Below are 115343 nucleotides of genomic sequence, written 5' to 3' on the forward strand. Positions count from 1 at the left end.
AGATGATCGACACGCGCGGTGTTGAACGAGGACGAGCGCCGCTTGATTCCGTGCACGACATAGCCGAGCGACAGCAGATGATCGGCGAGGTAAGCCCCGTCCTGACCTGTCACGCCGGTGATGAGAGCGACACGTTGCGTCATGGCCGACCTTGTTCCCGCAGTTCTTGCAATGAACGGATGCACGCAGAACGCCGAGCGAAGCGCATTCGTGCGGCTCTTCTTGGCCATATCGCCCCACGCCGGTCAACCCCGGGGGGAACGGCCCAAAGCCGGCAGCCGGGGACGCCGAGACGGATTGGACCTGGAATGCAATCGTGATACTGAGCGCACAGTGCAATTGGGCCGCGTCGGCTGCTTCGCGCCCGCAGTGACTCCAAACTCGAGCCGCAATGTCCCGCGCCAGAGAAAGCACAGCGATCGACAGGGCGCCCTGCTGTTTTCTTCGATCGCGACCGCGTCCTGAATGTCGACATCGAGCATCTATTCAAGATCGGCAAGTACATCAGGATCGCGCGCCCCGTGGAGCTGTTGGGCCACGCCTCTCCGGACGGAAACGTCCTGCTTCCGGAAAATGGGTAACGAAGTGACGAAAGCGCCCAGCTTCATCCTCGCGACAGAGTTCTATCCGCCGGACCCGAGCACGACGGCGACCTATCTCGGCGCGATCGCCGATGCAATCGCTCTCGACATGCGGACAATTGTCCTCTCAGGAACACCGGGCTCGGCGACGCCGGCGGGTTCAAGAAATGATACGCCCGAGGTCATCGAGATCTCGAACTGGAAACCACCCAAGCACGCACTTGTAAGACGCCTCCTCGCGAGTTCCGCGCTTGCGATGCACCTGTTCTGGGCGGTCTACAGACGTGCTCAGCCGGGCGACGTCGTCATGTCGGTCACGAGTCCTTTCACCCTGCCCTACGCGATCGCACTTGCCGCAAGGCTGCGAGGCGCCAGAACGGCGCTCCTGATTTACGACCTCTATCCCGAAGCTCTGCTGGCCGCCGGCATGGCCCGTCAGACATCGCTCGTCACGCGCGCCTTGCGTATTGCCAATGGCTGGCTGTTCAGATCGTTGAACGCCATATTCGTCATCGGCCGCGACGTTCCCCCATTGCTGTTGCGCTATCCACGCGTGCGCGCAGAAACCATCCACTTCGTACCGAACTGGACATTGCTGCCGATCGGTTTTCGCGCCCCCGATGATGGCGGTCATTTCAGGAAGTCCTACCCGGCGCCATTCATCGTCGGCCTCTGCGGCAATCTCGGCTTCACGCATGCGCCCTGGACCGTGTTTGAAGCCGCACGGCTTCTGCGACGTGAGAAGCAGATCCACTTCGTTCTGTCCGGCTGGGGCGTCGGCTGGAACGAACTGAAAGCCCTTCAAGCCTCGGAGAATCTGGAGAATGTCACCTTGCTGGAACCGGTGCCCGAGGAACAACTTGCCGAATTTCTCGCAGCGGCAGACGCCTGGGTCATTCCCTACCGGCGCAACGTGGCCGGGGTCTCGATACCCAGCCGCCTCTACAACCTTCTCGCCGTCGGGAGGGCCGTCATCGTTGGAACGGAACCGAATTCGGAAGCCGGGCTTGCGGTGACAGAGGAAGACATTGGCTGGGTCGTCCCCCCGGAGGATCCCACCGGGCTCTCACGGGCGATCTCTGAAGCCGCGTCCGATCGCACGGCGACCCTCGAGCGAGGCCGCAAGGCAGCGATTGCCGCGCTGAAATACAGCCAGCAAGCTTCGACGCAGCGCTACCGCGACATCATGCAGCACCTGCTCGACAGCAGCGACTAGAAATTCTTGATCAGCCTGATGACCTCGTCCTGCTGCTCGCGGGTAATTTCCGCAAACATCGGCAGCGAGAGAATCTTGTTCTGGTCGTCAAACGCTCTCGGAAACTGTTCGGGCTTGTGTCCAAGTCGCGAATAGGCAGGAAGCAATGGCAGGGCTGTCGGGTAATTGATCGCCGTCTGCACCCCGTTCTCAGCCAGATAAGCCGCGAGCGCATCGCGCCTGCGGTGCTTGATCGTGTAGAGATGATAGACGTGGGTGCGGTCAGACGCGACGCGCGGCACCTCGACGCCTTCGAGTTGGTTGAGACCGGCATCATAGACCGCCGCAGCATCTTGACGCGCCTTGGTCCAGGCCTGCAAATGCTTCAGCTTGGCCGACAGGATAGCCGCCTGTATTCCGTCGAGCCGGCTGTTAATGCCCTCGATCAGGTGCTTGTGCTTCACGATGCCGCCGTGGCGGGCCAGCATGGTCATGTGCTCGGCGAGCGCAGCATCACCGGTCACGACCGCGCCGGCATCGCCGAACGCACCAAGATTCTTGCCCGGATAGAATGAATAGGTCGCGGCCGCTCCGAACGTCCCGACTGGCTGATCCTTGTACCGCGCCAGATGGGCCTGCGCGCAGTCCTCGATGACCCAGAGGCCGTGTTTGCGCGCGATGGCCATGATCGCGTCCATGTCGGCCGGCTGGCCAAAGAGGTGCACCGGGATGATGCCCACGGTGCGCGGCGTGATCGCCGCCTCGACAGCCGCGGGGTCGATGGTGAAAGTCTCGCCATCGGTGTCGCAGAACACGACCTGTGCACCTGCATGCGTGATCATCGCCGACGTCGATATCCAGGAATGCGCGGTCGTGATGACCTCGTCACCCGGTTTCACCTTCAGTGCTGCCATCGCGAGATAGAGCGCGTCGGTGCCGTTCGCACAGGACACACAGTGCCCGATGCTCGCGGCAGCCGCAAAGTCTCGCTCGAAGGCATCGACATAGGGCCCCCGGATGAAGGCGCTGTCGCGGATAACCGCAGCGATGGCGCCATCGATCTCGTCCTTGATTGATTGGTACTGAAGCCCGAGATCCGCGTAAGGTACCGGCATGGTTGCTCTTCCCTAGGTCTTGCTCTTGAGGCGCCGGGCGGGATTTCCGGCATAGCTGCCCGGCTCGGTGATGTCCTTCGTGACCACGGAGCCAGCCCCGATCACGACGTCGTCGGCGATGGATACTGGCATGATCGTGGCGTTCGAACCGATGGAAACCCGATTGCCGATCTTCGTAGAGCGCCACAATTCTCGGCGCCCGCGGGCCGGTCCACCGGTCGAAAACGTGTCGTTGATGAACATCACTCCGTGCCCGACGAAGCAATCTTCGCCGATCGATACCAACTCGCAGATAAACGCATGCGACTGCACGCGGGTCCGCGCGCCGACGACAACGCCGGCCTGAATCTCGGTGAAGGGGCCGACGAAGCAATCGTCCGCGATCTCGCAGCCGTAGAGATTGCAAGGTTCGACCATTTTGACGCGCCGGCCGAATTTGACGTCGCGTACGCCGGCTTGGTGCACTTGCGGGTCGCCGCTCACGAAACCACTCCGAGCCTGCTCCGCCGCGGCTCGAAGCGAAGCGCAACTTCCTGCCCGGTCTCGATCGACTCGTAGAGAGCGGAAATCAGCTCGAGGCTCTTGCGGCCCTGTAGGCCGTCGACCAACGCCGCGCGCTGATTCAACAGGCAGTCGACGACATGCTGATAATAGGCCTGATGGCCGAACCCGTAGACATTGGGTGGATTGACCGAAAATTTTTCGATTACGACTTGGTCGCTTGGCAGCGCGTCGACGAAATTCCAGTGTCTGATCTGATTGACCGCGAAGCCCGCGATCTCGACAGTACCCTTTTCGCCGAGGATTGACAGCGAGCCTTCGAGATCCTTTGGTCGGACCGCGGTGGTCGCTTCGATGATGCCGAGTGCGCCGTTGCGGAATTTCAGCGTCGCCACCGCGGTATCCTCGGTCTCGACCTTCACGAGCGCGGTGGTCGCCCGGGCGTGAACGCTCACCACGTCTCCGAAGAACCACTCCAACATGTCGATGTGGTGACTGGCCTGATTCGTTAACACCCCGCCGTCATAGGCCCAGGTTCCACGCCATGCATCCTGGTCGTAGTAAGCTTGGTCCCGGCACCAGCGCACGCGCACGGTACCGAGGATCAACCGCCCGAATCTGCCGGCCTCCAGCGCTTCGCGCGCCTTCACTACCGGAACGTTGAAGCGGTTCTGCTTCACCACAAAAAGCTTTACACCGGCCTCGTCACAGGCTCGAATCATGTCGTCGGCATCCTGGAGCCGAAGCGCCATCGGCTTCTCAACCACGACATGCTTGCCCGCGCGCGCGCAGGCGATGGCGTGCTCCGGGTGCATACCGCTCGGCGTCAAAACCGCGACAGCGTCCATGTCCGAGCGCGCGAGAAATTCGTGCAAATCGTCATAGGCCGGAACCGAGAACTTCGTCGCGACAGCGTCCGCACGCGCCTTGGCCTTGTCGCAGACCGCAACGAGGCGCGCGCCCTCGATTTGACCATTCCCCAACAGCTCAGAGTGACGCTTTGAGATACGTCCGCAACCGAGCAGACCAAATCTGATCATTCAGGTCATCCTCACGATCGGCACTGCCGCACGAAATATTCGTCCTGACCGCGCGCTGAAGTCAAAGCCTATATTCGAAAATTCCGTTATTAATCAAGCCAATAATGCGCTTCCTTGGCTTGTCCACCCCGTGCAAAGCGAACCTCGCCGGACCCAGAACCACCATCAACATCGGTAGGGTGCGAGGCAGAGCTGCCAAGTGCCTACCGCGCTTCGAAAACCGGAGGAGGAACTCAAGTTTGGCGACTGACTACCGATTGGCTTTGCCTCTGTGGCCACGCTGTACCTTCCATGTTACGGAGCCCGTGATGCTCCGCAGGACGCAAACCTCACCAATGAAAATCGCCGATGTTTCAGTGACGTCGCTCTCGGGCCTCCGATTCAGGCTGGCCATCCTCATAGTGTGCCACGTCCTGGCTTCCTGGGTTTCGCTGGCTTTCGTGGGTGAGTACTATCGCCGCCTGTTGCCCCTGGCCGAGAACAGCCTTCCGCACGTTCTGACTGCAGCAGCCATCGCCACTCCATTTGCGCTGCTATCTTTCGTATTCGTAAGACAGCGCTTCAGTTTCGGCTACGCACTAGGCTTCTATCTCTTCACGCTGGTCCTGGGCTATCTTTGGCTTGTCGAATTCTCGACGTTTCACTACGATCATCGCATATCGGCAATTTCGGCCTTTATTTCCGGGGCCGCGTTTCTCATTCCCGCGTTATTCCTCAACCTCCCGCCTTTTCCCTCCCGGTTGAGACTAACGAACAAACAATTCTATAAGCTCCTGTGGGGTATTCTGGGAATCTCGATCCTTGTTCTAGCAATCGGAGCAACCTTCAACAGGCAGTTCGTCAGCCCGCTCGACATCTATGAGTTTCGCGAGCAGATCGTGCTGCCCAGGCCTCTTCTCTACGCCATCGGCATCGTCTGCGGAGCCCTCCTGCCGTTTGCCTATGCCAGCTTCTGTCAGTTGAAGCGATACGGCTATGCCGCGCTCTGCCTAGTGCTCCTTGGGCTGTTTTATCCGGTCACGCTGACGAAGCTCGCACTGCTTGCGCCCGGGTGGTTGCTATTCCTCACGTTCCTGTCGATCTATTTCGAGTCTCGGATAGCGGTCATCCTCTCGCTACTGCTGCCGGTGTCGCTCGGATTGCTATTGGTGCTCGCGTATAATCTCGGTCTGCTGGGGGAGTACCCGTTCCTGGTCTATTTCGGCACGGTCAATTTTCGAATGATCGGAATGCCAGCGAGCGCGCTTGACTTCTACAATGATTTTTTCTCGACCCACCAACTGACGCTCTTTTGCCAGATCAGCCTGATCAAGCTGTTCGTATCGTGCCCATATGCTGAGCAGCTTTCCGTCTACATGCAGAACAGCTATCACCTCGGGTTTTTCAATGCGTCGCTGTTTGCGACGGAAGGGGTCGCATCAATCGGCCCCCTGTTCGCGCCAGTCACGGCCTTCATATGCGGACTCACAATCGCCTTGGCGAACCGAGCTTCCTGCGATCTCCCTGAACGCTTCGTGCTAGTGTCGGGCGGATTGCAGCTTCATATTTTCCTGAACGTGCCTTTCACTGTCGCGCTCGTGACCAATGGCGCCGCTGTCCTTTTTCTACTTTGGTACATGACACCGGGCGCCGCACTGCAATCCGCTAGGGGCGATACCCCTCCAGAGTAAGAAAGATGCAATTCTCTAGTCATTTCAAGACTTCATCAAGAACGCCATTCCTATTTGCACTTCTCCAAGTTCATACGCTCGTTTGCGGCATCTCGCTCGCTATGGTTTTGCAACTGTATGGATATCTTAAGCTTTTCACCTGGAACGCTTCGCACATTGGCGAAGCAGCGCTCCTTGCACTTCCGGTTGCCGCATTGGCGTCAATGATGGCCTTCGCAAGATTCAGTTTCGGCTATCTGCTGTCGTTTTATCTCTCCACCATGACCCTCGGCTATGTTTGCCTCATTCCTTTTTCGGATTTGCCATATGATCACACGCTCCCGGCTATTTCAGCGACAATTTCAGCCGCAGCATTTCTGGTTCCCACTCTCTTTCTCAAATGGCCGATCCGTCCGATACATACGATCTCGGTCAAAAATCTTCGTCGGCTCGTCGCGGCGATTGCAGCCGCAAGCCTCGCCATCGTCGTGATAGGCGTCTTCTTCAACTTCAAACTGGTGGGACTGGCAGACATCTACGAATTCCGCGACGAATTGAGATTCCCGCTCGCTCTCCAATATGCGATGGGAGTGGCTTTAGGAGCGTTGCTGCCATTCGCCTTTGCGTGCTGCATCGAGATGCGGGCCCGCCTCGGTGCGATGGCAATACTGCTTCTCCTCGTCGCTTTCTACCCGGTTACCCTCGCCAAGACAGCTCTGTTTGCACCGGCCTGGCTGTGCTTCCTCTGGTTCATCTCGAGCCGTCTCGAAGCAAGGGTTGCGGTCATCGTGTCGCTGCTCGGGCCGATCGCGCTGGGCATCGCTGTGGCGATATTGTCCGAGCACGGACCGGTGCCTCGGTCGCTCTACCTGAACTACTTCGGTACGATCAATTTCCGGATGGTCGCATACCCGTCGGTCGCGCTCGACGTTTACAATGATTTCTTCTCGCGGCACGAACTCACGTATTTCTGCCAGATCTCGGTGATCAAGCGCCTGGGCATTTGTCCTGACAGCGAACAACTCGCACTGATGATTGCGAAGAACTACCCGGTCGGCAATCTCAATGCATCCTTGCTTGCGACCGAAGGAATCGCCTCAGTCGGCAGCACTCTGGCGCCGGTAACCGCGCTTCTCGCCGGCCTAATCCTCTCGATCGGAAATCAGGTATCCGAGGGACTTCCACCCCGGTTCGTCATCCTGTCGAGCGGAATGGTAATGCAAACTTTCCTGAATGTGCCGCTTTCTATCATGATGGTCACGAACGGCGCCGCCATCCTGTTTCTGCTTTGGTATGTCATGCCGCGACTATCGTTCGCGGGATTGCAGAAGGGTTCGCCGCCCTTGTGAGGATTTGAGTTCGATGCGCACGCTCGTTCTGAACGCCGATTACCCTCGATTCCTGGCGTGGCTGTACGGTCGCCATTCCGGACTGGAGGCGGCTGGCTACGCCGAACAGATGGCCGCGCGAAACGCGAGCCTGTTCGGCGTCGCGGATTTCTACTCGCGCAATTTCACGGCATTGGGCCACCAGGCTGCCGACATCCACGTCAATAATCTTTGGCTGCAATCGGCCTGGGCGCGCGAGCATGGCATGACGCTCGACACCGAAGCCAGTCTTGGCGCGAGCCGAAAGCAACGGCTGCCGGGATGGCTCCAGCGCACCATCGCGCCGCTGAAACCGGCATTGCGGCCATTGGCCCGCCGGCTCGGATTGAGCCCACGCTTGAGTGAGCAGGCCGAATGCGTCCTGCTTGCCCAGGTCGAGGAATTCAAGCCGGAGCTGATCCTCAACCAGGATGTGTTCTATGTCAGCCCGGCGCTGGTGCGGCGCATGAGGAACCTTGGCGTACGCGTGGTCATCGGGCAGGTCGGCATCGAGCCGACCAAGGGCGAGGACTGGAATGCCTACGACCTGATGCTCTCGCAGCTCCCCCGCGTCGTCAGCGCGTTTCGGGCAGCCGGCGTTCGCGCCGAGGTTTGCCATCTTGCGTTCGAGCCGGCCGTCATCGATGCGCTTTCCGCGCCGCCCGTGCAAGACATCGACGTCTCGTTCGTGGGTTCGGTATCGGAAGATCACCGGGACCGGATCGCGCTTCTGGAGTTCGTCGCAGAACGCCACGACCTCAAGCTATGGGGCAACATTCCAAGCTCGCTTCCCGTGACGTCGCCGCTTCGACGTTGCTTTCAGGGCGAAGTATGGGGCTCGGAAATGTACGATGTCCTGAGGCGATCGCGGATCAGCCTGAATTCCCACATCGACATCGCCGGCGATGAAGCGGGCAACATGCGGCTGTTCGAAGCGACCGGTGTCGGCTCCTTTCTGCTGACGGATTTCAAGCGAAACCTGAACACCCTGTTCGAAGCGGATCGGGATGTCGTGGTCTGGCGGTCGCCCGAGGAATGCTCCGCGGCGATCACGCGCTATCTCGCCGACGATCACAGGCGCATGGAAATTGCCGCAAACGGGCAAAAGCAGACGCTGGCGAGGCATACATTTCGCGCGCGCGTCGAGGAGATTCTCCGCTTCATCCAAGTGACGCGCTAAAATCCGAAAAGCGGCCGTTACCCTTGACGATTTACGGGAAAATGGCCAAAGTCGGCCGCATGAACGCTAAGGCGTTGTAATATAATTGTAATTCTGGAAAACGGCAGATGGAACACGTCGAACACGTCCGATTCGGCGACCAGCTCTATGCGATCATCGTGCGTGCTTCGTTTCGCGAGGCGGGCATTCACTTCTTTTCGACGCCGGAATTGTCGCAACAGCTCGCCTTCATGAGCCATCCGGAAGGCAAGAGCATCGCACCGCATCGCCACAACAAGGTGACGCGCGAGGTGCACTATACGCAGGAAGTCCTGCTGATCCAGAAGGGAAAGCTTCAGGTCGACTTCTACACCGTGAGTGAGGGCTATCTCGAGAGCCGCGTGCTGTGCGCCGGCGACATCATTCTGCTGTGCAGCGGCGCGCATGGTTTTCATGTCCTCGAGCCAGTCGAGATGTTCGAGGTCAAGCAGGGCCCGTATTCCGGCGAGAACGATAAGACGAGGTTCGACGAGGTGGACGCGTCGCAAATCCGGATCAAGGGCCCGGGCTTGTGACCGGCTTCATCCCCGTCAATACGCCGCTGCTGGACGGCAACGAAGCCGAGTATCTGGCCGAGTGTGTCCGCACAGGCTGGATCTCCTCGGAAGGTCCGTTCATCAAGCGCTTCGAACAGGAGATGGCTCGCGTCGCAGGCCGCCGCCATGGCGTCGCCGTGACCAACGGCTCCGTCGCGCTCGACATCGCGGTCCATGCGCTCGGGCTCGAACCCGGCGACGAGGTCATCATCCCGACCTTCACGATCATCAGTTGCGCCGCCGCCGTGGTTCGTGCCGGCCTCGTTCCCGTGGGCGTCGACTGCGATCCGTCGACCTGGAACATGACCCTCGAGGGCGTGGAAGCCGCGCTCACGCCGCGCAGCCGCGCGATCATGCTGGTCCACATCTACGGCCTGCCGGTCGATCTCGATCCGATCCTGGAGCTTGCCCGCAAGCACAATCTGAAGATCGTCGAAGATGCCGCCGAGATGCATGGCCAGACCTATCGCGGTGCGCCCTGCGGCAGCTTCGGTACCGTCTCGACCTTCAGTTTCTACCCGAACAAGCACGTCACGACCGGTGAAGGCGGCATGATCCTCACCGACGACGACGCGCTGGCCGATCGCCTGCAAAGCCTGCGCAATCTATGTTTCCAGCCGCAGCAGCGCTTCATTCACGAAGAGCTCGGCTGGAACGCGCGCATGACCAATCTGCAGGCCGCGCTCGGCGTCGCGCAGATCGAGCAGCTGCCGCGCACCGTCGAACTCAAGCGCAGGTTGGGCAGGCTGTACGACGAACATCTCGACGGGACGGCAGGCATTCGCCGTCCCGTCGCGCGGACCAACTACGCCGACAACATCTACTGGGTCTACGCTGTCGTTCTCGACGACGACGTTCCGTTCGACGCCAAGGAGGCGATGCGGCGGCTGGGCGAGAAGGGCATCGGCACGCGGCCGTTCTTCTGGTGCATGCACGAGCAGCCGGTGTTGCGCCGTATGGGCTTCATGCTCGACGAGTTCCATCCCGTCGCCGAGAATATCGCTCGCCGTGGCTTCTACCTGCCCAGCGGACTGGCCCTGACCGAGGACGAGATTGCCCGGTCGGCGGCAGCGCTGAAGGAGATCCTGGCGTGACGGTGTTTGCGGACTACGCCCCCTGGTACGATCTCCTGTACGAAGACAAGGACTACGGGTCCGAAGTGGATTTCGTCGCGCAACGCCTGCGCGACCAAGGCGTGACGACCGGCAAGCTGCTGGATCTCGGATGCGGTACGGGCCTGCACGCGGTCGAGTTTGCCCGGCGTGGCTGGAGCGTCGCCGGTATCGATCTCAGCGAGGAGATGATCGCCAAGGCGAAGAGCCGCGCCGCCCAGGCCGGCTTGCCCGTGCCCTTCCGCCAGGGCGATGCCTGCGAGACCGGCCCGGAGCGCGACTTCGATGCGGTGGTGTCGCTGTTTCACGTGGCGAGCTACCAGCGCGATCCCGCAAGGCTCGAGGCGCTGTTCCGAACGGCCTACGCGGCGCTCAAGCCCGGCGGGGTCTTCCTGTTCGACTATTGGTACGGCGGTGCCGTTCTGGCGCAGGGCGTCGAGACCCGCGTCAAGGTGATCGAGCGCAAGCCGCTGCGGCTGACCCGGATCGCGCAATCGGACCACGACGAGATCAACGCCACCGTCTTCGTGAATTACACGCTGTTCTGCGAGGACACCGATCGGTCGACGATCCGGCGCGTCGACGAGACGCATCGCATGCGCTACTGGTTTCCGTTCGAAGTCGAGGCTTCGCTGAAGGCGAGCGGATTTGAGCCGGATGGCAACTACGCCTGGTTCTCCGACGCCGCGCCGAACTCGAAGACCTGGGCAGCCTATTCGATCGCCAGAAAGAGACTGTCGCCGTGAGACCGCTGCGACTGGCCGTCATGCTGGAACAAGCCCTTGAAGTCGGTGGCGGATTTCAGCAGCCGCTGAACGACGTCCTCTGGCTTCGCGACTGGGCGGCCAAATCAGGCAATGAGGTTGTCGTCTACTCGCCCTATCCGAAGACCCGGGAGATCCTGAAGGAATTCGGGATCGAGGCGCGCCTCTTGAAGTTCGGCGTCCTCGATCAGGCCTTTCTCTTCCTCAAATATTGCAAACCGTTCGACCTCCTCCAGATCGGGCTGGAGCTGAAATCTCCGTTCGAGCGTGCCCTGGTCCGTGACGGCATCGACATCGTGCACTTCACGTCGACATCGAAGCGGCATCTGCTGCTCTATCAGCTCCCCTTCATCATCACGATCTTCGACGGCTGCCATCGCGACGCGCCGGAATTTCCGGAGGTTCGCGCCTTCGGAGAATTCGAGCGACGCGAAATCCTGTTTGGTCTCGGCAGCACGAAGGCGGTGCTGGTGCTGGTCAACGCACCCGAACTGGTCGAGGACCTGTCGCGGCGCTATGCTGTCGAGAGATCCCGCATGGTCCCGATCCCGTTCTCGCCATCCGTCTACGTCACGTCATCGGGCGACGGCGCGGATGATGGCGACGACGCCGTGCTGGAGAAGTATGGGCTGGAGCGCGGCTACCTGTTCTACCCGGCCCAGTTCTGGCCGCACAAGAATCACTTCACGCTGCTGGCGGCGCTCGCCAAACTCCGCGAGCAAGGTCGCACCGAGCGGCTGGTGCTGTGCGGATCGAACCGCAGCGGCCGCCAGAAAATCGACGCAGCGATTGCCGCCTACGCGCTGGCCGGTCAGGTCTCGATCCTCGGATTTGTGGAGTCCTCGGAGCTCGCCGCACTTTATCGGGGCGCTGCCGCCCTCGTCATGCCGAGCTATTTCGGCCCGACCAACCTACCTCCGCTTGAAGCCTGGGCGGTCGGAACACCCGTCATCTATCCCGAGGCGTTCAAGGCGCAGGCGGGCGATGCCGCGATCCTGTTCGACTACGACGATCCGGAATCGCTGGCCGGCGCGATCACGAGCTTGCGGACCGATGGCACCGCGCAGCGACTACGCGAAGCCGGCAAGCGACGGCTGCAGCAACTCGCCGGCGAGACCGAACTTGGGCGGCAGGACTTCGCACGTCAGATGGACCGGCTGAAGCATCGCCTGGCGCTGATGCCACGCTGATGGTCGTCAGTGCGGAATGCTCGCGATGAGCTTGCTTCGTATGGAGGTTCTCGCCAACGGCGAGATGATCAATCCCATCCCCGTAACCCAGACACTGCATTGCAGGACCAGATCGATGAATCCGGTTCCGGGCACCACGTATCGCGCCAACATCCCCATCGCCAGTCCGGTCGCGACAACGGCCAGCATCATTCCGAACAGAAGCACGGCGTGTCGAATCGGATGCTGTAGCGTCTGCACTAGCAGGAGCGAGAACAGGACGCCGAGCTGCGCCAGGGTGTCTCCGGAGGTGAGACTGATCGCGGCTCCCAGCGGGCCAAGCGCTGGAATCAGGAACGCGGCGAGGCCGAAGAAGATCGCAATCTGGAGCGACTTGGTCCACAGCAGGAGCGTCCCCCTGTCGCTATAGCTTGCGTAGCTCATGGCGAATGTTGCCGGCGTGACGAGACATGTGCCGCCGATCAGCACGATCGCCAGCGTCGCGTCATACGGGATGGCGCCCGCGGTCCATATCTCGAAGAACTCGCGCCAGAACGACAGCAGGCCGCCCGTGATCAGGCTGACCGTGAAGGTCACGATGAACAGCCCTCTCGCATACAGGGCCCGCAGGCTGTCCCGCGCGCCCACGGCATGGTCGTGGCCGAGCTCCGCCGCGATCGGCAGCGAGAATTGGTAGCAAAGCCCGCGCAGGAAATTCGCGACGGTTCTCGTCAGAACCCATTGGGCGATCGCCGCCCGGTCGGAGACGAGGGCTCCGACCAGAAGCACCGAAAGGTACGACATCCCGACTTCGGCAAAATTCATGACGCCGAACGGAAATGCGCCGGCGAACTGAGCCTTTGTCCAGCTCCAGGAGACTCGTCGCGGCCGACCGCTGAGAAACGGAAATTGCCGTTTCAGATCGGAAAGGAGAATGAACGCCGAAACGCCGACCTGCCCTGCGACGAACACCAACGCCACGACCAGCAAGTTGCCTGTCAGGAAGACCGCGATCACCTGCGCGACTTGGCCGAGCCCCGTTCCCCACGCTTGCACGGCGACGACGCGGCCATACAGACCGCGGGCCCGGAACAGCGAACTGGCGAGGTTCACCGGCAGCGTGACGGCGAGGCCGAGCGTCACGATTGCGAAGGTCAGATCGAAGCCGGGCTCGTTGCGAAACCCGAGGACGCCGGCGGGATTCACCAGCATCAGCAGGATGCCGATGATGGCGATCAGGCCGGCGACGACACCGATGAAAAGCGAAAGCACGCCGGCGAAGTAGCGGCGCGTACGACGATCCGCGTCGTCTCGCGACTTGAACGACAGAAAGCGGTTGAGGCTCCACGCATGGAGGCCGGGATCGGCAGCCTGCAACAGACTACCGGCCGCAAAGATCGTGAGCCACGCCGAGAGCGTTTCATGCCCCAGATATTTCAGAAAGAACGGAATGAGAACGATCTGCTGCGTGAGCGCCAGCAGAACGATCATCGAGTTCGCAGACCATCCGCCGAGGATACGACGAACACGGCTTGGACCGGCTTCCGTCACGCTGCGCACGCGCCAGTGGGCTCGATCTGCTGGAAATGGCACATCTGGCCTCACTGTCCCGCTCCGAATATGCCGCTGTTCCATCGCCGGGTAAGCCTTAGTATTCCGCTCGTCCGCGCACAAGCGACGAGATGCCGGTTCCGACTTGGACGAACATTGTGGAATTGGGTAGTGACATCCGCTCCATCCGAAGCACTGAGGGCTGAACGTTGTCGAAGATCGTTGCGCGAGCGGGCCACCGGGACATTACGCCGCGCGACCGCCCTGTCCGGCTTGCGGGCTATCCATCCAGAACGGCCCCCTGCGCCGACATTCTCGACCCCATCGAAGTCGGGGCGGTCTTGTTCGAGGGCCCTGGCCGGCGAATCCTCCTTCTTTCCTTCGACCTGCTGCAGGTCGGCTCGGAGCTTCAGGATCTCATCGTCGGCAAGCTCGAAAAGCGGGGCTTCGGCCGTGACGAGATCGTCTTGCAGGCGACCCACACGCACGGCGCGCCCGCGACCGACAAGGCCTGCGCGGCGCTCGGCATTCCGGACGAGCAATATGTGGCACAGCTTGGCGGGGCCGTCGACGACCTCGTCGGAGAAGTCCAGGCGCAGGCCCCCAGAGAAGTCGTCTTCGAAATTTTCGAGGGCCAGCTTCGGCACGCGATCAACCGCCGGCGCTACTGGCCGTTTCCGACGATCGGCAGGATGCACGGCTTCAACCTGACCAGCATCGCCTTCTCGCCGAACCCGAAGGGACCGAAGAACGAACTCGCGACAGTGCTGTTCGTGCGGGACATCCTCGACAATCAGCCCATCGCAGTGCTCTGGCACTACACCTGTCATCCGACCGCCGTCATCCCGACCGATGCGATCAGCGCCGACTTTCCCGGAAAGGTTCGCGAACGGCTTCGTCAGAGGCTCGGCGCAATTCCCTGCCTGTTCCTGACCGGGTTCTGCGGCAATATCAGGCCGCACATCGTGCCGGCGCCGCGGCCCGTCCCGCTTCGCGAGCGCTTCCAGCGATTGGTGCGAATCGTGTTCTTCGGGAATCTGTTTCCTTCCTTGTCGGTCGACGACTGGCGCCGCTGGAGCGATAGCCTTGCGAGCGACGTGGATGGGATCACGCAGCGACCCGCGACAAGAAAATTCAGCCCACAGCAGTTGCGGATCGGCTCGGCCAGTGTCCCCTTGAGCGCTTTTTTCAACGGCGCGGCGCCGCCGAAGCCCCTCTGCGTGCAGGTTCTCGGCTTCGACGACGCACTCGAGATCGTCGCCATATCGGCAGAACCGTCGGTCGAATGGGAGACCGAGATCGGGGAAGCCATGCCCAAGCCAGCGGGATGCATCCGTCTTTACTCCGGATATCTGGGATCGCTGTGCGGGTATCTCCCGACGGGGACACAGGTCCCCGAAGGCGGATATGAGGTCGAGGGCTTTCAATCCCTGTTCGGATTTGCCGGCCATTTCGACGCCGGCCAGATCGGCCCAGCGATATTGTCCTGCGTGCAGCGCGCATTCGAGGCGGCCCGCAACGGCCTTCGCGGCTCCGACTGAGCGGGGGCGCCTTCAGACCGGCACGAATTCGCGCGAGGTCCCTTCGCTCTCGATCAATTCGACGACGACGAACTCCCGGGTGAGAAAGAACTGCACCGGAGCGCCGTCGAAGGCGATTGCCGGCTTCGCCGCGCCCGTCGGTGTCGCACCGCGTGCGCGGAAATAGTCCGCGGCGGCTGCCAGATTCGTCACCCGGTAGGCGACCTGATTGATCACGCCCCTGCCCGACGCCGCGATCTTTGCAACCGGAGAATTGTCCCCGAACGGCGCGATGAGTTCGAAGATCACGCCGCCCGCGTCACGCAGGAACTGTACGGAGACGCCGAGCACGGGATCGTCATAGACCCGCGTGGCCGAAACGATCGGCAGCAGCGAACAGACATTGGCGAACCCGGACGTCAGGTCCCGCACGACCAGGCCGACATGGTCGAAGGTCAGCTCGGGACGCGCGGAAGACGACATCAGTTCGGTCTTGCGATGATGCAGGCGGAAATCGTGAGCTTGTGCTTCCGCGCCTGTTCCATCGTGTGGTTGGTCATCGGGAAGAATTCCGCGCGCTCGATCTCGAAGCAGGCTGCGCGGACCGCGTCGACCGCCTCTTCCGGCGAACGCAGCAGATAGAGGTGATCCGGCGCGGGGCTGTTGATCGGAACGTTGACGAACAGCCGGCCGCTCGGCTTGAGCAGCGACCGCAGCTTGACCAGCGCCCCCTTCGGGTCCTCCAGATGCTCGAGAACCTCGGAGAAGGTCAGGCAGTCGAACTTCGCGCTATCGTCGGGCACCGCGTACAGATCCTGCAGCACCAGCTCGGGCTTCTTGACCGACATGCCCATGACCGTCAGCGCATCCCAGGTCTGCCCGATGCTCGCCTTGCTGACGTCCCAGCCCTTTACGCTGCCCGACCTCTCGTCCTTGAGAGCCTGATAGAGCAGCAATCCGTGCCCCGGGCCGATCTCGAGATAGTCGTAATTGGCAGGTGCCTGCTTCAGGAACACGTTGCGATAGAACTGATAGCAGGCCGTGTGGTTCGACCAGTAGATCTGGGTCAGCAGCAGGCCATCCATGTAGCGGCCCATATATTCGGTATCGCTATAGACGAGGCGATTGGCTTCCTCGAAGGTCTGGAGCCGGTATCGCCCGTTGCGCCGGAAGAATATCTCTTCTTCGCGGACGATCTTGCAGATGAAATCGTAGCCGTCGCAGATCTCGCCGAGGCGCGGACCTGCAATCTGGCGGATCTGGCTGGCCAACTCCTCCAGCGTCGTGAAGTCGTCTGCCGACGCACGCGAGAATCGCGTCTCGAGGTAGGCGCGATGCGCCGGCGTCCGCTCGTACTGAGTCCGCATCAGCGCCGCGAGCTGCGGAAAACGCTGTTCATCGATCTGGCTTGATGCCGTGCTCAAAGTCTGTCTCCCCTCAAAGCGCGCCGACGGCATCGCGAATGCGGATGGGCGGCTTCTTGTCCTGATAAGCGTTCACGGAGAGCTCCCAGGCAGTCTCGCCGCCGGGACGTTCGCCGGTCAATTCGAATCCGAGATTGCGGTAGTGATCCGCGACCATCATGTTCTTCTTGGTCGGGACGTAGACGCCGCGCACGAAGCCCTTGCCCAGCTCCCGCGCGCGAGCAACCAGCAAATCCAATGTCGCCTCGGGAACGCCGCGACCAAGGACGCGGCACGACATCAGCCAGGTATCGATCTCGATTGCATCGGTGCCGACATCCGCGATCACGACGCCAATCATGCCGTTGTCACCGAACGTGTCGCTGAGCCGCATCTGCATGGTGATACGGCGTGGATCGGCCTCGGCCGTCGCTACATCGACTTCCGAATAGCGCCGGGTGGTCAGGTTGAACTGGTTCGACTTCGAGATCAATTGCGCGATCCGCTTGCGTCCGATCGCATCAAACGGGTTGACCTGCAATTCCATGTCGAGCGACTGGAGATAGTCCTCCTGCCGCGCGAACGACTTCAGTTGGGCGGTGCGCCGGGCATCGGCCCGATAATATGCCGCCCGGTCACGATCCTCGGCCGTAAATCCCGTAGCCTCGAAGTAGCACGCGGACTGGAACACCGGGATCCACTCCGTCACATCCTTGGGCACTTCGGGCACCGCGACCTGAGGCAGGGCAAAGCGGACTTGGGCGCGTTCCGCGGGATTGTCGTCCAGGAAGACAAAGCTATCGAGACCAAGGCTGAGAATCTCGGACAGCGCCTGCAGATTGGCAGCCTTGTCGGTCCAGTTGATCTGGAAGACGGCGATGTCCTCCTCGACCAGCACCATCTCCGGATGCGTGCGAAATGCATCCAGAGCGACGCTCTCCTCGTTCTTGGAAGACACGCAGAGCACGATGCCGCGGTCGCGCAATTCCTTCGCCATGGCCTGGAGCGCGCAGTGGGCCTCCCCAATCGGACTGCCGGGGCCGAGCAGCAGATTCTCCTTGCCGTCGTCGCCGACGATCCCGCCCCACATGGTGTTGTCGAGGTCGAGCACGAGAACCCGGCGCGACTTGCCGAATTTCAGCGCGACCAACCTGACCAGGTGCTCCGCATAGAGCGGCGCATTCTCCGGCGCGAACGGATACTTGGCCAGTGCCCAGTGCCGCGCGGAGTGCCAATTGTCCTGGCCGGTCCTTTCGGACAGCATTGCAACGTCCAGCAAGAGATCACCGCTGGATCTCACGAACTCGGACAGTCCGGCATTCACGCGGCCGACGAGGTCGACGTGCGAGCCCGGTATCAGCCGGTCGACATGGAGCCTGACGTGCGCGGGATCCGGCGTCAAAGTCTGGAAGACCACTGGCTTCTTGAGCGACGAACCAATGCGCTCGCGGATGGCACGCAGGCGCTCGAGCGCCCGGTCCGCGATTGCCGTGGCGGCCTCGGGATTCCCGGGCGCCGGCCGCAGGCCGAAAGCATGCACGTCCATTGCGAGAACGACGATATCGGGGCCGAACGCGGCGATGCCGTCACCATCGCGCCCCAGCAAAACCTCAGGATCTTCGTATTCGGAGATCATGACATCGACACGCAGACCATGCCGGAGCCCAGTGCCGATCAACGTCTCTTTTAGGTGCCGCGCGGTCGAATTCGAGAGCAACAGAACGCGGACGGCTTGCAGGCCGCTCTGTCCCGTCGAGTCCTGAACTGCGGAGAGGCCGATTGCGAGCCGCCGCAAGCCGCCTGCATCCCATTCGTACTGCGCCAGGCGAACCAGATCGGCGACACCGCTTCCGCTGAGGTTGCGGGTTCGCTCGATGTCACCTGCCGTGGGCTGTGGCAACCACCTCATCATCGGCTTGATCACGGCAGGCTCGCTCGTACTGAGAAGAACTGGCCAACGTCACGCGGCGATCATCGAGATCAAATCGCCCACCGAGCGAATGTTCTCGATCTGCGCAGCCTCGAACTCGCGATCGAACTCTCTTTCAACCGCGGCGACAATGCGAATTGTCGCAAGGCTATCCCATCCATCCACGTCGTCAGGGGTGGACTGCGGCGAAATCTGCAAATTCGGGAGATCGAGTTCCTCCCGGAAAATTGCCTGCAATCGGCCAATGACGTCTGCCTGCTTATCCACTGATCAAGCCCTTCGAGGTCGAGAAACGCCTTCATATACTCCGATCCGCACCGCTTCAACCGGAGTTTTCTTCTTTGATTTCAACGCAATAGCATCACGCAAGAAAGCGCCTGTGCAAAGGCAAGCGGTACATGCTGATACCACGCCGGCCGAGGGAAACACCGGTCATGATCGCGTCGCGCGCCGGAATCGACCACATCCACAAGTTCGACAGGCGAAATTCGATGTACTGGTCGCGGGGATAATGGCCGCCGAGCCATGCCGCATCGAACGCGCCGTTTCGGTTGAGATAGGTGTGCGTCCCTTCCTGGCCGTCGCGGGTGCGCCAGCGATACGTGGTCGTGCCGTGAAAAACCGCTGCGAAATCCGACCTCTCGTGACGAAGGATGCTCTCGACGGCGTGCAGCGGCGTCAAGGTCGCCAGAAATCTTCCGACCCCCAGCCCGACACAGACGGCGTCGAGCTCCATCAGCCTCTGATAGGGGGATTCCGGATCCCACGGCGTTTCCGTGGTCTGGTGATCCCTGACGAGAAACTCCGCCTGCGGCCCCAACGCAATGACGGAGGACGAGTTGTGAATGCTGCGCTTGACGCCGCGATAGCGCCTGAATGTCTCGGCGATAAGGCCCGTGGACACGGGTTCCCTGTGGATTTCCAGAATCCTGCGATCGTCGACGACGAGGGGAATCGCGGACATCACCAGCGTGCCGTCAGGACCGATCAGTTCGAGCAGCAAATCGATCACCGACGACGGCTTGCCGGGAAAATTGTAGAATTCGTTCCAGGAAGACTGCACCCACACGGTGGCGCCCGCCTTGATACCCAGCCTCTCAAAGGCCGACCGCAATTCTGGAACCGAAATGGGCTCCTTGAAAAACCTCTTCTCGAGGGAGAGCCTGCGAAGCCGGACGTAAGACCGCAGGTCCTGTCGGCCCAATACGCGCCGCAGGCTGGAAATTACGAGTTGGCGAACTGAGGCTGACATCTTGAGCAGCGTAAACCCTGGTGCAGGTCGTCAGCTATCAGGCCGCCCCTGCGATGTCGACCGGATCCTTGAATTTCGGATTATTATCACAAGCGGCGGCTTCCGGGCAGATTTGCAACCGGGACCACGGCCGGTTTGATTCGCAACTGGCGTTGCTGTAGCAACGTTCGCCATCCGGCCCATAGCCTGCCGTTCGTCGAGGAAGACGATTGTGAAGACAATCAGCGTTATCACGCCCTGCTATAACGAAGAGCTGAACGTGCGGGATTGCTACGAGGCGATCCGGCAGGTCTTCGACAACGAGCTCAAGGGCTATCAGCGCGAGCACATCTTTTGTGACAACGCCTCTGACGACCGCACCGTGGAGATCCTGCGCGAGATCGCCGCGCAGGACCCCGCGGTCAAGGTCATCGTCAATGCGCGCAATTTCGGGCCGCTGCGCAATACCTACAACGGGGTCATGGCGAGCACCGGCGACGCCGTTCTCCTGTTCATGCCGGCCGACCTCCAGGACCCGCCGGACCTGCTGCCCCAATTCGTCAAGCTGTGGGAGGCCGGCAACGAGATCGTCTACGGCATCCGCGCCGTCCGGGAGGAAGGCCGTTTGATGCGTGGGCTGCGCAATGCCTACTACCGCATTCTGACCCGGTTCTCCGAACTCAAGGTGCCCCCAGGCGTCGGTGACTTCCAGCTCGTCGACCGGCGCGTCGTCGAGGCGATGCGGCACGTCCGCGACGCCTATCCGTTCATGCGCATGATGACGTTCGAGTGCGGCGGCCGCATGGTCGGCGTACCCTACACCTGGCGCGAACGAAAAAAAGGATTCTCGAAGAACCGCGCCGGTGCGTTGATCGACCAGGGCCTCAACGGACTGGTGTCCTTCACCACGGCGCCGGTGCGTTTCGGGTTGTTCGCGGGCTTTCTGATCTCGGCCGTGAGCATCACTTACGCGATCGCCAACTTCATCATCGGCCTGGTGCTTTACCAGAAGCTCGCCGAGCCGGGCATCCTCACCCTGATCGTCGCCATGTTCTTCTTTGGCGGCGTGCAGCTGTTCTTCATGGGCATGATCGGCGAATATGTGCTCGCGATCTACGGACAGGTTCGCGAGAAGCCCGTGGTGTTCGAGCGTGAGCGCGTCAATTTCGGCCCGCCGCCACCGAAGGCGTGAGACGAAGCCAAATCAGCGCCTCGCCAATGCCTGCTCGATCCGCGCGACGACCGCCGGCACGGAAAGGCCGGCGGCATCCAGGAGCGCCTCGCGCGATCCCGCGCTAGAGGTTTTGCCGCCCTGCTCGGGAATGCCGATGCCCGTGACCGGCGGCCGAGCGGCATCGCCGGCGAATGCACCCGCCACCAGGCTGAACAGACCGCCGCGCAGGATGTGCTCCTCGAGCGTCACGATGAGCGATGCGTCGCTTACCGCCTCGCGGATCACGGCCTCGTCGAGCGGCTTCAGGCAGGAGACGCTGACCACGCCGACGTCCCGGCCGCGCGCAGCCAGCGCATCGGCCGCTTCCAGCGCGCGGGAGGCGATCGGGCCGGAGGCGAGGATGACGACGTCCCGCCCTTCGCGCAGAAGCCGCGGCTTGCGCAAATCGGTCACGACGGGGCCGAGATTCGGCTCGCCCTGCCGGCTGAGCCGCAGATAGGACGGCTTGCCACTTCCTGCGATCAGGCGCGTTGCGGCGCGGACTTCCATGGGGTCGCAGGGCACGAACACTTCGATGCCCGGCAGCATCGACATGATACCGGCATCCTCCAGCGCGTGATGAGTATAGCCCTGGCTGCCATAGGCATAGCCGGCGCCCACCGCCACGACCTTGACGTCGGCACCGTGGTAGCAGACGTCGTTGCGGAGCTGCTCGAGGCAGCGCAGCGTCGGGAAATTGCCGATCGAGTAGATGAAGACGGTCTTGCCCGACAGCGCGATGCCGGCGGCCATGCCCGCCATGTTCTGCTCCGCGACGCCGACATTGATGAAGCGGTCGGGAAATTTCGCCGCAAACGGCTCCAGCACGGAATAGCCGAGATCGCCGCAGAGCAGCCAGATGTCGGGGTTTTCGCTCGCCGCCTGCGACAGGCTCTCGATGAACGTCGTCCTCATGCGCCGACCTCGGCCAGCGCCTGCGCGAGCAGCTCATCGGAAGGAGAACGATAGTGCCATTCGAGCTTGTTCTCCATGAAGCTCACGCCCTTGCCCTTCACGGTGTGCGCGATCACGACGGTCGGCCGGCCCGACGGCGCCGGCACGGCGGCCAGTACGCGCTCGAGGGCGCCAATGTCATGGCCGTCAATCTCCTCGACATGCCAGCCGAACGCCTTCCACTTCTCCGCGAACGGATCGAGGTTCAAGACCTCGGCGACCGAGCCAAAACTCTGGATCTTGTTGAAGTCGACGATGACGCAGAGATTATCGAGCTTGTGGTGGGGCGCGAACAGGATGCCTTCCCAGTTCGAGCCCTCGTCGCATTCGCCGTCGCTGAGCAGGCAGAACACGCGGCTGCCGGCGCCGGCGGAGCGCGCGGCCAGCGCCATGCCGATTGCGATCGGCAAGCCGTGGCCGAGCGAACCGGTCGAGACCTCGACGCCGGGCACGGCGTGGCTGACATGCCCGGTCAGGATCGAGCCGTCGCGGCAATAGCTGTCGAGAGCGGCGAGGGAAAAGAAGCCGCACTCGGCCAGCGTCGCATACATGATCGCCGTTGCGTGGCCCTTGCTGAGCACGAAGCGGTCACGGCTTGCGGCCTGCGGATCAGCGGGATCGAGCCGCAACACCTGCGTGTACAGCACCGCCAGAATATCGGCCATCGAGAGGCAGCCGCCGATATGCGAGGCTTTTGCGGCATGCACCATCCGCAGCGCGTGCGCGCGAATGCGCCGCGCGAACTCCTTTGGTTCAGGACGATTTACGGGAATTGTCATGCCAGTTTACCGTTTCGCGTAGTCCATCGTCCAACGACACCTCGGGCTTCCAGCCCAGTGCGAGCATGCGCGAAACGTCCGCGGCCAGGACCATAACCTGATCGGGACGGTACGCCAACTCGCCGAAGCCCAGCGCCGCGCCGGGATCTATGAGATCGCGCAGCCGCGTCACCGTCTCGCGCAGCGGCGGCGCCTCGGGGCTGCCGACGTTGAAGACGCCGCTTGCATCCGCGTGTGTGGCGGCAAGCCGGAACGCGCTCGCGGCATCGCGCGCGTGCAAGAATCCCCAGCGCTGCTCGCAGGCGGTCAGCGCCATATGCTGGCCGGAGCGCAGGTTCCGGATCATGCTGGGGATCAACCAATAGTCCGCATCCTTCGGCCCGTAGGTCGAGAAGATCCGCAGCCACGCCGACCGAAGCCCCCGCTCTTCGCAAAGGCGCATCGCCATCGATCCGGCGGCGAGCTTGGCCATGCCGTAGAGCGTCGTCGGCCGCGGAGCATCATCTTCGCGGATGGCGCGATCATAGGGGCCGTATTCGGCCTGCGATCCCGCCCCGACGAAGATTTTGGCGCCGGCCGCGGCGGCGAGTTCAACGAGCCCGACCGTATCGGCCACATTGGCCGCCTGAACAGGGCTGTTGCGGTCGCTGCCCGCAACGCCGCGCCAGGCCATGTGCACAACCGCCCCGGGCGCGAATGCTTCGAGAGGCCCGCGCAGGCCGTCCAGATGCTCCAGGGCGCCCGGAATCACCCTCAGGCGGCTCGCTGCCTCTTGAAGGCGCCAGGGAGCGCTGTCGGGGCGGAGCAGGACCGCCACCTCGTGCCCCTGCGCCAAAAGGTCCGCAACGAGATAGGAGCCCAGAAAACCGCTCGCGCCGGTCACGAAAATACGCATGGCGTTCCGGGTAAATCAGCGGCCCGGACCCGTCAACGCCCCGCTTCGGGAATCACCCGGGAATCCCCGGGGATGGAGCTGGGGACCTGGCCCTTCAGCACCATCTGAGCTTGATTATCCGGCTGATGCAGCTAAACGGGGGCCAGAATTGGCGTTCGACGACACAGGGGTAGATGCATGAGCGATTTCAGGCTGGCCATGGTTTCCGCGGGCTTCGAGCACGGCGGCAACGTCACCCATCGTCACTTCGACGGCCACCCCGACCTGCTCGTCTATCCCTTCGAATCGCAGCTCGGAAATCGCAACTTCAACGACTTCCTCGCGTCCGTCGAGCGGGTCCAGTACCGCTACCCCGAATTCCCGGAAGGGCTGTCGGCGATCGAGCTCTACGAGCAGATGATCGACGAGGAACTGAAGACGTTCCTGCGCAAGCGCAACGGCTCCAAGTTCCGCGACGCCGATTGTGTGCTGGACGAGAAGAAGCGCGTCGCCGAATTCGTCCGGCTGTGCGGCGAGGCGCCGATCCCGCGCCGCAAGGTCATCGAGGCCTTCTTCCGCTCGACCTCCGCGGCCTGGGAGAACTACTACGCCAAGCCGCGCCCCGGCATGGTGCATGTCGGCTACTCGCCCGCCATCGGCATCGACGCCGACCGCATGGTGCGCGACTTCCCGAACGTCCGCATCCTGCACATCGTGCGCAACCCGTTCTCGGCCTATCGCGACACCAAGCGCCGCCCGTTCCCGCAGCCGCTGAGCAAGTACCTGATCACCTGGAACATCTATCATTCGACGGTCGAGATGTTCGCCAAGATGTATCCCGAGAACGTGCGCATCTTCCGCTATGAGGACCTCGTCGACGACAAGCGCAAGTTCATGACCGAGGCCGCCGCCTTCATCGGCGTGCCGTTCGCCGACAGCATGCTCTATCCGAGCTGGAACGGAGTCGAGATCAAGGACTCCATCGCGCCATGGGGCACGGTGCTCAAGAGCACCAAGGACTACAACAAGGCCGTCATCGAGGAGCTCTCGGACGACGAGCGCAAGCAGATCGCGCAGGGCACGGCGGCGCTGGCCCGCCATTTCGGCTACGACCAGATCGACTATCTGGGCCCGCTCTATCGTGCTGGGTAAGATCGCGTTCTTCGAAACCGACGAGCGCCCCGACATCGCTGCCGAACGCGCGCGCATCCTGCCTGCGCTCCGGCAACGCCTGCAATCATCCAGCCGAAACGCCACGGTAACGCCGGCGCTCGGCGGCACGCTGGGCATCTGCTTCGATGCCGAGATTGCCGGCGAGAAACGGTTTCTGAAGACCCATCTTCCTGACGCAGAAGCGCGCGGCAGCCTGACGAGGGAAGCCGACATCCTCGCGCAGCTCTATGGCACGACGATCGTGCTCGACCGTTTCGAGGTCCCGCTCGCGGACGGAACGAGCCGGCTCTGCCTGCTCATGCCAGCGCTTACCCCGCTGACTTCGCCCATCAAGCCCGCAAATGCCCTCGCAATGGCGCACGAATGCAATGAGCGGCTCGGAGATTGGCGCCCGGGCGATCTGCCGACGTTCGATCGATATCTCGTCTCCGCGGCGCGCGCGCTAAAAATCCTGTCGGAGCGCGACCTGCTCGAGCAGGCAAGCGCGGCCGAACTTCGCCGGCTCATCACGCTGCTTGAGGACAGCCTTCCAAAACTCCCGCAAGCGCTCTGCCACGGTGATTTCGGACCGAAGAACATCATGCTCGAGGGCGCGGTGCCGCGCGTCATCGACTGGGAAGATGCTTTCCTCGGCATTGCCGGCTACGACTATCTCTACTGGCTGACCTTCATGGAGAACCGGCCGTTCCTGCAAACGGCGGCATTCGGGCAAACCGGCCTTTTGTCCGATATCGAGCGCGCGATCCTCGCGCTCGTCGTCCTGCTCAAATCATATTTGGCGGTCTGCTCGGGCGCATATCTGAAGCATGCGGTTTCGCCGCAGGCACGCATCGCCGAGATTCTGGAGCTGCGCTGATCACGCCGCGTGCGCGGCGCCGACGACCTGATCGAGTTGGTCGCGCGAGAATGTGCGCAGGTTCCGGCCCTCGCGCAGCGCCTTGTACCAGTCAACGGTCAGACGCAGGCCCTGCGCCAGATCCAGCCGCGGGGTCCAGCCGAGCTCGCTGCGTGCCTTGGTGCAGTCGAGCCTGAGATAGGCAGCCTCATGCGGATGCGGACCGGCATCCGCGGTCCAGCGCGCGCCCTCACCCCACATCGCGATGAGATGCTCGACCACCTTGCCGACCGACACCTCGCTGGCGGCATCAGGCCCGAAGTTCCAGCCACCGATGAAGCGTTCGTCGCCCGCCAGCCGCTCGACCAGCGTGAGATAGCCGAGCACCGGATCGAGCGCGTGCTGCCAGGGCCGCACCGAATTGGGATTGCGGATACGCAAGGCATCACCGGCGAGAAACGCCTGCATCGCGTCGGGCACGAGGCGATCGCGCGCCCAGTCGCCACCGCCGAACACGTTGCCGGCGCGCGCCGTCGCAACGCGTGCCGCGCCCTCGGCATTGAAGAAGCTGTGGCGATAGGAATGCGTCACGAGCTCGGCGCAGGCCTTGCTGTTGCTGTAGGGATCATCGCCGCCGAGACGATCCCCCTCGCGGAAGGCCGCGCCGGCTCCGTTGTTCTCATAGCACTTGTCGCTGGTGACATTCAGGATCACCCGCACCGAGCGCAGCTGCCGCGCTGCCTCCAGCACATGCACCGTGCCCATCACGTTGGTCGCAAACGTCTCGACCGGCTCTTCATAGGACGGACGCACCAGCGCCTGCGCGGCCATGTGGATGACGATATCGGGCGCAGCCTCCGCCATCGCGGCACGCAAGTCGGAGAGATCGCGGATGTCAGCAACGCGCTGCTTGATGTCGTCGGCGATCCGCGCCGTCACGAACAGCGAGGATTGATGCGTCGGCGCCAGTGCATAGCCGTAGACGTCGGCGCCGAGACGGCGCAGCAGCAGCGAGGCCCATGCGCCCTTGAAGCCGGTGTGGCCGGTCAGAAAAACCTTCTTGCCGCGCCAGAACGCCGGATCCGTCACCAGACCCTCCATTTGGCGCGATTGCCCGCCCACTCGCCTTCGAGGAAGTTGCGGTCGCGCAGCGAGTCCATCGGATGCCAGAAGCCGGGATGCACAAAGGCGCGCAGATCGTCGCCGCGGACGAGTTGCTCCATCGGCTCGCGCTCCCAGATCGTCTTGTCGCCTGCGATCAACTCTCCGACCGACGGCGACAGCAGGAAGAAACCGCCGTTGATCCAACCACCGTCGTCGTTCGGCTTCTCCTCGAAATTGACGACGCGGTCGCCCTCGATCGCGACCGCGCCGAACCGCTTCGCGGGCCGCACCACCGAGACCGTGGCCCTGCGGCCATGCGCCTTGTGGAAGGCAATCTCGGCGCCGAGATCGATGTCGGCGACGCCGTCGCCATAGGTCAGCGCGAAGAAAGGCTCGTTCGCGACATAAGGCAGCACCCGCTTCAGCCGGCCGCCGGTCTGGGTCTCCTCGCCGGTGTCGACCAGCGTGACCCGCCAGGGCTCGGCGGTTTCGCGATGCACTTCCATCCGGTTCTCGGCGAGATGGAACGTCACGTCGGACATGTGCAGGAAGTAATTCGCGAAGTACTCCTTGATCATGTAGCCCTTGTAGCCGAGGCAGATCACGAAGTCGTTGAAGCCGTAATGGCTGTAGATTTTCATGATGTGCCAGAGGATGGGCCGGCCGCCGATCTCCACCATCGGCTTCGGCCGCGTACTGGTTTCCTCGGCGATGCGGGTGCCGAGGCCTCCGGCGAGAATGACGACTTTCATGGAAACCCTGCCGAGATCCGGGAAAATACTTCCGATTGGGCACTGGTTACTGCAGGCATTTTAGGCCGTCAATTGGGGCGCGCTAGCGACCCGAAGGCAGCACCGGCTGCCCGACCGCCGATTTCCGACGCATGCACTTCCGTGGCAGTGTCGACATGTGCAGGCCAACATCGTTATGGTCCGATTCTCAAATTGCCCTGATCCAGCCATAGACCAAGTCATGCAAAAACGGCCCTATCGCGCGCTAACGCTCCTTTTTGCGACCGTCCTTGCTGGTCTGTTCCTGCTGCAATTCGGAACCTTCATCGACCGCGCGACGCCGGCGCTCATCGACGATCACGACATCCTCTATCCGCTGGGCGACAAGCCGACTGCCACCCTTCATGAGATCTGGACTGATCTGAAAAACACCGATGAATACCAGGAACTGGCGCACACCGGATCAGCGACGCGATTTCGTCCTGCCTTCTATCCCCTGAAGTCAATCCAGACCTACCTGTGGGGAAGCAACATCCGCCTGTGGTACATCGCCAATTTCCTGCTGTATCTCGGCACGACGACGCTGCTTTTTTTCCTCACCCTTCGGACTTTCGGCATCCCAAGCGCGCTCGTCTTTGCCGCCCTCTATCTAGGCCACAAGTCGTGGGCAGACATCTTTCCCCGGCTCGGCCCGGTCGAAATTGAATGCATCCTGGTCGGAACATTTCTGATCTGGATGCTATGGCGATGGATCGAAAGCGGAAAAACATCTGCCTTCTGGCTCGCGATACCCACGGCCCTGCTATTCGGAGCAATGAAGGAAGCTGATTCACCTTTGTTGATCGCGGTCGGGGGGCTGCTGCTGGTTTGTGGCTTCCTCAGCGGCACCCGGCGTATGGTTTCGGCCGGAGCCGTCCTGATCGTCACGGGCGCAATCGTATTTGCCATCATGCTGCGTATCACTGCGACAGCAAGCACCGGACTCGTGGCGCCATGGGGTCCCTGGCAGTCCTACCGGGATCATCGCAGCAGCGACGCGCTCGCCTGGCTTGCCCTTGTCCCGATCCCCGTTCTGGCGGCCGCCATGGTCGCGCGTGGCTTGGGCCGGCTCAAGACGAGCTGGGGCGAACTTGCCGCGCTCATTCTAGCAGCGCTTTCGGTCGAAATTCTCCGATTGACGCTCTACTATATCAGCTTCTCGATGACGTATGGCGGGGTGAACGACGCCATCGGCATGCGATACGGTTATCCGCTGGCCTTGATGCAAGCTATGGTCGCGGCATTCGTGTTCGGCAGGCTTGCAAAGGACGGCGATTGCTTGGTCGCACCGCTCTCACGAGCCGCCGCGATTGCCTGTTTCTTCGCAGTGCTTCTTGTCAACCACGGCCTCTTCTCACCCTACACGTTCAAGACCCGCGACTGGTGGCTTCAGTTCAACACGGACGCGGACAATGCCGTCAGCGAAGCGGCCAGATTGCTTTATGAAGCCCGCAAGGAGAACAAGAATCCAGTGCTGATCGCGACGGGGCCTGCACTGGAATGGGAGCCGAAGCTTTCTCTCATCCTCTTCTTGAAACGAAAGATGCCTGACACGGTCGTGTACTTCGACCCGAACGAGCAGTCCTCGAACGCGACATACTACGGAAAGATGTCGATCAAGCTGGGCGGGACACCGCTGCCGCCGGAAATGCGGGCATCGCTGGCCGGACGAGGCTGCATCGTCGTTCACGTCGACGAGCGCGAATCTGCAGATCCCGATTGCAAGGCGTTGAACATTACGACCATCACCGGGCGCCCTGCCCCTTAGGTACCACCGCGCGTGACGCTAAATGCTACTCGTCCCGTCTGTTTAAACTCCTTTACGCGAAGAGGCCTTGCCGCGATATCGACCGCGAAAATCAACATGATTGTCTCGCGACGAGCGGTGCGTATAGTTTCACGATGCTGCCGTCGACGGGATGGGTGAGATTATCGACAAGCGAGCGTGGGGCGAAGTCGAGCCCCAGGCCCTCCCACTCCTCCTGTTTTAGGGAGTGTCCGCCAGTCCCCAGAATCAACCACGCACGCTGAAGGCGTTCGGGGCCAACCATCTTCAAGTATTCGCCTGCAAGCCGATGCGACGACGGATAGCCGGCAAAAATCCAGGGGAAGACCGGCATGTGGCCGCCAATCGCAAAGACCGCACCCGGGACTTCGCCGCTGAGGTCGATGGCAAGGTCGCCACGGCAAAAGCCGCGGCTCGCGACGTCACTCTGCAGCGTTTGGATGAATTGTCGGGTACGCTCATCAAGCTTCAGCGTGGAGCCCGCACCGACCCCAGTTGGAAGAGTTTGCAATTTAAGGGGCGTTGCCAATCGATAAGGCGACGTCAAACCCACAGCCGTTGCGCTGTACACAAGATAGGCACCGACGAACGAAACCAGCGTCAAGCCGAACGATCGCGGAAGCACTAGCGCCGTGGCGATTACCAGCACCGTCAATGACAAGCCCGGGAAGAGCGCGACCTGAAAGCACACCCTCCCGGCGCTCCCCAAAGTTGCAGCCCAGGGAATGATTCCGATCAGAGCCAGGAGTGCAATCCATCTGAGCCTGACGTCCCGCCGACACGCAATTGAAAGCATCGCGAAACCGCCTCCGCCGAGCACGGAAAGAATATGACAGTTCGCCGGATCGACCCTCCGTAAGAGCGACAATCCGAGCAGCAGCACTACGCAGAACGCAACCAGTTCACCCCATCTTCCGATGACACTCCGCCCTGAGTGGCGGGCAAACATGCATCCCAGCAGCAATCCGCCGCTCGCCCACCATACCCATCCCTCGCGAAGGAATTCGATCTGTTGATCGCGCATCGAGAAGGGGTTCGGATGGGCTCCGCCGAAGACGACCAAATAACCATTGATCTGGCTGACTATCGTTCCGAGAGGAAGACTCGCAGCCAGCACGATGAGGAAGCCCGAGCCAAACAGGATCGTGCGACCGAGTTGCGCCATTCTGGCTCGATTGTCGGGGAGCGCGCACAGGACGCCCACGAGATAGATCGCGCCATAAGCCATGACGTTGAGAGGCCTGGTAAATAGCGCGATGGCGATCGCAAGAGCCGCTAAGAAGGCGGAGAAAGCAGGGAGCGACTGCAGGAGCACCAATCCCAAGGCCAAAATCCAGCCAGCTACCAAAACGAGCCAGTTGTAAGATGGCGTGGGAAGCCAGTAAGTGTAGTAGAAGAACGGAGCGAGCAAGGTCGTAGCAACGATCAGGATCGCATCTGGATCTCGCCAGGAAAGCTTCAATCTTATCACGACAGCGCAGCCCAATGAAACTCCCAGGCCGGAAAGGATGACAGCACCGATGCGGTTGAACGCCGACACGGATTGGCCGGCGAGCAGATACAAGGGATGAATGGCGTAGCTGAAGAGTCCCAAGACCAGGTCATATTCCGCCGGCCTCTGGGCCAGCATCAAATAGAACGCCTCGTCGGTAAAATCGAAGCCCCTGTCCATTTTCAGGATCAGGCTCGACGCCAGAACGGTTGCTGAAGCAAGCAACACGACCGCCGCAACAAGACGAGGCCGCGAAATTGACAAGGCGAGAATTCGACCAATGAGCATATGCTGTTTGAGTCCTGACGATGGACAGCCCTTGATTTCCCGGCTGGCTCGATCCTGAGCAATCAAGCCGGTCCAATTGACGATCTCGCTGGAATATGACATGGCGGCAAGATGGGATGGTTACGCTTCTTATTGGCAGCTGTCGTCGTCGCTTACCACTGCCAATTCCACCGGGTGTATCAGACGATCGGGGGCGTGGCCGCGGTAGAGGCCTTCTTTTTCGTGAGCGGCTTTTACATGGCCGCCGCCTATCCGAGATATCAGGGGCGGTTCTCGGCGCTGCTCTTTTGGTTGAGCCGATACCTGAGGCTGCTCCCGTTCTACCTGACCGTTCTTGCCCTGACTTGGCTGTTCTGGCTCAGCGGCATGGCCACGAACAAGACTGCAATCTTTGACGCGTTTGGCGCGGCCGACGCTCCCTGGCTCGCCAATATCACCTTGCTGGGCCAGGATCTGATCGCGATCAACGAGCACGCCAACCTGCTCCTTCCGGTTCGCCAATCATGGTCGATTAGCGCAGAATTGGTCTTCTACTTGCTCACCCCGCTATTTCTGAAATGCCGCAGTTGGCAGCTCATTGCCCTTGCCGCCCTGTCGTTCGCCATCAAAGCGTACTTTACGATCTCAGGGGACTGGAGGAGCGCCTATTTTCCGTTCTATTCGCAGGTCGGCTATTTTATCCTGGGGATAGTGCTGTTCAGGGTCCGCGACGGACTAACGTGGTCAAGATCATCCGCTCCTCCTCTGCTGTTGCTGACCTCCGTCTACCTCTGTGTCAGCCATTTTGCAGCCTTTGAACTCAACGGCATTCTGCCGAACCTCGGGATGATCGCGGCTATCGCCATCACCATGCCAACGGCCTTCGCGCACTCCAACCAGCCAACCTCGAATTTTCTCGGTGATATTTCGTACGGGGTTTATCTGGTGCACGTTCTGATGATCGAAGTGCTCATCTCGTTGGGATGGTTCTCCTACGACGCGGCTTCAAGGTCGGCAATCATCTGGATGTTCATCCTGGTGCTATCACTTTCAGCACTCGTCGCCGCGATTTTCGAGATCGTGGTTCAAGAGCGCATTGACCGCTGGCGCCGAAAGACGTTCTATGGCGGCGCCGCGCCTCGGGTCGAAATCAACATGCAGCAATCAACATAGCGGCGCCGCAATCGATCCGGCTGGACGACAGCCCTTTAGACATGTCTTCGGCAAGGACGGCGCTGACGCTGGGCATTGGACCGCGCGAAAATCCGTCGCGCCCCGTCGTCAGGCCAGCAGCGGATGATCGAGATGCAGACCGGCCAGGTACTGGGCCAACGTCGCAACTACGACCGTATCGTGCGGCTGCTCGGCAGGCGGCAGTGCATTAGCCCCCTCTGGATTTGGACCAGGCATCGTGTCCGGGGGAGCGAATTGGAAGGTTGCAGGGTTGGCAGAATTCGTCGCGAAAGCGAAATTGCCGGCCGCCGGAACTGCGGCCAACGGCGCCGAGGCAGGAACGCCGATCGTCCCGTCCCCGTTGAGGTTCTGATGAAGGCTGCTTTCGGCTTGCTCCAACGCCATGCTGACGCCCGAGAGCACGCCAGAGTCGTTGAGATAATTGCCCTTGATATCGGTGTGCCAGATGATGAACTGACTCGAACCAGGCGCCTTCCACGCAATGTCGAATCCGCTCGCGGTCTGTTCTGCGCCAACCGGCGTCCAAACGCCGAACTGGCCTGCCACGACCGGGGAGCCGCCGTAGGTCAACTCTGGTCCAGAACCACCGCTAACGGGGTTCATGTAGAAATTCGCATTGCTCTGGACCAGGCTCGTGTTGCCGAAGCTTTCGATGGCAGTCGCAGTAGCTGCGACGGAACCGATTGTACCGTCCCCGTTGAGATCTTGATGAAAGCTACTCTCGGCCTGCTCCAGCGTGCTACTTGTGCCTGCCACCACTCCAGTGTCGTTCTGATAGTTGCCGCTACTGTCGGTATGCCAGATGATAAACTGACTTGTGCCAGGCGCTTTCCAGGCAATCTGATATCCATTCGCGGCCTGCTCAGCGCCGATCGGCGTCCACACCCCGAACTGTCCGGCCGTCACCGGTGATCCACCGTATTTCAGTTCGGGTCCCGTCCCACCCGCAACCGGGTTCATGTAGAAGTTACTTCCGCCGTTCTCGACGAGACTGGTCGCACCGGACGTTTCAACGGTCGTGAACGGTACGCCAATCGTCCCGTCTCCGTTCAGATCCTGATGCAAGCTGATCTCTGCCTGCTCAAGCGTAGTGCTGCCGCCTGATAGGACGCCGGTGTCGGTTCGATAATTTCCGTTGGCGTCGGTATGCCAGATGATGAACTGGCTGGAGCCGGGCGCCTTCCACGCAATGTCAAATCCGCTCGCGGTTTGTTCGGCGCCCACCGGGGTCCAGACTCCGAACTCACCTGCCGTGACCAGCGATCCACCGTATTTCAAATCTACGTGCGCCTGACTACCGACCGGCGACATGTAGAAGTTGCTGCCACTCTGAAGCAGGCTCGTCGTGCCGACCGTCTCGATCGAGACGGGTGGATTGGCGAGCGCATTGCTCGAGAACGTACCGTCGGCAAACTGGATATACTCAACGTTCGTGACAGCATCGGTGCCATCGAATGAGCCGGATCGCTGATCGGCAATGGTGAAGGTTTGCGTCGCGGAATTGTACGCAACGGCGTAGTTGGCCCTGTTGCCCGAATACACCGCCGTATCGGTGCCTGCGCCCCCATCGATGGTGTCGTTGCCTCCGCCACCTGTGATCGTGTCGTTGCCTGCGCCGCCCTTCAAAACGTTGCCAATGGCGTTGCCGATGATGGTGTCGTTGCCGGCGCCACCAGTGGCGTTGTCGATGTAGGAGCGTACGTCGCCATTGTTGAGGTAGGCGTTGTAGACGTTGCCAGACGCGTAATGGCCGTTGCCGAGATTGGCCAGTTGCGCGGTGGAGAACACCGATGAAGCGCCGGGATTGAGATTGATGCTGAGGTTCGTCGTATAGTTCGACAGGTCGTATGTATCGACGCCGTTCCCGTCCCATACCGTCTCGTAGATTCGGTTGGCGGAGCCGCCGACGCCACCACCGTCCGCAAGCTGTCCGACGCCGTTGATGAACTCCTGCCCCGTCGTCTGGCTCCAGGTATAGACGGTACTACCGCTCTGCGTGTTGTAGTTCGCGCCATACAGCGTCTGGAGCGCGAGGATATCGTTGGCCATATAGGTCTCAGGATATCCGTACTGCTCGTTGGTGTAGCCGGTGAGCGGACCGCCGACATAGCTGCGATAGCTCATGACGGTGTATTCGCTATCGTCATGCGCGGTCGGCACCGCGACGTTGGCGGGCCCGCCGGTCTCCTGGCTATGCTTGAGACCCAGGGCGTGGCCGAGCTCGTGCAGCGCGGTGGTGAAGTAGTAGTTGCCGAGCTTCGCCTGCGTGTAGTCGTACTGCGTGCCAAACCAGACGTCGCCGCCAGCCGCGTAGTTGCCGGGATAGTAGGCGTAGGAGGTCGGATTGGCGGCCGGCGACTGCGCGATCATGATGTCGGCGCTGCCGTTACCGTTATAGGTGATGCTGGCGTTGGTGTAGCCTTGGATGAGCGCGATCGCGTAGTTGATCGCCGCCTGCATCTGGACCGGCGCAGCCGAAAAACCTGACGTGGTCGGTTCGCCGTCGCCGCCAGAGTAGGACCCGTAGGTGCTGGACGACGTGGGGAAACTGTAGCTGATCGTGCCGGACCATTTCGTGCCGGCAAGCAGGCCGTCGATGTCCGCGTTGTTGGTCGCACTGACCGAGACTGCTGTAGCCAATGAACTCTCCAGGACAACGCTTCGCGCGTGATTCGAGGCGCGAACGCGTAATTCAAGCTAGAGAGGTGTAGGTTTGGTTTAAGTTTGGCAGTTGTGCGCCGCTTGTCGCAGAAGAGGCAAACTCCCGTATTCATACGGCGCATCAGGAACTCGCCGGTTCCGCGCCGATCTCAATTTGCCAATCATATCAGCTAGCTACCCGACCGTCCCGTTCCTGGCGCGGAACTATTTCGTCCTTGGAATTGGCCGAGCCCTTCCCACCAACAGCCAATCGTTAACTAAAAGCCCCCCGCGCGCGTCCGACCCGGCAGCAAACGAGTTGCCTGCCGAGCGATCACGCGTGGTCCCTGCCGAAGGTCGCTCGACGCCACAATCTCGAGCGCTCCTATGGCAGAGCGCGCCGGGGAAGAATTGTCCATTCCAGACATGCTGATCTGGACTACGGGTAGAAAAGCGGTCATGCACGGCAGCGCGTGACACTGGCTTTCGCCAGCGTAAGGTTTGGGGTGCATGTCGTCAAAATTTGCCAAGGCCGAACTTTCGGCAGGTCAATCGTCTGCTAGCTCAGCATGGCTCCTGGTGTGTGTGGGCCCCTTCATCTTTCTGACTTTCCTGATCTTGCTTGCGCTTTATGGTGCGCCGGAACACGATGATTTCTGCTTTGCCTACCAGAATGTTCGCGATGGCTTCGTGCAGACCCTCCTCGCCTTCTACACGGGCCTGTCGGGGCGCATCGTCGCCCTTCTGATCATTCAGATTCCGGCTGCAATCGCGAAAGCTACCGGCAGCAGCATTTTGCCGGCATATGCTGCCACGCTCATCGCCTTCGCGATCCTGTTCGTTGCCGGATCGGCCTTCGCCATGGTTCGGATGTGGCCGAACGTCCGCGGCCTGCCGTTGCTCGTGCTGATGCTCGGGTTTCCTGCGGCAATTGCCGGGGCAACGCCAAGCGCGCATGATCTTCTCTACTGGTTGCCCGGGCTCGCCTGCTATGTGCCACCGGGACTGGTCACCATCCTGATATTGGGAGAATGCGTTTGCGCGATCGATCGCGAGCGCCAGTTTTCGATTCAAGCGACGGCATGGGCAGTCGCCGGCGGGTTCCTGGCTGCGACGTGCAACGAGTTCACCGCCGTCTGGCTCGTGGCGATCCTTGCGGCTTCGCTGCTCGCCCGCCATATCTTCGATCAGAAATTGCAGGTGGGTCATCACGTCGCGATTGGAGCGGCTGCGGCGATCGGATGGCTGTTCGTTGCTGCGGCTCCTGGCAACGGTCACCGGATGGCCGCCGTTGGCGGTAGCTGGAATGTTGTTTTTGCGATCACAGAGGGCTTTAAATTTTCTCTGACGGGCCTAAGAACCCTCTTGCTGTCTCCGTCGCTGATCGGCTGGCTCTTGGCTGTGATGGCCATTTCCGCTGCGACACCCGCGCCGGAAAAGCAGGACCCCCGTCGTGAGAAGTGGCTGGCGGCGGGAATCGCGGCGCTCGTTCTTGGCGCCTGCTATTTTGAGTATTTCCTGCACCAGCTGATCACCGGCGCGCACCTCGTCGATCGCGCGCAGAACGAAGCGTTGATATTGATCATCTTTGGCTTCACACTTTGCACTTCACTTCTCGCCAGAGTCTATCGACCGCAGCTTCGCCGAAAGCTGTCTCTCGGCGGCTCATCCATTTCGCTCGACAAACCGGTTTGGCCCCTGCTGCTGGCGGCAATCATCGCCATCTCGCTTTATTTCAGCACAACCGGCTCGCGCGTCCGCCGTGAAATGGCGACCTTCGACCTCTTCCGGCAGGAAGCCATCGCGCGCGATCGACTGCTCGCATCTCGTCCCGATCAAGTGGTCGAGGTGCCAAAGCATCGCTGGAAGCCATCAACCCTGATCGACGCAGACGTCACCGACAATATTGGCTGCGTGGCGATGTACTATCACAGCAAGGAATTGATCCCGGTCGATCCGCCGAGCGGCAGTTCGCAGTAGCTTCGGGCAAAAGCTGCGGCGGGTCTCGGCCACCCGGCGCAATGTCGCTCACAGCCCGTCCGCTTCGCCATTCTTTGGGGTCGAGCGTGGCACGAAGGGCGCGAACGAGGTGGTGCTGGCCGTGGTCGGCATCGTCAGCTTGCCGCCGCCGTCGGCAGGCGGCGCTGCCGCCGGTGCGGGCGATCCGGCGGGCGCGGTGGTGCCGTCCGGCCGTTGCAGCGCCAGCACCTCGCTGCGGTCGCCCTGCTTGAACGTCACCTCGCGCGGCTGGACCGAGGTCAGCGACCAGCCGTCAAGCGTCTCGCCTTGCCGCAGGCGGACGACCTTCTGGTCGGTGCGGTTGACGAGGATTGCGATGGCATCGCCCTCGCCCACCACGGCCCCGACCAGCATCAGCGGCGGCGGCGCTTCGACCGGTTTCGGCGGCGGCGCGTGAACTTCCTCGACCGGAGCGGCTGCGACCGCGCGCGGCGGCGGCCGCCGCGTCGCCGAAAAGATCGGGCGCTCCTGGGTCGCTGATAGCACCGACAGCGGCACCGACCACAGCGGATTGCCGCGAGGCACCGGCTTGCTGACGCCGGGCGCAGGCGTCGCAATCGGCCTCACCGCACCGACATCGATGCTTTCGGCAGCCCCGCCGGCGGCATCGTCCGACAGGATGTCGACGCGCGAGGACGTCGCCGCCCAGGTCCCGGCGATGCCGAGCACCGCGCACAACGCGGCCAGTCCTGTCGATCTGAGCCAGGCGGACATCGATATTCCCTTGCGGCTCCCCCACGCCGGCGCGGGGCAAGCGCATCAAACTAAATCCGATAGGCCTCGCCTTCAACCCGCTCCTGGCCTGCTCGAATCCCGCTTTCCATCCGGCATGCTGCAACGCACGAAAATGTTGCCCAAGGGCCACGATCACTGAAATTGCAAAGGAAACGGGCGGGAATTTCATGCAAATCAATGACCGTTCATTGCGGCTGGTTGCGACGGCATGGAATCATCGCCCCCGGGGGGCGCGGCCTTGCCGCCTGCTCTGGTTGACGACGTTGATTTTCTTTGTCGATTTGTGAAGGGCCCATGACCGGACCGATCATAGCGCGCAGAAGGATCGATGAGCGGCTGCGCGCCGTCGCCCGGCAGACCCTGGCGACCCTGCTGGCGACCACCGCGCTCGGCGTCGTCGCCGCCCACGCCGTCGACAGCACCTGGACCGGCTCCACGTCCACCGAATGGACGGACGGCACGAACTGGACCCCAACTCCCGACGTGCCCGACGGCACCGCCACTTTCACCAACACCGGTTCGGCCACGGTCGACAGCAACGGTCTCGTCAACATCGGCGCCGTCATATTCACGGCCGCTCCGAACGCGCAGACCTACACAGTCAACACCAACGATATCTTCGTGGTGAACGGCGTCGGCATCTCCAACAATTCGACCAACGTGCAGACGTTCAACGTCGGCTCGAGCATGGTGTTCCTGAACGCGAGCAGTGCGAGCGCCGGCAGCAATTTCGTGACGTACAGCGTCGGCGGCGGCGCGATGAGCTTCAACAATACCTCGACCGCGGGCACGGCCCATATCGCCAACGGCGGCGACATCGAATTCAACAACAGCAGCACCGGCGGCACCGCGGTCATCGTCAACAACGCTGTGATCAATTTCAACGACACGACCTCGGCAGGCGGCGCCAGCATCACGAACAATGCTGCCGGCTTCCTGACCTTCAACACCTCGTCCAGCGCCGGCACGGCGACGATCTCCAACAGCGGCACGCTGAACTTCTCCAACTCTGCCACCGCCGGCAGCGCCACCATCACCACCGAGAACGGCGGCACCACGAGCTTCACCGGCACGGCGAGCGGCGGCAGCGCGCGCTTCATCACCAATGCCGGCGGCACGGTCGACATTTCCGGCCTGACCAGCGGCGGCACGACTGCCGGCTCGATCGAAGGCGCCGGCAATTACGTGCTCGGCGCCAACACGCTCACCACCGGCAGCCTCAACACCTCGACCCAGGTCGACGGCGTGATCTCCGGCACCGGCGGCGGCCTGACCAAGGTCGGCACCGGCACGTTGACGCTGACCAACGTCAACACCTACACCGGCGCGACGACGATCTCGGCGGGAACGCTGGCGCTGTCGGGCTTCGGCGATATCTCGCCGTCAAGCGTCGTGACGGTGAACGGGACGTTCGACATCTCGGCAGCGACCTTGCCCTTCGTCGGCATCACGACCCTGGCCGGCAGTTCGACGGGCGTCGTGAACCTCGGCAGCAAGGGATTGTTCGTCAGCAACGCCTCGACCGAATTCGCCGGTGTTATTCAGGGCAGCGGTGGTTTCGAGGTCGGCGCAGGGACCCAGACGCTGTCTGGCGTCAACACCTACACCAACGTCACGCAGATCGATGCCGGCGCGACACTGGCCCTGAAAGGGGCCGGCTCGATTGCCAGCTCGGCCTACGTCGCCTTCTCCGGTCCGGGCGCAACGTTCGACATTTCGCAAACCACGTCAGGCGCGTCTGTTGCAGCATTGTACTCGCTTTTCGGTGAAGGCACCGTCTCCCTTGGATCGAAGACGCTCACCATCACCAACGGCAACAACTTCACCGGCGTGATCCAGGATGGCGGCATCGCCGGCGGCACCGGCGGCAATCTGGTCATTGCCACCGGCGCCACGCAGGGGCTCACCGGCACCAACACCTATACCGGCACCACGACGATTCAGGCCGGCGCCGAGCTCGACCTCATCACCAATGGCAGCATTGCCACCTCGAGCAGCCTCATCAACCACGGCGTCTTCGACATCACCGGGCTGAGCAGCGGCACCTCGATCAAGTCGCTGTCGGGCACCGATTCCACTGCACGCATCCATCTCGGCGCCAACACGCTGACGATCACCAACGCCAACGGTACCTACGCTGGAGCCATTGACGGCGCGGGCGGCGGCCTCACCCTGGCCGGCGGCACGGAAACCCTGACCGGCGCCAGCACCTACACCGGCGCGACCACCGTGAATGGCGGCAGGCTGGAGGTGAACGGCTCGATCACCAGCGCGAGCACCGTCAATGCCGGCGGCACATTCGCGGGCTCCGGCAACGTCGGCAATGTCGCGGTCACCGGCGGCACGCTCGCACCGGGCAGCACCGCGAGCCCGTTCGCACCGCTGACGATCAATGGCAGCCTCAGCTTCACCGCGGCCTCGACCTATATGGTGCAGGTCTCCTCGACCGCCGCCAGCCTCGCCAATATCACCGGCGCGGCCACACTCGGCGGCGCGACGGTGAGCGCCATCTTCGGCTCCGGCACCGTCAAGAAGCAGTACACCATCCTGACCGCGGCCGGCGGCCTCGGCGGCACCAGCTTCAATCCTGCCGTCGTCTCCAACATACCGTCGATCAACGCGACGCTGAGCTACGACACCAACAACGTCTTCCTCGATATCGGCGTCAGCTTCACGCCGACGGGCGGCGGCCTCAATGTCAACCAGCAGAACGTCGCGAACACGCTGGCCAATTTCTTCAACACGACCGGCGGCATCCCCGCGGCCTTCGCCGCCCTGACGCCGGCGGGGCTGACCACCGCGTCGGGCGAGCTCGGCACCGGCATCATCCAGTCCGCCATCAACGCCGACGGCCAGTTCCTGAACCTGATGCTCGATCCGACCGTGGTCGGCCGCTCGAGCGGCTTCACCAAGGCCGGCAGCATCGCGCAATATGCCGAGAGCGATGATGCGACCGCCTATGCGTCGATGCGCCCGGCCACCGCGCGCGAGCGCGAAGCCTATGCGATGGCGACCAAGGCGCCTTCGCTGCTGTCGCCGCAGCCGATCAATCGCTGGAGCGTCTGGGCGGCCGGTTATGGCGGCTCGGCCCAGGTCGGCGGCAATGCCCTTGTCGGCTCGCAGGACCTGACCGCGCGCGTCTGGGGCGGCGCGGCCGGCGCCGACTACCGGATTTCGCTGGACACGCTCGTCGGCTTTTCGCTCGGCGGCGGCGGGCTGAATTATTCGCTCGCCAACGCGATGGGCGCGGGCTCCGCCGACCTGTTCCAGGCCGGCGTCTACGGCCGTCATAATTTCGGCCCGGCCTATATCGCCGCTGCGCTCGCCTATGGCTGGCACGACGTCACCACCAACCGCACCGTGGCGCTCGCCGGTGCCGACCAGCTCCAGGGCCGCTTCAAGGCCGACACATTCTCCGCGCGCTTCGAGGGCGGCTATCGTTTCACCACGCCCTTGATCGGCATCACGCCTTACGCGGCCGCGCAGGTGACGAGCTTCAACCTGCCGAACTATTCCGAAGTCAGCCTCAACGGCGGCGGCCTGTTCGCGCTGAACTATGCCGCGCAGTCGCTGACCGACACCCGCTCCGAGCTCGGCCTGCGCACCGACAAATCCTACGCGATGCAGAACGGCGTGCTGACCTTGCGCGGCCGTGCCGCCTGGGCGCACGACTACAATCCGAGCCGGGCCGTCACCGCGCTGTTCCAGACCTTGCCGGGCACCAGCTTCGTCGTCAACGGCGCCAGGGTCGACGCCGATTCCGCGCTTGTCAGCGGCAGCGCAGAGATGAAATGGCTGAGCGGCTTCTCGATCGCCGGCACCTTCGACGGCGAGTTCTCCGGCAATGTCACCAGCTATGCCGGCAAGGGCGTATTCAAGTACAGCTGGTGAGGCGCCCTACTTCTCCGCCTGCCACTGGCCGGAGACGCCCAGGATGACCCTGACGCGGCCGGTGGGCGTATCGCTCAGCGTGGTGGTCTGCGGCACCTGGACGTCGAGCTGATCGACGAACAGGAACGGCATGCCGGCTTCGAGATCGTAGAGCACCTTTTGCAGCGCGGGCTGCTCCAGTTCGCAGCTGACGACGAGGCCGACGAAGCCGTCCTTGGTCTGCGCCCCCGAGACGTCGACCTGCGAGGACTGCACCGAGCCGCCCTGATTGCCGACCGCAGCCGCAACCCGCTGCAGCAGATTGGCGCCCGCCACCGTCACCGTCGGCCCTTCCAGGAACGGCGTGCCGGGATGCTCGGCCGACAGGGCCGCGGCATTCTTGGCCGCACCCTTGCGGCCGCGCAGCTGGTCGAGCAGGTCGGAGGTCTGCGCCAGGGCCTGACGATGTGCGATCACGTCGGCGATCGACAGGCCCGCCAGCAGCAACAGGCCGCCCGTCACAGCGAGGTAGAGCGTGACCGCGATCAGTGGCGAGGAGGTCAGCGTCCGCGTGACGGCGCCTCCGCTTCCGGCATTGACGCTGCTCATGGTGGGGGTCATGGCGCGTTCCTCGGCTCGACCTGCGCCTCGATGTGAAAGCGCTCGCCGGGATCGGAGGGGCTGCGTGTCGTCGGGGCATAGAAGGTCGCGCGGGTGAAGTGCTGCGACTGCTCGATCAGCGGAATCAGCGAGGGCGCATCGCGGGTGATACCGGCGATCTGGAGCTTGTTGCCGGAGAGGTGCATCTCGGTGACGTAGGTATGGTCAGGCAAAACACGGCTTAGCGATTCCAGCACGATCACGCTCGCCTGCGTGTCGTATTTGCGCCGCTCCAGGAGCGCCAGCGGCGAGCGCTCGCCGCCATCGGCACCACGGATCGCGGCGCGGCGCTGGGTGATCTGTCGATCGAGTTCGCTCTCCTGCGCGCTCAAACTGTCGGCCAGATAGCCCGCGACGACCGAGCCGAGAACAGCCGCGATCGCGGCGACGGCCAGCACCAGTTGCAGCGTCCGGCTCAACCGCACGGGATCGATCGCGCCGCGCGACTTCTGCTCGAACACCCTGATGCGCCCGCCCTCGCCCGCCTCCGTCAACACCGCGATCGCGGACGGATGAAAGCCGGACAATGCCTCGACATAGCTCGTCGCCAGCCGGCGCGGTGCGGCCGCGATCATGGTGGTGATGCTCTCCGCGCCTTGCGCAACCGGCGCGCTGCACCCGAACACGGCCTCCGCGGCGCTCCACGGCGTCAGCCGGTCGATCTGCGCCCGCACGATGCCTTCGAGGAAATCGGCCGCCCGCGCCGGCAGCTCCAGTGGACGGAACAGGAAGCGCGCCGGCCGCAGCACGATCTCGACGCGACAGCCACGGACGACCGAAGCGAGATTGGCGCCGGTGAATTTGCCGTCCTCGAACGCGATCTCCCTCGGGATGTTGTCGGGCCTTGCAGCCTCCAGCGCGAACGCGCCGGTCTCGCCCTCGACCAGCCGTACCAGGCGCGGCTGCACCATCCGCTCCAGCCCAGTGACGGCAGCGCCCGCCACCGTACCGGTCCAGGCATCGAAAATGGCGCGAAGAGTACCGAGCGAACTCATCTCACAGAGGCTTTCCGGCCGAGCCGTCGAAGGCGTTGTGCCACGACAATACACGATAGGGCTCATCGCCGCTTTCGAGAAGCAGGATGACGATCTCGGCCGAGCTCTGCCGGTGCGACGGCGCTTCGGCCGCGACGGTCACCCGGTAGGCCTTCGCGCCCTCGATCGTCGCGCTGGCGCTGCCGGCAAGCCCGACCAGCGACTGCGGGGCGACATTGGGATCGGCGCGGTTGCGCAGCAATTGTTGCAGGGTTTCCGGCGTCATGCCGGGCAGCGCCGCCACCACTTGCGGCGCGGCGTCCAGCACGTTCACGGTTCGCATGTTGCTGAACACGGTGACGAAGGGCAGCATGCGCCCGATCACGGCCGGCGGAATGCCGCGCACCAGCCACAGCTCGTCGCTGTGCGGAAACGGCGCGTGGCGCGGCAGATAGGGCGCGCCGAGCGTGCGGTAGAAAGAATCCTCCGGATTGTCCACGCCAGGCTCGGTCGACGACCGCCACGCCAGGATGCGGTCGGCGTAGTCAGGCGCATCCGCCGTGGAGACGCCGAGCCCGATCATCAGGCCCGCGAGGACGGATTTCGGCGCCATGTTGAGATCGATCCGCGCGGCCTCCGAGCGGAACGTCACGGCCACCCGGCCTGCACCGACGCGGGCGTTGAAGGTGCCGCTGGTCGGGCGCGTCGCCTCGCTCTGCGCGGTCAACCGATAGGCCGCAAGCTCGAGCCCGGCATTCATCAGGGCATCGGCCTGCAACCGGTCGGTGTTGACCGCGACGGTCACCGCGGTGTTGGTGACGTAGGTCAGATAAATCAGCGCGAGCGAGGCCAGCGCTGCCAGCATCCACAGCACCACGATGACGATGAAGCCGCGCTCATCGCCAGACGCGGCGAAGCCGCCGTCACGGCCAGGCGCGTCCCGACCATGTGCCGCCCCCCTCACAGTTGCTGCTCCTCTTTCTGCGCCTGTTGCGGCCGGTTGGCCGAGGTCACGCAGGTCGTCGGATTCTTGGCCCGCGCGCATTCGGCAGGCGCAGTGATGTGCGGCAACACCGCGGCCGAGACCGCCATCACCTGTCCGTTGGCGCCGTCGCGCACCGTGACGCGGACGCGATCGGGCAGCTGCGCCTGGCCACGCCAGGTCGGCTGCCACTTCCGGTCAGGCCCGGCATAGGCGAAGCTGACACGGAACGGCGCGCGGATCAGCACCACCTGGTCGACGAAGCGGATCTGCCCATCCGTCGGCATCGGCTGGAACGGCGCGCGCTCGCGCACCAGCGCGAGCCCCTGGGCATCGGCCTTTTCGATCAGGCGGATGAATTCGAGGCCCGGACGCGCACTCGGGCCGAGCGCGGTGCGCAGGAACGTCACCGACAATTCGGCGCCGTCGAACAGCGGCACCCTGGCGTCGCCATTCACCGCGATCTGTTCGGCGACGGAAAGATCGGCGACGATGCGGTCGATGCCAGTGGCGAGCCGCTCGGCGCGCTGCACCCGCGCGATGCCGCGATTCCAGTTCGGCAGCCATTGCGCCGTCACGGTCGCAAGCGCAGCCAGGATCACGGTCATCAGCAGCGTCGCCAGCAGCACCTCGAGCAGCGTGAAACCCGCCTCGGAAGCGAACGCACGGGACAGGCGCTTGATGGGGGCGATCATTGGGTGGACCTTGGCACCAGCTTCACCGTCGTGACCTGGAGTGCGGCGCCGTCGGCGCGCTGGAGGCGCAGATTGACCGCCAGCGCCACGAAGCGATCGGTCTCGGGATTTCCGCCGGCGACGTTCATCGGCGCGATATCGACGCGCCAGCGACTGCCGGCAAGCTGCCCGCTCTGCCGGCCGGGCTTCAGCAAACCACGCGCCGGTAGATCCGCAAGCAATGTCTCCGCCGTGCCTGCCAGCGCCAGGTGCTGGTCGATCGAGCGCGTGCCCTTGGTCGTGACCGCGATGACCGAGCCGATGGTCCCGAGCACGATGGCGATGATCGCGAGCGCGACCAGCGTCTCGATCAAGGTGAAGCCGGCGGCGTCGTTAGAGCAGCTTCTGCGCGACAATCTCGACGCCTCCGGTCAGCCAGTTGACCCGCACCTCGTAGCCCATGCCCGGCCGCGCCAGCGCGATCGTCCCGCCGCACGACATGCCCGACGGGAAGAAATCGATCGACCGCCCGGTGGCGCGATCGGCGCAGCGCGCGGCCAGCGTCGCTTGGACAACGACGTCGGGCGGCAGATGGATGGTCTGCCCGGTGACGCCCGAGCGGATCGCGCGCGCCTCGGCGTCCACCAGGGTTGCGACCCTGACCTGGCGACGCAGCGCGGAGTTGCGATCGGATTTCAGCAGTGCCGCGGTCTCGACCGCGTAGCTCTCGAGCTTCGCGCGTGTCGTCGAGTGCGGGATTCCCGGCAGGATGATCGCCGCCAGCAGGCCGATGATCGCGAGCACGCACAGGATCTCGATCAGCGCAAAGCCTTGCTGACCGAAGTCATGCTGACCTACGCCTTGCGCATCACGAACCGGTTCAGCGTGCGCCGCTGACAATGTCGGCTGCCGTTCCACTGCCGCCTTCCTGACCGTCTGATCCGAGCGAGATGATGTCGTAGGGAGCGCTTGCGCCCGGCGACCGATAGACATAGCCATGGCCCCAGGGATCGTTGGGCACCACGCCGCCGCGCAGGTATGGCCCGTTCCAGCCGGCCTGGTTGTTGCTGCGCGTGAGCCCGGTGAGGCCTTCGTTCGAGGTCGGATAGCGGCCGAGATCGAGGTAATAGAGATCGAGCGCGCTGGAGAAGCTCTCGATCTGGATCTTCGCCGCCTTGGCCTTGGACTCGCTCAGATAGTTCAGCACCCGCGGGCCGACCAGCGCCATGATCATGCCGATGATGGTGATCACGACGAGCATCTCGACCAGGGTGAAGCCGGCCTCGCCTTCTCCGCGCCGCCGGCGGCGCTTCGACGATGGATGTCTGGTCACTTCAAGCCCCTCCCATTCCCTAACCGACAATCTGGCTTACCGACATCAGCGCCGTCATCACCGATGTGATCAGGCCGCCGACGACCAGCGAGATCGCGATGATCGCAGCGGGCCCGGCAATGCCGACCGCACGATCGAGCGTCCGTTGCAACTTGGCCTCGTAGAATTCGGCGACCCGGCCGGACAGCATCGGCAGCTGCCCGGTCTCGTCACCCAGTCTCAGCATGCGTACCGCCATCGGCGGCAACGCGTCCGTCTCGGCGAGCGCATCGGAGAGTTTCGAGCCGTGGCGGACGCGGTCGGCGGCGTCGCTCCAGACGGGGGACGATCCTGTCGTCGCCATCATGTCGACGAGAATGCGCAGCGTGGTGGTGAGGTTGACGCCGCTGCCGAGCAGCAGGCCGAGATTACGGCAGAACAGCGCCGTGCGGTACGCGCGCATCACGTTGCGGATCGCCGGCAGCCGCGTGAATGCATTGGTGATGCCGCGACGAATGCGCTCCCGACGCAACAGCAGCCAGGCGGCCGCGATGAACGTCGCAAGCCCGGCCAGCACCGCATCGGAATTGCCACGCAGGAACGTGGAGATGTTCAGGAACACGCCGACGATCGGATCGACCTTGGCACCGAAATCCTGCAAGACGCTGGCGAACTGAGGCAGCACGAAGGTCAGGAAGAACAGCAGCACGCATCCGGCCGCGCCGAGCACGAAGACAGGATAACGGATCGCATCCGTCAGGCGGCGCCTCAGCGCCTCGGCGCGCGCGCGTTCGCCGGCGAGCACCTCCAGCACCTGGTCCAGCGACCCCGACGCCTCGCCGACCCGCACCAGCGCGATATACATCGGCGGAAACAGTCCCTCATGCCGGGCCAGCGCCTCGCCGAAACTTTCGCCGGAGACCACCCGTGCGCGGATGTCAGCGACAATAGGCCGCAGCCGCCCGAAATCCGGATCGGCGGCGAGCAACTCCAGGCCGTCATTGATGCGGGCGCCGGCGCGCAACAGCAGCGCGAGGTCGCGGGTAAAGATGGTGACGTCTTCCGGCTTCGGCCTGTTGAACAGGCTGAGCGCGCTGTGCGCGGCGCCGCCCTCCTCCGGCGTGACGTTGTCGACCAGCACGAGGCCGAGCCGCTCGATCCGCTGCGCCACGTCGCCCGGCGCCGGCGCGGCGATGGCGCCGGAGACCAGTTCGCCGTTGGCATTGAGCGCGCGGTAGCGATAGTTCGGCATGGTTCCAAGCACACTTGAGCGTTAGCGCACCGTCGTGACGCGGAAGACTTCGGGCACCGTCGTCAACCCCGCCCGGCATTTGGCGACTGCATCCTCCAGCATCGTCGTCATGCCGCCCTGCATCGCGGCGGCGTCGATGGAGTGGGAATCGGTCTTCGGCCCGATCAGCGCCCGGACCTCCTCGGACATTTCGAGGATCTCGAACACGCCGTTGCGGCCGCGATAGCCGGTGCCGCCGCAGCGCTCGCAGCCGCCGGCCTCGTGCACCACCTCGCCGCATTTGAAACCGATCACGGCAAAGCGCGGATCCTTGGCGAGATCGGCCTCGGTCAGCGCGTGCGGCACCTTGCAGCGGTCGCACAGCATGCGCACCAGCCGCTGGGCCACCACCGCGCGCAATGTCGACTTGAGCAGAAAACCTTCGATGCCGAGATCGATCAGGCGCGGTATGGCCGCCGCCGCTGTCTCGGTGTGCAATGTGGTCAGCACGAGATGGCCGGTCAGCGCGGCATGAATTGCGATATGCGCGGTCTCGGCGTCGCGGACCTCGCCGACCATGATGACGTCGGGGTCCTGACGCACGAAGGAACGCATCGCCGAGGCGAAGGTCAGGCCGATCGACGGCTTGACCTGGGACTGGTTGATGCCGGGAATCTCGTATTCGACGGGATCCTCGATGGTGAGGATCTTGCGCGTCGGTTCGTTGAGGATCGACAGCATGGTCGCAAGCGTCGTGGTCTTGCCGCTGCCGGTCGGCCCGGTGATCACGATCATGCCGTGCGGCATCGCGAGCAGGCGCGTCATCACGCTCTCGTCGCGGGTCCGCAGGCCGAGCTTGCTCATCTCGAGCAGACCGCGGTCGCGCGGCAGCAGCCGGATCACGGCGCTCTCGCCATGCTGCGTCGGCATGGTTGCAACGCGGACGTCAATTTCGTTGCGGCCGACGCGCACGCGCGCCGCGCCGTCCTGCGGCAGGCGCCGCTCGGCGATGTTGAGGCTGGCCAGAATCTTGATGCGCGAGATCAGCGCCTGCGGCGGAATGCCCTGCGGCGACGGCAACGCACGCAACAGGCCATCGACGCGCATGCGCACTGTGAGCCCGGAGCGGAATGGCTCGACATGAATATCACTCGCGCGCAGATCCAACGCACGCTCCAACAGGTCGTTGAGCGCCCGCACCACCGGCGCACCGCTGGCGAGATCTCGCAGGCTCTCGATATCGTCGTCGGATCGCTGCGCAGCGCTCCTGCCGCTCTCGTCGACATTTGCGTCATCGGCATCGGCCCGCTGATCGAGGACCGTCGTAATGTCCTCATATGACGCGACTACGACATCGACTGTCGTTCCGAACACGATCTCGGCCGCGCGCAGGGCCGCCGTATCGGACGGATCGGCAACCGCCAGGCGGAGACCGCCATTCGGCGCGCTGAAGGGAAAGATCGTGGATTCACGCAGAAATCGACGCGAAAAGCCGTCCAGGCGGGGCGTCGTCGTGAGCAGTTGCGGAAGACTGAGCCGCGGCAAGCCAAAATATTCCGACACTTCGTCGGCGAAATCGGCCGCGGAGAGATCGGTGGCTTCCCAGAATTCGCGCAACGGACGTGTCAGCGTGGTCGTGCCTGACCTCTCCAGCCGGGCATGCGCCCGCGGCGGCAGCGAATATTTTTCCAAGAGGTGTTGCCGAAAGCCATCGGCGGAGCGGACTTGCATCGCATTCACTGCGCTGACCTTGTTACTCGAATGCAACAGCTTCCGCGTGCCGCGGAGGTCCTTTACCCTTGACTTATTTCTTAGCAAAAACATAATCGTGGCGCAAATTATTGGGCGTCCGAGTCAAGGGGGATCGGATGCAATTTCCAGTCACTTCCAGCGTTGGAAGGCGTACTTTGTTTGACGTGGTCCAGCCGCTACTGCGCCGCCGGTCAGCGTTGACTGGAATGCTCCTCCTGTTGTCGTCCGCTGTCCTGCTCTCGGCCTGCATCGTCACAGCCGATCAATCGGTCGAAGCCGACCCCAGGGATCCGCGCGCCCAGGATATTGCGGACAAGATTCGCTCCCTCGACCTCCAGCCGCGACAACCTGCCGACGCGGGAGCAAGCGGCATCGGCCAGGCGAAATCGTCGAAACCCGCGATCTATCTGAGTGATGGTGCGACGCCGCAGGGCGGCGCGCTGGCCGAACGTGACGACGGCGGCGGCAGCGGCTACGACCTCAATTTCGAGAACGCACCTGTGGCGACCGTCGCAAAGGTCATCCTTGGTGACGTACTTAACACGGGCTACACGATCGATCCGCGCGTGCAGGGCACCGTGACACTTGCCTCGGTGCGCCCCGTTCCCAAGGCCGACGCGATCTATGTTCTGGAGAATGCGTTGCGCATGTCCGGCGTGGCGCTGGTGCGTGACCGCACCGGATACCGCCTGCTGCCGGCGCCGGAAGCAGGCCCCGGCGGTGTCGACCGCTCGGCGGGCGGCGAGGCCGGCCAGGGCATCACCGTGGTGCCGCTGCGCTACACCTCGGCACAAAACATCTTCAAGCTGCTCGATGCCTTCGGCGTGAAAGCCTCGACCATGCGTCCGGACAATTCCCGCAACACCTTGATCATCAGCGGCAGCGGCAGCGACCGGGCGAGCGCGGTCGACACGATTCTGTCATTCGACGCAGACTGGATGCGCGGACAATCGGTCGGCATCTTCCCGGTGCGCAATTCCTCGCCCGAGCCTGTCATCTCGGAGATCGAGAAGATCATGGATTCCGGCGAAGGCGGGATGACCCAGAACATGATCAAGCTTCAGCCGATCTCGCGGCTCAACTCGATCCTCGTGGTGAGCCAGAAGCCGGAATATCTCAAGCGCGCGCAGACCTGGATCGCGCGGCTCGACCGTTCCGACACCGACGGCGTCAACATGAAATCCTATCCATTGCGCTACGGCAATTCCAAGCTGGTCGTCGCGCTGCTGAACGACATGCTGTTCAATCAGAGCGCAACGAGCAGTTCGACGCTCGACAGCGCGTCGAGCCAGGTCGCGCCCGGCGCGGGCGTCGCCAGTTCGTCTTCCGGCCCGGTCGCCGCGCTGAGCGCGCTGCCGACCGCCGCTTCAGGGGCCGCGACGCCGGTGACCGGACCTGCGGGATCATCCTTCAGCGCCCGCCCCGCTCCGGCTGCGTCCGCAACGCCGGTCCAGGACAACGGCCTCGGTGGACAAAACGGCAGCAGCTCGAAGTCCGGGCTCAACGGCATCCTCCAGAACGTGCGGATCACCGCCGACGTCACCAACAACGCCATCCTCGTCTACGCCAATCAGGACGCGCAGCGCATCGTCGAGCAGACCATCCGCCAGATCGACAAGCCGCAGCGGCAGATCGCGATCGAGGCAACGATCGCCGAGGTGACGCTGAACGACCAGTTGAACTACGGGGTGCAGTACTTCCTGGCGAGCAAACAAGGCTCGATCTCCAACACCATCTCCGGCGTCACCAATTCCGCATCGGTCGGCAGCGGCGCCGTGGAAGCTGCGTCCAGCGCCGTCAACGCCGCCTCCGGTGCGCTGCTCGGCCGCGTGCTGCCGGGCTTCAACTTCCTGGTCGGCGCCGAGAACTCGCCACGTGTCATTCTTGACGCGCTGCACGGCGTCACCAATGTCAAGGTGCTGTCGAACCCGTCGCTGGTGGTGCTCGACAACCAGCCCGCGACCCTGCAGGTCGGCGACCAGGTGCCGTTCTCGACCGGCACGGCGACGGTGCTGACGGCGAACAACACCGTGGTCAACACCATCGACTACAAGAACACCGGCATCATCCTGCGTGTGCTGCCGCGCGCCAATGCCAACGGCAATGTCGTGCTCGACATCGAGCAGGAGATATCGAGCGTGGCCGCCGGCAGCGCCAACTCGCTGACGCCGACGATCTCGCAACGCCGGGTCAAGAGTTCGATTGCGGTGACCAGCGGGCAGACCGTGCTGCTCGCCGGCCTGATCAGCGAGACCGAGAACAGGCAGCGCCAGGGCATTCCCGTGCTCGATTCCATTCCCGGCGTGGGCGACGCCTTCTCGCACCAGACCAATGCGCGCTCACGCACCGAGTTGATCCTGTTCATCCGTCCGACCGTCATCAGGGACGGCGTCGACGCGCATGTCATCGCCGAGGAGATGCGCAGCAAGATGAACAGTCGCCTGGTCGGGACCAGCAACCCGGTGGTCACCGTAAGCCCGCCCAGGGCCGCGCGCTGACGGCGTGACCGACGACAATGCGCATGACGGGATACGCGCGCCGCTGGTGCTCAGCATCGCGTTGCTCGTCGGCGTGTTCGCGAGCCTCGTCACGGCACCGGCCGCGGAAGGACTCTATGGTGCGTTCCTGGCCGCTCTCATGGTGGCCATCGCCGCGAACGATGCGCGCTACTATTTGATCCCGAACGAGCTGAGCGGAGCCGCCTTCGCGCTCGCCCTGCTTCGCGGCGCCACTGCCGTGCCCGATGCCGGCGCCGTGGCGCTGCTCTGGCCGCTCGTGCGCGCCGTGGCCGTGGCGCTTCCGCTGCTGCTCCTGATGCTGGCCTATCGGCGCTGGCGCGGCCGGGACGGGCTCGGGCTCGGCGACGTCAAGCTCGCGGCGGTCTGCGGGGCCTGGCTGGACCTGGCGACAGTGGCCGCGGTGATCGAGCTGGCGGCGCTGCTGGCGATCGGTGCCTATGTCGCCACCGCCGCATTGCAGCGCAAACCGCTGCGTGGGACCGCCTTCCTGCCGTTCGGACTGTTTCTGGCGCCGTCGATCTGGATCGGCTGGCTGGCCGAGACCTGGTATCTGAACTGGCTCGGCGGCTGACCGGGCTAAGGCCCGATGCCGTCAGGGCAAATCCTCTTCGCGGCGTAAGTCGCCTGCCTCGACCTTCTACTGTGCATGGGGTTGTTTTCGACTTTTTGTCGGACGCTGAGCCCCGGCGTATCAATGCTCGCGGCTGGGCGCCCATTCCAGCGCCCGCAGGCGGGCCTGGGCGATCTCGCCGCGCGTCATCTTGGTGGTGACGGCGTCGCGGATCCGGGCCCGGGACTCCCGCACCCGCGGCGGCGAGGCCGCGGCCGACAGGTTCAGCCATTTGGAGGCTTCGACGATGTCCTGCGGCACGCCGAAGCCGCGGTCGTAGAGCAGCCCCAGCGAATATTGCGCGCGGGCATCGCCCTGCTCCGCCGCCCGGCGGTACCACATCGCGGCTTCCGTATAATTCTGCGGCACGCCACGGCCGGTCTCGAACAGGAAGCCGAGATAGGACTGCGCCGCCGCGTTGCCCCGCTCGGCGAGCGGGATGAAGACGCGCGACGCGGTCGCATAGTCCTGCCGCTGCAAGGCCGCGACGCCCCGCCCGAGCGATTGGGCACCGACCGGCATCGCGGGCAGGAGCATGAGCGCCGCGACAACGGCAAGCGCCCGTCCAGCGCGTCGCAAAGGTCCGGCGTGGCGCCGGCTCCCAGCCTCGCATCGGTCTGAAATTGTCATGCCCGTCCTTCCCTGCACGCGCGCAAGACTAATCTGGCCGCGTGAGGGAATCCAGAGCAGCGGCTTCAATGAGGGTCCCAACACGTGATCTCGCGCAGGGGCTCGACGGCGAGTGCAGACAAATAAAAACGCTCCGGACGATATTATCGTCCGGAGCGCATGATTCGAGGCGGTCGGACGACGACCTACTTCAACGGGGTCGACGTGAAAGTGCCGTTGGAGTTGTTGCCGTCCAGCTGGTTGGTCCCATAGGACGCCACCGTACCCGCCACGCCGTTCCCGTTGCCCTGGATCGCACTCTCTCCGACGCGGAGCACAGCGTTACCGCCATTGTTCTGAATGCCGGTGGCGTTATTGGAGGCCGTCGCGCGCATGACCATCACGTTCGCAGCTCCGGCTCCGCCGGTCGCGACGATTCCTGCAAGAGTGTTGCTTGTCACGGCGCTGTCGTAGATGTTGACGTTCACATTGCCGCCGGTCGCGTTGCCCGAAATACCGACGGTGTTGCGGTCAGCGATGACGCGCTCGATCACGCCCTTGCTGGTCCCGCCGGCCGGCGGCGCAACATTGATGCCGGTGCCAGTGGCGCCGTTGCCATTGCTGAACACTGTTGTGCGGCTAATCGTGAAGCCGGTCGTGCCACCCGCCGTAATCGAGATGCCGTTGCTCGTGAAGTGCCGGATCACGCAATCCTCGACGTGGAGAAATCCGCCGTTGATGAAGCTGATTCCGTTAATGCCTGTGCCAAGCCCTTCAATATCGAGCCCCTTGAGAAAGAGATAGTCGGTCGCGCCCGCGCTGAAGATGATGCCGTTGGTGCCGGACACCAGCACGCCGGCCGTTCCCGCCTCACAGGAGATCGTCATCGACTTGGTCACCGTCACTGCGCCGAAGCCACCCGGATCCAGGCAGTTGATTTCGCCGGCTGCGGCGGTCTTGGAGATTGCACCGGCGAAAGTCTTGCAGGGTGCAGTGCGGCTGCAGGGATTCGCGTCATCACCGACGCCCGACACCCAGGTTCGGGTCGCTTGTGCGTTGGCGGGTGCCGACGCGAGGATAGGAAGGAAGAATCCGACGGCCAAAGCCACCAGGGCAATGCGACGCATGCTAAGTCTCCTTCAATGATGAGATTTACTCAATAATGCAGTCGTTCCGCGAGCAGATGCACATAGCTCAAGGAGGCACGGGACAGCGGAAGAGTTTGAAAAAACTGGACAGACCCCCGTCAAATTTGCGCAATTCGTTTGGTCGTGGACTTCTTGTTGTTTCGCAGGAAACTATATCAGATCAATGTCAGGGTTTTAGAGCCGTCATAGGCGGATGACCGTCTTGCCCACAGTGATCCCGAGTAAGCTCATCGCACGCTGGAACCTGCTTCGATTTGTCTTTGCAACCTTAGGGAGGTTCAAGTCGTCGGCCGCTTTTTTCTGCCGCTTTGCGATGGTGACATGAGGTACGGGACCGGCTCGCTCAACCGTCGCACTTGCTCGCGACGATTGAAATCGATCAAACTTTTTGCCTACGTGTGCACTTTTATGCAGTCGATCTGGCAAGGCTCCGTCGGTTCAGCAGCGGACGGATATCGCACAGAGTTGTGGCCGCAGAGGTGACCATGAAGATACTTCGACTCTTAGCTAGTACTCTCGGCACGATATTCGCCCTCACCAGCTCTGGAGGATTGTCCGTCATGGATTCGAAAGCCATAGCGGCCGAAGGCGCCAGTGAAAGGCCTCGGGCGACGGTTCCACTCGCCCGGGATCCGTCTATCGCAGTGGTGGAGGAATACGAAGCGGCCCGTCGCAAGAACACGGCGGAAGCCTACGAACTCTTCATCGCGCGTCACGGTGACGACCCGCTGGCCGCGAAAGCGCAGGCCGACCTCAGCCGCCTGTCGCGCTAGGCAACGTCACGGCAAAGCGACACGACTTCCGCCGGGTGGCGCAAGGGCTCGTTCCGCAATATCTTTTCGAGATCGGCGCATGGCTGGCTGCTGCAGCCAATGCTTGCCGCACGATCTTTCGGCACTATGGTGGCTCGAAATCTGTTCCTGGAGCCAACCAAGATGCCCTTTCCGCATGCCTCCGAAGCCCTGTCGCGGTTCACCGTGCTCGATCTGACCCGGGTCCGCTCCGGGCCGACCTGTGTGCGCCAGCTCGCGGATTGGGGCGCCACCGTGATCAAGATCGACGCGCTCACCGAGGATTCCGGCGGCGAGCAGCCGGGCGGGCCGCGGGGCGGCGCCGACTTCCAGAATTTGCACCGCAACAAGCGGGCGATGACGCTGAACCTGAAGGATGAGCGCGGGCTCGCCGTGTTCAAGCGCCTCGCGGCCAAGGCCGACGTCGTGGTCGAGAATTTCCGCCCCGACGTGAAGAAGAAGCTCGGTATCGACTATGAAAGCCTGCGCGAGATCAATCCGCGCATCGTCTATGGCAGCATCTCGGGCTTCGGCCAGGATGGGCCCTATCACAAGCGGCCGGGCTTCGATCAGATCGCACAGGGCATGGGTGGGCTGATGTCGATCACGGGTGCGCCGGGGGAAGGCCCGATGCGGGTCGGCATTCCCGTTGCCGACCTCACCGCGGGCCTGTTCTGCGCCATGGGCATCCTCACCGCGCTGCTCGAACGCGAGGTCTCGGGCAAGGGCCAGTGGGTCCAGACCTCGCTGCTCCAGGCCCAGATCTTCATGCTCGACTTCCAGGCCGCGCGCTGGCTGATGGAGAAGGAAGTCGCCAGGCAGGCCGGCAACAACCATCCGACCAGCATCCCGACCGGCGTGTTCAAGACCTCCGACGGCTACATCAACATCGCCACGACAGGCGGACGGATCTGGGAACGTTGCGCGCAGGCGATCGGCGCGCCGGAGCTCTACAGCCACCCCGATTATAAGACGGCGCCTGACCGCTCCAGGAACCGCAACGCGCTCAACGCCGAAATCGAGAAGCGCACCGTGACCAAGCCGACCGAGACCTGGGTCCGCGAGCTCAACGAGGCCGGCGTTCCCTGCGGGCCGATCTACGCCATCGACCAGATGTTCGAGGACGCGCAAGTCAAGCATCTCGGCATCGCGCAGGACGTGCCCAACGACGAGGAACGGCATATCCGCCTGGTCGGCCAGCCCGTGACGCTGTCGCGCACGCCGAGCAAAATGGTGGCACGGCCGCCGGAGTTCGGCGAGCAGACCGACGAGGTGCTGAAGGAGTTCGGCTTCGGCGCAGACGAAATCGCAAAGCTCAGGGACGCCAAGGTGGTGTAATCGCCTCGTGCGAGCAACACTCCGAACGCGCCCGCGCTCTAGGTCCGTGTCATCAAATTCTTCCCTCGATCAATCGCGCTGTCCGCTCGCCTGCGGGAGTGATGCTTGAGCGATTCAGCGTGACGACACTATGGAGGGCTTTCGCTTCGCGCCCTGCGTTCGAATGTCAGCGGTTCGAAGGACGCTTGCAGACGCGAACCATGCTCGCGCGACGCGGACGATCTCAGAGATCGTCATCCGGAAACGACAAAGCCCGGCGCGAGCCGGGCTTTGCTTCTGTTGGACGCCTCTGTTGATTTCAGTATCTCGCGACCACGGGGCCGCCAAATTGATAGTTGATGCCGGCGCGCAGGATGTTGTCGGTGAAGCGCGACGATACGTTGGCCGCGATCGTCGAGCCCGCCGGCGCGAGCGTGAACGGACCGGAGCTGTAGCGTCCGAGATCCATGTAGAGATATTCGAGCTTGGCGCTCCAGTTCTGCGTGATCTTGCCCTCGATACCCACGCCCACCGTCCAGCCGGCGCGCGTCGTCGAGGTCGAGCCGACCGAGCCGATCGCACCGCCCGCCGCGTTGAAGCCCGCCATGGTGCCCGTGGTCTTGATTTCACCGAAAGCGAGACCGCCGGTGCCGTAGAACAGCACCTTCGGGGTCGCCAGAATCCCGGCCCGGCCGCGCAGGGTACCGAACCATTGCAGGCTCTGGTCAACCACCAGCGCGGTGCCGGCCGCGCCGCCCGGAAGGAAGGTGATCGGAGGCATACAAATCAGGGAACCGCCGCCGGTGGAGCAGAGATAACCTGCGCGGCCCTTCTCACCCGACCATTGCAGGTCGCCTTCGACACCGAGCACCCAGTTTGTAACCTGCCAATTGTAGCCGGCTTGACCGCCAGCGACGCCGCCGTTCATGTCGAACGATGCACTGGTGATGGAGCCGGCCGGCGGCACGATCGGCGCGCCGGTTCCGGTGTTGAAATAGGAAACGTCGGTCCGCGAACGGCCCCAGCTGTAGCCGCCGTTGGCGCCGACATAGAAACCGGTCCAGCTCCAGACCGGGTCGACCATGACCGGTGCCTTGACGTAGGGCCTCGCTGCCAGATCGGCAGCCAATGCGCCCGTTGCGAACAGCGACATCGCCGCTGCCATTCCAATCACGATCCGCTTCATGGAATTCCCCCTCGCACGATTTCGTGACCAAAAGATACGGTACCGGGAACCCGGGCGCTGTGCCGCCCCGGCAACATTTGGAAACAATCGATCTGAGGTGGCGCCCATACCGGAACACCACCAATCCGCTATATAATTGATTTCAAAGGAGATCGTTTGGCGTCCCTAGCGCGATGTCGCCCTGGTCCGTTGCGTCCATCCGACGCGGGCGAGCAGGCCGTCGATAACGGGCCAGAACAGCAGCACGATCGCCAGCGTCGTGATCGAGCCGACCAGGCCGTTCGACCAGAACACCTTGAGGTCGCCACCGGCGCCGATCATCGACAGGCGGAAGGCGTCCTCGGCGCGATTGCCGAGCACGAGCGCCAGCGTGAATGGCGCCAGTGGAATGCCGATCTTCTTGAAGACGTAACCGACGACACCGAAGCCCAGCATCAGCCAGATGTCGAACATCGCGTTCTGGATCGCATAAGCGCCGATCGCGCAGGACACCACGATCATCGGCGCGACCGCCGCAAACGGCACGCGCAGGATCGAGGCGAAGATCGGCACCGTTGTCAGCACCAGCACGAGGCCGACGACATTGCCGAGATACATCGAGGCGATCAGGCCCCAGACGAAATCCTTGTGCTCGACGAACAGCAACGGGCCGGGATTGAGCCCCCACACCATCAACCCGCCGAGCAGGATCGCGGCCGTGCCGGAACCGGGAATGCCGAGCGCCAGCATCGGCAGCAGCGCCGACGTGCCGGAGGCATGCGCCGCCGTCTCCGGCGCGAACACGCCCTCGATACGGCCCTTGCCGAAGCTCTCGGGCTCCTTCGCGAAACGCTTGGCGAGATTGTAGCCCATGAAGGACGCCGCGATCGCACCGCCCGGCGTGATGCCGAGCCAGCAGCCGATGAAGGAGGAGCGCACCAGCGTCACCCAATATTTCGGCAGATCCTTCCACACGCTCAGTACGACGCGGAGCGAAATGCTGGCCGCATGTCCGCGCAGCGCCAGCCGCTCCTCCATCGTCAGCAGGATCTCGCTGATACCGAACAGGCCGATCACGGCGACGAGGAAGTTGATGCCGCGCAAGAGCTCAGCCGAGCCGAAGGTCATGCGCAGTTGGCCCGACACCGTGTCCATGCCGATGCCGGCGAGCAGAAGGCCGAGCGACATCGAGATGACCGTCTTGTGCTTGGCTTCGCGCCCGAGGCCGACGAAGGAGCAGAACGTCAGGAGATACACCGCGAAGAACTCGGGCGGACCGAACTTCAGCGCAAAGGACGAGATCATCGGCGCGAGGAAGGTGATGAGCAGCACCGCAACCAGCGAGCCGATGAAGGAGGAGGTGAACGCCGCCGTCAGCGCCTCCGCCGCCCTGCCCTGTTGCGCCATCGGATAGCCGTCGAAGGTGGTGGCAACCGACCAGGCTTCACCGGGGATGTTGAACAGGATCGAGGTGATGGCGCCGCCGAACAGCGCGCCCCAATAGATGCAGGACAACATCACGATCGCCGAGGTCGGATCCATCGTGAAGGTGAGCGGCAGCAGGATGGCGACGCCGTTGGGGCCGCCGAGCCCGGGCAGCACGCCGACGAAAATACCGAGCACCAGCCCGACCATCATCAGCACGAGCGTCTTCCACGTCAGCAGGACGGCGAAGCCGTGAAGCAGGAGACCGAAAGCTTCCATCGCGGATCCGCCTAGTAGCCGAAGGCCGCTTCGAGCGGTCCCTTCGGCATGATGACGTCGAAGGCGATATCGAAGGTGACGAACATGATCGCCGTGAACAGGAAAGCGGTGAGCAGAGACTTCCACAGCGCAATCTTGCCGACGAGGCGCATGAAGCCCGCGATCAGCAGGAAGCTCGCGACATAGAGGCCGAGGAACTGCGTCACCAGGCAGAACAGCAGTGTCGGCACGAACACCGCCATCACCCGGCGCGCCTGCGCCCGCGTGATGAAGGTTTCGCCTGCTCCGCGGCGCGCGAGGAACGCTGCGATCAGGCCGTAGAGGCTGGCACCACCGAGGACGAGGGAGAGATAGAACGGAAAATAGCCGGGCTCGGGCCCGGTTGAATCCCAGGAGGCACCGGTGCGCCAATTGTCGTAGCCGAGGACGGCGGCCAGCGCGAGCAGCAGCAGGCAGACGATGATTTCGACGGTGCCGGAGCTTGCGACGGAGGGCGAGTTGTCTTCAGGCGCGGTCGGATCGTCGACGACGATTTCAAGATCGGTTTGGGACATGCTCTGTTGGGACGGAGTGTGGTCAATTCTCCCTCTTCCCGCCTGCGGGGAGAGGGAGAAGAAAGAAGAGCGGTTACTTCGCGACGAAACCGGCTTCCGTCATCAGCGACTTGTTGGTGGCATCGTCCTCCTCGAGGAATTGCACCATGTCCTTGCCGGTGAGGAAGATCGGCTTTAGCGCCTGCTTTTCCATATACTCCTTGTATTCCGCGGTCTGCGTCACCTTGTGGAACAGCTCGACATAGAACGCCTGCTGCTCTGGCGTGACCTTGCCGGGCAGGAACATCGCGCGCAGCATCAGATACTGGACGTCGATTCCCTCCTCCTTGCAGGTCGGGATGTCGGCCCACGATTGCGTGTCCGTCACCTTGCCGGTGTACGAGATGCGCTCCTTGTCGAACACGCAGAGCGGCCGCACCTGGCCGGCGCGCCAGACTTCGAGATTTTCGCTGGGGTTGTTGACGTTGGATTCGGTGTGGTTGCCGACGAGTTGGGTCGCGGCCTCGCCGCCGGACTTGTACGGCAGATAGGAGAATTTCGCGCCGGTCTTCTGCTCGAGGAAAACGGTCAGCACGTGGTCCTCGCGCTTGGAGCCGGTGCCGCCCATCTTGAACGGCGCGCTCGCGGCCTTCGCAGCCGCGACGAACTCCTTCACGGTCTTGGGGCCGGCGCTGTTGTCCCACAGCACGAACTGATCGAGCGCGATCACCGAGACCGGAGTCAGTTCGCGCCAGTTGAACGGGATCTTCGCCGAGAGCGGCAGCATGTAGATCAGCGAATATGCGATCAGCACCTTGTTCGGATCGCCCTCGCTCGATTTCATGTACATCAGCGCTTCAGCACCCGACGCACCGCCCTTGAGCGAGACCACCATGGGCTGCTTCATCAGATTATTCTTCTGGATCGCGGCCTGCATCATCCGCGCCATCTGGTCGGAGGCGCCGCCCGCGCCCGCCGCCACCACGATCTCGACGGGCTTGGTCGGTTCCCAGCCGGCGACGGCCGGCGCAACCCAAAGCGCAGCCGCCACGGTCAATGCGGCTTTCATTCCATGTCCCACGCGTCCACTCCAAATTCTTGTCTATGTTCTTGTTCGGATTGGCAATTCGTTAAAGCCAAAGACGAACTGCATTGTGCGGGCGAACGCCGGCCAGTTCAAGCCGCCCGGCGTCGCACCGCTTATGACTTTGGAATGAGATCGATTGCAAGTGCGGCGGCCCGCAAACAAAGCGCGGGCCCCCTGCGGAGCCCGCGCCTATCTCGCAAAGGCGGTGTGTCGCGCGGCTAGACGATCAGGATGTCGTGCGAGTTGATCACCGCCCCGAGCTGAACGGCCACGATCGCCTGCGCCGAGCCCTGGGTCGCGTCAGCGCTGAAATAGAGCGTCTGGCTGGTCGTATCGAAGTGGAATTCGGCCGCACCGGAGAAGTTATTGTCGGCCGAACTCTCGAATGTCGACGTCACGTCCATCCCCGCCGTCAGGCCACCGCCGAAACCATTTGCCGAGATCGCGATGTGATCGTGTTCGGTGGTGGTGTTGAAGTCGGTGATCTGGCCAGGCGCGGTCTGAGGCTGGAGGAAAGAAAAGGTGTCGTTGCCACCGCCACCGCTCATCACGTTGCCGCTGGACGTGCCGATGAGGACATCGTTGCCCGCACCGCCGACGAGTTGCTCGCTGCCCTGGGTCGCGATCAGGATGCTGTCGCCACTCGCCGCAGTCAGCGTGGTTGCGGACGTCGGATTATTGACGATGGTCGCGGTTGCAGCATTCGCCGACGTCGTCATCCCGTCTGAACTCGTGTAGTCGAACGATCCGCCGGGCGTCGCATCATCGGTGAAGGCGGCCTGTCCCAAGGCAGCACTGGCGCTGCCACCGGAGCTCGCCGTGACCGCACCAAGCGCGAGGTGATCGGTCGTATCGGGATCGGTGTCGTTTAACGCCAGCGCCCAGCCGGGGATCGTGACCGAGCCGCCGGCGCCGACATCCGTGACCACGGTTTCACCGACCGCGGTCGGCGCATCGTTGGTGCCGTTGAGGGTGACCGTAACATCCTGCATGACCGTGCCGCCGTGACCATCGTCGATCGTGACGAAATAGTCCTGGGTCAGCGTCTGGCCTTGTGCCAGGAACTGGATGTCGGCGTTGTTCACCGTGAAGTGCCAGCCGACGGAGCCCGTCCCTCCGGCCTCGCTCACCGGATCGAGGGAGAATGCGCCGACATAGCCGCTGCTTGCGGCCACGAAGCTCGCGGTGTGGACATCGGTGGTCTCGGCGTCGGAGAAGGAAATCGAACCCGCGGTGGATTCGGTCGCGGGTCCCGTTGCCGGGCTGACATTGACGGAGTCCAGGATCATGCCGTCGGCATCGTCGGCGTAGGAGAATTGCAGTGTCGACGCCGACAGCAAGGGATCGCCGGAAACGTCGAAAGCAAAGTGATGGATCCCTGGCGCCACGCTGCCCACCGACATCAGTTGGACGCCGTCCCAGGTGACCGTAAGCGGTGTATTGGTGCCTTCGGGATCGCCGATGAGATCGAAACTGAGGAAATAGTGCTGTCCGGGCGTCGTCGCGACGTCCTGGGACAACGTCTCCTCGCTGCCGGTCGGTGAGAGCTGTACCGAGTAATGCCCGAAGCTGCCACCGAGCTCGAACTGCGTGACCTGGATGTGCGAACCGCTGGTGGACCAGCCCGACAGGTTGCCGGTCTCGAAATCGCCGTTGACGATAGCCGCAGGGCCGGCATCCTCGGTGACCGACCCACTCACATTGGCCGCCGTGACGACCGGGAAGTCGTCAGCGCCGGCAATGTTGAAGGTCAGCGTCGTCGTCGCCTGATGGCCCTGGCCGTCATCGACCGTGAAATTGAACTGGTCGCTGACATTGTCGCCGGCCTGCAGCGGATCGACCGAGGCATTGGCGTAATAGGCGTAGCTGCCGTCCGCGTTGAGCTGCAACGAGCCATAGGTACCGGCGACCAACGTGCCGACATTGGCGGCGCTGCCGTTCACTTCCGAGATGCTGCGCGGCGTCGACAGGTCGATCGGATGGCTCACATCCGCGATGCCGCCGCTGGCCAGCACGGCGCCGGTATCCGTCACCGCAGTGTCGGATATCCCGACCGCGACCGGAGTCACCAGCAGTGGATCCGACGCGCCGTCGATCATGACCGTCACAGTCTGCGTCGAGGTCGTGCTGCCGTCGGCAACCGTAACGTCATATTGGACAGTGAGGGTCTCACCGGCGCTCAGGAAGTCGAGATCACCGTCCTTGATGGCGAATGTCCAGTCGACGGCCCCCGTGCCCGTTCCGGTCGAGTCATGCAAGACTGTGCTCAACGCAGTCTGGAGGTCCGCCAGCGTATCATCGGGTACGAAGCCGGGATTCGCCGACCACGTCGCCGAATCCAGCGCGACGCCAACAAAGTGCACATCGGACAGATCGACGTCGGAGAAGGCAAGCGTTCCCGTCGGCACTGGGCTCGTCGTATCGATCGCGCTCGACCCGGTGACGCCGGTCTGCTCGGACAGCGACGCCGATTCCGGTCCGCTGGTGATGACAGGCGCGTCATTGGCGCCGGTGATGACGACAGACACGGTCTGCGTCGAGCTGGTCGAGCCGTCCGCGACCTTGATGTCGTAGTTCACCGTCAGCGTCTCGCCGGCCGCGAGATAATCGAGGTCGTTGTCGGCAATGGCGAAATTCCAATCGATGGCGCCCGAGCCGGTGCCCGTGGAATCGTGCAATGTCATCGTCAACGCTGCGGCGAGATCGGCCTGCGTCGCCGCCGGCGGTGTCGGCCCGGTGCTCGAATCCAGTGCCACCGTCACCGTGTGCGTGTCGCTGATGTCCTGGTCGGTGAAGGCGAGCGTGCCCGCAGGGGTCGTCGGCGTCGTGTCGGGTGCTGAGGAGCCCGTGGTGGCGTCCTGCTCTGCGACGGTGGAGGATTCCGGGCTGCTGGTGATCACGACGGGATGGTTGACGCCGAGGATGGTGACGGTGACGTCCTGCGTGGCAGAGCCACCGTTACCGTCGTCGACCGTGACGTGATAGACGAGCTTGAGCGTCTCGCCGCCGTTGAGGAAATTGGCCTCGGAGTTGGGAAGCGCGAAATTCCAGTCGACGTCGCCGATCAGATGCCCGGTCGAGTCATGGAGCGAAGTGCCGAACGCGGCCAATAACTGCGCATTGGTCAGCGGGATCGCACCGCCGCCCGAACGGGTGGCCGTGACCGTGGTCGAAACGCCGTGCGCATCCGCCAGATCGATATCGGAAAACAGCAGGCTGTCATGCGCGGTCAGATTGCCGCTCGGATCGACGTTTTGATCTTCGACGAGAGCGGCCGTTTCCGGGCACGACAGGTAGACCGGTTTGTCATTGGTGCCGACCACCGTGACCATGACCGTCTGTGTCGAGATCCCGCCGGCATGATCGTCGAGCTGCACGGTGTAGGTGATGTCGAGATGCTGGCCGGCTGCAAGATAGTCGAAGGCGAGATCGGGCGCCGAGAAAGTGGTGTTGATGGTGCCGGCGCTGGAGCCGGAAGCCTTGATGACGTTGTCGACGTGATAGAACGCCATCAGCGCGGCGTCCCCGAACGGGCCCGGCAACAGGCCCGCAGTAGCGCCGGAAGCGGAAACGCCGATCACGGTCGCGGTGTACCCGGTGTTGGTGAGGTCGTCGTCGGTGAAGTTGAGCGCGACGTGGACCGTGTCGGGCGAGAGCGAGAGGGTCTGGTTGGCCTGCTCGGTGACGGTCGCCATCGTCGTCATGTTGATGACCGGCTTGTCGTCGGTGCCGGTGACGGTAACCTTGACGGTCTGGATCGCGGTGCCGCCGTGATTGTCGGAAACCGTGATATCGTAGGTCAGGACCAGCGTCTGGTTCTTCGCAAGGAAATCGAAATCGTCATCCGCGTCGCTGAAATTCCATTTGAGCTGGCCCGACCCGTTTGAATCGCTGAGAATCTGTGAATGCATCGCGGTCTGGAAATGCGCCAGCGATGCCGCCGGAATGATCGTTCCACTGGACAACACTGCGGATTGCAGCGTCGCCGACGTCGTGTGGGTATCGGTCTTGTCGCTGTCCTTGAAACTCATCGTGCCTGACAGCGTGTGCAACGTCGTGGAATCGGTGGTGTCGGCGAATTCGGTGAAACTGCCTGTGGCGGATGAGGAGGTAAAAACCGGCGTGTGATTGGTCATGGAAAAATTCCTGCCTGCGTTTGCCATGAAGACGCCGCCGCACGATGACGCGGCGACGCGACTAATCGGTCCGAGAGATCGGACGAGATCCAACAGTCCTGACTTCAGAATCTCAGTGTCGTGGCTTGGTGGCGCGGCCGTGCCCGGCGTCGGGATGGGTCAGCAGCAATGAAATTCTGGCGCGGCTCGCATCGTCGAACGTACGTCGCTAGATCTTCAGTTCAATTTCAGCTCAATGACTCAGGTTGCAGCACGGTCGGCCGGAACATCCCACGCAATACATGCCGTTAAATTCGACGGGACTTGAAAATCAGCCGGCCGGCCCGTTTCCGGGGAGAAATAGGACGGTGGAATGCAACCTCCACGATCTTATGCCTGAGCTCGTCGCGTCGTCAACGTAAACGCGTGGCCGCGCCCGCGCGCAATCGCGGTTCCAGGCGACGGAACCATTTGAAAGATTTGTGACAATTGGAATTACGCGGAGCGGCAGACGAAGCGCGCGAGCGATCGCGCGCCCGCCTCGCGCCAAGCCTGCGTTGGCGCGAAACAGGGATCTGCGCTACTGGCCCTTCCAGTTCGGCTTGCGCTTGTTGAGGAAGGCGTCCATGCCCTCGCGGAAATCTTCGCTCATATAGGCTTTCAGGATAAGGTCCTGGCCCTGCTCGCGCGACAGTGTCGGACGGATGCGGCGCACCGCCTCCTTGGCCGTCTCCATCGTGAGCGGTGCATGGCTTGCAACGAGCTTTGCGGTCTCATCGGCGCGACGCTGCAGCGTCTCGACGTCAGGTACGATTTCGGTGAGCAGGCCGAGCGACAGCGCTTCCTGCGCCTCGACCAGACGCGCCCTGAAGATCATGTCCTTGGTGCGGGCAGGTCCGACCAGCGCGACGATGCGGCTGATGTTCGACATCGACAGGCAGTTGCCGAGCGTGCGTGCGATCGGAAAGCCCATGCGCGTCGTCTCGGTGCCGATCCGCAAGTCGCAGCAGGCCGCGATGCCGGCGCCGCCGCCCGTGCAGGCGCCGGCGATCGCCGCAATCACCGGCACGCGGCACAGTTCGAGCGTGCCCAGCACGCGGTCGATGCGCGACTCATAATCGAGCGCGTCCTGCGCCGTCTTGAAGGCACGGAATTGCGAAATGTCGGTGCCGGAGGCAAATGCCTTGTCGCCGGCGCCGGTGATGATCAGCGCCTTGATCGAGCGGTCTGTGTTGATCTCATTGCAGATCTCCGCCATGCGGTCATACATGGCGAAAGTCATGGCGTTGCGCGCCTGCGGGCGGTTGAAGGTGATCCGCGCGATGCCGTCCGTGACGGAGTAGAGCAGGTCTTCGTTAGGGGTCGTCGGTGCGTTCATCGCGCGCTCACTTCTTCTTCAAGTTGGATCGTTCAAGCCACCTGGGCTTTGGCCATCGGCACCGCGTCGCGTCCCTTCAGGACGTCCATGGCCGCCAGCACGCCGCCGCTCCGGTGCGGAATCTTTGCAAGGTCCAGGCCCATCTCGACGCCGGCGAGCGTGCCCATCAGCATCAGATCGTTGAAATGGCCGATATGACCGATGCGGAACACCTTGCCCTTGACCTTGTTCAGGCCGGTGCCGAGCGACATGTCGAAGTTATCCAGCACCACCTTGCGGAAGGCGTCGGCATCAAAGCCGTCAGGCACGCGCACGCCGGTCAGCGCCGGCGAATGCGCGGCGGGATCGACGCACTGCGTCTCCAGGCCCCAGACCTTGGCCGCCGCGCGCGTCGCCGCACCGTGACGCTTGTGGCGGGACCAGACGTTCTCGAGACCTTCTTCCTCGAGCATCTTCACCGCTTCGCGCAACCCGTAGAGCAGATTGGTCGCGGGCGTGTAGGGGAAGGTGCCGAGCTTGTTGAAGGAGATGACCTCCTGCCAATCCCAGTAGGAGCGCATGCCGGGATTGGCCTTGGCGACGTTGAGCGCCTTCTCCGAGACGGCGTTGAAGCCGAGGCCGGGCGGCAGCATCAGGCCCTTCTGCGAGCCGGCAACGGAGACGTCGATGCCCCAGGCGTCGTGCTCGTATTCGATCGAGCCGAGGCCCGAGATGGTGTCGACCATCAACAGCGCCGGATGTTTGACGCGGTCGAGCAGCTGGCGCACTTCGAGTGGCGGCGTCACGCAACCGGTCGAGGTCTCGTTGTGGACGATGCAAACCGCCTTGATCGTGTGCTGCTTGTCGGCGGCAAGGCGCTTCTCGATCTCGGCGAGGTCGGCGCCATGGCGCCAGTCGCTCGGGATGAAGTCGACGTCGAGCTTGAACTTGTCGGCGATGCCGCGCCACAGCACGGCGAACTGGCCGGTCTCGCACATCAGCACCTTGTCGCCGGGGGCGAACACGTTGACCATGGCCGCTTCCCAGGCGCCGGTGCCGGACGAGGGGAAAATGATCACGGGCTGCTTGGTGCGGAACACCCGCTGCATCGAGGCCAGGACCGCGAAACCGAGCTCGGCGAACTCCGGACCGCGATGATCCAGCGTCGGCATGTCCATCGCCCGCAGCACGCGGTCGGGCACGTTGGTCGGTCCTGGAATCTGGAGAAAATGCCTTCCAGTATGCACGGTCATAGGCGTCCTTCCCGGTCTAGCCCTGGTTTTGATGGCCGCCGAATAGCACCATTTGACCGGCTTGTCCCCTCTCCAAAGGGCGACTCCCATGCATAACCGGGGCCCCTCCGCCGGCCCTACTCCGCGGCCACCACCTTGCCCGTGGGCAACCTGCCTTCCGCGTCCGTAAACGGGCGCTCCGGGTGCATCAGGAAGGCCGAGACGCCGCCGAGCAGCAACAGCCCCATCGACATCAGGAACGGCAGGTACCAGTTGCCGGTCGCGTCGATCACGAAGCCCGCGACCAGCGGCGAAACGATCGCAGCAAAGGCCGAGCCCGTGTTCATCAGACCCGACGCGGTCCCCGAGTATTTCGGGGCGATGTCCATCGGGATCGACCACATCGGGCCGATCACCAACTCGGCACAGAAGAAGCCGGCCGACAGGCACAACGCCACGATCGTGATGTCGTGGACGAACAGGATCGGGAACAGCGAGATCAGCGCCCCCGTAAATCCTGCAACGGTGACGCTGAGCCGCGCCAGGCGGACATTGCCGGTGCGGTCGAGGATCCTGTCCGAGATCACGCCGCCGACACTGTCGCCGATCACGCCGGCGAAGAACACGCCGGAGGCGAACAGCGCCGAGTTCTTGATGTCGAGATTGTAGTTGTTCTTGAAGAACAGCGGCAGCCAGTTGAGATACAACCACAGGCACCAGCCGTAGCAGAAATAGGTCAGCGTCACCGGCCACATCCGCCCCAACAGCGGTCCCCACGGCACGCGCGGCCGCTCGCCGGTCGGGCGCACGGGCAGCGCGGCAAGCTCGGCTTGCGTGATCGAAGCATGGTCCTTCGGCTCGTTGCGGAAGTACCAGACCCAGATCACACCCCAGACCAGGCTGACGCAGCCCAGCACCACGAACGCGCCGCGCCAGGTCAGCCACAGGATCAAGAGCGCCACCACCGGCGGCGTCACGGCGTTGCCCAGCCGGGCAAAGGAATGGGTCAGACCTTGCGCGAAGCCGCGGCGGTTTGCCGGCGTCCAGTATTGCATCGCGCGCGTCGCCGTCGGAAACGTCGCGCCCTCGCCGAAGCCGAGCGCGAAGCGCGCGATGAACAGTGCAAAGAGACCGTGCACGAAGCCGGTCATGATGGTGGCGGCCGCCCAGATCATGCCGCACCAGAACAGCGTCTTGCGCGGACCGAAGCGATCGCCGACCCAGCCGCCGATCACCTGGAACAGAAGATAGGGATAGGCGAAGGCGGAGAAGACGAGGCCGAGTTGCGTGTTGGAAAGACTGAGCTCCTTCTGGATCTCGCTCGCGGCGGTGCCGATGTTCACCCGGTCGACATAGGTAATGAAATACATCGCGCAGAGCATCGCCAGCACGACATGCGTGGCCTTGAACCTGATACCCATCTCCACCCTCCCTGATCGCTTTTATGATTGTCGCCCGCGTGTCCCGCGCGAGCTCAAGTGCCGACCACTTTCAGATGCGGCGATGCGTTGCCTTGCGGGCGCTGCTCCAGGAGCTTCATCGCGACATCGACGCCGCCGGAGCGGTGCGGCACGCCGGCGACCGACAGGCCCATCTCCACGCCGGTCAGCGCACCGAGCAGGGTCAGCGCATTGCACTCGCCGAGGTGGCCGATGCGGAAGACCTTTCCGGCGACCCTCGACAGGCCCGAGCCGAGCGACATGTTGTAATTCTCGAGCACGATCTTGCGGAACTGATCGGCATCATGGCCGGGCGGCATCAGCACCGCTGTCAGCACCGGCGAGAATTCCGACGACTCCTGGCAGAGCACTTCGAGGCCCCAATGATTGACGGCGGCGCGCGTCGCGGCGGCGAGCCGCTGATGCCGGGCGAACACGTTGTCGAGCCCCTCCTCCAGCAGCATCGCGATCGCCTCGCGCAGGCCGTAGAGCAGGTTCGTCGCCGGCGTGTAGGGGAAGAAGCCGTTGGCGTTCGGCTTGAGCATCTCCTCCCAGTCGAAATAGGAGCGTGGCATCTTGTTGGTCTTGGCAGCCGCACGCGCCTTCTCCGAGATCGCGTTGAAGCCGAGGCCCGGCGGCAGCATGAAGCCCTTCTGCGAGCAGCTGACACTGACATCGACCTTCCACTCGTCATGGCGGTAGTCGACCGAGCCGAGCGAGGAGATGGTGTCGACCATCAGCAGGGCCGGATGCGAGGCGCGGTCGATCGCAGCACGAATCTCGGCGATGCGGCTGGTCGCGCCGGTCGAGGTCTCGTTGTGCACGACCATGACGGCCTTGATGGCGCGCGCCTTATCCCCGGTGAGCCTGGCCTCGATCACATCAGGATCGGCGCCGCGGCGCCAATCACCGGGCACGAAATCGACCTCGATGCCGAAGCGGCCCGCCATCTGCCGCCACAGCGTGGCGAAATGGCCGGTCTCGACCATCAGCACCTTGTCGCCCGGCGACAGCGTGTTGACGATCGCGGCCTCCCAGGCGCCCGTCCCTGACGAGGGGAAGATGATGACTGGCCCCTTGGTCTGGAAAATTCTCTGGCTGCCTTCGAGCACGGTCCGGCCGAGCGCGCCGAATTCGGCGCTCCGGTGGTCGATCACAGGCATGTCCATGGCGCGCAGGACGCGATCCGGGACCGGGCTCGGGCCCGGAATTTGAAGGAAATGGCGTCCCTGATGCATGAAAACCTCCCTGGCAACGGACTCTGGCCGGCTCAGTGAGCTATTTTGCATTCATTTTTTGTACTTTCAATCGAAATTTGGTATTCGATTGTGGACGTCGACGCGATTAGCCGAGCAAACTATTGTGCTGCAAATGAAATCCACGATTCCCGACACCGGGGTTCCCATTACCCCATCCGCCGCAAATGGCGGCGACCGCGAGTCAGCGTCGCTCCATGGCGAGATCCTGCTGCGGCTGCGCGACTATGTCGTGGAAGGCCATATTCCCGATGGCGCGCGCGTTCCCGAGCGCCAGCTCTGCGAGATGCTCGGCATCTCCCGCACGCCGCTGCGCGAGGCGCTGAAGGTTCTCGCCGCCGAGGGCCTGATCGAATTGCTGCCGAACCGCGGCGCCCGCGTGCGCCGGCTCAGTCAGCGCGACCTGGAAGAGCTGTTCGACGTGATGGCGGGCCTCGAGAGCCTCGCCGGACGCCTTGCCTGCGAGGCTATTACGGATGAGGAAATCACCGCGATCGAGCAGCTGCATTACGAGATGTACGGCCACTATCTGCATCGCGACATGCACGGCTATTTCCAGACCAACCAGCGCATCCACGAGAGCATCGTCGCGGCCGCACGCAACGAGACGCTGAAGACGGCCTACGCCAACTTCGCCGGCCGGATCCGCCGGGTCCGCTATTCCGCCAATTTCGCCCGCAAGCGGCAGCGCTGGGCGGAGGCGATGCGCGAGCACGAGGCGATCCTGGACGCCCTCCGCCGCCGCGCGGCCAGCGAGCTGAGCGATATCCTGTTCCAGCACCTGCGCAACAAGCGGGCGGCGGCGATCGAACACCTCGCCGAGCCCCCACAGGACGCGCCGGCGGCGCCCTGACGACCGCTCAGCTTGCCAATTTTGAATTCATAATATAATCGATCGGGAACAAGAATGAATATTCCAGCGAGGCCCAGAGGCCGCCTGGGATCAATCCGGGATCAGGGATGACAAACGCCTCCTCGCTCGAACGGCGCCTGCGCGCGGACATGACCGGCGACGTCCTGTTCGACGGTTTCAGTCGCGGCCGCTACGCCACCGACGCCTCGTTCTACCAGATCGTGCCGTCAGGCGTGGTCGTCCCCAAAACCATGGACGAGGCGCTGCTGGCGCTGGCGATCGCCCGCGACGAGGGCGTGAAGGTCACCCCGCGCGGCGGCGGCACCTCGCAATGCGGCCAGACCGTCAACGACGGGCTCGTGGTCGATCTCTCGAAGCACCTCAACAGGATCCTGTCGCTCGACGTCGCCGGCCGCACCTGCGTGGTCGAGCCCGGCATCGTGCTCGACGACCTCAACCGCCAGCTCAAAAAGCACGGCCTGTGGTTTCCGGTCGACGTCTCCACGGCCTCGCGCGCCACCATCGGCGGCATGGCCGGCAACAATTCCTGCGGCGGCCGCTCGCTTCGCTACGGCACCATGCGCGACAACACGCTGTCTCTGGAGGCCTCGCTCGCCGACGGCACGCTGAGTCGTTTCGGCGAGGTCTCGCGCGATCTCTCCGATTTCGACGCCGGCGAGAACATGCGCGCGATATTCCGCGACATGCTCGATCTCGGCGCGCGCGAAGCCGACGAGATCGCCGCACGATTCCCAAAAGTGCAGCGTCGCGTCGGCGGCTACAATCTCGATGCGCTCACGCCGCGCAATGCGCGCAACAACATGGCGCATCTGCTGGTCGGCTCCGAAGGCACGCTGGCCTTCACCACCAAGGTCGAGCTGAAGCTGTGGCCCGTGATCCGCAACAAGGCGCTCGGAATCTGCCATTTCGGCAGCTTCTACGAGGCGATGGACGCGGCCCAGCATCTGGTCAAGCTGAAGCCGATCGCAGTCGAGCTGGTCGATCGCACCATGCTCGCGCTCGGCCGCGACATCGCGATGTTCAAGCCGATCATCTCGGCCGCGATCAAGGGCGATCCGGATGCCGTTCTGGTGGTCGAGTTCGCGGAAGAAGACCAGGCCGATAATCTGGTGCGCCTCAAGCAACTCAACGAGCTGATGGGCGATCTCGGCTTCGGCTGGACCAACGATGTCAGCAAATGGGGCGGCGTCGTCGAGATCACCGAGCCGGCGCTCCAGAGCGGCATCGCCGACTTCCGCGCCGCCGGCCTCAACGTCATGATGTCGATGAAGCAGGAGGGCAAGCCCGTCTCCTTCGTCGAGGACTGCGCCGTGCCGCTGCCGCATCTCGCCGACTATACCCAGCGACTGAACGACGTCTTCGCCAGGCACGGCACCAGCGGCACGATGTATGCGCACGCCTCCGAGGGCTGCCTGCACGTGCGCCCCGTACTGAACCTCAAGCTCGAGAAGGACGTCAAGGCGATGCGCGCCATCGCCGAAGAAGCCTTTGCCCTGGTGCGCGAGTACAAGGGCTCGCATTCCGGCGAGCATGGCGACGGCCTGGTGCGCTCGGAATTCCACGAGACCATGTTCGGCGAACGTCTCGTCGCTGATTTCAGGGAAGTGAAGCATCGCTTCGATCCCGATGGCGTGCTCAATCCCGGCAAGATCGTCGACGCGCCCAGGATGGACGACCGCTCGCTGTTCCGTTTCAAGCCGGACTATCGCGTCGCCGACCTCAAGACGAAGCTCGACTGGTCCGCCTGGCCCGGCGCCGGCGGCGGTTTCCAGGGCGCGGTCGAGATGTGCAACAACAATGGCGCCTGCCGCAAGCTCGAGGGCGGCGTGATGTGCCCGTCCTATCGCGCCACGCGCAACGAGAAGGACGTCACCCGAGGCCGCGCCAACACGCTGCGGCTGGCGATATCAGGCCAGCTCGGCCCCGACGCGCTCGCCTCCGACGAGATGATGGACACGCTGAAACTTTGCGTCTCCTGCAAGGCCTGCCGCCACGAATGCCCTGTTGGCGTCGACATGGCCAAGATGAAGATCGAGGTATTGGCCGCACGCGCCGCCTCGCACGGACTGACCTTGCGCGATCGCCTGGTCGGCTATCTCCCGCGTTACGCCGGCCTCGCCTCGCGCTTCGCGCCGCTGGCCAATTTGCGCAACCATAGCCTGCTGCTCCGAAAGCTGTTCGAGCGCTTCGCCGGCATCAGCGCCCGTCGCGCCCTGCCCGCCTTCCGCAGCGACGTGTTCGTACCATCAGCCGAATCGATCGGACCGGAGGCCGGCCGCGAAGTCGTCCTGTTCGCCGACACCTTCAATCGCATCTACGAGCGGGAAAATCTCGACGCCGCGCTGCGCGTGCTCGCGGCCGGCGGCTATCGCGTGCATATGCCGAAGCCTGTGAGCGGCAGCCGCCCGCTCTGCTGCGGCCGCACCTTCCTCTCGGCCGGACTCGTCGATGAAGCCAGATTCGAGCTCGATCGGCTGGTGGCGGCCTTTGCGCCGTTCGCCGCACGCGGCGTGCCGATCGTCGGCCTTGAACCAAGCTGCCTGCTGACGCTGCGCGACGAGCTGGCCTCGCTGCGCAAGGACAACGACGCCAAGGCTGTCGGCGCGCACGCGCTGACCTTCGAGGAATTTCTGGTCCGCGAGGCGGAGGCTGGAAGGCTGCAACTCGCGCTCGGCACCGTCACCGACAAGGCCGTCGTCCACGGCCATTGCCACCAAAAATCCTTCGGCGCCTTCAAACCGGTCGAGCAGGTGCTGCGGCTTGTCCCCGGCCTCGAGGTCGAGACCATCGAGTCCAGCTGCTGCGGCATGGCCGGCGCGTTCGGCTATGGCGCCGACACCTATGACGCCTCGATCGAGATGGCCGAGCTGTCGTTGCTACCCGCCGTGCGCCGCGCGGACCAGACGACGCTGGTCGTTGCCGACGGCACCTCCTGCCGCCACCAGATCCACGACGGCGCCCAGCGCGAGGCGCTCCACGTCGCCCGCGTGCTGGCGATGAGCCTCGATCGCGCAAAAGCCAATTCCACTTCACCAGCTGCAAAGGAAACAAGCCATGGCTGACCTCACACTCGACGCCGCCCGAAAAATCCTCGACGCCGCCTTCGCCAAATCCACCGAGCTCAAGCTGAAGCCGCTGGTCGTCACCATCCTGGACGCGCGCGGCGTGCTCAAGATCGCCGCCGCGCAGGACGGCACCAGCCTGATGCGCGCCGAGATCGCGCACGGCAAGGCCTACGGCGCGCTCGCGATGGGCATGGGCTCGCGCGCATTGTACCAGCGGGCGCAGGAGCAGGCCTATTTCATCGACGCCGTGAACACCATCGCCAAGGGCGCTCTTGTGCCGGTCCCCGGCGGCGTGCTGATCATGGACGGCGCGACCCTGCTCGGGGCTGTCGGCGTCTCCGGTGACACGTCTGATAATGACGAGGCCTGTGCGGTCGCCGGCATCCAGGCGGCGGACCTGAAGGCCAACGCGGGCTGAGATGCCGTAGGGTGGGTTAGCCGGAGGCGTAACCCACCACTTCGTCCCGCATTCGCCGAAACAAGGTGGGTTACGCCTCCGACCGCGCTTTGCGCGGCCCACGGCTACCCTACGCACCAGTGCTTGGGTTGCCCGACGGGCAAAACACCCAATCGCTCGGTCAACCATCGCAACCAAAATATTCCACTTTACCGAATTTCGGTTTTATCGTACACACCAGCCATCCTGATCCGGCGAAAGGGGCGGTCGTACGTCGTCACGAACCGCGGATCGGGTCGCGGTGGACGCTGGGCAGCGCCGTCGCGGATGTGAGACGCAGGGCGGGGCGATGGATTGAGCCGACCCCCGTGAGCCTCTCGCAAGCCGCGTTGTACGAACGGCGCCAAAGCCCTGCGAAGCCCCTTTAGGGCGAAGCAGGGTCAGCCTGCGTACGGCAAAACCGTGTGGTCCTGGCCGTCGTCGCTACGGTCAAGTCTTGCGGACGCGGCATTGGCGTCAACCGGCGCGGTGCTGGTAACTTTCCGCAGGGCGAGGGAGGCCAGAAGGAACTCGGCTCCCGGGAGAGCACAGCATAAGCCGTCCAACCACTGCGCAGGGAAGGCCGTGTGTTCGGCTACACCTGTATGCTGCTGTGCGGTTCCTTCTGCGCTACATCTCGCGCAGCGGACCGCGGGTGCCAGCCGGCACCCGGCCTTCCCTGCGCCCTTTCATTCGAGAGGGCGCGAAGCGAAGAGCAAAGCTCGGGCGGAATACGCCGCGAGAAGGCGAAGGTGCGTCTGCTGTTTGAGACGTGAATTGGAACGCGATGGGTGCGCCGCTCAAACGGCGGGCCCCCTCACCTTCCCGTCCAGACCGGCTTGCGCTTCTCGCCGAACGCCTTCAGTCCCTCCCTGGCGTCCTCGGTCATCGCCAGCAATGCGATCTGGCTTTCGGTATAGGCGATGCTCTCGTCGAACGACATCGAAGCGATCGCGCGCATGGCGTATTTGCCGCGGCGGATCGCCGTCGGGGATTTGTCGACGATGCGGCCGATCAGCCAATCGACCTTGGCATCGAGCTCGGCCGCCGGCACGACGTGGTTCAGAAGGCCCGCGTCCTTCGCTGCCTTGGCATCGAAAGGCTCGCCGGTGAGCGCCCATTCGTTGACGAGGCGCCGCGGTGCGATGTCCTGCAGCAGGCTCAGCACCTGCATCGGAAACACGCCGACCTTCACCTCCGGCAGACCGAAGATGACATGATCCGCCGCAACCGCCATGTCGGTCATGCACAGCAAGCCCATGCCGCCGGCCATGCAGACGCCGCCGACACGCGCGATCGCGGGCTTGGTGGCGTTCTGCGACAGCCGCAACAGATCGGCATAATCGACATTGGGCCTGGAATGATCCATCGCGAAGGCCGCACCGGAATTCTGCAGATCCGCGCCGGCGCAGAACGCCTTGTCGCCCGCGCCGGTCAGCACGATGACGCGGACCTCCTTGTCGTCATGCGCGTCGCGATAGCCGCGTGTGATGCCGGCGATGACGTCGCCGTTCAGCGCGTTGCGCTTCTCCGGCCGATTGATGGTGATCCAGAACGCCTGCCCGCGCTTCTCGGTGATGACGCCTGTGGTGTCGGTCATGACGCTCGTTCCTCGCTCGCGGTTTGCAGCCATTTGCGGCAGCTTCGGCGCGAGGTGCAAGGGCAATCTGTCCGGAGACGCCGCTTTAGCGCCTCGACACAAATTAGCTAGAGATCAAAACGCGAGCGCAGCTCAGGCGGCAGTCGCCTTCCTGATCCAGACCTTGTTGTCGTGGAACGCAGCGCCGCCGATCGGGGCAATGGTGTCTGCGCCGGTCAACATGTTGATGCCGCGGCCGCCGATATGATTCCTGTTGGGATGCACCGATTCCGCGATCAGCACGCCGCGCCGCACGCCGTCGAACAGCGCGGCGATCAGCGTGGTTTCCCCACGGGTATTGCCGAGCGTCACTGCGTCGCCGTCAGCGACGCCGAGCGCGGCCGCATCGAGCGGATGGATCATCACGCTGGCCTGACCCTCGCGCGCCTGCGAGGACGGGGTCTCGTTGAACGTGGTGTTGAGGAAGCTGCGCGAGGGGCTGGTCGCAAGCCGGAACGGATGGGCCTGGTCGGCGTGCTCGATCACCGCCCAATGGTCCGGCAGCGATGGCATCTTGTCGAAATCGCCCATGGTCTGACCGAACGGCGGATGCGCCCAATCGGCCTTGAAGTGGAATTTCTTGTCGGCATGAGCGAAGCCATCGAGATAATGCGAGGTGCGGAAGTCCGGCTGCAGATCGCGCCAGATGTCGGCTTCGAGGCCGGCGATGTCGCCGTGGTCGCTCAGTTTCAGCGTGGTGTCGATCAACTCGCGCGGCGTCATCTCGAAACCCGGGTGCTTGGCGCCAAGCCGCGGCGCCAGCGCCTGCAACAGCTGGTGGTTGGAACGACATTCACCGGGTGGGTCGATCAGCTTCGGACCAACCGAGATGTGCTGGTGGCCGCCGCCGTAATAGAGGTCGTCATGCTCCATGAACATGGTTGCCGGCAGCACGATGTCGGCCATCTGCGCCGTCTCGGTCATGAACTGCTCATGCACGACGACGAACAGATCCTCGCGCGCAAAGCCCTGGCGCACCAGCGCCTGCTCCGGCGCCACCGTCATCGGGTTGGTGTTCTGGATCAGCATCGCCTTGACCGGACCCTTGCCCAGCAGGGCCTCGGCATCGCCGGTGAGGATGCGGCCGACCTGCGACTGGTCGAGCGCGCGGACCGTCTTGTCGATCGCGTCATGGCCTTCAATCACGGATTCGTTGAAGTGCCACAGCGCGTAGTTGTTGAAGAAAGCGCCGCCGCCTTCGTACTGCCAGGCGCCGGTCACCGCCGGAATGCAGTTTGCGGCATGCATCTGCGTCGCGCCGTTGCGCGAACGCGTAAACCCGTAGCCGAGACGGAAGAAGGTCCGCTTGGTCTCGCCCACAGCCTTGGCAAAGGCCTCGATCTCCGCCACGGGCACACCGCAGATCGCAGACGCCCATTCCGGCGTGCGTGTCTTCAGATGGGCCTCGAGCTCATTGGGGCAGTCGGTGTACTTGTCCATGTAGGCGCGGTCGGCATAGCCGTCGCGGAACAGGACATGCATCACGCCGCAGGCAAACGCGCCGTCGGTGCCGGGCCGCAGCAGGATCTTGATATCGGCCTGCTTCATCGTGTCGTTGTCGTAGATGTCGACGGCCGCGATCCTCGCGCCGCGCTCCTTCCGCGCGCGCGATGCATGCGTCATCACGTTGACCTGGGTGTTGACGGGGTTGGTGCCCCAGATCACGACGAGATCCGAGAGCGCCATCTCGCGCGGATCGGCGCCGGCGATCTTTCCGGTGCCGATGGCAAAGCCGATACGCCCGACATTGGCGCAGATGGTCTGGTAGAAGCGCGAATATTTCTTTACGTGCGTGAGACGGTTGAGACCGTCGCGCATCACCAGCCCCATCGTGCCGGCGTAGTAGTAGGGCCAGATCGACTCCGCGCCGAACTCGCGTTCGGCCTGGTTGAAGCGATGGGCGATCTCGTCGAGCGCCTCATCCCAGGTGATCCGCGCGAACTGGCCCGAGCCCTTCGCCCCGATGCGGCGCATCGGGAACGTCACGCGCTCGGGATGATGGATGCGCTCGGCGTAACGAGCGACCTTGGCGCAGACCACGCCGGCCGTATAGGTCTGCTTTTTCGAACCGCGAACCCGGCCGATGCTGCGGCCTTCGACCACCTCGACATCGAGCGCGCAGGCCGACGGGCAATCGTGCGGACAAGTGGAGTGGCGGATCTCGATCTTGGCGTGCTGGTTCATGACCAATTTCGTAACACCAAAACATGGAGTAGCCGAGGGCATTTATCCGGCCATGCCCATGCAAAATGCTCAAACCCTGTACGCGGCCTGTTCCTGCCGCGACTGCGAAATGCCCCGCGGTCACACCGAGAACGGCCCGATATTCCTGACAAAATCGACTTTGTGAGGCGTCGACAGTCTGCGCCCGCTGCCGCTACAGTGCCTGCCAACAAAAACGAGTCCAGGGAGGTTGGTGTGACGGCCCGACAAATCTTGCTGGCGCTGGCCGCCGGCCTGCTCACCGCATTCTCGGCAAGCCCGTCTCCGGCAGAAGATTATCCCGCGCACGCCGTCCGCATCGTCGTGCCTTTCGGCGCCGGCGGCCCGGCCGATGTCACGGCCCGGCTGATCGGCCAGGCGCTCCAGGAGCGCTTTGGCCAGCCCTTCGTGATCGAGAACCGCACCGGTGCAGGCGGCGTCATCGGCACGGTCGAGGCGGTGAAGTCGCCGGCAGACGGCTACACGTTGCTGATGATGTCCAACACCCAGACAGCGAATGAATCGCTGCTGACGCCGGAGCAGCGCAAATACGATCTGATGCGCGACCTCGCGCCGATCGCGCCGGTGAACTATTCCGATCTCGTCATCGTGGTGAACCCGCAAGTTCAGGCGAAGACGCTGCAGGAGTTCATCGCGCTCGCCAAGGCGCAGCCGGGTAAGATGAATTACGCTTCCTCGGGTCAGGGCACTCCGTACCACATGGCCGGCGAGCTGTTCAAAGCCATGGCCGGGATCGATGTCGTCCACGTTCCTTATCGCAACAGCGGCGAAGCACGCAGCGGCGTGATCGGCGGCCAGGTGCAGATGATGATCGATGCCGTGCCGGCGATGGCGCCGAACATCGGCGAGAATCAGGTCCGCGCGCTGGCGACCACCGGCCAGCAGCGCTCCGCGGTGCTGCCCAACGTGCCGACCGCCGGCGAGGCTGGTGTCGCAGGCTATGAGGCGACGATCTGGCTCGGCCTGATGGCGCCGGCGGGCACGCCAAAGCCCGTCATCGACAAGCTCAATTCAGCCGTGAACGCAATGCTGAGGCGGCCGGACATCGTCAAGCTCTGGACCGAGCAGGGCGCGATCCCCATGTCGATGACCCCGGAGGAGTTCGACAAGTTCCTGCGGGGCGACATCGTGAAATGGGCCGATGTCGTCAAGAAGTTCGACAAGTCCTGAGGCCGTGCCGGTTATGCCGACCTTTCAGTTCAAGCTCAACGGAGCTGTGGTCTCCGTGGATGCCGAGCCGGATCAGACGCTGCTCGATGTGCTGCGCGGCCGGCTCGGAATCACCAGCCCGCATTTCGGTTGCGGTGCCGGCGAGTGCGGGGCCTGTCATGTCATGGTCGATGGCCTCGCGATCGCCTCCTGCGACATGCCGATGTGGTCGGTGGCAGACAAGGACGTCGTTACGCTCGAGGGCATCGGCACGGCCGGGCAACCGCATCCGCTGCAGCGTGCTTTCATCACCGAACAGGCGATGCAATGCGGCTATTGCGTCTCGGGGATTCTGATCAGCGCGGCAGCGCTGCTCAGGCGCAACCCGTCACCCTCGGAAGCTGAAGTCCGGACAGCACTCGATCGCAATCTATGTCGCTGCGGATCGCACAACCGCATGGTCCGGGCCGTGCTCCGTGCGGCGTCGGAGATGGCGACATGAGCGCGCCGCCCACTGCCCCGAAGCTGCCAGTCAGCCTCATAACCAATCCAAGGCTGTCGTCCTGGGTGCGGTTCACCGGCGAAGGCCGCGTCGCGATCTCGCCCGGAAAAGTCGAGATCGGCCAGGGCATTGTCACGGCGCTGGCGCAGATCGCCGCGGACGAGCTCGACGTCGAGATTGGCCGCATCGAGATGATCCGCGCATCGACTGCCGCGAGCCCGAACGAAGGCGTCACCTCCGGCAGCCTGTCGATCCAGCAATCCGGCCGCGCCCTGCGCCACGTCTGTGCCGAGGTGCGCCAACGTTTTCTCGCGGCAGCCTCGGATCGTCTTGGCGTCGATGCATCGCTGCTCGATGTCGATGACGGCACGATATCGGGCCCGGGCAATGTCAGGACCAGCTATTGGGAACTAGCAGGTGACGTCTCGCTCGACCACGATGCGACGACGAGCAGTGTCGCCAAGTCTGCGGCCACGCGTAGCGTGGCCGGACATTCGATCCAGCGCGTCGATATCCCCGACAAGGTGTTGGCGCGGCCGCGTTTCATCCATGACCGCGCTCTGCCGGGGCTTGTGCATGGACGCGTCCTGCGGCCTGACATCCCAGGCGCCAGGCTGATTGCGCTCGACGAAGCGGCCGCGCGCGCCGTCTCTGGGCTGATTGCGATCGTCCGCGACGGCACCTTTGCAGGCGTCGTCGCCGACAGCGAGGCCGCGGCGGAAGCGGCACTGAAAGTCCTGCGCAAAGGCGCGACATGGTCGGCCGGGGAGCCGCTGCCGGATGAAAACGATCTGGCCAGCTTCCTGCGAAGCCAGCCGGTCGAGACTGTCATCATCGATACCAGGACTGCGGCCGCGGCAGACGTCTCCCGCACGCTCCGCCGGCAATACACCCGTCCCTACATCGCGCATGCCTCGATCGCGCCCTCCTGCGCGATGGCGCTATGGGAGGGTGACCATGTCCATGTCTGGACGCATAGCCAGGGCGTCTATCTGCTGCGCGCCGATCTCGCGATCGTGCTCAAGCTCCCGGTCGAGAACATCGTCGTCGAGCACATGGAGGGCGCCGGCTGCTACGGGCACAATGCGGCTGACGACGTCGCGCTCGATGCCGTGCTGCTCGCCAAGGGCGCCGGCGGCCGCCCGCTACGGGTCCAGTGGTCGCGCCACGACGAGATGTCCCACGCACCGTTTGGCGCCGCCATGGCCATCGAGATCGAAGCCGATCTCGATGCCGGCAACGAGATCGTCGGCTGGCGCCATACGATCTGGAGCAATGGCCATGCGGCGCGGCCGGGGCGCGCGGTGCAGCCCGCCCTGCTGGCCGCGAGCGAGATCGCAAATCCCTACCCTCGCATGATCTCGACAAACCCGCCCGCCGCCAATGGCGGCGGCGGCGACCGCAACTCGGTTCCGCTCTACGATTTTCCGGCCTGGACGATCACCAGTCACCGCCTGCTGACCATGCCGGTACGCACCTCGGCGCTGCGGACCCTCGGTGCGCAAGGCAACGTCTTCGCCACCGAATCCCTGCTCGACGAGATCGCCGCCTTGCGCGGCGAAGACCCGATCGCCTTTCGCCTGCGGCACCTCAGGGACGAGCGCGCACGCGACGTCATCAGCGCTGCGGCGCGGCGCGCAGGCTGGAAGCCTGAGAAGCGATCGGGCATCGGCCACGGCGTCGGCTTTGCCCGCTACAAGAACACCGGGGCCTATTGCGCCGCCATCGCCGAGATCGAAGGCACCGACGACATCCGCGTAAGGCGGCTCACGCTTGCTGTCGACGTCGGCGAGGCCATCAATCCGGATGGCGTGATCAACCAGATCGAGGGCGGCGCGATCCAGGCGACGAGCTGGGTGCTGAAGGAGCGCGTCCGCTTCGATCGGACCCGCATCACGTCGACGTCGTGGACGGACTATCCGATCCTCACCTTCAGCGAGGTCCCGGCCGTGGACGTCGAGGTCATCCAGCGACCGGAGATCGAGCCGGTCGGCGCCGGCGAGGCCGCGCACGGGCCGGTGACGGCGGCGATCGCGAACGCGGTCCATGATTGCCTCGGGGTGCGCATCCGCGACCTGCCAATCACGCGAGACAAGATCATTGCAGCCATGGAGCTTGCATCGTGACGACAGTGAACATCTTGAGCGGCGGCGCGGCGCAAGGGCTGGTGCGCGGCCTCAGCGAGGCCTTCAAGGCACAAACCGGCTTCGGCATCGACGGCGAGTTCGGCGCAGTCGGCCTGATGGCGGACAAGCTGCGCGCGAGCACGCCGGCCGATCTGGTGATCCTGACACAGGCACTGCTCGCAAAGCTGGCAGCGGAAAAGCTGGTCGCTCCCTCCTCGATCGCGGATATCGGTCGCGTGGAGACCGCCCTCGCCGTCCGCAGCAACGATCCCAAGGTGAACGTGAAGACCGAAGCCGAACTTCGCGAAGTCCTGCGCTCCGCGGACGCCATCTACGTTCCTGATACCAAGGCCTCGACCGCCGGCCAGCACGTCGCAAAGGTGCTGGATCAGCTCGGCATCGCCTATGAGGTCACGCCGCGCCTGAAGATCTTTCCAAACGGCGCAACGGCAATGCGCGAACTGGCGGCATCCACCGCAACGCGGCCGATCGGATGCACGCAGGCGACCGAGATCATCGCAACGGACGGCATCATGCTGTCGGGTTCACTGCCGCCCGGATCCGAGTTGGTGACGATGTACACGGCTGGCGTCGCCACGCACGCGACGCATCCGAAAGAAGCCGCCGCACTGATTGCGCTGTTGACCGGCGCAGACCACAGGGAGCTGCGCCAGCGCGTGGGCTTTACCGGCTAGATGCAAACCCTATTTGTGCAGCTGGGTCAGACCGGTCGGCGGGCCGTCGACCCCGGTCCAGCCGCCATCGACGAACAGCGTGCTGCCGCTGACATAGCTCGCGGCATCCGAGGCGAGATAGGCGACGGCCGTCGCGACCTCGTCGGCGCTGCTCCAGCGGTTGAACACGGTGTGGCCTGCGTAAAGATTGAAAATGTCCGGACGCTGCTTGAACGCGCTGGTCAGTGCGGTCTCGACGATGCTCGGGGCGATCGCGTTGACGCGCACGCCGGCATGGCCGACCTCGGAGGCAAAGCCCTTTACCAGCAAGCCGATCGCCGCCTTGGTGGAGCCGTAGATACCGAGGCCCGGCTCGATGGTCACCGCGCGCACCGAGGAGCAGGCGATGATGCTGCCGCCCTTCTGCTCGACCATGATGCGGCCGAACGCCTGGAAGAACCAGACTGTGCCTTTGACGTTGAGATTCAGGACGCGGTCGAGATCCTCCTCGGTATAGTCGAGGATGGTCTTGCGGATGTTGAGCCCGGGCGTCGTTACGGCGATATCGAGCCGCGAGAATTTCTGCATCACGGTTTTGGCGAGCGCATTGACGTCGACAGCGCTCGCAGCATCACACGCGGCAGCTTCGGCCCAGCCACCCTTCTCGCGAATGCCCGCCGCCGTCGCCTCCGCCGCATCGAGCGCGCGATCGGCGCAGACGACGCGGGCGCCGAGCCCGGCCAGCGCCTCGGCCGACGATTTGCCGATGCCCGATGCGGCGCCGAGCACCACGGCCGTCTTGCCGGTGAGATCGAAGAGCTTGCGGTAGTCAGTCACGGACAGATTCTCCCTGTTGCTGTGACGCAAACTATCGCAAGCGCGGTTTGCCGGCCAATGCCGGCGAACGCACGACAGCTATCCCTTGTATCCCATCAGCAGGCGGGGCAGCCACAGCGAGAACTCAGGGACGTAGGTCACGAACATCAGAGCTGCGATCAGGGCGGCGTAGAACGGCAGGATGGTGCGCATCACCGCGCCCACCGAGATGCCGCCGATGGCGCAGCCGACGAACTGCGTGGTTCCAACCGGCGGGGTGTTCAGCCCGAGCGCGCAGTTGATCAGCATCAGCATGCCGAACTGCACCGGATCCATGCCCGCCTTCATTGCGATCGGCAGGAAGATCGGCGTGCAGATCAGGATGGTTGCCGCCATGTCCATGAACGTGCCGAGCAGGAACAGGATGATGTTGATGAGCAGGAAGATCACCCAGGGGTGCGTGGAGACCTTGCTCATCAGGGCGCCGGCGAAGTCGGCGACCTCGTAGAGCCCCATCAGATACTGGAACATGGTGGAGACGCCGATCAGCAGCAGCACCACACCTGTCGTCTTCACCGCCTTGGCCGCGGCGTGGAGGAAGTTGCTCCAGGTCATGGTGCGGTAGATGAAGAACGTCAGCACGATCGTGTAGGTGACGGCAACGGCGGCCGATTCAGTTGCCGTAAAGACGCCGGACAGGATGCCCGTCAGGATGATGCCGACGATCAGGAGGCCCGGCAGAGCGGCCGCGAACGAACGGAAGACCTCGGGCCAGCCCGGGAACTTGCCCGACGGATAGCCACGCTTTACCGCAACCGCATAGGCGGCGACCAACATGCACACCATCAGCACCATGGCCGGCAACAGGCCGGCCGCGATCAGCGCGCCGATCGAGACCTTGCCGCCGGCGGCCAGCGCATAGATGATCATGTTGTGGCTGGTCGGCATCAGCGCGCCAACCAGCGAGGCATGGGTGGTGACGTTGACGGCGTAGTCGGTATCGAACCCTTCTTTTTTCATCATCGGGATCATCACCGCGCCCATCGCCGACACGTCGGCCACAGGCGAACCGGAGACGCCGCCGAACAGCGTACAGGCGACCACGTTCGACATGCCGAGGCCGCCGCGGATGTGGCCGACGAGATTCTTGGCGAGTTGCACGATCTTGTCGGCGACGCCGCCGTGCAGCATCAGCTCACCGCTGAAGACGAAGAACGGAATGGCCAGGAACGAGAAGATGTTCATCCCCGACATCATCTGCTGGAAGATGACGGCGACCGGCAGGCCTTCGTAAAAGATGGTGCAAATCGCCGAGAGGCCGATCGCGAAGGCGACCGGTACGCCGAGGATCAGGAAGCCGAAGAACGTGGCGCCGAGAATAATCAGTTCCATGAGGGGACGACCTCTTCGCCGCGCAGGAGAGCAATGATGTGCTCGATTGAAAAAGAGACGATCAGAACGCCGGAGGCAACCAGCGGCACGTAGCGGACGACCTCGGGGAAGCCGAGATTGGGAATATGCACGGTCCCGACCGACGCGCCGAGGATCCAGCCGTTATAGACCATGGCGATACCGAATAGCGCCACCAGGACATGGATCACGAGCTCGACCTTCTCTCGCAGGCGATCTGGAAGCATCACCAGCAGACTGTCCATGCCGATGTGTCCGGCATCGCGCACGCCGACGGCGGCACCGATCAGCGTGACATAGAGGATCAGGACCAGCGCGAGGTTTTCAGTCCAGGTCGGGCTGGAGTTGAGCACGTAGCGTCCGAACACCTGGTAGAACACGATGGTGACGATGATGAGCAGCCCGGTCACGGACAGATACATCCCCGCCCGGGCGACGGGAGCATTGATCCGCGACAGCAGACTTGTGGACGGACGTCCCGCCTCCTGCTCGTGATCTGCGACGTGTGGGTCTGTCATCCCGCCCCTCCTTGTGAGGGTCCGGTGTCACCTCGCGGAGACGCCGGACCCGGTCCCGCAATGCTTTTACTTGGTGTCCTGGATGCGCTTGACGAGGCTCGAGAGCTTCTCGTCACCGGCGAACTTCTTGTACACCGGCTTCATCGCGTCGACGAACTCCTGCTTGTTCGCGATCGTGACGACCTGAACGCCGGCGGCCTCGACGGTCTTGCGCGACGCCTGCTCACGCGCGTCCCAGAGCTTGCGCATGACGGGCACCGAATCCTTCGCGGCCTTGCGGATCATCGCCTGATCTTCTTTGCTCAGCGTGTCCCAGACCTTCTTGGACATCACGAGGACTTCGGGCGCCAGCGAGTGTTCGGTGACGTTGTAGAACTTGGCGGCCTCGAAGTGGCGCGAGGACTCGTAGGACGGCCAGTTGTTCTCGGCTGCGTCGACGAGGCCGGTCTTGAGCGCGGTGTAGACCTCGCCATACGGCATCGGCGTCGGATTGGCGCCGAGGCTCTCGATCATGCCCACCCACAGGTCGGACTGCTGGACGCGGATCTTCAGGCCCTTGACGTCTGCGAGCGACTTGATCGGCGCCTTGACGGTGTAGATCGAACGGGCACCGCTGTCATAATAAGCGAGACCGATCAACCCCGCAGGCTCCATGGCCGCAAGGATCTCATCGCCGATCGGTCCGTCGAGAACGGTGCGCATGTGCTGCGTGTCGCGGAAGACGAAGGGCAAGCACAAGGCGACGGTTTCCGGCACGAAGTTGTTCAACGGCGAGGCGTTGATCCGCATCATGTCGAGCGCGCCGATCTTGAGCTGCTCGATGGTGTCCTTCTCCGAGCCCAGGGCGCCGTTCGGAAATACCTTCACGCCCAGCTTGCCGCCGCTCGCCGTCGCGAGCTGCTGGCCCATGAACTTGACGGCTTCGACGGTCGGATAGTCGGCCGGATGGACGTCGGCCGAGCGGAAATCACGTGCGGTCGCGAGTGGCGCCGAGACCGTCAGCGCAGCGGCTGCAATAATGCCGAATAGTGCCTTCATCTGAGGTTTCCTCCTGGGTTTGATTATGTCGTCGTTGGACTGGTGCTGCGGACCGCCTTGCGTCGCTCCACTTCAAGTGTGAAGTCAAGCGTTGCAACTGCACCACCTTCGTAGGGTTGCGCGGCGGTGTCGAGTGAATTTGGCTGGTTGGCGATCTCCGCCAGGGACAGCGCGATGCTCATCGCGCCCGCTCTTGCGGCGGACTCGTACGGCAGGGGCCGGCTCCCCGGCAATCGGGCCGCGCCATCGGCCAATGCCGGATGCGCGGTAACGATGCTCATCGTATCCATGAACGTTCCTCTGGCTTGTGCTCGACCGCTATTGGCTGCGGCTTGGAGTTCGGGCGACACGATCGCCTCGTTCATTATGAACGCACCACAACGGCGCGATATCGCCAACGTCGTCCCTAGGGCGGGCGACATTCTGAGTCCAAGCCAAATGCGGCATTGATCGATGCTGGACTTGCATTGATCCCCTAGGAGGGTACCCCAACGGGGTAATCCGCAAATAATTCTACTTTTTCGAAAAACGCCGCCCCAGCGAGTGACCGGCCGGCGCTGAAGGCTGGTGACGATCGAGTGCGCGTCCGCGAGCTAGAGCCCCACGGTCGTATCCTCGACAATGAGGTGGGAACACTTACTCGCCGTCGAGGCCGCTTTCGGCCAGCTCGCGCAGCGCATCGGTATCGAGCACGACGATGGCGCCATGCTCGAGGCGCACCCAGTTTCGCCCGGCCCATGCACGCAATTGCTTGTTGATGCTCTCGCGCGTCATTCCCACCATCTCGCTGATCTCCTGTTGGGTGATCGCGAGGGTACCGCTGCCGGAGTCGAGCTTGCGCTCCTCGGTGAGACCGAGCAGCGCGCTCGCGAGCCGGCCCGGCAGATTCTGCAAGATCACCTGCTCGACCTGCTGGCTGGTCCAGCGCAGCCGCGCGCAGAGCAATTCGATGAATTTCATCGCAAGCGCCGGCTGACTCTTCACGAACGGGAGGAAGTCGCGGCGGTCGATGATGTAGAGCTCGCAATTGGTGTTCGCGGTCGCATCCGCCGACCGCGGCGCGCCATCGAGCACGGCGATCTCGCCGAAGATTTCGCCAGGACCGATCAGGTTGAGAATGGCGTTCCGGCCGTCGGGCGAGGAGGAGGAAATCTTCACCGTTCCGGTGATCACCGCGAATAAATTGTTTCCGGGATCGCCTTTGGCGGCGATCGTCGCGCCGCGCTTGACCATGGTGTGCTTGGCATAGCGGCAAAGCTGATCGAGCGCCTCCGGCTCCAGATCCGCGAAGATCGGGTGCTTGCGCAGGACCGATAGTTTATTTCCCGCCTGTTGTCGGGGGTCGCCGGTCTTGTCCTGAGGCACGCCGCGGGGCTCCTAAGACTGCGAGGCACTGAAGTTCCTGCGTAGTCAACGTTATCAGGCTTTTCAACCGGAAAGCACGGACACAGTTTGAAGCAAATGCTGTTACAATGCTGAGATTGCACGAGGAAAGCGCATCCACAGGGTGCGATGGTAAATTCTTGACGATTCAGAGTTGCAAAGATGATAACTCATACCTGAGCCTGAGCACTGTGGTCCACCGCGCAGGCCACAGTTTACTGCACTGCGCCAAGGCCTGTTGACCCAGATCAAATTTGGCCGGCTGCCGACCGGCCCTGCTTGAGGCCGGTGCGCATCAGAGCCTCAGCCGGACGTCGCAGATGTCAGGCTCGGTCGGGTCCGGCTTGATCTCGAAGCCGAGTTGCCGGCACATCTCGAGCATCACGACGTTCTCCTTGAGCACGTCGCCCGACATGGTCTTGAGGCCCTCCGACCTCGCATAATCGATGATCAGCTGCATCAGGGCCCAGCCGAGCCCCTTGCCCTTGAGGTCGGACCGCAGCAGAATCGCGTATTCACCGCTTTCGTAAACCGAGTCCGAGTGAAGCCGGACCACGCCGACCATCTCGTTCTTCTGGTCGAACGCGATGAACGCCATGGCGCGCGCATAATCGAGCTGGGTCAGGCGCGCGATGAACTCATGGGTGAATTCCTTCATCGGCGCGAAGAAACGCAGGCGGAGATCCTCAGGCGTGACGTGACGCAGGAATTCGTGAATGGTCGGCTCGTCTTCGGGGCGAAGGGGCCGCGCGAAAATGCGCCAACCGTCCTTGAGCGCGAGCCGGCGCTCCCATTGTGACGGATAGGCACGAACGGCAAAATTGGCGGGGCCTGAGCCAGCAAATTTTCGCTGTGCCGGTCCCACCGCTATGCGGGCATCGACGGCGGTCACGCCGGTTTCGTCGGCCAGCAGCGGATTGATATCGAGCTCCCGGATTTCGGGAATGTCGGTTGCCATCTGCGCCAGCTTGACCAGCACCAGTGCGACGGCGTCCTGTTTGACCGCAGGCACGTCCCGGTACGCCTGCAACAATCGCGACACGCGCGTGCGCTCGATCAAGTCATGGGCGAGCTGCAAGTCGAGCGGCGGCAGCGCCAGGGCCTTGTCGTTGATGATCTCCACCGCCGTGCCGCCACGGCCGAACACGACGACCGTGCCAAAGGTCGGATCGTCGGCGAGGCCCATGATCAGTTCGCGGGCCTTCGCCTTGACGACCATCGCTTGCACGACGACGCCGTCAATGCGGGCTTCGGGGCGTAACTTCCTCGCCCGCGCGACAATATCGGCGGCGGCGGCGCGCACCGCGGATGGTGTGGTCAGATTGAGCACGACACCACCGACGTCGGATTTGTGCACGATGTCGCGCGACATGATCTTGAGCACGACGGTGGCACCTTGCGCCAAGATTCCGTCTGCATAGGCGACCGCCTGATCGACATCGTGAGCCGCATAGGTCGGCACCATCGCGATATCATAGCACCCTAGGAGATGCGTGATCTCGATGGGCTCGAGCCATTTGCGGCCATCGGCGATGGCCGTCGCGACGATCTGCTTTGCTTCCGCCACGTCAGGCACGAATGTATCCGGCATCGCGGGCGGAACCTGGCTTAGTTCGTCGACCACCTCACGATGCCGGACCAAATGCATGAAGCCACGCACCGCGTCGTCTTCGGTCGGATAGTTCGGAATGCCGGCGGCGGACAGCGTTGCAATAATCTCCTGATCGGCCCCGACCCAGGCCGCAAACACAGGCTTGGCCCAACTACGGTGCTCCTGGCGATATTTGCCGACGAGCTCGATGACGGTCGCCGCGATCTCGGCAGCCGAGGCGATCGCGGTTTGCACGTTGAGCACCAGGACCGCGTCATTGCCGGGATCGTCGAGCAGCACCTCCAACGCGGCCGCATAGCGCGAAGCATCGGCGTCACCAACGATGTCGACGGGATTTGCCCCGGACCAGGTCGGCGGCAGCACCGCGTCGAGCTTCTCGCGCGTCTCTGGCGTCATGGGTGCTGGAATTCCGCCAAGGTCCGCCAGCCGGTCGACTGCCAGGACGCCGATGCCGCCGCCATTGGTCAGAATGGCGAGGCGCTTTCCCGCAGGCGCCCCGATCCGGCCGAGCGTCTCGGCGCAATCGAACAGCTCCCGCAGATCGGATACCCGAAGGACGCCGGCGCGGCGGAAGGCTGCATCATAGACCGCATCCGCGCCGGCGAGCGCACCGGTGTGTGTGGCCGCGGCCTTCGCCCCTTGCGTCATGCGTCCGGACTTCACCACGACGACAGGTTTAACGCGCGCCGCGCCACGTGCCGCCGACATGAACTTTCGCGCGTCCTTGATGGCCTCGATGTAGAGCAGGATGGCTCGGGTCTTGTGGTCCATCGCGAAATAATCAAGCAAGTCAGCGATATCGACATCGATCTGATCACCGATCGTGACGATGCCGGAGAAGCCGACACCGCGCTGCGCGGCCCAGTCCACCATGCCGGCCGCAATCGCGCCTGACTGCGAGATCAGCGCGAGGTTTCCAGCTCCGGGCATATGCGCCGCGAAGCTCGCGTTGAGGCTTATACCTGGCATCATGATGCCGAGACAGTTGGGACCAATCAGCCGCATGCCGTATTTGCGGGCGGCTGCGATGGCCGCATCCTGGAGGGATCCCGGTCCATGGCCGAGCCCCGCCGAAACGATCAGGGCGCCGGCCGAACCGCGACGACCCGCCTGGTCGATGATCTCAGGGACTTCGCGCGCCGGCGCCGTAATGACGACCAACTCGGGCACGAAGGACAGCTTGTCCAGGCTGCTCACCGCCGCGATACCGCCGATCTCGGCATGGCGCGGGTTCACCAGGCCGAACTGCCCCTTGAATTGCGCCTTGCGAATGTTCTCCAGGACCGCCCGCCCAACGGAGACCGGACGGGCGCTTGCGCCGACCAACGCGACCGACCGGGGTGACAAGAGGTTTTGCAGGCGGTAGGTCGACATGATCACAACAGTCCGATCGGGCAGCGGGTCCGACAGAAGCTAACCCGGATTTGGGTTGAAACGCCCCTAATGCGACATCATCACCCAGCACGGTGGCTGGCCGATGACGGTCTTTGTCACGCCGCCCCAGACGGTCTCGTTCAGTCGCGAATGATGATAGGCGCCCATGACGATGGCATCGACGGCGAGGGAATGTGCCCAGCTCCCCAGCACCTTCCCGATCGAGCTGCCGCTGCCCTTCACCGTTTCGAAAGACGCGTAGATCCCGTGTTCGCGCAAGTGATGGACGAGACTGTTGCCGGATTGCATGATCGCTTCGTCCTTGTCATCCGTCACGGTGATCACGCGCACCACAGCAGCGGCTTGCAGGATCGGCATTGCATCGCCGACGGCCCGCGCGGCGCGCGCCGAATGGTCCCAGGCAATCACAACATTCTCGAAGTCCGGCCGCAGAGCCGCCACGTGTTGCTCTGGACAGAGCAGTAGCGGCCGCCCGGATTGGAACAGGAACGTCTCAACGAGGTTTTCGGTTCGGCTGTCGTGCGGCTTCACGGGGATCAAAGTGAGATCGCTGAAGCGGGCATGCTCCGCCAGGGTCGATGCGATCTGGTCCGCCGGCACCCTGCCCGATCGGCTTTGGGCACGAATGCCGGCGCGCGAGGCCGCGTTGGTGAACGCATTCAGGAGTTGCTGCATGTCGCCCGCCTCGCGTCCCTTGAGTTCGGCAGACTCGGGGTCGTCTGGGAACACCACCTTCGGCCGCACGAAAGCATCGTCCTCGAGCGCGAGCCCGGTGATCCTGGCGCCGAGATTGGCGGCAACGGCGACGCAGTTCTCGATTGCAGCCAGCGTAGGGGCACGCGGCTCGCCAACGAGCGGCAGAAAGACGTCCTTGATGGGCATCGGAATTATCTCACCGACCAGACTAGGCCGCCTTCGATCCGGGCGCTTGATCCTCCTCAGGCCGGGAAACCTCGGCATCGACAGCCGACGACAGGCCTTGACGGAAGTCAAGGACCGGCGCCGAGTTAAGCATTACCCTGGCTTGTGGCCGGACCACGCGGCGCCCTCATCTGCAACATGCCGGCCGGAATGACAGACAATTCTGCGACCCAGGAGCGGATTTTCGCGGCACTGACCGCGCGAGCCGGTGTAAAGCGGATCGACACGCACGCGGCCTCGATCTTCCTCGACGGGACGCGCGCGCTGAAGATCAAGCGGGCAGTCAAATATCCCTTTCTCGATTATTCGACGCTCGAGAAACGCAAGGCGGCCTGCGAGGAAGAGCTCAGGATCAACCGGCCGCACGCGCCGCAGATCTATCATCGGGTCCTGGCCATCACCCAGGACCCGAACGGATCGGTGACGATCGACGGCCGCGGCCGGCCGATCGAATACGCCGTCGAGATGTTGCGCTTCGACGAAAACCGGACGTTGGATCATCTGGCGAAGGCTAGACGTTTCGATGCGGACTTCGCCTCGGCCATCGCCGACGCGATCGCAGCCTCGCATGCGACCGCCCCGCCCGCCGACGGCGAGGCCTGGGTTTCCTCTATTCCCGTCCTAATTGACGGCAATAGCAATGGTCTGCGGAACGGCAATCGTTTCGCAGCAGCAGAGATCGAGCAGTTGGCACGGGTCTCGCACGCAGTATTCGCGCGCCTTCGGCCTTTGCTTGATGAGCGCGCTCGCCATGGCTTCGTGCGCCGTTGCCACGGCGATCTGCATCTTGCCAACATCGTGCTGATCGAACGACAGCCCGTATTGTTCGACGCCCTCGAGTTCGACGCGCAGATGGCGACCGTCGATGTGTTCTACGACCTTGCATTCGCGCTGATGGACCTGCTGCACCACGATCAGCTGCTTGCCGCCAACCTCGTGCTGAATCGGTACCTTGCCGCGACGCCGCTCGACAATCTCGACGCGCTCCGCGCGCTGCCGCTGTTCCTGTCCATTCGCGCGGCGATCCGCGCCCAGGTGGCGATGGCACGGCTGAAGCCATCACATTCCGACGACGCCGAGATTGTTGACGACGCGCATCGCTATTTTGACCTTGCCCGGGCGCTGATCCAGCCTCCAGTCCCGCGACTGATCGCGGTGGGCGGCCTGTCGGGCACCGGTAAATCGGTCCTGGCACGCGCGCTCGCGCCGACCGTGGCGCCGCAGCCAGGGGCCGTGGTGTTGCACAGTGACGTCATTCGCAAACAGATGTTTGGGGTCGCCGACACGGACCGGCTACCGCCATCTGCATATACCCCAGAGCTTGCCGCACGGGTCTACGCGACCTTGGCCGAGCGCGCCCGCCGCGTGCTGGATCAGGGTCATTCGGCGATTGTCGACGGTGTGTTCGCCCGCGATTTTGAACGAGACGCATTCGGCGCGCTGGCCCGGGATTGCAACGTGCCTCTCACCGGCCTCTTCCTGGTCGCTGATCTGAAGACCCGGCAAGCCCGAATCGGCGGCCGTCGCGGCGACGCATCGGATGCCACGCAAGAGGTTGCCGCAATGCAAGAGCACTATAGTATCGGCCATATCGATTGGACGACCATCGATGCGTCCGGGACACCCGAGCAGACGCTCCAGAGCTGCCGGGACGCGATCATCGAAGGCAGGTAAGGCAATCTGATTGGCGCGGACGAGGATGGCGCGACCCACCATGACTTCGGCAGCGGCCGGCCCGGTCAGGCCGGCGGCGGGACGTCCCTTGCCCTGGCGCCTCAGTTCCGGCATGGCCTGCGACACCGCCTTTCGGATCATCGCCCGCCGCCACTTTGCCGCCGTCCTCGCGCAGCACGAGGGCACCTGCCGTGGTGATCCGGAGGCCCTGCACCAGATCCGAATCGCGCTGACCCATCTGCGGACCGCCATCCGCTTCTTTTCCCCCATGGTCGACGATGCGCTGCGCCCCAAGGTCTGGGCCGAGCTGAAATGGCTCAACAGCCAGCTCGGCATGGTGCGGGACCTCGACGTCGCCATTGAGCGCGTTGTGGCAGAAGCCGGTGACGAGCTCGCAGTAATCGCCGAGCTCCAGCACTGGGATGAAAAGCGCGCCGAAAGTCACCGCCTGCTGGGCCGGGCCCTGCAATCGGCACGATATCGCCGCCTCGTGGAGCAAACCTCGAGCTGGATCGAGAGTGGCCCCTGGTCGACAAGGCGCAGCAAGGAGGCCATCCGGCTGCGCCGCTGCCCGCTCGCCGAGCACGCGACGGCGCAGCTGACCGAATGGGAAGAGACCCTTCTCCGGAAGGCCAAGAAGCTGCGCAAGCTCGACGTCGAGAAGCGGCACAAGTTGCGGATTCTCAACAAGCGGCTGACCTATTCGATCGAGTCGCTGGAAGATCTGTTTGCCGACAAGTCGCTGGCGAAACAGAAGGCGATCCTCAAGCAATTGCGCAGGGCGCAAAAGTCCCTCGGACGTTTGAACGACGATGCGCGTGGTCAGACGCTGGCCGCCTCACTGAACGAAGCTGTTCCCGAGGCGGGCATTCGCTTTCTCGACCGCAAGCGGGAAAAGAAGCTGCTACGGACGGCTTCGGCGGCCTATCGTAAACTCGACAAGACCAAGCCGCTTCGCTCTTCAGACCTCGCACCGAGTGTGGAGGCCGAGGACTAGGTCGTCGTCTCCCGTCGACTCGGCCAGGGCCGTCTCCCAGGCCGACGCGAGCCGTACGATGTTCAGCGAGGAATGACGGCGGTGGCTTCGATCTCGACGCGCGCCGCCTTCTCGACAAGGCGGACGACCTGGACCAGCGCCATCGCGGGATAATGCGCGCCGAAGACGGCGCGATAGATCCTGCCGAGCTCCTTCAGGTTCGTCAGATATTCGTCCATGTCGACGACATACCAGGTCAGACGCACCAGATGCTCGGGCCGCGCACCGGCCTCAGCCAAAATCTCGGCGATGTTGCTCAGGGTCTGACGCACCTGCGCGACGAAGCCTTCCGCGAGACGTTCCTCGGCATCCCAGCCGATCACGCCGCCGGTGACGACGATCCGCCCTTCGGCAGCCATGCCGTTGGCATAGCCCTTCGGCAATGGCCAGCCGGAAGGCTGGAGCACCTGCGCCCTTGGGCTGGCGTCATCCTCGGCGGCGGTCGGCAGCACCGCGAGCTGGGGGCCTTTCGGCGTTGTCACGGACAATGCTCGTTCCTCATCTCATTCTGCCGCGACGCCCGAAGACGTCGCTGCCACCTGCGCTAACTGTCGCAAGGCGAAGCGTTTCAATTTGCCGGTCTCGGTTTTCGGCAGTTGGGTCACGAACTCGATCGCGCGCGGATATTTGTAGGGCGCGATCTCGCGTTTGACATGGTCCTGCAACTCGGCTGCGAGCTTTGCATCCGGCGTCACGCCGGGCGCGGCCACGACATAGGCCTTCACGATCATCCCACGCGCCTCGTCCGGTGCACCGACGACGCCGCATTCGGCGACCGACGGGTGGGTGAGCAGCGCGGCCTCCACATCCGTGCCTGCGATATTGTACCCGGACGACACGATCATGTCGTCAGAGCGCGACTGGTACCAGAAGTAGCCGTCGCTATCCATCAGATAGGTATCGCCGGTGATGTTCCAGCCGTTCTGGACGTATTTGCGCTGCCGCTCGTCGGCGAGATAGCGGCAGCCGGTCGGCCCGCGCACCGCGAGCTTACCCATCGTGCCCGGCGGCACATCGTTGCCGTCATCATCGACGATCTTTGCCTCGTAGCCGGGAACGGGCTTGCCAGTCGCGCCGGGACGAATCTCGTCCTCGGTTGCGCTGATGAAAATATGCAGCAGCTCGGTCGAGCCGATCCCGTCCATCAGCTTGATGCCGGTGGCCTTCAGCCAGGCATCGAAGGTCGCCTTGGGCAACGTCTCGCCGGCGGAGACGCATTTTCGCAATGAGGAAATGTCACGGCCCGGGAGCTTGCTGATCAAGGCGCGGTAAGCGGTCGGGGCCGTGAAGCAAACCGTGGTCTTGTACTGCTCGATCGCCGACAACATGTCATCCGGCGTCGTCTTTTCGAGAACCACGAAAGAGGCGCCGATATGCATGGGGAATAGCACGCCACCGAAGCCGAAGGTGAAGGCGAGCGGTGCGGACCCGACGAAACGATCCTTCTGCTCGGCCCGCAAGATGTTGCGCGCATAGCCGTCGCACACCGCCAGCATATCCCGGTGGAAGTGCATGGTGCCCTTGGGATCGCCTGTTGTACCGGATGTGAAGGCGATCAGGCAGATATCGTCACAGGCGGTATCGACCGCCGCAAAGTCAGGGCTCGCATCCGCGATAAGCGCCTCGAGCGAGTCGGGCGCGCCGTTGCCCCAATAGACCACATGCCTGAGACCGGGCGCGGCCAGCCTGGCCTTCTCCATCTCATCGGCGAGCTTTCCATCGCAGAGCGCGAGCGAGATCTCCGCTTTCTGGATTGGATAAGACAGCTCCTTGGCGCGAAGCAATGGCATCGTCGCCACGCAAATGCCGCCGGCCTTGATCACAGCGAGATAGGTCGCGACCATCATCGGACTGTTGGCAGAGCGCAACATCACGCGGCCGCCGGTGACGAGACCCAGTTTGCCGACCAGCACGTTGGCAATGCGATTCACCAGCGCTTGCAGCTCGCGATAAGTATGACTGACGGCCGGACTGATGACGCAGGGCGCATCGCCCTGCCCCTGTTCGACCCAGCGGTCGAGGAAATAGCTGACGCAATTCAGTCGCGCGGGATAGCGCAGCTCCGGCCGCGTGAAGATGAACTCCGGCCACAGATCTGGCGGCGGCAGATGCTCCCGCCCAAACGTATCGACATGGGCGGTCGCAGCGTCATGCGAGCCCGAGATTTGAACCTTGGCCATCTCACGCTCCTTCGCGCATGGAAAGCACCCGGCAGCACTTCATTGGGAAACATTTTAGGCTTAAAACAATTTGGCGCAATAGCGGATTTTGAGCATTCCGGGCGTTTTCGTGCGGCAAAGTGGATTGGCGGGCGTCGCCCTTGGGCTTAAGGCTTGCGACGTGCCGCCGATTTCTGGGCCGACGACTTGGTCTTGGCCAAAAGCCGCATCAACTCGCGCACATCCTTGGGCGTCAGGTCGGCAAAGAGATCAGCGATCCAGGTCTCGTGTTCCGAGGCCATCCGGCGAAACTCGGCGCGACCGAGTTTCGTGAGGCGGATCACCTGGACACGGCGGTCGGTCTCCGAGGTGCGACGGTCGAGATGACCGGATTCCACCAGGCGCTCAACGAGGCCGGTGACGTTGCCATTGGACACCATCATGCGCTTGGAGACATCGGACAGCGTCATTCCGTCGGGCGCCTTGTCGAGCTGTGCCATCAGGTCGAAACGGGGCAGCGTGACGTCGAAGCGCTCCCGCAACCGGCCGCGGACTTCACCCTCGATCAGGGTCGTGCACGTGAGCAAGCGCAACCACAGCCGAAGCTCCTCGGCATGGTCCTCCGGAGTTTCGGTGGCCTTGGTCTCGGAATCGAGCATCTCGGTGCAGTCACTCACGGCCGGAATTGGCGCTGGCTCGGGATTCCCAACATTTTGAGCTTCAAATAAATTGGCGCCCGCCGCAAGCCTAAAGCTGCAACAATCGACCGCATGCGAATTTCTTTAGGCTTCAAGCAATTGGCGCGCCGCTTGCATGCGCGGCTGCGCGCAAGATGGTGAAGCCTGAGCTTGCTTGCCGCGGCAGCCATCATCGGCATAAGCTTGGATCCAAATACGCGGCTTGCAGCGCAAGTCCGATGTCACGGGGGGATCAATCATGAAGACGAAACTGACCTTGGCCGCCGCCTTTCTGCTCGGCTCCGCACTGAGCCCTGCTCTCGCCCAGGAGAAGATCAAGCTGGGCGTGATCGTGACGCTGTCGGGACCGGCCGCCGCGCTCGGCCAGCAGGTTCGCGACGGCTTTGCTCTCGCGGTGAAGGACCTCGGCAGCAAGATGGGCGGCCGCGAGGTCGAGGTCATCGTAGTCGACGACGAGTTGAAGCCCGACGCGGCGGTGACGAAAGTCAAGGGCCTGCTGGAGCGCGACAAGGTCGACTTCGTGATCGGCCCGATCTTCTCCAACATCCTCCAGGCGATCCACCGGCCTGTGACGGAGTCGAAGACCTTCCTGATCAGTCCCAATGCCGGGCCGTCGACCTTTGCCGGGAAGGACTGCAACCCGTTCTTCTATGTGACGTCCTATCAGAACGATCAGGTGCACGAGATCCTCGGCAAGGTCGCGCAGGATCGCGGCTACAAGCGAATGTATCTGATGGTGCCGAACTATCAGGCCGGCAAGGATTCGGTCGCCGGCTTCAAGCTCGACTACAAGGGTGAAATCGTCGAGGAATCCTACATGCCGCTCAACACGCTGGACTTCCAGCCGGAGCTTTCCAAGATTTCGTCGCAGAAGCCCGATGCCGTGTTCACGTTCATGCCGGGCGGCCTCGGCGTCAACCTCGTCAAGCAGTACAAGCAGGCCGGTCTCGCCGACAGCATTCCGGTGCTCTCGGCGTTCACGGTGGATGAATCGACGCTGCCCGCACAGCAGGACGCGGCGGTCGGCATGTTCGGCGGCGCGAACTGGGCGCCCAATCTCGACAATCCCCAGAACAAGAAGTTCGTCGCGGCCTATGAGGCCGCCTATAACAGCGTGCCCGGCACCTACGCTTTCCAGGCCTATGACGCCGCGATGCTGATCGATAGCGCGGTCAAGGGCGTGAAGGGCGACCTCTCCAACAAGGATGCCGTCGGGGCTGCCCTGAAGAAGGCAGACTTCACGTCGCTGCGCGGGTCATTCAAGTTCAACACCAACGGTTACCCGATCCAGGACTTTTACCTGACCAAGGTGGCCAAGCGTCCGGACGGCAAGTTCCAGACCGAGATCGTCCAGAAGGTTTTCGAGAATTACGGCGACCGTTACGCCAAGGACTGCAAGGCGGCGAACTAAGGCCGCACGTTGCGTTAAGGGAGGACTGCAATGAAGAGCGAAATCACCGGCATCACACGGGCCAATGAGGGCATCCAGGGCATCTCCTGGAACATCCTCGGTCAGACCTATGTGCCGAAGAGCAACACCGAGAACAGCTTCTCCTGGCACGCGACATTGCCGCCGGGCACGTTCGTGCCGCCGCATATTCATCCCGACCAGGACGAATATCTCTACATGCTGGAGGGCAAGCTCGACTTCATGCTCGGCAACTCGGAAGCGCAGGCAACTCCCGGCGACCTGATCCGTCTCGGCATGGGCGTGCCGCACGGCATCTTCAACAAGTCGGACCAGACCGCAAAAGTGCTGTTCTGGGTCTCGCCGACCAAGAAACTGTTCGACCTGTTCTGGGGCCTTCACAACATGAAAGAACAGAGGCCGGAGGACGTGGTGGCGATGGCTGCCGAGTTCAACATCCACTTCTTGCCGCCGCCGCCCGGCGCGGGCTAGCGGCTACTTTAGGCGCGCACCGCAGCGAGGCCGGGCACTGCGGCAAAGCCGGCCTTGGTGGCATAGCCACGCACGATAGCCTCGCGCTGGGAATAGCTCAGCACGTTATCGATATTATCAAAGCCGTCGGGCGCGAGCTGCTCGACGGCGTCGATGACGCCCTCGGGGCCGCCACGACGATTGGAGCGGACGATATCAGCCGTCATCGGCAGACGCTTCTTCTCGTATTCCATCAACGCCTGACGGGGATGCTCGGCGCGTACCAGTGCGTCGGCGAGACAGCGCGCATCGAGGATGGCCTGCGAAGCGCCATTGGAGCCGACCGGATACATCGGATGCGCGGCATCGCCGAGCAGCGTGACGCGCCCGGATGACCAATACGGCAGGGGATCGCGGTCGCAAGTCGGATACTCATAGAATTCGGGCGTTGCCGCAATCAGGCTTCTTACGTCGATGTAAGGCACCGAGAAGCGCGCGACGTGCGGCATCAGCTCCTCCCGCCGGCCCGGCCGCGACCAGTCTTCCTTCCGTGGCGGCGGCGCATTGCCCTCGCCGACTTTCACCAGCACCGCCCAATTGGTCAGGCGGCTCGCGGGGCTCGAACCTTCAGCGATCGGATAGATCACCACCTTGGCATTGAGGCCACCGGCGACGATCATCGATTTTCCGGTGAGGAACAGCGGCCAGTCGCGCGCACCACGCCACAGCATCAGGCCGTTCCAGCACGGCGGTCCTTCATTCGGGAACAGTGTGTCGCGGACACGCGAATGGATGCCATCGGCGCCGATCAGGATATCGCCACGCGCGGTATGGATATGCGAGCCGGCACGGTCGAAGAAGTAGGCCGTGACACCGCCCTCGTCCTGCGTGAACGCGCCAAGCCGGCAGCCGGTGTGGATCGCCTCCGCCCCGAGCCGTTCCTCCACGGCGCGATGAATGACACCCTGCAGACGACCGCGATGGATCGAGAATTGGGGGACGTCGTGGCCGGCGTCCACGCCGCGGGCTTCGCGCCAGACCTCCTGGCCATGGCGGTTGAGGTAGTAGAGCTGGTCGGTGCGGATCGCAACGTCGTCGAGGTTTTGCAGCAAGCCAAGACCGGCGAGCTCACGCATGGCGTGTGGCAGCGTGTTGATACCAACGCCGAGTTCGCGGATCGTATCGGACTGCTCGAATATCTCGCAGCCGATACCGCGGGCCCGCAGCATCAAAGCCGTGGTGAGACCACCGATACCGCCGCCGACGATAATCGCTTTCATCGCCCTTAACTCCACTCAAATACGCCAGGCAATGGGTTAACGTCGCACGGGCGGTTACTCCGCCGCAAGCGGCTTTGTGGCCTCCGCCTTGAGCTCGGCCCGGGTCTTGGGCTTAGCCTTAATTCTCAGCTCCTCGAGGTCCTGCCGGTCGCGCACGCTATTGCGGAAAATCTGGTCCTTTCCGGGCAGATATTGCGGTGGGCAGAACGCGTCATTTGCGCCGTACCAGGCCGCTGCCTTCATGGTGAAGAAGGGGTCGACCAGATGCGGCCGCCCGAGCGCGACGAGGTCAGCCCGGCCGGCGGCCAAAATGGTGTTGGCCTGGTCCGCGGTGGTGATGTTGCCGACGCACATGGTGGCCACGCGCGCCTCGTTGCGAACCTGGTCGGAGAATGGCGTCTGGAACATGCGCCCATAGACCGGCTGGGCATCGCGCACGGTCTGCCCGGTCGAGACGTCGACCAGATCGACACCAGCCTCGGCAAAGGCGCGCGCGACGGCAACCGCATCGTCACCGGTGATGCCGCCGTCAGCCCAATCAGTTGCGGAGATACGCACCGACATCGGCTTGTGCTTCGGCCACGCAGCACGCAGGGCCTCAAATATCTCGAGCGGGAAGCGCAGGCGATTTTCGAGCGAGCCGCCGTATTCGTCGGTACGCGTGTTCGTCAGTGGCGAGATGAAGCTCGCCAGGAGGTAGCCGTGGGCACAATGCAGCTCGAGCATGTCGAAGCCACAGCGCTCGCCGCGCTCGGCTGCCGCGACGAAAGCGGCTTTCACCGCATTCATGCCGGCACAGTCAAGCTCGCGCGGCACTTGGCTGTCAGGAAAATAGGGCAGCGGCGATGCCGAGACCACGTCCCAGCCACCTTCGTCCAGCGGGCGGTCAATGCCATCCCACATCAGCTTGGTCGCGCCCTTGCGTCCGGCGTGCCCGAGTTGCAGGCAGATTCTTGCTGCCGAGTTGCCATGAACGAAATCAACGATTCGCCGCCACGACTCTTCCTGCTCGTCGTTCCACAGACCGGCGCAACCGGGCGTGATCCGCGCATCGCGGCTGACGCAAGTCATCTCCGTAAAGATCAGGCCGGCGCCACCGATCGCGCGCGAACCGTAGTGCACGAGGTGGAAATCATCGGGAACGCCCTCTTTCGCCGAGTACATGCACATCGGCGATACCACGGCGCGGTTGGCAATCTCCATCTCGCGCAAGCGGAATGGCTGGAACAGCGGCACCATCGGCTTGTCAGTGCTGACGTCGAAACCGTTGCTTCGCACTTGCCTGGCGAATGACTTCTCGACCTCGGCGACGAAATCGGGTGCGCGGAGTTTCAGATTGTCATAGGTGATCGCCTTCGAGCGCGTCATCACGCCGAAAGCGAACTGCACGGGGTCAAAATCCCAGAAGCGGTCGACATGCTCGAACCAGACCAGCGAGACGTCGGCGGCGTGCTGCGTCTTCTCGACCTCCTCGCGGCGGCCGTGCTCGTAGACGTCCAGCGCAGCCTTGATGTCGGGCGCCCTCGCCATCGCCTCGGCCAGTGCGATCGCGTCTTCCATCGCGAGCTTGGTACCGGAGCCGATCGAGAAATGCGCGCTCGCCTTGGCGTCCCCTAGCAGGACCATATTGTCCTTGACCCAGCGCTTGCTGCGGATCATCGGGAAATTGCGCCACATCGAGCGGTTGGTGAGCAGCTTGTGTCCGTCGAGGAACCAACCAAAGATCTCGGCCATCCGTGCGGCGGACTGGGTCTCATTCAGCCCCGTCAACCCAGCCCGCTCGAACGTCTCCGGATCTGTCTCAAAGATCCAGGTCGAGTGGCCAGCCTCATATTGGTAGGCGTGGGCGATGAAGGGGCCCCACTCCGTCTCCTGAAAGATGAAGGTGAAGGCATCGAGCGGCCTGGTCGAGCCCATCCAGGCGAACTTGTTGGTGCGGAGGTCGACTTCCGGCTGGAAGTGCTCGACATATTTCTCGCGGAAACGACTGTTGACGCCATCGGCGATCAGGATGAGGTCGGCATCGGCAAAGCGCGTTTCGTCGTCGATATCCACTTCGAAATGCAGGCCGACACCCAGCTCACGCGCCCGCTCCTGCAGGATCAGAAGCAGCTTCTGCCGGGAGCAGCCGCAAAAGCCGTTGCCTCCCACCCTGTGCACCGTGCCGCGAAAATGCACGGCGATATCGTCCCAGTAAGCGAACTCCTGGGTGATGCGGCGGTAGCTCGGAAGATCGTGCTTTTCGAAATTGTCGAGCGTGGCATCCGAGAACACCACGCCGAAGCCGAACGTATCGTCTGCGCGGTTGCGCTCATACACGGTGATGTCGGCGCTCGGGCGCTGCTTCTTGAGCAGGATCGCTGCGTAGAGACCCGCAGGTCCGCCACCGATGATCGCGACTTTCATGGGAGCCTCGCCAATTCACCCGGCCATGAAAACTATTTTAAGCCTAAAATAATTTCTGGCAAGTCCTCCGTTGCAGGCCTTCCCGGGAAAAGGCCGTCAGTCACCCCTGAAGACCGGTTTGACCTTGTTGGCAAAAGCCTCAAATGCGCGTTCGAAATCTGCCGTCGTCATGCAAAGGGCCTGGGCAACGGCCTCCGCTTCGATCGCTTCCTCCACCGACATCGCCCATTCCATTGCCAGCATCCGCTTGGTCATGGTGTTGCCGAAGGTCGGCCCTTCCGCGACCTGCTTGGCCAGCAGCTGTGCCTGGGGCAGCACCTGCTCCGGCGTGACGATGCGGCTGAAGAAGCCCCAACGCTCGCCCTCTTCCGCGGTCATGAACCGGCCGGTGTACAGAAGCTCGGAGGCGCGGGACTGACCGATGATCCGCGGCAGGATCGCGCAGGCGCCCATATCACAGCCGCCAAGACCGACCTTGTTGAACAGGAACGCCACCTTTGCACCACTTGCGGCAAGCCGCATGTCGGAGGCCATGGCAATGATCGCGCCGGCACCGGCGCAGATGCCCTCGACCGCGGCCACAATCGGCTGCGGGCAGGCCCGCATCGCCTTGACAAGGTCACCAGTCATCCGGGTGAACGCCGTCAGGCCCTTGGTGTCCATCTTCACCAGTGGGCCGATGATCTCGAACACGTCGCCACCAGACGAAAAATTGCCGCCGGCACCGGTGACGACGATCGATCTGACCGCGTCATCGAACGCGCAAGCGCGGAAGAAATCCGTCAGTTCGCGGTAGCTCTCGAAAGTCAGCGGATTCTTTCGTTCCGGACGGTTGAGCGTCACGGTGGCAACGCCGTCGACCACGGCCAGCAGGAAATGTTGCGGGGAATAGTCCGCGAGCGGCACGGTGACGGGATTGGCTGGTCTGCTCATGCGATCTCCTTAACTTCCTTGTACCGTGCCTGCACCACGTACGCTAGATTTCGCCTCCGGCGACCGCAATCGCCTGCCCTGTGATCGCACCGGCATTCTCACTGCACAACCAAAGCACGGCATTCGCGACTTCCTGCGGCGCAATCAGGCGTCCCTGCGGATTGTGCCTGGCGAGCTCGGCGACCGCCTGCTCACGGGTTCGCCCGGTCTTCTTCATGATGTTGTCGATACTGCCGGCAACAAGATCGGTGTCGGTGAAACCGGGACACACCGCGTTCACGGTCACGTTGCTGCCAGCCAATTCCAAGGCAAGCGAACGCACCAGACCGACAACGGCGTGCTTCGCCGCCGTATACGCGCTCACGTAAGCGTAGCCCTTGAGCCCCGCCGTCGATGCAATCGCAACGATGCGCCCGTAGGGGCGATCCTTCATCCCTGGAAGCACCGCCTGGACGGCATGGACCACGCCCATGAAATTGATGTCCATCATGCGCGCAAAAAGAGCACTGTCCGACTTCACAAACGGCGCGGATTCAGCGCTGCCCGCATTGGCGATCAAGATATCGATCGGCTTTCGCACATGCGCGGCGGCGATCGCCGCCTTCAGTGCTGCTTCGTCCGAGACATCGGCGATGGCCGCAAAATGCGCAGCGCCTGCGCTCACCGCCTCTTCGAGAGTAGCGGCATTCCGGCCGAGCACCGTAACGGTAGCGCCCGCCTCGACAAGAGCGACCGCAATCGCGCGGCCGATGCCGCGACCGCCACCGGTCACCAGCGCGTGTGGCGAATGCGGCAATGCGGACATGCGCGGGCTCCCTGGAAACTGACGATCGTTCCTCCGATATATTTTAACCTTCAAGCTTTTGCAACGAAAGCAAGGATCGACGTTGCGAATGCCATCCCGAGAAAGACCGGCCCGAAAATTGCTTTAAGTATAAAATTATCCCTTCCCATCCCCCACAGGCCTGTTAGCATCGCCGGGCCAAGCAAAAGGATGTCGCGTGTCGCAGCCTGCGCCAATGATAACAAGGGATGGACGTTTCGCCTATGAAGCCGCAGGCGATCCCGGCGCCGCACCCCTGATCTTCCTGCATGGTATTGGCGGCGCAGCGCGGGCCTGGCGGCAGCAGCTTGCGACATTCGGCAATCGTTTTCGCGCGATTGCGTGGGACATGCCGGGCTATGGCGGATCTGCACCGCTCCCGAGCGTCAGCATCACTGCCCTGGCCGATGCTCTCCAGCAATTCATCGCACAGATCGGCGCGACAAACCCCATTCTGGTGGGTCATTCGATCGGCGGCATGATCGTCCAGAAATGGCTGGTGCAATCGCCGAAGCAGGCGCGCGCGGTTGTTCTGGCACAGACAAGCCCGGCCTTCGGCAAGGCCGACGGTGACTGGCAAAGATCATTCATCGCTGCAAGGCTTGGGCCGCTCGATCGCGGTGAAACGATGAAGTCGCTCGCGCCCTCGCTGGTGAAGGAACTGGTCGGTGACGATCCTGATCCCAAGGGAATGGAGCTCGCGTGCGAGTGCATGGCAAACGTGCCTGAAGCGAGCTACCGCGCCATGATGCTGGCCCTGATCGGCTTTGATCAGCGCAACACCCTCAAGGACATTTCCGTCCCGACGCTGCTGTTGTCCGGCTCCAAGGACAACAATGCGCCAGCGCCAATGATGGCGAAGACCGCGACCTACATCCCTGCGGCTGAATATGTCGAACTGGCCGGCGTCGGCCATCTTGCCAACCTCGAACGCCCTGATGCCTTCGACAAGGCTCTCGGCAGCTTCGCCGATTCCGTCGCAGCAAAAACACGGGTGACTGCGCAATGACCATGCAAGTCAGCAAGACTATCGGCGCAACTGACAAGATCGCGCTGGACGCACCGATCTTCGATCCCGTGGCGTTCCGCCTGAGCGACGAGCAGGCCGGCATCATCGCGCGTGCGCGGGAGATCGGCCAGAGCGTGTTCGCCGGCCGGGCGGCGACCTACGATCGCGAAGCCATCTTCCCGACCGAGAACTATCGCGACCTGCACCGCGTCGGCCTGCTCGGGATCGCCATCCCCAAGAAGCACGGAGGGCTCGGCGCAAACTACCAGACTTACGCCCTGGCAGCCGCCGAGATCGGCCGCTATTGCGGAGCCACCGCGCTCACCTGGAACATGCATGTCTGCTCGACCCTATGGTCGGGCCCGCTCGCCGACGATCTCGACATGGACGCTGAGACCCATGCCGATCACGAGCAACGGCGCGCGGTCCACTACAAGCGGATCATCGAGGATGGCGCGATCTACTCGCAGCCCTTCTCCGAGGGCGGCGCGGCCGCTGCAGGCGGCGTTGCATTCGGCACGGAGGCAAAACCCGTCAAGGGCGGCTGGATCGTCAACGGCAAGAAGATCTTTGCATCGCTCTCCGGTCACGCTGATTACTACGGTGTGCTCTGCACCGAGATCGAGGAAGGCGAGAAGGCCTCCCGCCGCAACACCCTTTACCTCGCCATCTCCGCAAAATCGGAAGGCGTCTCGGTCGTCGGTGAATGGGATCCGCTCGGTATGCGTGGAACTGTCTCGCGCACGCTGTTGTTCAAAGACGTGTTCGTACCGGAGGATTCCGCGCTGATGCCGCGGGGCGTCTATTTCCAGGCGGCCATGCGCTGGCCGCACATGTTCCTGACGCTGTCGCCGACTTATATGGGCCTCGCGCAAGCCGCCTATGATTTTACATTGCGCTATCTTCGCGGCGAAGTGCCGGGCATGCCGCCGGTCAAGCGCCGGATGTACCCGACCAAACAGATCGCGGTCGCGCAGATGCAGATCAAACTGGAGCAGATCAAGGCAATCTGGTTCCAGGCTGTCACTGAGGCGCGCGCCAATCCAAGCAAGGAGCAAGTGCTACGCGCCTATGCCGCGCAATATTCGGTGATGGAGGGCGCCAATGAACTGGCGGCGCTTGCGATCCGTACCTGCGGGGGACAGGCCATGCTCCGCTCACTTCCCCTGGAACGGATCTATCGCGACAGCCGTTGCGGCTCGCTGATGCTGCCCTGGACAGCCGAGCTCTGCTTGGACCGGATCGGGCGCGAGGCGCTATACGAGGCCGGCGAAACGGACGACTGACCGTGGACCTTTGCAGTCTGATCGATCGCAACGCGGCGTTTGCGCCAGACAAGACAGCCATTGCCTTCGAAGGTGAGCGGCTGAGCTATGCCGCATTCGCCGACCGCATCGATCGGACCGCCACAGCCTTGAAGCAGGAATTCAGTGTCGGCCCTGGTGACCGCGTCGGGATTCTGAGCCTGAATCGGCCGGACTATCTGGTCCTGCTCTACGCCTGCGCGCGGCTCGGCGCGATGCTGGTGCCGCTGAATTGGCGGTTGGCGGTCGCCGAGCAGCTCTTCATTCTCACCGATGCTGGCACCAAGGTATTGGTGCTCGAGCAGGCATTTGAGGGCCTTCTCTCCGAACTTACGCGGGGAATCGCCGTCATTGGCCTGGATTTCGCGCCTCTGCACGGCAGGACTTTCGAAAGCCTGCTGGCGCACGACGGAAGCAGCGGACCCAACCAACACACCGATCTCTCCTGCCCGCTGCTGATCGTCTACACGTCAGGCACGACGGGACGACCGAAGGGCGCGGTGCTGCGCCAGGAGGCGCTGTTCTGGAACGGCGTCATGAGCCAGCACATGCACAACATGACGTCCGACGATCATGTGCTGACGGTGCTGCCCTTCTTCCACGTCGGCGGGCTCAACATCCAGACCACGGCAGCGCTCCAGCTCGGCGCAACCGTCACGATTCACGCCCGCTTCGCGCCTGATATGGCGCTAGCCGCCATCGAACGGGACCGGCCTACCTTGACGGTCCTGGTGCCGGCGATCATCCAGGCCGTGAGCGAGCACCCAGCTTGGGCCACGACCGATCTCTCGTCGCTGAAAGCCGTCGCCACCGGCTCGACCATCGTACCGCCCCACCTGATCGATCGTTTCGTCGCGCGCGGCGTACCGGTGCTGCAGGTCTATGGCTCGACGGAAACCTGCCCGATCGCCATCTACACCCGCCTCGGCGCCGACCTATCACGCACGGGATCGACCGGACTTGCCGGTCTGTGCTGCGAAGCGAAGGTGATCGATCAGGCTGGCAACGAGGTGCCGGCGGCCACACCCGGCGAGATTGCAGTACGCGGGCCCAACGTCTTCTTCGAATATTGGGGCGATCCGGACGCAACGCGCGACACGCTGCACGACGGCTGGTATCGCACCGGTGATATCGGCCTGTGCGACGCCGATGGCTATTTCTGGGTCCGTGACCGCAAGAAGAATATGATCATTTCCGGCGGCGAGAACGTCTATCCAGCCGAGGTCGAGCGTGTCCTGCTCGAACATCCTGACGTCAGTGAATGTGCCGTGATCGGGAGACCGGACCCGCGCTGGGACGAGGTCCCTATCGCTTACGTCATCCGGCGATCCGGCTGCCGGCTCGAGGCGGACGAGCTGCGAGCGCACGTTCAGGCGCAACTCGCCCGCTATAAGGTTCCACGCGACATCGTCTTCGTTGCCGACCTGCCGCGCACAGCGCTAGGCAAGGTCCAGCATTTCCTGCTGAAGCAGCTTGATACGCAGTCGCGCGCGCAAGGAGAAGCATCTTGAGGATTGCGGTTCTGGGTGGGGGAAACGGCTCTTTCGCCGCCGCAGGCGATTTTGCGCTGTCGGGGCATGAAGTCCGGCTCTGGCGCCGTGACGCGGATCAGGTCGAAGCACACCGCGCTGCCGGCTCTCGCATCCTTGTAAAGGATCACAATGGCCGCCACGACGTGAGGCTGGCGCTGATCACCACCGAAATCGCCGAAGCTGTCAGCGACGTCGAGCTGATCGTGTGCCCTGCCCCTGCCTTCGCGCAACAAGACATCGCGCGTTTGCTTGCTCCGCACCTGCGCGATGGCCAGGTCGTGTTTCTGCCGCCGGCGACGTTCGGCTCGATGATCTTTGCCCAGGCCGCGCGCGACGCCGGCAATCGCGCAAGGGCCAGCTTCGCTGAGACTGGCACGCTCCCGTGGCTTACCCGCAAACACGGCCCATTTGAAGCTGCGATCACCATCCGCGCCAAACGGCTGCCGGTCGGCGTTTTTCCGCTCGATCAGGCACCACACGCGCTTGACGTGATTGGACGTGCTTTTCCTGACGTGATCGAGCCATGCGGCGACGCATTGTCCGGCGCGTTGATGAATGCAGGCTGCATCATTCATCCACCGCTGATCGTGATGAACGCGGGACCGATTGAGCATTTCGAGCGATGGGACATCCACAAGGAAGGAACGCAGCTCGCGATCCGGCAGGTGACTGACGCCCTCGATGGAGAGCGGATCGCCGTGCGCGAGGCGCTCGGATATGGCGCGCCGCATTTTCCGCTCGCTCATCACTACGCCAGGGAAGGCGAGATCTGGATGTACGGCCGCGGTTCGCACGATCGCCTGACTGATTCCGGCGACTGGCGCGAGCGGATCGTCCTGACCGAGCACCGCTACATGCGCGAGGATTTGCGGCTTGGGCTGTCGCTGCTGGTGTCTGTGGCTGAGCTAGCGGGGGTCGCCGCGCCGCTCGCCAAGGCTTTCCTGGCCATAGGCGGCGCAATCTGCGGCGAAGATTTTGTTCAAGGCGGCCGAACATTGGCGACGCTGGGACTTGGCAAGCTTCACAAGACCGAGTTGCAGACGCTGCTTCGCGAGGGATTCTGATCAATGGGCAGCCGCGCCAAAATTGCATGTCTCGGGGCCGGTCGCATGGGCCGCGGCATCGCCGTTGCGTTTGCCTATGCGGGCCATACGGTCACGATGATCGACATCAAAGCCCGCTCGGCGGAAGATTTCGCCGGGCTGGAAGCGGACGCGCTCGGCGAAGTCAGAAAGACCTTTGCCAGCCTCTCGAAGCTGGGGCTGCTGAACGAAACCGACGTTGATCCGCTTATCGCGCGGGTTTCCGTGGTGCCAGCAAGCCAAAGCGGCACCTCGCTGTCCGAGACCGGAATCGTATTCGAGGGCGTCCCTGAGGTCGTCGAGCTCAAACGCGAGGTGCTGGGGGCCGCTTCAAGACAGGTTGGCCCGGGGACGATCATTGCATCCACGACATCGACCATCCTCGTCGACGATCTCTCCGGTGCGATCGAAAATCCCAGCCGCTTTCTCAATGTGCACTGGCTCAATCCGGCTTATCTAATTCCATTGGTGGAAGTGTCGCCCGGCAAAGCCACCAATCCCGCCATCATCGACGAGGTCAAGGCGCTACTCGAGGGTATCGGCAAAGTGCCCGTGGTTTGCGCGGCAACGCCCGGCTTCATCGTTCCGCGCATCCAGGCGCTCGCAATGAACGAAGCCGCGCGCATGGTCGAGGAAGGCGTCGCCAGCCCGGAGGAAATCGACAAGGCGATCCGCTACGGCTTCGGGTTCCGCTATGCCGTGCTGGGGTTGCTCGAGTTCATCGATTGGGGCGGCGGGGACATTCTCTACTACGCCAGCCGGTATCTCGAAGGTGCGCTCGGCAGCGACCGCTATCGCGCGCCGGACGTTATCTCACACAACATGCACGAAGGCCGAATTGGCCTGCGCACGGGCGCAGGCTTTCTCGATTATTCAGGCATGGACGTTGACGCCTATCGCGTAAAGCGCCTTCAGGCCATGGTCGACCTGCTTCGGCACTTCGACCTCGCGCGGCCGCCGGTGCTCGACCGCAACTAACCGAAGACATCCTGGAGCACACCGTCTCGAATCACCGCGACGCCGTCAAGTTCGATGGTTGTCCCCATCATCGGCAGATCGAAATGACCCGCGGTGTAACGCCCAGCGAATTCATTGGCCCCGGTCGAGAACAGGAAGTTTCCGGAGACGGCACGGATTTCAGTGCCGTTGGTGTCGCGCTGGTCGTACATCGACAACGCCTCATAGCGCGCGCCCGGATTCATGCCAAAGCCGACATGTGACACGGCATAGGCCTCCCGATCGCCCCAGGCGGCGAGATAGGCGCGCATCATCGCGGCATCCGTGCCCTCACCTTCGAGCTCGACAACATAATCGTTCTTCAAGGTCATCCTCACCGGCGAGGTCAGATAGCGCTTGAAGGTAAGATTGATATCGCCGGGCGCCATCACCAGCGTGCCGTTGATCGTCCCGCTCTTGGGAAAGCTGACGACGATGCCGCCCGGCCAATGCGCCAGCGTTCCAGGCCTGTCGGTCCAACCCCACACGCCGACCGTGGACGCACCGACCATGTCCACATCGAGCGCTGTACCGGCTTTCGAGGTGACCCGCATCCGCTTCGTCCCGCGCAGCATCTTCGCGGCTGCGCGAACGCGCTTTTCGAGCGCGGGGTCCGGCACCATCCGCTCCAACGCCTCTGGATGCTCGTTGGAGATCACCAGGATGCGCGCGCCGGCCTTTAGAATCTCGGGCGTCTCCGCCGCGTGCATCAAACCCTCGATGGTGCAATCCACCACAAAACCAGCCTGTTGAAGCGCCGTGATGACCGGGCCAAGCTTCTGGATCGCCTCGCTCGCTCCCGTCGAACGAACCGGAACGATATTCCGGTTCCGCGGCGTCGGCATCACCACGTGAAACGGCCGCGCGCCCATGCGCAGCAGCGCGAGTTCCGCCAGATGCACGTTCAGCGCACGCGACTGAGTTTCCGAGAGGATCGCCGCGGTATCGCCCGGCTTGACGGCGCAACGCTCAAAGATCTCGCAAAACGCGTCGATCCATTTTGCCTCGATGCGATCAGCCAGCATGATTCACTCCCGGTCTCCTGGTTTCCTGTCAATCAGATCACGCCTCGGGGAAGCCCCGTAAGAGGTATGATCGCACGGCGCCCAACAAGCCGTTAAGGACCAATCCCAGCAGCGAGATCGTGATGAGCGGCACGAACATGTCGACCGCCTGGAAAGTGCGGGCCGCTGTCACGAGAACGTGGCCAAGGCCGTCCGTCGACGTGATCATCTCGGCCAGAAACACCACGATGCAGGAAATGACAAGGCCGATCCGACAGCCGGTCAGGATCGACGGCATTGCCGCCGGCAGCACCACCTTGAACAGGATTTCGTAGCGCGGCGTTCCCGCCGCCATGGCCGACCAAATCAGCTTTTGCTCGACGGTCGAAGCTCCGTAGTAGGTCGACAGCAGAATGGGAAAGAGCGCGTCGGCAGTCACCAGAGTGATCTTCGATCCGTGGCCGAAGCCAAGCAACAGCAACAGCGCCGGATAGAGCGCGACTTTCGGCAATGGCGCCAGCACGCGCACGATCGGTCGAACAATGGCGTTGATTGTTGGACTGGCGGCCGCCGCAATGCCGATACTGACGCCGAGGACAACTGCAATTGTGAAGCCCGCGAATAGCCGGATCAAGGTCGCTGCGATTTCCTCCTGGAATGTCCAAGTCACGAGCTGCTGGAGCAGCCGGCTGAAGACGACACCCGGCGGCGGCAGCAAAACCGCGGGCGCGACACCGAATGACACCAGGCCTTGCCACAGTGCAATCACCAGCACGATTGGCGCGAGCCCGAAGATGACATTGGCTGGGAGAAAGCGTGACATCATGAAAAGCTCAGTGGCATGTCGAACTGAGGCTCAGACCAACGCACCAGTCTTGCACGAACACGCTCGAAGATCGCATCGATACTGATGCCCATCGCACCGACGATGATGATCATCGCATAAACCGTGTCGTATTGACCCATGTCGAGCGCATTGAACAGGATGTTCCCGGCTCCCGATTGCCGCGCGATCATCTCGCTCGTGATCATCGTGATCAGCGCCAGCACCAGGCCGGTGCGGCACCCCGTCAGAATTTCCGGCAGCGCCGCCGGCAACACAATCCGGATCAGGCGCTGGAAGGGCGAAAGCCCCATTGCCGCGCCCGACCACAGCATCTTTTCCTCAACGGCTTTGGCTCCTTGAAAGCTATGAAAGATGACAGGCAGACTGACGCCGAGAAAGATCACCAGGGTCTTGGTGATGTCGCCGACGCCGAGCCACAGCATGATGATGGGCATCAGCGCCGCTTTTGGTACCGGATAAATCACCATCAGCAATGGATTGAAGAAAGCGGCGACCGCTCGGCTGCGACCCATCAAGAGGCCAAGCGGAATCGAGACCGATACCGCTACGCCAAACCCGATCGCCATGCGGCGTAGCGAGGCCAGGATATTGATCAGAGATTCCTTGTCGCCGAGAATATCCGGAATCGCGCGGATCGCTTCGATCGCCGTCGGAAAGCTGTCGCTCTTCAGCGCAAATGACGCAACCTGCCAAACCATCAGCAATCCGATACACGCCAACACCGGCGCAGCGCGTTTTACCAGGGCAGCCGGTGAGATCATAAGGGCGATCCGGCTTCGTCGCTTTCGTCGAACATGCGCTCGATGTCGACGACATATTTCTGGTAGCGCGGATCGAGCAACAGCTCGTTGCGGCGCCGCGGCCGCGGCAGATCGATATCGATGACCTCCCGAATGCGGCCGGGCGACTTCGACATCATTACGACCTTGTCCGAGAGAAAGACGGCTTCGTCGACCGAGTGAGTGACGAACAACACCGTCTTGCGATCGCGTTCCCAGATATTCAGGAGATCGTTCTGGAGACGCGTGCGGGTATGAGCGTCGAGCGCCCCGAACGGCTCGTCCATCAACAGGACTTCAGGATGGTAGGCAAGGGTCCGAGCCAGCGCGACGCGCTGCTTCATGCCGCCCGACAGTTCCTTCGGATAGAAATTCTCATAGCCCTTGAGCCCGACCATCTCGATCAGCGCGCGGCTCTGTGCTTCTGCCTCTGCGGCTCGCACACCTTGCTGACGCGGGCCATACATCACATTGCCCAGCACGGTCTTCCACGGAAACAGCGCGAACTCCTGGAACACCGGCCCGCGATCTGGACCCGGGCCTGTGATCGCCCGCCCCTTCATCCTTGCCGCACCGCTGGTTGGCCTGACAAAGCCACCGACGATATAAAGCAGCGTCGACTTGCCGCAGCCAGACGGACCGAGAATGGAGACGAACGCCCGCTCCTCGATCATCAGGGAAATATCCGATAGAGCCAAATGATCCTTGCGCGCCGAGGTCTGGAAGACCTGCGAGACGCTGTCGATCTCGATGATCGCAGAAGCCGGCTCTTGTGACTTCACCGGTTTCACCCATTCGCTCGATCTCGAAGGCACTACCTTCATCCCGTCTCTCGCTTCACTCACACGCGAACGTCAAGCAACCCATCCGCTGAGCGACCTCCATCGGCGGCGCCAGCTTAGCAAGAACCTGCCAGAAGGTCGCTGTTCTGCACGCGCGCGAGTTATCAGTCGAACCACGGCCACTCCGCTGGTCCCTCATGCGTCACGGCTCCGCCCGGAGCCTGGCCGACCAAACGCGCATATTTCGCCAACGCGCCGGCGCGATGGCGCGGCGGGCGTTGCTTCCAATCGCGCCGGCGTGTGGCGAGTTCCTGCTCATCGACTAGCAGATCCATGCGGCGGCCAGCTGCATCAATCCGGATCCTGTCGCCATCGCGGACGAGCGCCAGCGGACCGCCAACGAAGGCCTCCGGGGACACATAGCCGATACACATGCCACGGGTCGCTCCGGAGAACCGGCCATCCGTGATCAGGGCCACCTTCTCGCCCATGCCCTGGCCGTAAATCAGCGCGGTGACACCGAGCATCTCACGCATGCCAGGACCGCCCACCGGCCCTTCATTGCGGATCACCAAAACCTCGCCCGCCTTGTAGCTGCGGTCGCGAACAGCCGCGACGCAAGCCTCTTCATCTTCGAAGACGCGCGCCACGCCTTCGAAGAGCAGGCTCTTCAAGCCCGCGACTTTAATGACTGCACCATCGGGGCAGAGATTGCCCTTCAGGACAGAAACACCACCGTCAGGCATGATCGGCGCGCGAGCCGCGTAGACGACCTCGCCATCGGGCGCATTGGCCGCGCCATATTCTACTGCGAGTGTCCGGCCCGTGATGGTCAGGCAGCTGCCATCGATATGCCCGCTCTGGATCAATTCGCGGATCACAACGGCAGCACCACCGATGTCGTAAACATCCTTCGCCGTGTACTTGCCCCCTGGCCGCAAGTTTCCGATCAGCGGCGTCCGGGCAAAGACTTCACCGACATCGTCGATCGTGAAGGAAATGCCGGCCTCGTTCGCGATCGCCGGCAGATGCAGCGCGGCATTGGTCGAACCGCCCGTCGCAGCGACGATCGCGGCACCGTTTTCCAGGGATTTCCGCGTCACGATATCGCGCGGCAGCGGCCCGCCACGCTCCAACATTTCCATGATCAGCCGCCCTGCGCGACGCGAGATCTGCGCGCGCTCGGCATAGACACCGGGCACCATGGACACGTTGGGAATGGTCAGGCCCATGGCCTCCGACACCATTCCCATGGTGTTCGCGGTGAACTGGCCCGCGCAGGCA

General features: G+C 63.3%; 96 protein-coding genes (1 of these 96 running past the window's edge). 36 read left to right on the top strand and 60 right to left on the bottom strand.

The annotated features are described in order from the left end of the window. A partial coding sequence (locus JQ631_RS20320; RefSeq protein WP_212331452.1) for a GDP-mannose 4,6-dehydratase occupies positions 1-143 on the bottom strand: 143 nt, incomplete at its 3' end. A 430-nt stretch (positions 144-573) separates the two neighbouring features. On the opposite strand from JQ631_RS20320, the gene JQ631_RS20325 reads away from it, so the two are divergent. Beyond that, a complete protein-coding gene (locus JQ631_RS20325) occupies positions 574-1797 on the top strand; it encodes a glycosyltransferase family 4 protein (protein WP_212328670.1) in 1224 nt (407 codons plus the stop codon). Here JQ631_RS20325 and JQ631_RS20330 read toward each other — a convergent pair. Genes JQ631_RS20330 through JQ631_RS20340 form a run of 3 tightly spaced genes read right to left on the bottom strand, consistent with a single transcriptional unit; the run spans position 1794 to position 4432 of the window. Then, positions 1794-2891: a DegT/DnrJ/EryC1/StrS family aminotransferase gene (locus JQ631_RS20330; RefSeq protein ID WP_212328671.1), complete on the bottom strand. Its 1098-nt coding sequence runs from the start codon at positions 2889-2891 to the stop codon at positions 1794-1796. The genes JQ631_RS20325 and JQ631_RS20330 overlap by 4 nt on opposite strands. Positions 2892-2903: 12 nt before the next feature. Continuing rightward, positions 2904-3374 (bottom strand): acyltransferase, encoded by a 471-nt coding sequence (locus tag JQ631_RS20335; RefSeq protein ID WP_212328672.1) that lies wholly within the window; start codon positions 3372-3374, stop codon positions 2904-2906. After that, on the bottom strand, positions 3371-4432 hold the full coding sequence (locus JQ631_RS20340) for a Gfo/Idh/MocA family protein (RefSeq protein ID WP_212328673.1): 1062 nt from the start codon (positions 4430-4432) through the stop codon (positions 3371-3373). The genes JQ631_RS20335 and JQ631_RS20340 overlap by 4 nt, the downstream gene beginning before the upstream one ends. A 335-nt stretch (positions 4433-4767) precedes the next feature. On the opposite strand from JQ631_RS20340, the gene JQ631_RS20345 reads away from it, so the two are divergent. The 7 genes from JQ631_RS20345 (at position 4768) to JQ631_RS20375 (ending at position 12269) form a co-directional block, all read left to right on the top strand. After that, positions 4768-6102, top strand: a complete 1335-nt coding sequence (locus JQ631_RS20345) for a hypothetical protein (RefSeq protein WP_212328674.1) — start codon at positions 4768-4770, stop codon at positions 6100-6102. 5 nt (positions 6103-6107) lie between these two features. Next, positions 6108-7430 (top strand): hypothetical protein, encoded by a 1323-nt coding sequence (locus JQ631_RS20350; protein WP_212328675.1) that lies wholly within the window; start codon positions 6108-6110, stop codon positions 7428-7430. Between the two features lie 13 nt (positions 7431-7443). Then, positions 7444-8628 (top strand): CgeB family protein, encoded by a 1185-nt coding sequence (locus tag JQ631_RS20355; protein WP_212328676.1) that lies wholly within the window; start codon positions 7444-7446, stop codon positions 8626-8628. A 107-nt stretch (positions 8629-8735) separates the two neighbouring features. After that, positions 8736-9182, top strand: coding sequence for a cupin domain-containing protein (locus JQ631_RS20360; RefSeq protein ID WP_212328677.1), 447 nt, complete (start codon positions 8736-8738; stop codon positions 9180-9182). Continuing rightward, positions 9179-10297, top strand: coding sequence for a DegT/DnrJ/EryC1/StrS family aminotransferase (locus JQ631_RS20365; protein ID WP_212328678.1), 1119 nt, complete (start codon positions 9179-9181; stop codon positions 10295-10297). Before JQ631_RS20360 ends, JQ631_RS20365 begins: the two co-directional genes overlap by 4 nt. After that, positions 10294-11061: a class I SAM-dependent DNA methyltransferase gene (locus tag JQ631_RS20370; RefSeq protein ID WP_212328679.1), complete on the top strand. Its 768-nt coding sequence runs from the start codon at positions 10294-10296 to the stop codon at positions 11059-11061. The genes JQ631_RS20365 and JQ631_RS20370 overlap by 4 nt, the downstream gene beginning before the upstream one ends. Before the next feature lie 20 nt (positions 11062-11081). Continuing rightward, the gene (locus JQ631_RS20375) at positions 11082-12269 is read left to right on the top strand and encodes a glycosyltransferase (RefSeq protein ID WP_249160837.1); all 1188 of its coding nucleotides are present in this window, start codon (positions 11082-11084) and stop codon (positions 12267-12269) included. 6 nt (positions 12270-12275) lie between these two features. On the opposite strand, the gene JQ631_RS20380 is transcribed toward JQ631_RS20375, so the two are convergent. Continuing rightward, positions 12276-13922, bottom strand: coding sequence for an MATE family efflux transporter (locus tag JQ631_RS20380; RefSeq protein WP_212328681.1), 1647 nt, complete (start codon positions 13920-13922; stop codon positions 12276-12278). Between the two features lie 86 nt (positions 13923-14008). Here JQ631_RS20380 and JQ631_RS20385 point away from each other — a divergent pair, with 86 nt between their 5' ends. After that, a complete protein-coding gene (locus JQ631_RS20385; protein WP_212328682.1) occupies positions 14009-15340 on the top strand; it encodes a hypothetical protein in 1332 nt (443 codons plus the stop codon). 12 nt (positions 15341-15352) lie between these two features. Here JQ631_RS20385 and JQ631_RS20390 read toward each other — a convergent pair whose 3' ends face one another. The 5 genes from JQ631_RS20390 to JQ631_RS20410 form a co-directional block, all read right to left on the bottom strand. Then, positions 15353-15802, bottom strand: a complete 450-nt coding sequence (locus tag JQ631_RS20390) for a VOC family protein (protein ID WP_212328683.1) — start codon at positions 15800-15802, stop codon at positions 15353-15355. Beyond that, positions 15802-16743, bottom strand: coding sequence for a class I SAM-dependent methyltransferase (locus JQ631_RS20395; protein WP_212328684.1), 942 nt, complete (start codon positions 16741-16743; stop codon positions 15802-15804). The genes JQ631_RS20390 and JQ631_RS20395 overlap by 1 nt, the downstream gene beginning before the upstream one ends. 13 nt (positions 16744-16756) lie before the next feature. Beyond that, a complete protein-coding gene (locus JQ631_RS20400) occupies positions 16757-18622 on the bottom strand; it encodes an HAD-IIIC family phosphatase (protein ID WP_212328685.1) in 1866 nt (621 codons plus the stop codon). A gap of 60 nt (positions 18623-18682) precedes the next feature. Continuing rightward, positions 18683-18919 carry an acyl carrier protein gene (locus tag JQ631_RS20405; protein ID WP_212328686.1) on the bottom strand — a complete coding sequence of 79 codons (237 nt, stop codon included), beginning with the start codon at positions 18917-18919 and terminating at the stop codon, positions 18683-18685. 94 nt (positions 18920-19013) lie between these two features. Continuing rightward, positions 19014-19766 (bottom strand): AAC(3) family N-acetyltransferase, encoded by a 753-nt coding sequence (locus JQ631_RS20410; RefSeq protein ID WP_212328687.1) that lies wholly within the window; start codon positions 19764-19766, stop codon positions 19014-19016. 349 nt (positions 19767-20115) lie between these two features. Between JQ631_RS20410 and JQ631_RS20415 the strand changes: the two genes are divergently transcribed. Further along, positions 20116-21075, top strand: coding sequence for a glycosyltransferase family 2 protein (locus JQ631_RS20415; protein WP_212328688.1), 960 nt, complete (start codon positions 20116-20118; stop codon positions 21073-21075). Between the two features lie 12 nt (positions 21076-21087). Here the strand turns inward: JQ631_RS20415 and JQ631_RS20420 are convergent, their stop codons facing one another. From JQ631_RS20420 to JQ631_RS20430, 3 genes are read right to left on the bottom strand one after another with little or no spacing between them, the layout of a single operon-like run. Further along, positions 21088-22011: a transketolase family protein gene (locus JQ631_RS20420; protein ID WP_212328689.1), complete on the bottom strand. Its 924-nt coding sequence runs from the start codon at positions 22009-22011 to the stop codon at positions 21088-21090. Continuing rightward, on the bottom strand, positions 22008-22829 hold the full coding sequence (locus tag JQ631_RS20425; protein ID WP_212328690.1) for a transketolase: 822 nt from the start codon (positions 22827-22829) through the stop codon (positions 22008-22010). The genes JQ631_RS20420 and JQ631_RS20425 overlap by 4 nt, the downstream gene beginning before the upstream one ends. Continuing rightward, the gene (locus tag JQ631_RS20430; protein ID WP_212328691.1) at positions 22804-23724 is read right to left on the bottom strand and encodes an NAD-dependent epimerase/dehydratase family protein; all 921 of its coding nucleotides are present in this window, start codon (positions 23722-23724) and stop codon (positions 22804-22806) included. The genes JQ631_RS20425 and JQ631_RS20430 overlap by 26 nt, the downstream gene beginning before the upstream one ends. Positions 23725-23901: 177 nt before the next feature. Between JQ631_RS20430 and JQ631_RS20435 the strand changes: the two genes are divergently transcribed. Both JQ631_RS20435 and JQ631_RS20440 read left to right on the top strand, forming a co-directional pair. Next, on the top strand, positions 23902-24855 hold the full coding sequence (locus JQ631_RS20435; RefSeq protein ID WP_212328692.1) for a sulfotransferase family protein: 954 nt from the start codon (positions 23902-23904) through the stop codon (positions 24853-24855). Beyond that, positions 24845-25732, top strand: a complete 888-nt coding sequence (locus tag JQ631_RS20440) for an aminoglycoside phosphotransferase family protein (RefSeq protein ID WP_212328693.1) — start codon at positions 24845-24847, stop codon at positions 25730-25732. Before JQ631_RS20435 ends, JQ631_RS20440 begins: the two co-directional genes overlap by 11 nt. Here the strand turns inward: JQ631_RS20440 and rfbG are convergent, their stop codons facing one another. Next, on the bottom strand, positions 25733-26800 hold the full coding sequence (rfbG, locus tag JQ631_RS20445; protein ID WP_212328694.1) for a CDP-glucose 4,6-dehydratase: 1068 nt from the start codon (positions 26798-26800) through the stop codon (positions 25733-25735). After that, complete coding sequence (rfbF, locus tag JQ631_RS20450) at positions 26797-27567, bottom strand: glucose-1-phosphate cytidylyltransferase (protein WP_212328695.1); 771 nt, start codon at positions 27565-27567, stop codon at positions 26797-26799. The genes rfbG and rfbF overlap by 4 nt, the downstream gene beginning before the upstream one ends. A gap of 220 nt (positions 27568-27787) precedes the next feature. Here rfbF and JQ631_RS20455 point away from each other — a divergent pair, with 220 nt between their 5' ends. Next, positions 27788-29353: a hypothetical protein gene (locus JQ631_RS20455; protein WP_212328696.1), complete on the top strand. Its 1566-nt coding sequence runs from the start codon at positions 27788-27790 to the stop codon at positions 29351-29353. Between the two features lie 91 nt (positions 29354-29444). On the opposite strand, the gene JQ631_RS20460 is transcribed toward JQ631_RS20455, so the two are convergent. Next, positions 29445-31253 carry a hypothetical protein gene (locus JQ631_RS20460; protein WP_212328697.1) on the bottom strand — a complete coding sequence of 603 codons (1809 nt, stop codon included), beginning with the start codon at positions 31251-31253 and terminating at the stop codon, positions 29445-29447. A gap of 9 nt (positions 31254-31262) precedes the next feature. Between JQ631_RS20460 and JQ631_RS20465 the strand changes: the two genes are divergently transcribed. After that, on the top strand, positions 31263-32303 hold the full coding sequence (locus JQ631_RS20465) for an acyltransferase family protein (protein ID WP_283841808.1): 1041 nt from the start codon (positions 31263-31265) through the stop codon (positions 32301-32303). 108 nt (positions 32304-32411) lie between these two features. Here JQ631_RS20465 and JQ631_RS20470 read toward each other — a convergent pair whose 3' ends face one another. Further along, positions 32412-34964, bottom strand: a complete 2553-nt coding sequence (locus JQ631_RS20470) for a M10 family metallopeptidase C-terminal domain-containing protein (protein ID WP_212328699.1) — start codon at positions 34962-34964, stop codon at positions 32412-32414. Between the two features lie 510 nt (positions 34965-35474). Between JQ631_RS20470 and JQ631_RS20475 the strand changes: the two genes are divergently transcribed. Beyond that, positions 35475-36944, top strand: coding sequence for a DUF6056 family protein (locus JQ631_RS20475; protein WP_212328700.1), 1470 nt, complete (start codon positions 35475-35477; stop codon positions 36942-36944). Between the two features lie 48 nt (positions 36945-36992). Here the strand turns inward: JQ631_RS20475 and JQ631_RS20480 are convergent, their stop codons facing one another. After that, the gene (locus tag JQ631_RS20480; RefSeq protein WP_212328701.1) at positions 36993-37697 is read right to left on the bottom strand and encodes a hypothetical protein; all 705 of its coding nucleotides are present in this window, start codon (positions 37695-37697) and stop codon (positions 36993-36995) included. Between the two features lie 315 nt (positions 37698-38012). On the opposite strand from JQ631_RS20480, the gene JQ631_RS20485 reads away from it, so the two are divergent. Continuing rightward, positions 38013-41609, top strand: a complete 3597-nt coding sequence (locus JQ631_RS20485; protein ID WP_212328702.1) for an autotransporter outer membrane beta-barrel domain-containing protein — start codon at positions 38013-38015, stop codon at positions 41607-41609. A 6-nt stretch (positions 41610-41615) separates the two neighbouring features. On the opposite strand, the gene gspM is transcribed toward JQ631_RS20485, so the two are convergent. The 9 genes from gspM to JQ631_RS20530 are packed head-to-tail and all read right to left on the bottom strand — an operon-like array spanning position 41616 to position 49152. Next, positions 41616-42209, bottom strand: a complete 594-nt coding sequence (gene gspM, locus JQ631_RS20490) for a type II secretion system protein GspM (protein ID WP_249160839.1) — start codon at positions 42207-42209, stop codon at positions 41616-41618. Then, positions 42206-43243 carry a PilN domain-containing protein gene (locus JQ631_RS20495; protein WP_212328703.1) on the bottom strand — a complete coding sequence of 346 codons (1038 nt, stop codon included), beginning with the start codon at positions 43241-43243 and terminating at the stop codon, positions 42206-42208. Before JQ631_RS20495 ends, gspM begins: the two co-directional genes overlap by 4 nt. A 1-nt stretch (position 43244) precedes the next feature. Next, entirely contained in the window at positions 43245-44186 is a 942-nt protein-coding gene (locus JQ631_RS20500; RefSeq protein ID WP_349645008.1) for a type II secretion system minor pseudopilin, read from the bottom strand. After that, positions 44183-44899: a general secretion pathway protein GspJ gene (locus JQ631_RS20505; RefSeq protein WP_212328704.1), complete on the bottom strand. Its 717-nt coding sequence runs from the start codon at positions 44897-44899 to the stop codon at positions 44183-44185. The genes JQ631_RS20500 and JQ631_RS20505 overlap by 4 nt, the downstream gene beginning before the upstream one ends. Next, on the bottom strand, positions 44896-45294 hold the full coding sequence (locus JQ631_RS20510; protein WP_212328705.1) for a type IV pilus modification PilV family protein: 399 nt from the start codon (positions 45292-45294) through the stop codon (positions 44896-44898). Before JQ631_RS20510 ends, JQ631_RS20505 begins: the two co-directional genes overlap by 4 nt. Next, on the bottom strand, positions 45272-45796 hold the full coding sequence (locus tag JQ631_RS20515) for a prepilin-type N-terminal cleavage/methylation domain-containing protein (RefSeq protein ID WP_212328706.1): 525 nt from the start codon (positions 45794-45796) through the stop codon (positions 45272-45274). The genes JQ631_RS20510 and JQ631_RS20515 overlap by 23 nt, the downstream gene beginning before the upstream one ends. After that, positions 45759-46211, bottom strand: a complete 453-nt coding sequence (gene gspG, locus JQ631_RS20520) for a type II secretion system major pseudopilin GspG (protein WP_212328707.1) — start codon at positions 46209-46211, stop codon at positions 45759-45761. Before gspG ends, JQ631_RS20515 begins: the two co-directional genes overlap by 38 nt. A gap of 19 nt (positions 46212-46230) precedes the next feature. Then, entirely contained in the window at positions 46231-47442 is a 1212-nt protein-coding gene (locus JQ631_RS20525) for a type II secretion system F family protein (RefSeq protein WP_212328708.1), read from the bottom strand. A gap of 21 nt (positions 47443-47463) precedes the next feature. Continuing rightward, a complete protein-coding gene (locus tag JQ631_RS20530) occupies positions 47464-49152 on the bottom strand; it encodes a GspE/PulE family protein (RefSeq protein ID WP_249160843.1) in 1689 nt (562 codons plus the stop codon). Between the two features lie 137 nt (positions 49153-49289). Here JQ631_RS20530 and gspD point away from each other — a divergent pair, with 137 nt between their 5' ends. Further along, positions 49290-51671 (top strand): type II secretion system secretin GspD, encoded by a 2382-nt coding sequence (gene gspD / locus JQ631_RS20535; protein WP_212328710.1) that lies wholly within the window; start codon positions 49290-49292, stop codon positions 51669-51671. A 4-nt stretch (positions 51672-51675) separates the two neighbouring features. After that, entirely contained in the window at positions 51676-52263 is a 588-nt protein-coding gene (locus JQ631_RS20540; RefSeq protein WP_212328711.1) for a prepilin peptidase, read from the top strand. A 120-nt stretch (positions 52264-52383) separates the two neighbouring features. Here JQ631_RS20540 and JQ631_RS20545 read toward each other — a convergent pair whose 3' ends face one another. Both JQ631_RS20545 and JQ631_RS20550 read right to left on the bottom strand, forming a co-directional pair. Further along, the gene (locus JQ631_RS20545) at positions 52384-52839 is read right to left on the bottom strand and encodes a tetratricopeptide repeat protein (RefSeq protein WP_212328712.1); all 456 of its coding nucleotides are present in this window, start codon (positions 52837-52839) and stop codon (positions 52384-52386) included. A gap of 278 nt (positions 52840-53117) precedes the next feature. Further along, positions 53118-54038: a hypothetical protein gene (locus JQ631_RS20550; RefSeq protein ID WP_212328713.1), complete on the bottom strand. Its 921-nt coding sequence runs from the start codon at positions 54036-54038 to the stop codon at positions 53118-53120. Between the two features lie 581 nt (positions 54039-54619). Between JQ631_RS20550 and JQ631_RS20555 the strand changes: the two genes are divergently transcribed. Together JQ631_RS20555 and JQ631_RS20560 are read left to right on the top strand one after the other, a co-directional pair. Further along, positions 54620-54832 (top strand): hypothetical protein, encoded by a 213-nt coding sequence (locus tag JQ631_RS20555; protein WP_212328714.1) that lies wholly within the window; start codon positions 54620-54622, stop codon positions 54830-54832. A 162-nt stretch (positions 54833-54994) separates the two neighbouring features. Next, complete coding sequence (locus JQ631_RS20560; RefSeq protein WP_212328715.1) at positions 54995-56188, top strand: CaiB/BaiF CoA transferase family protein; 1194 nt, start codon at positions 54995-54997, stop codon at positions 56186-56188. A 298-nt stretch (positions 56189-56486) separates the two neighbouring features. Here JQ631_RS20560 and JQ631_RS20565 read toward each other — a convergent pair whose 3' ends face one another. The 9 genes from JQ631_RS20565 to JQ631_RS20605 all read right to left on the bottom strand — a co-directional run bounded on the left by JQ631_RS20565 (position 56487) and on the right by JQ631_RS20605 (position 70037). After that, complete coding sequence (locus JQ631_RS20565; protein WP_212328716.1) at positions 56487-57353, bottom strand: outer membrane protein; 867 nt, start codon at positions 57351-57353, stop codon at positions 56487-56489. Positions 57354-57518: 165 nt separating this feature from the next. Beyond that, on the bottom strand, positions 57519-59036 hold the full coding sequence (locus JQ631_RS20570) for a tripartite tricarboxylate transporter permease (RefSeq protein ID WP_212328717.1): 1518 nt from the start codon (positions 59034-59036) through the stop codon (positions 57519-57521). Between the two features lie 11 nt (positions 59037-59047). After that, positions 59048-59590 carry a tripartite tricarboxylate transporter TctB family protein gene (locus JQ631_RS20575; RefSeq protein WP_212328718.1) on the bottom strand — a complete coding sequence of 181 codons (543 nt, stop codon included), beginning with the start codon at positions 59588-59590 and terminating at the stop codon, positions 59048-59050. A 73-nt stretch (positions 59591-59663) separates the two neighbouring features. Next, entirely contained in the window at positions 59664-60638 is a 975-nt protein-coding gene (locus JQ631_RS20580; RefSeq protein WP_212328719.1) for a Bug family tripartite tricarboxylate transporter substrate binding protein, read from the bottom strand. 236 nt (positions 60639-60874) lie between these two features. Continuing rightward, entirely contained in the window at positions 60875-64792 is a 3918-nt protein-coding gene (locus JQ631_RS20585; RefSeq protein ID WP_212328720.1) for a beta strand repeat-containing protein, read from the bottom strand. A 559-nt stretch (positions 64793-65351) separates the two neighbouring features. Then, the gene (locus JQ631_RS20590; RefSeq protein WP_212328721.1) at positions 65352-66149 is read right to left on the bottom strand and encodes an enoyl-CoA hydratase/isomerase family protein; all 798 of its coding nucleotides are present in this window, start codon (positions 66147-66149) and stop codon (positions 65352-65354) included. 32 nt (positions 66150-66181) lie between these two features. Beyond that, on the bottom strand, positions 66182-67381 hold the full coding sequence (locus JQ631_RS20595) for a pyridoxal-phosphate-dependent aminotransferase family protein (RefSeq protein ID WP_212328722.1): 1200 nt from the start codon (positions 67379-67381) through the stop codon (positions 66182-66184). Positions 67382-67497: 116 nt separating this feature from the next. Beyond that, positions 67498-68781, bottom strand: a complete 1284-nt coding sequence (locus tag JQ631_RS20600) for an MFS transporter (protein WP_212328723.1) — start codon at positions 68779-68781, stop codon at positions 67498-67500. A 53-nt stretch (positions 68782-68834) separates the two neighbouring features. Then, positions 68835-70037 carry a pyridoxal-phosphate-dependent aminotransferase family protein gene (locus tag JQ631_RS20605; RefSeq protein WP_433995520.1) on the bottom strand — a complete coding sequence of 401 codons (1203 nt, stop codon included), beginning with the start codon at positions 70035-70037 and terminating at the stop codon, positions 68835-68837. 133 nt (positions 70038-70170) lie between these two features. Between JQ631_RS20605 and JQ631_RS20610 the strand changes: the two genes are divergently transcribed. From JQ631_RS20610 to JQ631_RS20620, 3 genes are all read left to right on the top strand, one after another. Beyond that, positions 70171-70908 carry a GntR family transcriptional regulator gene (locus JQ631_RS20610; protein WP_212331459.1) on the top strand — a complete coding sequence of 246 codons (738 nt, stop codon included), beginning with the start codon at positions 70171-70173 and terminating at the stop codon, positions 70906-70908. 107 nt (positions 70909-71015) lie between these two features. Further along, positions 71016-73991: an FAD-binding and (Fe-S)-binding domain-containing protein gene (locus JQ631_RS20615; protein ID WP_212328725.1), complete on the top strand. Its 2976-nt coding sequence runs from the start codon at positions 71016-71018 to the stop codon at positions 73989-73991. Beyond that, positions 73984-74412 (top strand): GlcG/HbpS family heme-binding protein, encoded by a 429-nt coding sequence (locus tag JQ631_RS20620; protein ID WP_212328726.1) that lies wholly within the window; start codon positions 73984-73986, stop codon positions 74410-74412. Before JQ631_RS20615 ends, JQ631_RS20620 begins: the two co-directional genes overlap by 8 nt. A gap of 835 nt (positions 74413-75247) precedes the next feature. On the opposite strand, the gene JQ631_RS20625 is transcribed toward JQ631_RS20620, so the two are convergent. Both JQ631_RS20625 and JQ631_RS20630 read right to left on the bottom strand, forming a co-directional pair. Further along, entirely contained in the window at positions 75248-76030 is a 783-nt protein-coding gene (locus JQ631_RS20625; protein ID WP_212328727.1) for an enoyl-CoA hydratase/isomerase family protein, read from the bottom strand. 132 nt (positions 76031-76162) lie between these two features. After that, positions 76163-78253, bottom strand: a complete 2091-nt coding sequence (locus tag JQ631_RS20630) for a molybdopterin oxidoreductase family protein (RefSeq protein WP_212328728.1) — start codon at positions 78251-78253, stop codon at positions 76163-76165. Between the two features lie 234 nt (positions 78254-78487). On the opposite strand from JQ631_RS20630, the gene JQ631_RS20635 reads away from it, so the two are divergent. From JQ631_RS20635 to JQ631_RS20650, 4 genes are read left to right on the top strand one after another with little or no spacing between them, the layout of a single operon-like run. Continuing rightward, complete coding sequence (locus JQ631_RS20635) at positions 78488-79462, top strand: tripartite tricarboxylate transporter substrate binding protein (RefSeq protein ID WP_212328729.1); 975 nt, start codon at positions 78488-78490, stop codon at positions 79460-79462. Between the two features lie 13 nt (positions 79463-79475). Then, a complete protein-coding gene (locus tag JQ631_RS20640; protein WP_212328730.1) occupies positions 79476-79943 on the top strand; it encodes a (2Fe-2S)-binding protein in 468 nt (155 codons plus the stop codon). Beyond that, the gene (locus JQ631_RS20645; protein ID WP_212328731.1) at positions 79940-82069 is read left to right on the top strand and encodes a xanthine dehydrogenase family protein molybdopterin-binding subunit; all 2130 of its coding nucleotides are present in this window, start codon (positions 79940-79942) and stop codon (positions 82067-82069) included. Before JQ631_RS20640 ends, JQ631_RS20645 begins: the two co-directional genes overlap by 4 nt. Continuing rightward, the gene (locus tag JQ631_RS20650; RefSeq protein WP_212328732.1) at positions 82066-82764 is read left to right on the top strand and encodes a molybdate ABC transporter substrate-binding protein; all 699 of its coding nucleotides are present in this window, start codon (positions 82066-82068) and stop codon (positions 82762-82764) included. Before JQ631_RS20645 ends, JQ631_RS20650 begins: the two co-directional genes overlap by 4 nt. Before the next feature lie 9 nt (positions 82765-82773). Here the strand turns inward: JQ631_RS20650 and JQ631_RS20655 are convergent, their stop codons facing one another. From JQ631_RS20655 to JQ631_RS20690, 8 genes are all read right to left on the bottom strand, one after another. Continuing rightward, positions 82774-83580, bottom strand: coding sequence for an SDR family NAD(P)-dependent oxidoreductase (locus tag JQ631_RS20655; protein WP_212328733.1), 807 nt, complete (start codon positions 83578-83580; stop codon positions 82774-82776). Between the two features lie 78 nt (positions 83581-83658). Then, the gene (locus tag JQ631_RS20660; protein WP_212328734.1) at positions 83659-84951 is read right to left on the bottom strand and encodes a TRAP transporter large permease; all 1293 of its coding nucleotides are present in this window, start codon (positions 84949-84951) and stop codon (positions 83659-83661) included. After that, entirely contained in the window at positions 84942-85487 is a 546-nt protein-coding gene (locus JQ631_RS20665) for a TRAP transporter small permease (protein ID WP_212328735.1), read from the bottom strand. Before JQ631_RS20665 ends, JQ631_RS20660 begins: the two co-directional genes overlap by 10 nt. Positions 85488-85553: 66 nt before the next feature. Continuing rightward, positions 85554-86525, bottom strand: coding sequence for a TRAP transporter substrate-binding protein (locus tag JQ631_RS20670; RefSeq protein ID WP_212328736.1), 972 nt, complete (start codon positions 86523-86525; stop codon positions 85554-85556). Between the two features lie 23 nt (positions 86526-86548). Beyond that, positions 86549-86890 carry a hypothetical protein gene (locus JQ631_RS20675; RefSeq protein ID WP_249160847.1) on the bottom strand — a complete coding sequence of 114 codons (342 nt, stop codon included), beginning with the start codon at positions 86888-86890 and terminating at the stop codon, positions 86549-86551. A 271-nt stretch (positions 86891-87161) separates the two neighbouring features. Continuing rightward, on the bottom strand, positions 87162-87890 hold the full coding sequence (locus tag JQ631_RS20680; RefSeq protein ID WP_212328737.1) for a Crp/Fnr family transcriptional regulator: 729 nt from the start codon (positions 87888-87890) through the stop codon (positions 87162-87164). 313 nt (positions 87891-88203) lie between these two features. Further along, positions 88204-90894, bottom strand: coding sequence for a bifunctional acetate--CoA ligase family protein/GNAT family N-acetyltransferase (locus tag JQ631_RS20685; protein ID WP_212328738.1), 2691 nt, complete (start codon positions 90892-90894; stop codon positions 88204-88206). Positions 90895-90960: 66 nt separating this feature from the next. Next, positions 90961-91797 carry a universal stress protein gene (locus JQ631_RS20690; protein ID WP_212328739.1) on the bottom strand — a complete coding sequence of 279 codons (837 nt, stop codon included), beginning with the start codon at positions 91795-91797 and terminating at the stop codon, positions 90961-90963. A gap of 189 nt (positions 91798-91986) precedes the next feature. Here JQ631_RS20690 and JQ631_RS20695 point away from each other — a divergent pair, with 189 nt between their 5' ends. Next, a complete protein-coding gene (locus JQ631_RS20695; protein ID WP_212328740.1) occupies positions 91987-93510 on the top strand; it encodes a bifunctional aminoglycoside phosphotransferase/ATP-binding protein in 1524 nt (507 codons plus the stop codon). A gap of 25 nt (positions 93511-93535) precedes the next feature. Continuing rightward, on the top strand, positions 93536-94507 hold the full coding sequence (locus JQ631_RS20700; protein WP_212328741.1) for a CHAD domain-containing protein: 972 nt from the start codon (positions 93536-93538) through the stop codon (positions 94505-94507). Positions 94508-94569: 62 nt separating this feature from the next. Here JQ631_RS20700 and JQ631_RS20705 read toward each other — a convergent pair whose 3' ends face one another. The 3 genes from JQ631_RS20705 to JQ631_RS20715 form a co-directional block, all read right to left on the bottom strand. Further along, the gene (locus JQ631_RS20705) at positions 94570-95028 is read right to left on the bottom strand and encodes a RidA family protein (RefSeq protein WP_212328742.1); all 459 of its coding nucleotides are present in this window, start codon (positions 95026-95028) and stop codon (positions 94570-94572) included. 21 nt (positions 95029-95049) lie between these two features. Next, complete coding sequence (locus JQ631_RS20710; protein ID WP_212328743.1) at positions 95050-96726, bottom strand: benzoate-CoA ligase family protein; 1677 nt, start codon at positions 96724-96726, stop codon at positions 95050-95052. Between the two features lie 146 nt (positions 96727-96872). Continuing rightward, positions 96873-97364 (bottom strand): MarR family winged helix-turn-helix transcriptional regulator, encoded by a 492-nt coding sequence (locus tag JQ631_RS20715; protein ID WP_212331463.1) that lies wholly within the window; start codon positions 97362-97364, stop codon positions 96873-96875. A gap of 277 nt (positions 97365-97641) precedes the next feature. Between JQ631_RS20715 and JQ631_RS20720 the strand changes: the two genes are divergently transcribed. Both JQ631_RS20720 and JQ631_RS20725 read left to right on the top strand, forming a co-directional pair. Beyond that, positions 97642-98814, top strand: coding sequence for an ABC transporter substrate-binding protein (locus tag JQ631_RS20720; protein WP_212328744.1), 1173 nt, complete (start codon positions 97642-97644; stop codon positions 98812-98814). A 30-nt stretch (positions 98815-98844) separates the two neighbouring features. Then, entirely contained in the window at positions 98845-99303 is a 459-nt protein-coding gene (locus tag JQ631_RS20725; RefSeq protein WP_212328745.1) for a cupin domain-containing protein, read from the top strand. An 8-nt stretch (positions 99304-99311) separates the two neighbouring features. On the opposite strand, the gene JQ631_RS20730 is transcribed toward JQ631_RS20725, so the two are convergent. From JQ631_RS20730 to JQ631_RS20745, 4 genes are all read right to left on the bottom strand, one after another. Continuing rightward, a complete protein-coding gene (locus tag JQ631_RS20730; protein ID WP_212328746.1) occupies positions 99312-100562 on the bottom strand; it encodes a flavin-dependent oxidoreductase in 1251 nt (416 codons plus the stop codon). Positions 100563-100616: 54 nt separating this feature from the next. Beyond that, positions 100617-102968 carry a bifunctional salicylyl-CoA 5-hydroxylase/oxidoreductase gene (locus tag JQ631_RS20735; RefSeq protein WP_212328747.1) on the bottom strand — a complete coding sequence of 784 codons (2352 nt, stop codon included), beginning with the start codon at positions 102966-102968 and terminating at the stop codon, positions 100617-100619. A gap of 96 nt (positions 102969-103064) precedes the next feature. Beyond that, entirely contained in the window at positions 103065-103901 is an 837-nt protein-coding gene (locus tag JQ631_RS20740; protein ID WP_212328748.1) for an enoyl-CoA hydratase family protein, read from the bottom strand. 43 nt (positions 103902-103944) lie between these two features. Next, positions 103945-104706: an SDR family NAD(P)-dependent oxidoreductase gene (locus tag JQ631_RS20745; protein ID WP_212328749.1), complete on the bottom strand. Its 762-nt coding sequence runs from the start codon at positions 104704-104706 to the stop codon at positions 103945-103947. A gap of 214 nt (positions 104707-104920) precedes the next feature. Between JQ631_RS20745 and JQ631_RS20750 the strand changes: the two genes are divergently transcribed. Genes JQ631_RS20750 through JQ631_RS20770 form a run of 5 tightly spaced genes read left to right on the top strand, consistent with a single transcriptional unit; the run spans position 104921 to position 110629 of the window. Then, entirely contained in the window at positions 104921-105733 is an 813-nt protein-coding gene (locus JQ631_RS20750) for an alpha/beta fold hydrolase (RefSeq protein ID WP_249160849.1), read from the top strand. Beyond that, positions 105730-107019, top strand: coding sequence for an acyl-CoA dehydrogenase family protein (locus JQ631_RS20755; RefSeq protein ID WP_212328752.1), 1290 nt, complete (start codon positions 105730-105732; stop codon positions 107017-107019). Before JQ631_RS20750 ends, JQ631_RS20755 begins: the two co-directional genes overlap by 4 nt. A 2-nt stretch (positions 107020-107021) precedes the next feature. Continuing rightward, positions 107022-108548, top strand: coding sequence for a class I adenylate-forming enzyme family protein (locus JQ631_RS20760; protein WP_212328754.1), 1527 nt, complete (start codon positions 107022-107024; stop codon positions 108546-108548). Beyond that, the gene (locus tag JQ631_RS20765) at positions 108545-109633 is read left to right on the top strand and encodes an NAD/NADP-dependent octopine/nopaline dehydrogenase family protein (protein ID WP_212328756.1); all 1089 of its coding nucleotides are present in this window, start codon (positions 108545-108547) and stop codon (positions 109631-109633) included. The genes JQ631_RS20760 and JQ631_RS20765 overlap by 4 nt, the downstream gene beginning before the upstream one ends. Before the next feature lie 3 nt (positions 109634-109636). Then, positions 109637-110629, top strand: a complete 993-nt coding sequence (locus JQ631_RS20770) for a 3-hydroxybutyryl-CoA dehydrogenase (RefSeq protein ID WP_212328757.1) — start codon at positions 109637-109639, stop codon at positions 110627-110629. Here the strand turns inward: JQ631_RS20770 and JQ631_RS20775 are convergent. The 5 genes from JQ631_RS20775 to ilvD form a co-directional block, all read right to left on the bottom strand. Next, complete coding sequence (locus JQ631_RS20775) at positions 110626-111672, bottom strand: 2,5-dihydroxypyridine 5,6-dioxygenase NicX family protein (RefSeq protein WP_212328758.1); 1047 nt, start codon at positions 111670-111672, stop codon at positions 110626-110628. The genes JQ631_RS20770 and JQ631_RS20775 overlap by 4 nt on opposite strands. 37 nt (positions 111673-111709) lie before the next feature. Further along, positions 111710-112477: an ABC transporter permease gene (locus JQ631_RS20780; RefSeq protein ID WP_212328759.1), complete on the bottom strand. Its 768-nt coding sequence runs from the start codon at positions 112475-112477 to the stop codon at positions 111710-111712. Next, the gene (locus JQ631_RS20785; protein ID WP_212328760.1) at positions 112474-113259 is read right to left on the bottom strand and encodes an ABC transporter permease; all 786 of its coding nucleotides are present in this window, start codon (positions 113257-113259) and stop codon (positions 112474-112476) included. The genes JQ631_RS20780 and JQ631_RS20785 overlap by 4 nt, the downstream gene beginning before the upstream one ends. After that, the gene (locus JQ631_RS20790) at positions 113256-114101 is read right to left on the bottom strand and encodes an ABC transporter ATP-binding protein (protein WP_212328761.1); all 846 of its coding nucleotides are present in this window, start codon (positions 114099-114101) and stop codon (positions 113256-113258) included. The genes JQ631_RS20785 and JQ631_RS20790 overlap by 4 nt, the downstream gene beginning before the upstream one ends. Positions 114102-114223: 122 nt before the next feature. Beyond that, positions 114224-115343, bottom strand: partial view of a dihydroxy-acid dehydratase gene (ilvD, locus tag JQ631_RS20795; RefSeq protein ID WP_212328762.1) — the 3' portion only. The gene runs 575 nt beyond the window's last position; 1120 of the gene's 1695 nt are visible here — the last part of the coding sequence; its start codon lies off the right edge, out of view — the gene reads right to left on this strand; it ends in the stop codon at positions 114224-114226.

The sequence above is a fragment of the Bradyrhizobium manausense genome (genome assembly GCF_018131105.1).
GTDB classification, from domain to species: Bacteria; Pseudomonadota; Alphaproteobacteria; order Rhizobiales; family Xanthobacteraceae; genus Bradyrhizobium; species Bradyrhizobium manausense_B.

Bases quoted from the DNA above. Each gene is read 5' to 3' on its own strand.
- JQ631_RS20325 (WP_212328670.1), top strand. From the start codon at position 574: ATGGGTAACGAAGTGACGAAAGCGCCCAGCTTCATCCTCGCGACAGAG.
- JQ631_RS20330 (WP_212328671.1), bottom strand. From the start codon at position 2,891: ATGCCGGTACCTTACGCGGATCTCGGGCTTCAGTACCAATCAATCAAG.
- JQ631_RS20340 (WP_212328673.1), bottom strand. From the start codon at position 4,432: ATGATCAGATTTGGTCTGCTCGGTTGCGGACGTATCTCAAAGCGTCAC.
- JQ631_RS20345 (WP_212328674.1), top strand. From the start codon at position 4,768: ATGAAAATCGCCGATGTTTCAGTGACGTCGCTCTCGGGCCTCCGATTC.
- JQ631_RS20350 (WP_212328675.1), top strand. From the start codon at position 6,108: ATGCAATTCTCTAGTCATTTCAAGACTTCATCAAGAACGCCATTCCTA.
- JQ631_RS20355 (WP_212328676.1), top strand. From the start codon at position 7,444: ATGCGCACGCTCGTTCTGAACGCCGATTACCCTCGATTCCTGGCGTGG.
- JQ631_RS20360 (WP_212328677.1), top strand. From the start codon at position 8,736: ATGGAACACGTCGAACACGTCCGATTCGGCGACCAGCTCTATGCGATC.
- JQ631_RS20375 (WP_249160837.1), top strand. From the start codon at position 11,082: ATGCTGGAACAAGCCCTTGAAGTCGGTGGCGGATTTCAGCAGCCGCTG.
- JQ631_RS20390 (WP_212328683.1), bottom strand. From the start codon at position 15,802: ATGTCGTCTTCCGCGCGTCCCGAGCTGACCTTCGACCATGTCGGCCTG.
- JQ631_RS20420 (WP_212328689.1), bottom strand. From the start codon at position 22,011: ATGAGGACGACGTTCATCGAGAGCCTGTCGCAGGCGGCGAGCGAAAAC.
- JQ631_RS20425 (WP_212328690.1), bottom strand. From the start codon at position 22,829: ATGACAATTCCCGTAAATCGTCCTGAACCAAAGGAGTTCGCGCGGCGC.
- JQ631_RS20430 (WP_212328691.1), bottom strand. From the start codon at position 23,724: ATGCGTATTTTCGTGACCGGCGCGAGCGGTTTTCTGGGCTCCTATCTC.
- JQ631_RS20435 (WP_212328692.1), top strand. From the start codon at position 23,902: ATGAGCGATTTCAGGCTGGCCATGGTTTCCGCGGGCTTCGAGCACGGC.
- rfbF (WP_212328695.1), bottom strand. From the start codon at position 27,567: ATGAAAGTCGTCATTCTCGCCGGAGGCCTCGGCACCCGCATCGCCGAG.
- JQ631_RS20455 (WP_212328696.1), top strand. From the start codon at position 27,788: ATGCAAAAACGGCCCTATCGCGCGCTAACGCTCCTTTTTGCGACCGTC.
- JQ631_RS20460 (WP_212328697.1), bottom strand. From the start codon at position 31,253: ATGTCATATTCCAGCGAGATCGTCAATTGGACCGGCTTGATTGCTCAG.
- JQ631_RS20465 (WP_283841808.1), top strand. From the start codon at position 31,263: ATGGGATGGTTACGCTTCTTATTGGCAGCTGTCGTCGTCGCTTACCAC.
- JQ631_RS20475 (WP_212328700.1), top strand. From the start codon at position 35,475: ATGTCGTCAAAATTTGCCAAGGCCGAACTTTCGGCAGGTCAATCGTCT.
- JQ631_RS20480 (WP_212328701.1), bottom strand. From the start codon at position 37,697: ATGTCCGCCTGGCTCAGATCGACAGGACTGGCCGCGTTGTGCGCGGTG.
- JQ631_RS20485 (WP_212328702.1), top strand. From the start codon at position 38,013: ATGACCGGACCGATCATAGCGCGCAGAAGGATCGATGAGCGGCTGCGC.
- gspM (WP_249160839.1), bottom strand. From the start codon at position 42,209: ATGACCCCCACCATGAGCAGCGTCAATGCCGGAAGCGGAGGCGCCGTC.
- JQ631_RS20495 (WP_212328703.1), bottom strand. From the start codon at position 43,243: ATGAGTTCGCTCGGTACTCTTCGCGCCATTTTCGATGCCTGGACCGGT.
- JQ631_RS20505 (WP_212328704.1), bottom strand. From the start codon at position 44,899: ATGATCGCCCCCATCAAGCGCCTGTCCCGTGCGTTCGCTTCCGAGGCG.
- JQ631_RS20525 (WP_212328708.1), bottom strand. From the start codon at position 47,442: ATGCCGAACTATCGCTACCGCGCGCTCAATGCCAACGGCGAACTGGTC.
- JQ631_RS20530 (WP_249160843.1), bottom strand. From the start codon at position 49,152: ATGCAAGTCCGCTCCGCCGATGGCTTTCGGCAACACCTCTTGGAAAAA.
- gspD (WP_212328710.1), top strand. From the start codon at position 49,290: ATGCAATTTCCAGTCACTTCCAGCGTTGGAAGGCGTACTTTGTTTGAC.
- JQ631_RS20545 (WP_212328712.1), bottom strand. From the start codon at position 52,839: ATGCTCCTGCCCGCGATGCCGGTCGGTGCCCAATCGCTCGGGCGGGGC.
- JQ631_RS20550 (WP_212328713.1), bottom strand. From the start codon at position 54,038: ATGCGTCGCATTGCCCTGGTGGCTTTGGCCGTCGGATTCTTCCTTCCT.
- JQ631_RS20555 (WP_212328714.1), top strand. From the start codon at position 54,620: ATGGATTCGAAAGCCATAGCGGCCGAAGGCGCCAGTGAAAGGCCTCGG.
- JQ631_RS20560 (WP_212328715.1), top strand. From the start codon at position 54,995: ATGCCCTTTCCGCATGCCTCCGAAGCCCTGTCGCGGTTCACCGTGCTC.
- JQ631_RS20565 (WP_212328716.1), bottom strand. From the start codon at position 57,353: ATGAAGCGGATCGTGATTGGAATGGCAGCGGCGATGTCGCTGTTCGCA.
- JQ631_RS20570 (WP_212328717.1), bottom strand. From the start codon at position 59,036: ATGGAAGCTTTCGGTCTCCTGCTTCACGGCTTCGCCGTCCTGCTGACG.
- JQ631_RS20575 (WP_212328718.1), bottom strand. From the start codon at position 59,590: ATGTCCCAAACCGATCTTGAAATCGTCGTCGACGATCCGACCGCGCCT.
- JQ631_RS20580 (WP_212328719.1), bottom strand. From the start codon at position 60,638: ATGAAAGCCGCATTGACCGTGGCGGCTGCGCTTTGGGTTGCGCCGGCC.
- JQ631_RS20585 (WP_212328720.1), bottom strand. From the start codon at position 64,792: ATGACCAATCACACGCCGGTTTTTACCTCCTCATCCGCCACAGGCAGT.
- JQ631_RS20590 (WP_212328721.1), bottom strand. From the start codon at position 66,149: ATGAACGCACCGACGACCCCTAACGAAGACCTGCTCTACTCCGTCACG.
- JQ631_RS20595 (WP_212328722.1), bottom strand. From the start codon at position 67,381: ATGACCGTGCATACTGGAAGGCATTTTCTCCAGATTCCAGGACCGACC.
- JQ631_RS20600 (WP_212328723.1), bottom strand. From the start codon at position 68,781: ATGGGTATCAGGTTCAAGGCCACGCATGTCGTGCTGGCGATGCTCTGC.
- JQ631_RS20605 (WP_433995520.1), bottom strand. From the start codon at position 70,037: ATGCATCAGGGACGCCATTTCCTTCAAATTCCGGGCCCGAGCCCGGTC.
- JQ631_RS20610 (WP_212331459.1), top strand. From the start codon at position 70,171: ATGAAATCCACGATTCCCGACACCGGGGTTCCCATTACCCCATCCGCC.
- JQ631_RS20615 (WP_212328725.1), top strand. From the start codon at position 71,016: ATGACAAACGCCTCCTCGCTCGAACGGCGCCTGCGCGCGGACATGACC.
- JQ631_RS20620 (WP_212328726.1), top strand. From the start codon at position 73,984: ATGGCTGACCTCACACTCGACGCCGCCCGAAAAATCCTCGACGCCGCC.
- JQ631_RS20625 (WP_212328727.1), bottom strand. From the start codon at position 76,030: ATGACCGACACCACAGGCGTCATCACCGAGAAGCGCGGGCAGGCGTTC.
- JQ631_RS20630 (WP_212328728.1), bottom strand. From the start codon at position 78,253: ATGAACCAGCACGCCAAGATCGAGATCCGCCACTCCACTTGTCCGCAC.
- JQ631_RS20640 (WP_212328730.1), top strand. From the start codon at position 79,476: ATGCCGACCTTTCAGTTCAAGCTCAACGGAGCTGTGGTCTCCGTGGAT.
- JQ631_RS20645 (WP_212328731.1), top strand. From the start codon at position 79,940: ATGAGCGCGCCGCCCACTGCCCCGAAGCTGCCAGTCAGCCTCATAACC.
- JQ631_RS20660 (WP_212328734.1), bottom strand. From the start codon at position 84,951: ATGGAACTGATTATTCTCGGCGCCACGTTCTTCGGCTTCCTGATCCTC.
- JQ631_RS20665 (WP_212328735.1), bottom strand. From the start codon at position 85,487: ATGACAGACCCACACGTCGCAGATCACGAGCAGGAGGCGGGACGTCCG.
- JQ631_RS20670 (WP_212328736.1), bottom strand. From the start codon at position 86,525: ATGAAGGCACTATTCGGCATTATTGCAGCCGCTGCGCTGACGGTCTCG.
- JQ631_RS20675 (WP_249160847.1), bottom strand. From the start codon at position 86,890: ATGAACGAGGCGATCGTGTCGCCCGAACTCCAAGCCGCAGCCAATAGC.
- JQ631_RS20685 (WP_212328738.1), bottom strand. From the start codon at position 90,894: ATGTCGACCTACCGCCTGCAAAACCTCTTGTCACCCCGGTCGGTCGCG.
- JQ631_RS20690 (WP_212328739.1), bottom strand. From the start codon at position 91,797: ATGCCCATCAAGGACGTCTTTCTGCCGCTCGTTGGCGAGCCGCGTGCC.
- JQ631_RS20695 (WP_212328740.1), top strand. From the start codon at position 91,987: ATGACAGACAATTCTGCGACCCAGGAGCGGATTTTCGCGGCACTGACC.
- JQ631_RS20700 (WP_212328741.1), top strand. From the start codon at position 93,536: ATGGCGCGACCCACCATGACTTCGGCAGCGGCCGGCCCGGTCAGGCCG.
- JQ631_RS20710 (WP_212328743.1), bottom strand. From the start codon at position 96,726: ATGGCCAAGGTTCAAATCTCGGGCTCGCATGACGCTGCGACCGCCCAT.
- JQ631_RS20715 (WP_212331463.1), bottom strand. From the start codon at position 97,364: ATGCTCGATTCCGAGACCAAGGCCACCGAAACTCCGGAGGACCATGCC.
- JQ631_RS20720 (WP_212328744.1), top strand. From the start codon at position 97,642: ATGAAGACGAAACTGACCTTGGCCGCCGCCTTTCTGCTCGGCTCCGCA.
- JQ631_RS20725 (WP_212328745.1), top strand. From the start codon at position 98,845: ATGAAGAGCGAAATCACCGGCATCACACGGGCCAATGAGGGCATCCAG.
- JQ631_RS20730 (WP_212328746.1), bottom strand. From the start codon at position 100,562: ATGAAAGCGATTATCGTCGGCGGCGGTATCGGTGGTCTCACCACGGCT.
- JQ631_RS20735 (WP_212328747.1), bottom strand. From the start codon at position 102,968: ATGAAAGTCGCGATCATCGGTGGCGGACCTGCGGGTCTCTACGCAGCG.
- JQ631_RS20740 (WP_212328748.1), bottom strand. From the start codon at position 103,901: ATGAGCAGACCAGCCAATCCCGTCACCGTGCCGCTCGCGGACTATTCC.
- JQ631_RS20745 (WP_212328749.1), bottom strand. From the start codon at position 104,706: ATGTCCGCATTGCCGCATTCGCCACACGCGCTGGTGACCGGTGGCGGT.
- JQ631_RS20750 (WP_249160849.1), top strand. From the start codon at position 104,921: ATGATAACAAGGGATGGACGTTTCGCCTATGAAGCCGCAGGCGATCCC.
- JQ631_RS20755 (WP_212328752.1), top strand. From the start codon at position 105,730: ATGACCATGCAAGTCAGCAAGACTATCGGCGCAACTGACAAGATCGCG.
- JQ631_RS20770 (WP_212328757.1), top strand. From the start codon at position 109,637: ATGGGCAGCCGCGCCAAAATTGCATGTCTCGGGGCCGGTCGCATGGGC.
- JQ631_RS20775 (WP_212328758.1), bottom strand. From the start codon at position 111,672: ATGCTGGCTGATCGCATCGAGGCAAAATGGATCGACGCGTTTTGCGAG.
- JQ631_RS20780 (WP_212328759.1), bottom strand. From the start codon at position 112,477: ATGATGTCACGCTTTCTCCCAGCCAATGTCATCTTCGGGCTCGCGCCA.
- JQ631_RS20785 (WP_212328760.1), bottom strand. From the start codon at position 113,259: ATGATCTCACCGGCTGCCCTGGTAAAACGCGCTGCGCCGGTGTTGGCG.
- JQ631_RS20790 (WP_212328761.1), bottom strand. From the start codon at position 114,101: ATGAAGGTAGTGCCTTCGAGATCGAGCGAATGGGTGAAACCGGTGAAG.